At 39.8% G+C, this 111,900-nt stretch carries 98 protein-coding genes, 1 tRNA gene, 2 pseudogenes and 1 other annotated feature; of the genes and pseudogenes, 77 read left to right on the forward strand and 24 right to left on the reverse strand.

Annotation, left to right across the window (positions count from 1 at the left end):
- The first annotated feature begins 489 nt into the window (after nt 1–489).
- A complete protein-coding gene (locus RWN13_RS12505; protein ID WP_314064044.1) occupies nt 490–1,005 on the forward strand; it encodes a hypothetical protein in 516 nt (171 codons plus the stop codon).
- 42 nt (nt 1,006–1,047) lie between these two features.
- On the opposite strand, the gene RWN13_RS12510 is transcribed toward RWN13_RS12505, so the two are convergent.
- Nucleotides 1,048–1,686 (reverse strand): Crp/Fnr family transcriptional regulator, encoded by a 639-nt coding sequence (locus RWN13_RS12510; RefSeq protein WP_314064047.1) that lies wholly within the window; start codon nt 1,684–1,686, stop codon nt 1,048–1,050.
- Between the two features lie 343 nt (nt 1,687–2,029).
- Here RWN13_RS12510 and RWN13_RS12515 point away from each other — a divergent pair, with 343 nt between their 5' ends.
- From RWN13_RS12515 to RWN13_RS12550, 9 genes are all read left to right on the forward strand, one after another.
- Nucleotides 2,030–4,603, forward strand: a complete 2,574-nt coding sequence (locus RWN13_RS12515) for a fibronectin type III domain-containing protein (RefSeq protein ID WP_314064048.1) — start codon at nt 2,030–2,032, stop codon at nt 4,601–4,603.
- Nucleotides 4,604–4,617: 14 nt separating this feature from the next.
- Nucleotides 4,618–5,160 (forward strand): hypothetical protein, encoded by a 543-nt coding sequence (locus RWN13_RS12520; protein WP_314064049.1) that lies wholly within the window; start codon nt 4,618–4,620, stop codon nt 5,158–5,160.
- Between the two features lie 54 nt (nt 5,161–5,214).
- Nucleotides 5,215–5,859 carry a hypothetical protein gene (locus RWN13_RS12525; RefSeq protein ID WP_314064051.1) on the forward strand — a complete coding sequence of 215 codons (645 nt, stop codon included), beginning with the start codon at nt 5,215–5,217 and terminating at the stop codon, nt 5,857–5,859.
- A 53-nt stretch (nt 5,860–5,912) separates the two neighbouring features.
- The gene (locus RWN13_RS12530) at nt 5,913–6,557 is read left to right on the forward strand and encodes a hypothetical protein (RefSeq protein WP_314064051.1); all 645 of its coding nucleotides are present in this window, start codon (nt 5,913–5,915) and stop codon (nt 6,555–6,557) included.
- A 247-nt stretch (nt 6,558–6,804) separates the two neighbouring features.
- A complete protein-coding gene (locus RWN13_RS23660) occupies nt 6,805–6,909 on the forward strand; it encodes an LPXTG cell wall anchor domain-containing protein (protein ID WP_399553665.1) in 105 nt (34 codons plus the stop codon).
- 83 nt (nt 6,910–6,992) lie between these two features.
- Nucleotides 6,993–7,065, forward strand: a tRNA-Val gene (locus RWN13_RS12535).
- A 133-nt stretch (nt 7,066–7,198) separates the two neighbouring features.
- Entirely contained in the window at nt 7,199–8,320 is a 1,122-nt protein-coding gene (locus RWN13_RS12540; protein ID WP_314064054.1) for an SEC-C domain-containing protein, read from the forward strand.
- Nucleotides 8,321–8,398: 78 nt separating this feature from the next.
- On the forward strand, nt 8,399–9,013 hold the full coding sequence (locus tag RWN13_RS12545; protein WP_314064056.1) for an NAD(P)H-dependent oxidoreductase: 615 nt from the start codon (nt 8,399–8,401) through the stop codon (nt 9,011–9,013).
- A gap of 67 nt (nt 9,014–9,080) precedes the next feature.
- Nucleotides 9,081–10,700, forward strand: coding sequence for a peptide ABC transporter substrate-binding protein (locus RWN13_RS12550; RefSeq protein ID WP_314064058.1), 1,620 nt, complete (start codon nt 9,081–9,083; stop codon nt 10,698–10,700).
- A 53-nt stretch (nt 10,701–10,753) separates the two neighbouring features.
- Here RWN13_RS12550 and RWN13_RS12555 read toward each other — a convergent pair whose 3' ends face one another.
- Nucleotides 10,754–13,111 carry a helix-turn-helix domain-containing protein gene (locus tag RWN13_RS12555; RefSeq protein WP_314064060.1) on the reverse strand — a complete coding sequence of 786 codons (2,358 nt, stop codon included), beginning with the start codon at nt 13,109–13,111 and terminating at the stop codon, nt 10,754–10,756.
- Nucleotides 13,112–13,334: 223 nt separating this feature from the next.
- Here RWN13_RS12555 and RWN13_RS12560 point away from each other — a divergent pair, with 223 nt between their 5' ends.
- The 4 genes from RWN13_RS12560 (at nt 13,335) to RWN13_RS12575 (ending at nt 18,350) form a co-directional block, all read left to right on the forward strand.
- Nucleotides 13,335–14,480 (forward strand): ArgE/DapE family deacylase, encoded by a 1,146-nt coding sequence (locus RWN13_RS12560; RefSeq protein WP_314064062.1) that lies wholly within the window; start codon nt 13,335–13,337, stop codon nt 14,478–14,480.
- A 49-nt stretch (nt 14,481–14,529) separates the two neighbouring features.
- Nucleotides 14,530–15,810: an MFS transporter gene (locus RWN13_RS12565; RefSeq protein ID WP_314064065.1), complete on the forward strand. Its 1,281-nt coding sequence runs from the start codon at nt 14,530–14,532 to the stop codon at nt 15,808–15,810.
- Between the two features lie 94 nt (nt 15,811–15,904).
- On the forward strand, nt 15,905–17,107 hold the full coding sequence (locus tag RWN13_RS12570; protein WP_399553662.1) for an amidohydrolase: 1,203 nt from the start codon (nt 15,905–15,907) through the stop codon (nt 17,105–17,107).
- A gap of 25 nt (nt 17,108–17,132) precedes the next feature.
- A complete protein-coding gene (locus RWN13_RS12575) occupies nt 17,133–18,350 on the forward strand; it encodes a M20 family metallopeptidase (RefSeq protein WP_314064067.1) in 1,218 nt (405 codons plus the stop codon).
- Nucleotides 18,351–18,417: 67 nt separating this feature from the next.
- Here the strand turns inward: RWN13_RS12575 and RWN13_RS12580 are convergent, their stop codons facing one another.
- Nucleotides 18,418–18,723, reverse strand: a complete 306-nt coding sequence (locus tag RWN13_RS12580; protein WP_314064070.1) for a putative quinol monooxygenase — start codon at nt 18,721–18,723, stop codon at nt 18,418–18,420.
- A gap of 106 nt (nt 18,724–18,829) precedes the next feature.
- Between RWN13_RS12580 and RWN13_RS12585 the strand changes: the two genes are divergently transcribed.
- Both RWN13_RS12585 and RWN13_RS12590 read left to right on the forward strand, forming a co-directional pair.
- Nucleotides 18,830–19,291 carry a MarR family transcriptional regulator gene (locus RWN13_RS12585; RefSeq protein ID WP_314064073.1) on the forward strand — a complete coding sequence of 154 codons (462 nt, stop codon included), beginning with the start codon at nt 18,830–18,832 and terminating at the stop codon, nt 19,289–19,291.
- Nucleotides 19,281–20,309, forward strand: a complete 1,029-nt coding sequence (locus RWN13_RS12590; protein ID WP_314064076.1) for a saccharopine dehydrogenase NADP-binding domain-containing protein — start codon at nt 19,281–19,283, stop codon at nt 20,307–20,309. The genes RWN13_RS12585 and RWN13_RS12590 overlap by 11 nt, the downstream gene beginning before the upstream one ends.
- A 315-nt stretch (nt 20,310–20,624) precedes the next feature.
- Here RWN13_RS12590 and RWN13_RS12595 read toward each other — a convergent pair whose 3' ends face one another.
- Nucleotides 20,625–21,545: an NADP-dependent oxidoreductase gene (locus RWN13_RS12595; RefSeq protein ID WP_314064078.1), complete on the reverse strand. Its 921-nt coding sequence runs from the start codon at nt 21,543–21,545 to the stop codon at nt 20,625–20,627.
- Nucleotides 21,546–21,846: 301 nt separating this feature from the next.
- Here RWN13_RS12595 and RWN13_RS12600 point away from each other — a divergent pair, with 301 nt between their 5' ends.
- From RWN13_RS12600 to RWN13_RS12640, 9 genes are all read left to right on the forward strand, one after another.
- On the forward strand, nt 21,847–23,052 hold the full coding sequence (locus tag RWN13_RS12600) for a M20 family metallopeptidase (protein ID WP_314064079.1): 1,206 nt from the start codon (nt 21,847–21,849) through the stop codon (nt 23,050–23,052).
- 97 nt (nt 23,053–23,149) lie between these two features.
- Nucleotides 23,150–23,416 (forward strand) — a binding site (T-box leader).
- A gap of 125 nt (nt 23,417–23,541) precedes the next feature.
- Nucleotides 23,542–24,831 carry an O-acetylhomoserine aminocarboxypropyltransferase/cysteine synthase family protein gene (locus RWN13_RS12605; RefSeq protein ID WP_314064081.1) on the forward strand — a complete coding sequence of 430 codons (1,290 nt, stop codon included), beginning with the start codon at nt 23,542–23,544 and terminating at the stop codon, nt 24,829–24,831.
- 25 nt (nt 24,832–24,856) lie between these two features.
- Nucleotides 24,857–25,666 carry a homoserine O-succinyltransferase gene (locus RWN13_RS12610; protein WP_314064084.1) on the forward strand — a complete coding sequence of 270 codons (810 nt, stop codon included), beginning with the start codon at nt 24,857–24,859 and terminating at the stop codon, nt 25,664–25,666.
- A gap of 434 nt (nt 25,667–26,100) precedes the next feature.
- Nucleotides 26,101–26,301 (forward strand): cold-shock protein, encoded by a 201-nt coding sequence (locus RWN13_RS12615; RefSeq protein WP_209531854.1) that lies wholly within the window; start codon nt 26,101–26,103, stop codon nt 26,299–26,301.
- Nucleotides 26,302–26,798: 497 nt separating this feature from the next.
- A complete protein-coding gene (locus tag RWN13_RS12620) occupies nt 26,799–31,496 on the forward strand; it encodes a hypothetical protein (protein ID WP_314064087.1) in 4,698 nt (1,565 codons plus the stop codon).
- Between the two features lie 35 nt (nt 31,497–31,531).
- Nucleotides 31,532–32,239 carry a hypothetical protein gene (locus RWN13_RS12625; RefSeq protein ID WP_314064091.1) on the forward strand — a complete coding sequence of 236 codons (708 nt, stop codon included), beginning with the start codon at nt 31,532–31,534 and terminating at the stop codon, nt 32,237–32,239.
- A 31-nt stretch (nt 32,240–32,270) separates the two neighbouring features.
- Nucleotides 32,271–33,068 (forward strand): hypothetical protein, encoded by a 798-nt coding sequence (locus RWN13_RS12630; RefSeq protein ID WP_314064092.1) that lies wholly within the window; start codon nt 32,271–32,273, stop codon nt 33,066–33,068.
- 23 nt (nt 33,069–33,091) lie between these two features.
- Nucleotides 33,092–33,859, forward strand: a complete 768-nt coding sequence (locus RWN13_RS12635; protein ID WP_314064095.1) for a glucosaminidase domain-containing protein — start codon at nt 33,092–33,094, stop codon at nt 33,857–33,859.
- A 23-nt stretch (nt 33,860–33,882) separates the two neighbouring features.
- Nucleotides 33,883–35,001, forward strand: a complete 1,119-nt coding sequence (locus RWN13_RS12640; protein WP_314064098.1) for a hypothetical protein — start codon at nt 33,883–33,885, stop codon at nt 34,999–35,001.
- Between the two features lie 85 nt (nt 35,002–35,086).
- Here the strand turns inward: RWN13_RS12640 and RWN13_RS12645 are convergent, their stop codons facing one another.
- Entirely contained in the window at nt 35,087–35,905 is an 819-nt protein-coding gene (locus RWN13_RS12645) for a hypothetical protein (RefSeq protein ID WP_314064100.1), read from the reverse strand.
- A 390-nt stretch (nt 35,906–36,295) separates the two neighbouring features.
- Between RWN13_RS12645 and RWN13_RS12650 the strand changes: the two genes are divergently transcribed.
- The 3 genes from RWN13_RS12650 to RWN13_RS12660 all read left to right on the forward strand — a co-directional run bounded on the left by RWN13_RS12650 (nt 36,296) and on the right by RWN13_RS12660 (nt 40,534).
- On the forward strand, nt 36,296–37,204 hold the full coding sequence (locus tag RWN13_RS12650; protein ID WP_399553666.1) for an AAA family ATPase: 909 nt from the start codon (nt 36,296–36,298) through the stop codon (nt 37,202–37,204).
- A gap of 2 nt (nt 37,205–37,206) precedes the next feature.
- A complete protein-coding gene (locus tag RWN13_RS12655) occupies nt 37,207–38,277 on the forward strand; it encodes a DUF58 domain-containing protein (protein WP_314064104.1) in 1,071 nt (356 codons plus the stop codon).
- A gap of 64 nt (nt 38,278–38,341) precedes the next feature.
- On the forward strand, nt 38,342–40,534 hold the full coding sequence (locus RWN13_RS12660) for a transglutaminaseTgpA domain-containing protein (protein ID WP_314064107.1): 2,193 nt from the start codon (nt 38,342–38,344) through the stop codon (nt 40,532–40,534).
- A 27-nt stretch (nt 40,535–40,561) separates the two neighbouring features.
- On the opposite strand, the gene RWN13_RS12665 is transcribed toward RWN13_RS12660, so the two are convergent.
- Nucleotides 40,562–41,098, reverse strand: a complete 537-nt coding sequence (locus tag RWN13_RS12665) for a DUF308 domain-containing protein (RefSeq protein ID WP_314064110.1) — start codon at nt 41,096–41,098, stop codon at nt 40,562–40,564.
- 220 nt (nt 41,099–41,318) lie between these two features.
- Here RWN13_RS12665 and racE point away from each other — a divergent pair, with 220 nt between their 5' ends.
- The 5 genes from racE to RWN13_RS12690 all read left to right on the forward strand — a co-directional run bounded on the left by racE (nt 41,319) and on the right by RWN13_RS12690 (nt 45,889).
- Entirely contained in the window at nt 41,319–42,140 is an 822-nt protein-coding gene (gene racE / locus RWN13_RS12670) for a glutamate racemase (protein ID WP_314064112.1), read from the forward strand.
- 31 nt (nt 42,141–42,171) lie between these two features.
- Nucleotides 42,172–43,518, forward strand: coding sequence for a ribonuclease PH (gene rph, locus RWN13_RS12675; protein ID WP_314064114.1), 1,347 nt, complete (start codon nt 42,172–42,174; stop codon nt 43,516–43,518).
- Between the two features lies 1 nt (nt 43,519).
- On the forward strand, nt 43,520–44,032 hold the full coding sequence (locus tag RWN13_RS12680) for a metallophosphoesterase (RefSeq protein ID WP_314064117.1): 513 nt from the start codon (nt 43,520–43,522) through the stop codon (nt 44,030–44,032).
- A 119-nt stretch (nt 44,033–44,151) separates the two neighbouring features.
- Nucleotides 44,152–44,640 carry a cyclic-di-AMP-binding protein CbpB gene (gene cbpB, locus RWN13_RS12685; protein WP_314064118.1) on the forward strand — a complete coding sequence of 163 codons (489 nt, stop codon included), beginning with the start codon at nt 44,152–44,154 and terminating at the stop codon, nt 44,638–44,640.
- A 103-nt stretch (nt 44,641–44,743) separates the two neighbouring features.
- On the forward strand, nt 44,744–45,889 hold the full coding sequence (locus RWN13_RS12690; protein ID WP_314064120.1) for an N-acetyldiaminopimelate deacetylase: 1,146 nt from the start codon (nt 44,744–44,746) through the stop codon (nt 45,887–45,889).
- 22 nt (nt 45,890–45,911) lie between these two features.
- Here the strand turns inward: RWN13_RS12690 and RWN13_RS12695 are convergent, their stop codons facing one another.
- Nucleotides 45,912–46,820, reverse strand: a complete 909-nt coding sequence (locus tag RWN13_RS12695; RefSeq protein WP_314064123.1) for a mechanosensitive ion channel family protein — start codon at nt 46,818–46,820, stop codon at nt 45,912–45,914.
- A gap of 163 nt (nt 46,821–46,983) precedes the next feature.
- On the opposite strand from RWN13_RS12695, the gene RWN13_RS12700 reads away from it, so the two are divergent.
- The 3 genes from RWN13_RS12700 (at nt 46,984) to ccpA (ending at nt 49,207) form a co-directional block, all read left to right on the forward strand.
- Nucleotides 46,984–47,427 (forward strand): DUF948 domain-containing protein, encoded by a 444-nt coding sequence (locus RWN13_RS12700; protein ID WP_314064273.1) that lies wholly within the window; start codon nt 46,984–46,986, stop codon nt 47,425–47,427.
- Between the two features lie 22 nt (nt 47,428–47,449).
- Nucleotides 47,450–47,935 (forward strand): YtxH domain-containing protein, encoded by a 486-nt coding sequence (locus RWN13_RS12705; protein WP_314064126.1) that lies wholly within the window; start codon nt 47,450–47,452, stop codon nt 47,933–47,935.
- 270 nt (nt 47,936–48,205) lie between these two features.
- Nucleotides 48,206–49,207 carry a catabolite control protein A gene (gene ccpA / locus RWN13_RS12710; protein WP_314064129.1) on the forward strand — a complete coding sequence of 334 codons (1,002 nt, stop codon included), beginning with the start codon at nt 48,206–48,208 and terminating at the stop codon, nt 49,205–49,207.
- Between the two features lie 147 nt (nt 49,208–49,354).
- Here ccpA and RWN13_RS12715 read toward each other — a convergent pair whose 3' ends face one another.
- Nucleotides 49,355–51,802 carry a transglycosylase domain-containing protein gene (locus RWN13_RS12715; RefSeq protein ID WP_399553663.1) on the reverse strand — a complete coding sequence of 816 codons (2,448 nt, stop codon included), beginning with the start codon at nt 51,800–51,802 and terminating at the stop codon, nt 49,355–49,357.
- A 349-nt stretch (nt 51,803–52,151) separates the two neighbouring features.
- Here RWN13_RS12715 and RWN13_RS12720 point away from each other — a divergent pair, with 349 nt between their 5' ends.
- From RWN13_RS12720 to RWN13_RS12745, 7 genes and pseudogenes are all read left to right on the forward strand, one after another.
- Nucleotides 52,152–53,039, forward strand: coding sequence for a deoxyribonuclease IV (locus RWN13_RS12720; protein ID WP_314064135.1), 888 nt, complete (start codon nt 52,152–52,154; stop codon nt 53,037–53,039).
- Nucleotides 53,040–53,171: 132 nt separating this feature from the next.
- Nucleotides 53,172–53,405, forward strand: a complete 234-nt coding sequence (locus RWN13_RS12725) for a YneF family protein (RefSeq protein ID WP_314064138.1) — start codon at nt 53,172–53,174, stop codon at nt 53,403–53,405.
- A 139-nt stretch (nt 53,406–53,544) separates the two neighbouring features.
- A pseudogene (locus RWN13_RS23665) lies at nt 53,545–54,529 on the forward strand (ABC transporter transmembrane domain-containing protein); the annotation flags it as partial.
- Nucleotides 54,530–54,597: 68 nt separating this feature from the next.
- Nucleotides 54,598–55,296 (forward strand): annotated as a pseudogene (locus tag RWN13_RS23670) (ABC transporter ATP-binding protein); the annotation flags it as partial.
- Nucleotides 55,296–57,086, forward strand: a complete 1,791-nt coding sequence (locus RWN13_RS12735; RefSeq protein ID WP_314064142.1) for an ABC transporter ATP-binding protein — start codon at nt 55,296–55,298, stop codon at nt 57,084–57,086. The pseudogene RWN13_RS23670 and the gene RWN13_RS12735, both read left to right, overlap by 1 nt.
- A gap of 450 nt (nt 57,087–57,536) precedes the next feature.
- Nucleotides 57,537–58,730 carry a hypothetical protein gene (locus RWN13_RS12740; RefSeq protein ID WP_314064145.1) on the forward strand — a complete coding sequence of 398 codons (1,194 nt, stop codon included), beginning with the start codon at nt 57,537–57,539 and terminating at the stop codon, nt 58,728–58,730.
- A 15-nt stretch (nt 58,731–58,745) separates the two neighbouring features.
- Nucleotides 58,746–59,924, forward strand: coding sequence for an amidohydrolase (locus tag RWN13_RS12745; RefSeq protein ID WP_314064147.1), 1,179 nt, complete (start codon nt 58,746–58,748; stop codon nt 59,922–59,924).
- A 44-nt stretch (nt 59,925–59,968) separates the two neighbouring features.
- Here RWN13_RS12745 and RWN13_RS12750 read toward each other — a convergent pair whose 3' ends face one another.
- From RWN13_RS12750 to RWN13_RS12760, 3 genes are all read right to left on the reverse strand, one after another.
- The gene (locus RWN13_RS12750; protein ID WP_314064149.1) at nt 59,969–61,156 is read right to left on the reverse strand and encodes an ABC transporter permease; all 1,188 of its coding nucleotides are present in this window, start codon (nt 61,154–61,156) and stop codon (nt 59,969–59,971) included.
- Complete coding sequence (locus RWN13_RS12755) at nt 61,143–62,285, reverse strand: ABC transporter permease (protein WP_314064151.1); 1,143 nt, start codon at nt 62,283–62,285, stop codon at nt 61,143–61,145. Before RWN13_RS12755 ends, RWN13_RS12750 begins: the two co-directional genes overlap by 14 nt.
- 88 nt (nt 62,286–62,373) lie before the next feature.
- Nucleotides 62,374–63,321: an ABC transporter ATP-binding protein gene (locus RWN13_RS12760; RefSeq protein WP_314064154.1), complete on the reverse strand. Its 948-nt coding sequence runs from the start codon at nt 63,319–63,321 to the stop codon at nt 62,374–62,376.
- Between the two features lie 149 nt (nt 63,322–63,470).
- On the opposite strand from RWN13_RS12760, the gene RWN13_RS12765 reads away from it, so the two are divergent.
- Together RWN13_RS12765 and RWN13_RS12770 are read left to right on the forward strand one after the other, a co-directional pair.
- Nucleotides 63,471–64,577 carry a histidine kinase gene (locus RWN13_RS12765; protein WP_314064157.1) on the forward strand — a complete coding sequence of 369 codons (1,107 nt, stop codon included), beginning with the start codon at nt 63,471–63,473 and terminating at the stop codon, nt 64,575–64,577.
- A complete protein-coding gene (locus RWN13_RS12770; protein WP_314064159.1) occupies nt 64,578–65,195 on the forward strand; it encodes a response regulator transcription factor in 618 nt (205 codons plus the stop codon).
- A 106-nt stretch (nt 65,196–65,301) separates the two neighbouring features.
- Here RWN13_RS12770 and RWN13_RS12775 read toward each other — a convergent pair whose 3' ends face one another.
- Nucleotides 65,302–66,651 carry an MATE family efflux transporter gene (locus tag RWN13_RS12775; RefSeq protein WP_314064162.1) on the reverse strand — a complete coding sequence of 450 codons (1,350 nt, stop codon included), beginning with the start codon at nt 66,649–66,651 and terminating at the stop codon, nt 65,302–65,304.
- 269 nt (nt 66,652–66,920) lie between these two features.
- On the opposite strand from RWN13_RS12775, the gene trxB reads away from it, so the two are divergent.
- From trxB to RWN13_RS12810, 7 genes are all read left to right on the forward strand, one after another.
- Complete coding sequence (gene trxB / locus RWN13_RS12780) at nt 66,921–67,838, forward strand: thioredoxin-disulfide reductase (protein ID WP_314064165.1); 918 nt, start codon at nt 66,921–66,923, stop codon at nt 67,836–67,838.
- An 85-nt stretch (nt 67,839–67,923) separates the two neighbouring features.
- Nucleotides 67,924–69,096 (forward strand): nucleotidyltransferase, encoded by a 1,173-nt coding sequence (locus tag RWN13_RS12785; RefSeq protein WP_314064168.1) that lies wholly within the window; start codon nt 67,924–67,926, stop codon nt 69,094–69,096.
- A gap of 24 nt (nt 69,097–69,120) precedes the next feature.
- The gene (locus tag RWN13_RS12790) at nt 69,121–69,720 is read left to right on the forward strand and encodes a YitT family protein (protein ID WP_314064171.1); all 600 of its coding nucleotides are present in this window, start codon (nt 69,121–69,123) and stop codon (nt 69,718–69,720) included.
- Nucleotides 69,721–69,819: 99 nt separating this feature from the next.
- Nucleotides 69,820–70,536: a YebC/PmpR family DNA-binding transcriptional regulator gene (locus tag RWN13_RS12795; protein WP_314064174.1), complete on the forward strand. Its 717-nt coding sequence runs from the start codon at nt 69,820–69,822 to the stop codon at nt 70,534–70,536.
- 160 nt (nt 70,537–70,696) lie between these two features.
- Nucleotides 70,697–71,032, forward strand: a complete 336-nt coding sequence (locus RWN13_RS12800) for a thioredoxin family protein (protein WP_314064175.1) — start codon at nt 70,697–70,699, stop codon at nt 71,030–71,032.
- A gap of 10 nt (nt 71,033–71,042) precedes the next feature.
- Nucleotides 71,043–71,366, forward strand: coding sequence for a DsrE family protein (locus RWN13_RS12805; protein ID WP_314064177.1), 324 nt, complete (start codon nt 71,043–71,045; stop codon nt 71,364–71,366).
- Nucleotides 71,367–72,141: 775 nt separating this feature from the next.
- Nucleotides 72,142–72,396 carry a hypothetical protein gene (locus tag RWN13_RS12810; protein ID WP_314064179.1) on the forward strand — a complete coding sequence of 85 codons (255 nt, stop codon included), beginning with the start codon at nt 72,142–72,144 and terminating at the stop codon, nt 72,394–72,396.
- Nucleotides 72,397–72,445: 49 nt separating this feature from the next.
- Here the strand turns inward: RWN13_RS12810 and RWN13_RS12815 are convergent, their stop codons facing one another.
- Together RWN13_RS12815 and RWN13_RS12820 are read right to left on the reverse strand one after the other, a co-directional pair.
- Nucleotides 72,446–73,183 carry an amino acid ABC transporter ATP-binding protein gene (locus RWN13_RS12815; RefSeq protein ID WP_314064181.1) on the reverse strand — a complete coding sequence of 246 codons (738 nt, stop codon included), beginning with the start codon at nt 73,181–73,183 and terminating at the stop codon, nt 72,446–72,448.
- Complete coding sequence (locus RWN13_RS12820; RefSeq protein ID WP_314064184.1) at nt 73,173–74,618, reverse strand: amino acid ABC transporter substrate-binding protein/permease; 1,446 nt, start codon at nt 74,616–74,618, stop codon at nt 73,173–73,175. The genes RWN13_RS12815 and RWN13_RS12820 overlap by 11 nt, the downstream gene beginning before the upstream one ends.
- 587 nt (nt 74,619–75,205) lie before the next feature.
- Between RWN13_RS12820 and uvrB the strand changes: the two genes are divergently transcribed.
- The 8 genes from uvrB to whiA all read left to right on the forward strand — a co-directional run bounded on the left by uvrB (nt 75,206) and on the right by whiA (nt 86,115).
- Complete coding sequence (gene uvrB / locus RWN13_RS12825; RefSeq protein ID WP_314064187.1) at nt 75,206–77,203, forward strand: excinuclease ABC subunit UvrB; 1,998 nt, start codon at nt 75,206–75,208, stop codon at nt 77,201–77,203.
- Nucleotides 77,204–77,240: 37 nt separating this feature from the next.
- Nucleotides 77,241–80,060 (forward strand): excinuclease ABC subunit UvrA, encoded by a 2,820-nt coding sequence (uvrA, locus tag RWN13_RS12830; protein ID WP_314064190.1) that lies wholly within the window; start codon nt 77,241–77,243, stop codon nt 80,058–80,060.
- Between the two features lie 266 nt (nt 80,061–80,326).
- Entirely contained in the window at nt 80,327–81,112 is a 786-nt protein-coding gene (locus tag RWN13_RS12835) for an alpha/beta hydrolase family protein (RefSeq protein ID WP_314064192.1), read from the forward strand.
- Nucleotides 81,113–81,125: 13 nt separating this feature from the next.
- Entirely contained in the window at nt 81,126–81,488 is a 363-nt protein-coding gene (locus RWN13_RS12840; protein ID WP_314064194.1) for an HIT family protein, read from the forward strand.
- Between the two features lie 120 nt (nt 81,489–81,608).
- Nucleotides 81,609–82,736, forward strand: a complete 1,128-nt coding sequence (locus RWN13_RS12845; protein WP_314064196.1) for a hypothetical protein — start codon at nt 81,609–81,611, stop codon at nt 82,734–82,736.
- A gap of 539 nt (nt 82,737–83,275) precedes the next feature.
- Nucleotides 83,276–84,163 carry an RNase adapter RapZ gene (gene rapZ, locus RWN13_RS12850; RefSeq protein WP_314064199.1) on the forward strand — a complete coding sequence of 296 codons (888 nt, stop codon included), beginning with the start codon at nt 83,276–83,278 and terminating at the stop codon, nt 84,161–84,163.
- Complete coding sequence (locus RWN13_RS12855; protein WP_314064202.1) at nt 84,160–85,152, forward strand: YvcK family protein; 993 nt, start codon at nt 84,160–84,162, stop codon at nt 85,150–85,152. Before rapZ ends, RWN13_RS12855 begins: the two co-directional genes overlap by 4 nt.
- 21 nt (nt 85,153–85,173) lie before the next feature.
- Nucleotides 85,174–86,115 (forward strand): DNA-binding protein WhiA, encoded by a 942-nt coding sequence (whiA, locus tag RWN13_RS12860; protein ID WP_314064205.1) that lies wholly within the window; start codon nt 85,174–85,176, stop codon nt 86,113–86,115.
- A gap of 23 nt (nt 86,116–86,138) precedes the next feature.
- Here whiA and RWN13_RS12865 read toward each other — a convergent pair whose 3' ends face one another.
- Nucleotides 86,139–86,663: a thioredoxin domain-containing protein gene (locus tag RWN13_RS12865; RefSeq protein ID WP_314064208.1), complete on the reverse strand. Its 525-nt coding sequence runs from the start codon at nt 86,661–86,663 to the stop codon at nt 86,139–86,141.
- Between the two features lie 154 nt (nt 86,664–86,817).
- On the reverse strand, nt 86,818–87,411 hold the full coding sequence (clpP, locus tag RWN13_RS12870; RefSeq protein ID WP_314064211.1) for an ATP-dependent Clp endopeptidase proteolytic subunit ClpP: 594 nt from the start codon (nt 87,409–87,411) through the stop codon (nt 86,818–86,820).
- Between the two features lie 183 nt (nt 87,412–87,594).
- On the opposite strand from clpP, the gene RWN13_RS12875 reads away from it, so the two are divergent.
- On the forward strand, nt 87,595–88,113 hold the full coding sequence (locus RWN13_RS12875; RefSeq protein ID WP_314064214.1) for a hypothetical protein: 519 nt from the start codon (nt 87,595–87,597) through the stop codon (nt 88,111–88,113).
- Nucleotides 88,114–88,177: 64 nt separating this feature from the next.
- Here RWN13_RS12875 and RWN13_RS12880 read toward each other — a convergent pair whose 3' ends face one another.
- Together RWN13_RS12880 and RWN13_RS12885 are read right to left on the reverse strand one after the other, a co-directional pair.
- The gene (locus RWN13_RS12880; RefSeq protein ID WP_314064218.1) at nt 88,178–89,863 is read right to left on the reverse strand and encodes a YfhO family protein; all 1,686 of its coding nucleotides are present in this window, start codon (nt 89,861–89,863) and stop codon (nt 88,178–88,180) included.
- Nucleotides 89,864–89,878: 15 nt separating this feature from the next.
- On the reverse strand, nt 89,879–90,073 hold the full coding sequence (locus RWN13_RS12885) for a hypothetical protein (RefSeq protein WP_399553664.1): 195 nt from the start codon (nt 90,071–90,073) through the stop codon (nt 89,879–89,881).
- 936 nt (nt 90,074–91,009) lie between these two features.
- Here RWN13_RS12885 and RWN13_RS12890 point away from each other — a divergent pair.
- Entirely contained in the window at nt 91,010–91,165 is a 156-nt protein-coding gene (locus tag RWN13_RS12890) for a hypothetical protein (RefSeq protein ID WP_314064221.1), read from the forward strand.
- Between the two features lie 121 nt (nt 91,166–91,286).
- Here the strand turns inward: RWN13_RS12890 and RWN13_RS12895 are convergent, their stop codons facing one another.
- On the reverse strand, nt 91,287–91,631 hold the full coding sequence (locus RWN13_RS12895) for an antibiotic biosynthesis monooxygenase (protein ID WP_314064223.1): 345 nt from the start codon (nt 91,629–91,631) through the stop codon (nt 91,287–91,289).
- A 171-nt stretch (nt 91,632–91,802) separates the two neighbouring features.
- The gene (locus RWN13_RS12900; RefSeq protein WP_314064225.1) at nt 91,803–93,605 is read right to left on the reverse strand and encodes an ATP-binding protein; all 1,803 of its coding nucleotides are present in this window, start codon (nt 93,603–93,605) and stop codon (nt 91,803–91,805) included.
- Nucleotides 93,606–93,760: 155 nt separating this feature from the next.
- Here RWN13_RS12900 and RWN13_RS12905 point away from each other — a divergent pair, with 155 nt between their 5' ends.
- The gene (locus RWN13_RS12905) at nt 93,761–94,483 is read left to right on the forward strand and encodes a response regulator transcription factor (RefSeq protein WP_314064227.1); all 723 of its coding nucleotides are present in this window, start codon (nt 93,761–93,763) and stop codon (nt 94,481–94,483) included.
- Nucleotides 94,484–94,497: 14 nt separating this feature from the next.
- Here the strand turns inward: RWN13_RS12905 and citG are convergent, their stop codons facing one another.
- The 3 genes from citG to RWN13_RS12920 are packed head-to-tail and all read right to left on the reverse strand — an operon-like array spanning nt 94,498 to nt 97,424.
- On the reverse strand, nt 94,498–95,358 hold the full coding sequence (gene citG, locus RWN13_RS12910) for a triphosphoribosyl-dephospho-CoA synthase CitG (RefSeq protein WP_314064230.1): 861 nt from the start codon (nt 95,356–95,358) through the stop codon (nt 94,498–94,500).
- Nucleotides 95,342–96,043, reverse strand: a complete 702-nt coding sequence (locus tag RWN13_RS12915; protein WP_314064233.1) for a GntR family transcriptional regulator — start codon at nt 96,041–96,043, stop codon at nt 95,342–95,344. Before RWN13_RS12915 ends, citG begins: the two co-directional genes overlap by 17 nt.
- Before the next feature lie 37 nt (nt 96,044–96,080).
- A complete protein-coding gene (locus RWN13_RS12920) occupies nt 96,081–97,424 on the reverse strand; it encodes a citrate:proton symporter (protein ID WP_314064236.1) in 1,344 nt (447 codons plus the stop codon).
- 407 nt (nt 97,425–97,831) lie between these two features.
- Here RWN13_RS12920 and RWN13_RS12925 point away from each other — a divergent pair, with 407 nt between their 5' ends.
- The 11 genes from RWN13_RS12925 to RWN13_RS12975 all read left to right on the forward strand — a co-directional run bounded on the left by RWN13_RS12925 (nt 97,832) and on the right by RWN13_RS12975 (nt 107,373).
- The gene (locus tag RWN13_RS12925; RefSeq protein ID WP_314064238.1) at nt 97,832–98,143 is read left to right on the forward strand and encodes a hypothetical protein; all 312 of its coding nucleotides are present in this window, start codon (nt 97,832–97,834) and stop codon (nt 98,141–98,143) included.
- Nucleotides 98,133–98,507 carry an acetyl-CoA carboxylase biotin carboxyl carrier protein subunit gene (locus RWN13_RS12930; RefSeq protein WP_314064279.1) on the forward strand — a complete coding sequence of 125 codons (375 nt, stop codon included), beginning with the start codon at nt 98,133–98,135 and terminating at the stop codon, nt 98,505–98,507. Before RWN13_RS12925 ends, RWN13_RS12930 begins: the two co-directional genes overlap by 11 nt.
- 33 nt (nt 98,508–98,540) lie before the next feature.
- Nucleotides 98,541–99,662 carry a sodium ion-translocating decarboxylase subunit beta gene (locus tag RWN13_RS12935; protein WP_314064241.1) on the forward strand — a complete coding sequence of 374 codons (1,122 nt, stop codon included), beginning with the start codon at nt 98,541–98,543 and terminating at the stop codon, nt 99,660–99,662.
- Nucleotides 99,663–99,696: 34 nt separating this feature from the next.
- Nucleotides 99,697–99,822: an OadG-related small transporter subunit gene (locus RWN13_RS12940; RefSeq protein WP_314064243.1), complete on the forward strand. Its 126-nt coding sequence runs from the start codon at nt 99,697–99,699 to the stop codon at nt 99,820–99,822.
- Nucleotides 99,823–99,902: 80 nt separating this feature from the next.
- Entirely contained in the window at nt 99,903–100,913 is a 1,011-nt protein-coding gene (citC, locus tag RWN13_RS12945) for a [citrate (pro-3S)-lyase] ligase (RefSeq protein WP_314064281.1), read from the forward strand.
- Nucleotides 100,903–101,214, forward strand: coding sequence for a citrate lyase acyl carrier protein (gene citD, locus RWN13_RS12950; protein ID WP_314064246.1), 312 nt, complete (start codon nt 100,903–100,905; stop codon nt 101,212–101,214). Before citC ends, citD begins: the two co-directional genes overlap by 11 nt.
- A complete protein-coding gene (gene citE, locus RWN13_RS12955; RefSeq protein WP_314064249.1) occupies nt 101,202–102,089 on the forward strand; it encodes a citrate (pro-3S)-lyase subunit beta in 888 nt (295 codons plus the stop codon). The genes citD and citE overlap by 13 nt, the downstream gene beginning before the upstream one ends.
- Nucleotides 102,090–103,616, forward strand: a complete 1,527-nt coding sequence (gene citF, locus RWN13_RS12960; RefSeq protein ID WP_314064251.1) for a citrate lyase subunit alpha — start codon at nt 102,090–102,092, stop codon at nt 103,614–103,616.
- Nucleotides 103,609–104,151 (forward strand): citrate lyase holo-[acyl-carrier protein] synthase, encoded by a 543-nt coding sequence (gene citX / locus RWN13_RS12965; RefSeq protein WP_314064253.1) that lies wholly within the window; start codon nt 103,609–103,611, stop codon nt 104,149–104,151. The genes citF and citX overlap by 8 nt, the downstream gene beginning before the upstream one ends.
- Entirely contained in the window at nt 104,148–105,539 is a 1,392-nt protein-coding gene (locus RWN13_RS12970; protein ID WP_314064255.1) for an oxaloacetate decarboxylase subunit alpha, read from the forward strand. Before citX ends, RWN13_RS12970 begins: the two co-directional genes overlap by 4 nt.
- A 292-nt stretch (nt 105,540–105,831) precedes the next feature.
- The gene (locus RWN13_RS12975; protein ID WP_314064257.1) at nt 105,832–107,373 is read left to right on the forward strand and encodes a hypothetical protein; all 1,542 of its coding nucleotides are present in this window, start codon (nt 105,832–105,834) and stop codon (nt 107,371–107,373) included.
- A 45-nt stretch (nt 107,374–107,418) separates the two neighbouring features.
- Here RWN13_RS12975 and RWN13_RS12980 read toward each other — a convergent pair whose 3' ends face one another.
- Nucleotides 107,419–107,973 carry a carbonic anhydrase gene (locus RWN13_RS12980; RefSeq protein WP_314064260.1) on the reverse strand — a complete coding sequence of 185 codons (555 nt, stop codon included), beginning with the start codon at nt 107,971–107,973 and terminating at the stop codon, nt 107,419–107,421.
- A 486-nt stretch (nt 107,974–108,459) separates the two neighbouring features.
- On the opposite strand from RWN13_RS12980, the gene RWN13_RS12985 reads away from it, so the two are divergent.
- The 3 genes from RWN13_RS12985 (at nt 108,460) to RWN13_RS12995 (ending at nt 111,604) form a co-directional block, all read left to right on the forward strand.
- Nucleotides 108,460–110,139 (forward strand): LysM peptidoglycan-binding domain-containing protein, encoded by a 1,680-nt coding sequence (locus RWN13_RS12985; RefSeq protein ID WP_314064262.1) that lies wholly within the window; start codon nt 108,460–108,462, stop codon nt 110,137–110,139.
- Between the two features lie 454 nt (nt 110,140–110,593).
- The gene (locus tag RWN13_RS12990) at nt 110,594–111,160 is read left to right on the forward strand and encodes a hypothetical protein (RefSeq protein WP_314064264.1); all 567 of its coding nucleotides are present in this window, start codon (nt 110,594–110,596) and stop codon (nt 111,158–111,160) included.
- Nucleotides 111,161–111,403: 243 nt separating this feature from the next.
- Nucleotides 111,404–111,604, forward strand: coding sequence for a hypothetical protein (locus RWN13_RS12995; RefSeq protein WP_314064267.1), 201 nt, complete (start codon nt 111,404–111,406; stop codon nt 111,602–111,604).
- Nucleotides 111,605–111,900: the final 296 nt, after the last annotated feature.

Consider the following 111,900-nt stretch of genomic DNA (forward strand, 5'->3'; position numbering starts at 1 on the left):
AAATTATAGCTGTTGTGCCGTTATTTGTGCACCCGTCATTTAATTACCCGCTTACCTTATACCCGGGATATAACCGAACATTTTGTTATCGTCTATACTAAAGATATCACTTTAGTATAAGCGATTCAGTGAGAATTTAATTAGCCAAGGAGGTGAAAATTAGCGTCGTCTGTGTGTTAGTAGCAGACCATAACTATCGATCAAGAGGAATCCAATAAACTGTATGCGAGCTCACTCATGTTCCAGTTTTTCCGACGGGCACTAAATGATATTTAATTGCCTTGGATAAACATGGGAGATTACCTGATCGCTGGTAAAATCAGTTAATAGGCATGAGTTAATCTTATGTTGTATTCTTCGGTTATGTCTGATTTATATCTCTCCTCATTTGTTGTTGATTTTAAAGAGGGGATTAGCTAGTTTTATCAAAATAGTTGTCTGAATCTGAACTGAGACGAGTCAGTAGACAATTAAAATAGGAGGAAAGAAATGTTTAAGAAAAAAAGTCTACGTGTCATGTTAGTAATTATATTAAGTGTATTAGTGGTGGCGGGGAGTGGGCTGGCTTATTATCGCTTGTCACGTATTCAAGGTAGGATTGAGGCGTCAGTGGTCAACCAGTCAGCAGGTGAGCAGGGACCTAAAGTAGTTGTTTTTACTCAAGACCGAGCATTTAAAAATGAAGTAATGAAGAAGGTGATAGCAGATATTGAAAAAAGCGATATGTATTTAGAAGTTCAACCAATCGAAGCGATTACCAAAGATCTTGATCAATGGGATAAGGTGGTGATTTTTACAACAATTCAATCAAGTGAGCCACCGGAAAATGTGTTGCCAGTAATTACCGAATATAAAGAGGATAAACGAGTGGGGATATTTCTGACGGCTGAATCAGGTGAGTGGGCACATCAACCCGATGATGTAGAAGCCTTTACGGCTGCCTCAAGAAATCTAGACAATGTTGATCAGTTTACGCATCGAATATTGGACTTCATAAAAGAATAAGTGTCAACAAACAAGAGGGAAAACAGCCCTCTTATTTGTGTTTTAAGCAATGATAAACGGTGCTTTCTTTGTTAGTAAAATGCCAGCCTCACAAAGCTCCTTTAAGCAAAGGGATATCCGGGGTTGAGAGGTACGACAAAAGCGAGCTAAAATCTGTTGAGTTATTTCTTTAGGAAGTTTCAGACTCCCATCTTCAGTTGGCTCACTAATAAAATCACTTAAATAGAGTAAAGTGGTCTTAACACGTTCAACAGGAGCTAAAGTTAGAAAATCAAAAAAAGAATAGTGGCGTTGAAAAATATCGGCAAAATTAGTTAATAACAGGGCGTACAGTTCAGGCTGCTGGTTCAATGAGCTTAGTAAAAAGTCTTTCCTTATTTTGACTACTTCAGCCTGGCTACTAATTATTTTTATTGCGTGACCTTTAGTCTGATAGCTGGAAAAGGTATCTAAGCCGAAAAAATCATTTTCAAAAATAAAGGCTGAAATATAATGAGTGCTGTCTTCTAAAATTTCAACTGAAGCTAAACCAGTTTGTAGAAAAAAAAGATAGTCTGCTTTTTCGTATATGTTGATGACATAGTCATCTTTGGCTACTCTCAAGTGTTGATACTGTTGTGTATTTAGCTCAAAAGAATTTAAATAGTCGAGGATGCGTTTGTTGTTTTTAAAATATTCCATTACTTACCCCTCTCACTTTAATGGGTTACAAAAGACATTATAACATAAATGATACAAGGGTTAAGGCCCAAGTTATTAACGATTTTTTTATGATGAAGGGCATGAAAAGTTAGCTTAGTTGATTTTTTTTGCCAAAACACAAAAAAGTCGAAAATATATCTTTTTCGTTACATAATAGTTACAAAATAGTTACATTTAAATGAGAATAGTTCCTAAAAAGGGCACAATTATATTGTATACTTAAGTTGTAGCAAAGAGAGGTGTGTTTAAACCTAAAACATTACCAACAAGAACAGGAGTGTTAAGCAATGAAGACCATAAAATTGGAAGAGGGGGAACGACTATGAAAAATAAATCATTAATAGTAACAACAGTTCTCCTGATTTTGATGGTCTCACCAGTCAAGATTGTAGAAGGGGTGGCTAAGGAAAGTTTAGACGAAGCTTTCAGTAGTGAGGAAACGAGTGTGACAGATAGAGAAGAGCCGGAAACAACGATTGAGAGCTGGACTGAAGAGTCAGCATTTCTAAGTGAAGATGAACTTGACCTAGCTGATAGTTCACTAGTGTTTTCTGACGAGGAAGACGTTAGTCAGGAAAGTCAGTCAAAAGTTAAGGATGAACCAGCTATGGCTAGAGCTCTTCAAGTACAGGATGTGGATGGTTTCTGGTTAGTTGATTCGGCGGCGACTTTAACCGAATTATTAAAAGATAATTCGAAACTTAACTTCCGTTTGACCCAGGATATTGATTTAGGAACACTGGGGTACCGCTTAAAAAATGGGGTTATCATCGATGGCGCTAACCACAAGATTACCTATAATAAAGGTGGTTCATATAACTTAGGTTTTTATGTGGATGAAACAAATGCAACGGTAGAAATACGAAATACTCAATTCGGCAATCTTGATGGGTCAGGAGCAATTGGTTATTACGGCTTTTTGACGGGATTCGACACTGGAATAAACATGAAGTTTATTTTTGATAACGTGGACTACTATTCAAACAATGGTCAAATGATTTACAACCGCAATGGCTCAATTATTATGCGAGGCGACAACAATATTGTTCAAAAGGGAACGGCAGCTTATGCCCAAGAGTGGGCCGAGACAAATTATGTGGAGATTCAGAGTGGGTCAACAACAGTGGCACATTCGTCGAGTTCGGCTTTGGCCTTTATCTGGTCGGTTGGCACGAATACAGGGAATCCTCATGCTAATTCTTCCAAACTAGTTGTTCGAAAAAATGCTCAGATGAACATCAAAACCAGTTCAAGCATGACTTATGATTATCTGGCACCAAGTTATATTGTAGAAGAAAACGCTCATCTAACCATAGATAAAGTGAGTTTAGCATCTGGGGATTTGCGAAATAATTTCTTCTATATGAACCAGACTCAAAAAGTAACCTTTGATTTTCAAAAAAATAGTCATGTGAGCTTTTTACTACCAGTTTCTATTAATACAGGGGCTGCAAGTGGCGGCATGGCGATTGGCGAAGGTGCCAATGTGTCTATTGATGTGGCAAATGGGACAATTTTTAGTCCTACTGCGTCTAGCACCTTCACCTTAGACCTACAAAAGGTTGAACATGTGAGTTTTGCTTCAAGTGGAAAAGGTACTTTGGGGCTAAATGGCGGAGCGAGCCTCGGTAAGAACGTGTCATTTACCAGTAATACAGTCCAGAGAATCGACACTTTTGATGCAAAGGGGGCGGCGACAAGCAGTGCCACGATTTTGCGAAGGGCAGCTGATTTGAGAGGACGTTTAGCAACTTACACCAATGTGGTTGGGTCAGTGGATCCGCTGAGTGTGGCAGAGTTAACCGCACTAGGGAATTCACAAAAACTTGTGTTTAGTCAACAGATAACAGCGCCTAATGCTGTCAAAGTAAGTGCTAGTAATTTAACAGCTACGACTGGGACCCTTCATGCCAGCTCAGTTAATAATGGCAGTGTCGCTACGAATGTTAAGTGGTTTCTCTTTACAGCGGAGGCCGATAGTCATGATGTGACAAAGGCCCAGCAGGTGATTCAACAAGCGGAATTTGATGGGAATAACACGGTGTCAATCTCAACTTATGAGATGACTTTGAGTGATTTAACACCTAACACACGTTATTGGCTTCGAGGGGTGGTTATTAATCAGGTAGGAGAAAGCCAACTAGCTGATGCATATAGTTTCGTGACAAAACCAGCGTTAGATAAAATTCGTGCTGAGGTCATAGATGGACAGTCAGCCTTAATTAGCGGTCGTTTACTTGGTGGGTTATATCAGGGAGTGACAGTTGAATACAGTCAGGATAAGCAATTTCCAGCAGGAGCAACATTTACTACTCAGGCTGAAGTGATAGGTGAAAATAAGCGAATCTTCACGGCTGATTTAGGTGGATTAATTGAAGATGCCACTTATTTTGTTCGATTGAAAGTAGTGGGAATGTCAGGTGAAGAGGTGACATTAGTTGAAACACCACTTACTGAATTTACAACAACCGTTGAAATAATCAATGTGGAAATCCCACTGGAAATGGCATTTCAAACTGAAAACAGTGATATTGGAACAGCTCAGGAAGGCAGTCTGCATTCCGTAGACTATCAACTAGTGAATCATGGTAATGTACCGACAAAAGTTTCACTAATTGGTGTGACTAGCGAAAATCAAGCTGCTGAAGAATTAACGTTACGCCATGATTTAAATGGTGTAACAGGTACAGAAGAATTGGCCTTGCAATTAACCACCAGTCAGGAGTCCTTATTTATTACCAATGAGTTAGAGAGTCGGCCACTTTTGGTAGGGGTATTGGGAATTAATTCAGCCAATCAAGAAGTAATTCGTCTAAATGGAAAGTATTTTAATCCACGAGGGCAGGTGGTTGTTCCAGCTTATAAATTAACATTTAAAGTCGAAATCAACAGATAGAAAAGGGGAATTGGATGACAAAGCAAATGATGAGCACACAGGATACAAAGACGGAAAGCAAGAAGAAAAAATGGTTAATTCTCTTGTTGCTGCTGGGATTAGTGGCAGGTGGAACCTACTACTATTTTTCTAAAAAGACAACACCCATTCAAGTTGTCTCAGGTGATTATCTACCTGATATCAAAGATGCTAAAAAGATGAGTGATAAAGACATAAAAGCGGCTGAACAAAAAGTGGTGGATGCCAGTAAATTTAATATGGTGATTAAATCCCAAGCGACCTTTGAATCAGGTGAAAGTAAAGGCAGTCTTTATATTCAAAATCCTGTGGCCAATGGTTATCCGATTGATGTGGTGATTCGTTTAGATAGGACAAATGAAGTGGTTTATACTTCAGGAGCCATGTCACCGGGCTTTGAAATTTCTGGAGCTACGTTGGACAAAGTTTTAGGCGCAGGAGAGTATCCAGCTACAGCTACTTTTAATATTTACGATCCAGCCACTAATCAAAAACGTGGTCAAGTACAAGCTGGATTAACGCTACAAATTAATGCTTAACAAGGGAAGTAACTGCAATGTAGTAATAAAAAAACAAAGAGGAGCAATAAATTGATGAAAAAAACAACAGTAGCAATAATGACAGGTATTAGCATGATAACGATGGCTCAACCAGCTTTAGCGGCAACCATTGACGGCGAAGGATCAGCAGATGTGGAAATTAACGGGACAATTGGTAAGCTAGATAACACAGATCCAGGAGAAATTATTCCTGAGGGAACCGATGAGTGGATCAATGTGGTAGTGGATACGGCCACAGCTTTTCACACGACGACAGCTAGTGGTCATAAGTCGATTGAATCAGCGGATTACCAGATAGAAAATAAATCTGGTCGCGGTGTTCAGGTATCTTTAGGCGCAATCCAAGGAGAACCTAAATTGGTAAATGTTTTAAGCATTAACGGAACTGTCAACGGGAATACGGCCATAGCCCCGACGCCAAGAGATTTAGTAGTCAACAATAGTTTAACTGATTTAAGTAATTCGGGGGCTTGGATGACCTTAGGAAATAAAGAGGGGCGCTTAAATATTGCCACAGATGAAGCCAATGCTTTTGGCAACACGGCCACCTTTAATTACACAGGGGAAACAATTGCTGATTTACCAACGGATATTAATGAGGCAACGACAGCTGAAAATTATACCTTAACTTTAAAATTTAAGTCGATTCAAGCTGATGGCGTAACCGTAGGTGTGTAAATTACTAATAACTGAATCATAGAATAAAAAAAACAAAGAGGAGCAATAAATTGATGAAAAAAACAACAGTAGCAATAATGACAGGTATTAGCATGATAACGATGGCTCAACCAGCTTTAGCGGCAACCATTGACGGCGAAGGATCAGCAGATGTGGAAATTAACGGGACAATTGGTAAGCTAGATAACACAGATCCAGGAGAAATTATTCCTGAGGGAACCGATGAGTGGATCAATGTGGTAGTGGATACGGCCACAGCTTTTCACACGACGACAGCTAGTGGTCATAAGTCGATTGAATCAGCGGATTACCAGATAGAAAATAAATCTGGTCGCGGTGTTCAGGTATCTTTAGGCGCAATCCAAGGAGAACCTAAATTGGTAAATGTTTTAAGCATTAACGGAACTGTCAACGGGAATACGGCCATAGCCCCGACGCCAAGAGATTTAGTAGTCAACAATAGTTTAACTGATTTAAGTAATTCGGGGGCTTGGATGACCTTAGGAAATAAAGAGGGGCGCTTAAATATTGCCACAGATGAAGCCAATGCTTTTGGCAACACGGCCACCTTTAATTACACAGGGGAAACAATTGCTGATTTACCAACGGATATTAATGAGGCAACGACAGCTGAAAATTATACCTTAACTTTAAAATTTAAGTCGATTCAAGCTGATGGCGTAACCGTAGGTGTGTAAACAATTCTCTTTCAACAAGGGGGGAAGTTAAATAAGTAACCATCTAAAATTTTGGTGTTGCTTACTTGTAGGCACGTTCTTTTTAACAACACCTGTTTATAGTGCGGAAGTAACCGTTGATGTTCATGGTGAAATAGGGACTACTAGGGATGAAGGTTCCGGTAGTCCTATAGAGCAAGGGCAACTGTCTGAGGGAGAGTTGGCCGAACCGTATGAGCAAGTTATCGAATTAAGTCATTTACCTAAAATGGGTATGGCGGATTCGTATTGGGCAATTATTGGCGGAGGCTGCCTGATATTAATGGGGTGCCTACTGGTGTTTTGGAAAAGGCGAAAGCAACCAAGGATATAAGTGAGAAGTCGAAGGGGATGTTCTTCGACTTTTCGTATTGACAAATCTCCTTATAAACGGTATTCTAATATATGTAGTCAAAGGGTTCCTTAGCTCAGTTGGGAGAGCATCACCTCGACAAGGTGGGGGTCGCTGGTTCGAGACCAGTAGGGACCATATTAACACGCTCTATCCTTTTATCAATAAGGGGTAGAGCGTTTTTCTTTATTTGTGGGAAGCCACTTTGTCAGTCAATCTTGCCGTTTTCCCATTTTTATGGCGTATAATAAAGACGAAGGAGTGTGCTTAAATGACCAGTAAAATTGAACGAAATGATCCCTGCCCTTGTGGATCAGGGAAAAAATACAAAAAATGCCATTTATTAAAAGAAGATAACCCTTTTAATTCAGATGATCGAACAGCACCTACTTTAAAGCAGATGATGCAACAGGCGGAAGTCACAGAGTGTTTTTATCCAGATAGATCGACTTGTAGTTCAGAAAAACTAAAAGTTCACACCATCCAGCGCTACCGATTATTGCGTAACTTAGGCGAGAAGGGGCAATTAATCATGCCTGTGAGAGATGAGCAGTCTGATGTAATGGAAACTAAATTAACCAGGGTTGGTAAAAATGAAGGAATGATTTTTTATGGGTTTTGTCAAGTTCATGAGCAGGAGATATTTGCTCTCATTGAACATGAAGCTTTTGATCAGTCGCTGAAACAAGTTTTTTTATATAATTACAGAACCTTTGGGAAGGATACAACTACTAGACGAGAGGCTTATAACTTGCAGATGATTGCTTTTGCTAATTATTCTCAAACAAATGAAAAACGGCAGTTATTGGAAGAGACGGATCCTCAAAAATTAGCGATACGAGATAGCGAACGGGACAATCAATTATTTGATAAGGCCATCCAAACAGGGCAGTTGGATATATTTCATTCGCTGGTATTTGAATTGGATTATGAGGTTGAGGTGGTGGTATCCAGTGTTCTGGAACCTGAGCGAGACTTGATCGGGAATAAAATTAACGATATTTATTCGGATAACCCTGAGGATGTTTTGGCTAAGCTCTTTCTGAATGTTTTTCCAGAAAATGGAAAAAGTTACATCATTCTTTCATGGTTTAAACGGGATGAGGAGCGTTACCAAGACTATGCTCGTCAGTTAACTGACTTATATGAAACGAATCAGGCTCAATTTTTAAACTATTTAAATAATAATGTTCTTCGACACTCCGAAAATCTCATTATAGGCTCCAGATTATGGAATAGTTGGAAAGAAAAAGGATTAGCACGAAAATTTGAAAAAGATTGGGACGATAATGCCCATCGAGTGGTGTCGCCTACCCTTAATCGGTTGTACAAAGGGAAAGATTTGATTGAAGAAAAAAGTTACCAGTTATTTATGCCATTAGAAGACCTTTAATTAGGTCTTTTTTTTTTATGAATTTTGCTAAAGTTAGTGATATAATTAATTTGTTAAAAAATAAGGGGGAAGTGTGCAATGAAAACATTAATAGTTTATGCTCATCCGAGAAAAGAAAGTTTCTGCCAGGGAATTTTAGAAATGGCAGTGTCCACGTTAAGTACTGGTGGCAATGAGGTTATTGTCAGAGATTTATGTGCTATGAATTTTGATCCGGTTCTAAAGTCAGAAGAAACGATTCACATTAGGGATGGTAAGTTTACCCGTGATTTAGATGAGCCTTTAGCGGATGTCAAGGTGGAACAGGAGTTAATCATCGAGGCCGATTTACTGATTTATATTTTCCCTATCTGGTGGAATGCCATGCCAGCTATTATGAAAGGTTATGTTGATCGTGTCTTTTCTCATGGTTTCTTCTATAATATGGATGGTAGCCCTGACCCTCGCTTAAGTGGCAAACAGGCTTACATGATCAGTACCACAGGACAACCACAGGAATCAAGCGATACTAATGGATTGAATGATGCCATCAGACGCTTATCTTCTGAGTGGATGTTTACGGATAACAATGGCATCAAGTTGTTAGGCCACGATATTTATGGCTCAGTACCTTATTTAGAAAAGGACAAGCTGAGGGCAATCTTAAAAGAAATAGAGGATAATTTAAGGGGCTTAATCAATCAAACAGAGTGATACTGACATTTTTAACCGTTGATTCTGAATGGTTTTAAGTGTCTGTAGTGTGAAAGAAGGGAAAATGATGAACAAAAGAATAGTATTGTTGTTGGTGGCTCTGGGGAGTCTGGTTGGTTGTGGGAAATTGCCTAGTCCTGAGAAGCAAAAAGTCGTTAATTTAATGGAAATTAATGAAATAAGTTCCATGGATTCAGCCAACGCTTTTGATGGTGGCAGTTTTATTGCGATTACTCAAGTCATGGAAGGCTTATACAATTTAGATGAAGAAGACCAACCGGTTCCAGGAGTGGCTAAAAGCGTTCCGCAGGTCAGTGAAGATGGTTTAACTTATACGATTGATCTAAAAGAAGAGGCTAAGTGGTCTGATGGTACATCTGTTGTGGCTGATGATTTTGTTTTTGCTTGGCAAAAAGTTGTTGACCCAGCTTTTGGTTCAACAAGTTCGATTTTAATTAATGGCATGATAAAAAATTCGGCTGATATCATTGAAGGACATAAAAAACCAACTGAATTAGGGATTAAGGCAATCGATGAACAGACTTTAGAAATCCAGTTGGAGCAGCCCGTTCCTTATTTTCAGTCGGTGTTGACGTTTCCCACCTTATTTCCACAAAAAAGGGAATTCGTTACAAAAGAAGGGGGAAAATATGGGCAGGATAGCGAGCACCTATTATATAATGGAGCTTTTAAATTAGCGAAGTGGGATGGAACGGGGCAAACTTGGTCTTATCTGAAAAATTCAAATTACTGGAATTCCGAAACGACCAATGTTGATGAAATCACGATTCAGGTCGTGAAAGAAACGGATTTAGGCGTAAAATTGTATGAGAGGGGAGAACTGGATCGAGCAGTGTTGTCAGGTGAATTTTCTCAACAATACCAAAAAGATGCTGCTTACACCAGCGCCCTGGACTCCTGGGTCCATTATCTTAATCTCAATCAGCAAAAGGGTGAGAAAGAGACGATATTTGCCAATGAAAATATTCGCAAAGCCATCGCTCTTGTGATTGATAAGGAGCACATTGTTAAAGATATGTTGAAAAATGGTTCTCAGGTGTTAAATGGTTATATTCCAGCCCAATTTGTCAAAAATCCAGAAACTCATGCTGATTTTCGTCAGGAAAATGGGGAGTTAATGGTGATGGATCAAAAGAAAGGTCAAGAATATTGGCAAGTTGGTTTGGAGCAGTTAGGAATAAAAGAGATGGAGGTAGAGTTGATAGGCTCTGATCAGGACGAGAATAAAGCCATCAGTGAATACTTGCAGTTTGAATTGGCGGAACAATTACCAGGTTTAACGGTCAGAGTTAAGTTAATGCCAGAGAAAAATCTTTTAGAAACAAAAGAACAAGGTGATTACGATATATTACTAACAAGAAGTGGTCCGGATTATCAAGATCCTTTAACCTTTTTAGATAGTTTTAGAACGGACAATTGGGGAAATAGTGGTAGTTACGCCAATTCGGTCTTTGATAAACAATTAACCGAAGCGGATGGATTAACTAATCAGGTTGCTAAACGTTGGCAAGTGTTGCGACAGGCAGAGCAAACATTAGTCAATGGTGGTGGGGTGGTTCCGCTGTATCAATCGGCTAATACTGCTCTTCAAAGAGAAAGGGTGACAGGATTGGTTCATCATTTATTTGGCCCACCAAATAGCTATACCAAGTTACAACTTAACTAATTCAGAAACGGCTAGTAACCTTTCTATAAAAAAAGCAGACAAGTCTGCTTTTTTTATGTATCATGACGTTTAGGCAAAAATTTAATGGCAGTCAGTTCTAGTAGTAAAACCGCATTAGTATCGAGAATACAATAAAAATCAAAGCCATTTGTCACTTCTAAATCAAAGACCTTCATCTTTGGGCGACTGACTTGGGAAAGGTACTCATGAGATTCATAATCTAGGGGTTCACTGCTGTCAAAATCTGCGTAAGCGTAAAAAATAGCGCCGTTGTATCGATTAAAATCAATTTGTTTGACCTGATAAAAATTATCCTCTATTTCAGGGATTTCAATCCGAAAGGTCACTGACTGACTTTCCAGAAAACTTTCTTCTAAACTGAGATGAGGTGGAAAGTAGTTAACGTTCCACAACAATAATTGATAATTGTTGTAATGTTTGGTTAACATAAACTCATCTCCTAAGGCCACTACTTTGCCTTTTAAGCGACTGGCCAGTGCTAAAACATGGAATGCGGGTCGTTTGCCTATATAATTGTGAAAGAGTTCAAGTCCGTCAAATTTGATTGGTTTGGTATTTTTACTACGTTCAAACTGCTCAGTATTTAACCAAAAACCATAACCTGATACAATTAAATCTAATTTTAAAACTTCTTGAAGGACCAGTGCCCCACGAAAGAAAGAACCGTTTGTTGCTCGACTTTTGCCTGTGAGTGTGTTCCATTGGGACAGATAGAGAGGCAATGACACATGCCAAGCATCTAACCGTTTTTTGATGTTTTGGGCTTCTTTAAAGACGAATTCATTAAAGTTCTCTATGTTTGGAATAATCGTTTCATTTTTTTCATAAGTATAATTAGGTTCAGATTGAAAGGATAAAAAGTCGCACTTAGGAATGACGCGTTTCAAGTAACGATCTTTTAAAACGGGATCATGAACATCGTAATCAGGGTAAAACAAAGGCAGTTCAGCCCCAATTTGAATCACTGGGTTAATGTGTTGGACTGTTTCATAGATTTCAGAAAAGATCCGAATACTGTTTAATAACTCGTGTTGATTAAACTGGCAGTCAATCTTCCAATTGTTGAAAAAATCAGTTCCTTTTTTCTTTTCAACATGCCGTAAAAAAGACTGTCGATCAGTTTTATAAAAATAGGAAATCGTCTCGTAATCTGTTAAAGAAAGCTGGTAATAGATGCCGAGTTGATTTTTTTCTAAAAACTCTAAAACCATGTCGAACTTAGCAAAAGGTGAAAAAATCGATAAACTTTCCTGTTTATAAACCGTGTAGCTGTCAGGTGATTCAAGAAAGAGATTTTGGATGCCAATGTAGCGAATATCAATCGCTTTTTTTGCGACGAGTATTTCTGTTTGGGTATCAGTGTTAAGCAAATCTTCTAAGGTATTTATGTGAATAATCACGTCGGCGTTAATTTGGTTGCGGACGTTCTGAGTGTGGATCGCTAATTTTTTATGGGTTTCCACCCGCTCAATATCAGTTGTTTCATCTTGTGGCAAATGGGCATAGTAATAGAGTGTAGCTAAAATATCTCGATCATCGGATTCTAACGAGTTAGTTTCAGCAGGTTGAGCCCGCTCAGGTGTCTCGTCTGTTTTGAAATAATGTTGCCGGTAAGTTGAGGGAGACTCGCCAAAGAGCTTTTTAAAGTGAATGCGATAAGTTTTGCTGTTACTAAAACCATTATTCAAGGAAATTTCGTCAATATTTAGACGAGTATGTAGCAAGTCCTTTAAACTTTGGCGGACACGTAAATTGGTTAGGTAGTGGGAAAAATAATAACCAGTCTCAGCTTTAAAGAGTTTGGACAAGGCTGACGGTGACATGAAAAAAGTGGAGGCCACTTGCTCCAATGCCAAGGGTTGTTGATAGTTTTGTCCGATGTATTCGATGATTTCGATGATTTTATCGTTATAAAAATGATAGTTATAATAACTGGATTCCTTTTGAAAGAACTGGATCAGCAAGAGAATGATTTGGTGTAAATTCATGGAGATTCTTAAATCTTTAGTAGTTTCAGCACTGTAATGACTGAGAGAGAGTTCAGCGACGTGTTTACGTAAATTATAGATAGCCTCACGTTTTCCAGTTTCTAATTGTTTAGGGAAAAGTTCAAAGTTTGTCGTAAAAAAGCGCGGGTAAAGAGAGGAGAAAAAGAGACTGTCAAGCTGCAACTCAAATAACACACAATCCTCTCGAAAAACCTTAGAAATTTTGAGACTGTCGTGGGGATTAAAAATCATCAGATTGCCATCCATAATCGCGTGCTCCTGACCATCTGCTTGGACCATCATGTCACCTTTGACTAAAAAAAGAATGGTAGTTTCTTTAAATACGAGGGTCTTTCTACTAGCAACTGGCAAAAGTGACAAGTGGTATTTTTCGTTCATCATCGGATATTCCCTCTCTTCTTGTGAGTGTTTTCCTTATTATAGCACGCTTTAGAAAGAAACGTCCGTTAAACGTCGATTTATTTTCAAATTTAAGAGTGTCAAGAATTAGAAAGTTGTAATTGGAAATGATGGTTCTATAAAGTTGGTTGACCACGCTTACAATTGTATTAAGTGGACGAAAGTCTATCAAACAAAATAGGGTAGTTGAAAGGATGGGTAAGAGATGAATGATGCAGCAGCATTGGCGTTATTGAAAGACGTTGTCAAAATGGAAACAGTTCTAGGCAGAGAGCAACTCGTGGCGGATAAGTTAGTAGAACTGTTTAATGAACATGGAATTCCTTCTGAGACGGTTGTATACAGCGAGGGACGACATCAGCTAATTGTGACCTTGAAAGGCAGTCACCCTGGTCCTGTATTAGGTTTTTCTGGTCATATGGATGTGGTACCGGTAGGAGAAGTACCATGGACTCATGGCCCATTTGAGGCAGTCGAAATGGATGGGCTTTTGCATGGGCGAGGAACCTGTGACATGAAGGCGGGGTTAATCGCTCAAGTAGCCGCATTGACTCGGTTAAAGGATGAGGGCGCAAGTTTTAATGGAACGATTAAACTTTTGATTACTGTAGGGGAAGAAACGGCGGCAATTGGAGCGGGGCAGCTGACTGATTTAGGATATGCAGATGACTTAGATGCTTTAATTATCGGGGAACCCTCATCTCTTGATGTAGTGATTGCTCACAAAGGGGCTCTTTGGCCACAAATAACCACATATGGTAAGACCTCACATGGCTCAATGCCTCAGTTGGGGATTAATGCCATTGATCACATGATTCAAGTGATGAATCAATTTAACAAGCAATTTGATTTTTCTCTTTATAAAGATGAGCTTTTAGGCGAGTCAACTGCTAGTGTAAACATTTTTCAAGGTGGGAATGGGGCCAATGTGGTACCAGATAAATGTGTGGCAACCATAGATATCCGGACGGTGCCCGGGCAAAATCATGGAGAGTTAAAGGTGGCAATTGATAAGTTGCTCAAGAAGGTGGGGGAGGAGATTCCAGATTTCAAAGGTGAGGTGAATTATGTGAATGACTTGCCGGCGATTCGCACAGAAAAGGATCATCCCTTCAGCGTTTTGGTTACAAAAGTAGTGAAAAACGTGGCCAATAAGGACCCGGAGATTAAAAGTCTGACAGGTTACACAGATGGTTCTGAATTTGGTCGTGCTAAAAAAGAGTTTCCTATTTTAATTGTCGGTCCAGGAGATGTGACTTTAGCTCACCAACCAAATGAAAATGTGCCAATTGATCAATTTTATCAAATGATTGAAGTTAATCGTCAAATTGCGTTGGAATTTTTGAAATAAGTAAGTTTTAAATAATGTGAGTTAGAGAAAGTGTAAGGTGAGGAATTAAATGAAAAAGAATAAAATTTTTTATGGTTGGTGGATAGTAGCAGGCGCAGTAGTTTTAACTAGCACTTTAGTGCCTGGTGTTGTGGCAATGGCAAATAAGTTTTTAATACCCGTAACGGAAGAGATGGGCATAAGTCGAAGTGCGTTTACCTTAAGTAATACCATTTTACAAGCAATGGGAATCTTTTTATCTCCTTTTGTTGCGAAGAAAATCACAAAAGGGAATTTGCGAAATATTCAAAGTATCGCAATCGTTATTTTTACCTTAGCATATGCTTCCTACGGCTTAGCAAAAAGCCCAATTCACTTATACATGTCATCCTTCGTTATTGGCATTTGCTATTTGTTTTCAACGATTATTCCAATAAGTATCGTCATTACCAATTGGTTTGAAAAAAAGCGTGGCTTGGCCATGAGTATTGCCATGACGGGCATCGGAATTGGTGGAGCCATTCTTAGTCCACTGATTACCTTTTTCTTGAATACCTTTGGCTGGCGCAGTAGTTACATGATATTGGCAGCTATTTTCTTAGTGATTGCCTTACCTATTTCTTTATTTGTTTTCAAAAAGAAACCTGAAGAAATGGGCTTAAAGCCATATGGAGCTGATGATCAGCTCGATATCGGGCAAGGAAATAAAAAAGTCTTTAAGACGGAGACGGTTAACCTGCCAACGAAAAGTATTTTTGGCAAACCTTTCTTTGTTGTTTTATTAATTGGGATGGTGTTAAACGGTATTATTAACAGTGGGGCATTAGGTCAGTTTCCACCAGCTCTCGAAGGGTTGCAAGGCCCTGCGATAGCGGCTGGTGTCATGTCGATTTACTCCTTAGTAGGGATTGCTGGCAAGTTGTTGGTCGGTTGGATTAACGATCGTTGGGGCGTTGTAGTCAGTTCTATTTTTGGTTGTGGCACCTTTGGTCTAGCATTTGTCTTTATGTTGTTTGGCGATCGTTTATTCGCTGTGTATGCCATGGCGATTGTTTTTGGCTTAGGGATTGCCATTGGGTCAGTTTCCCCCCCTCTCGTGACCTCTTCAATTTTTGGTACGGAGCAGTATGGTGAGGTTTATGGCTATGTCAGTAGTGCCATTCAAATAGGTATGTCAGTCGGTTCCTTGTTAGTGGCTTCCATGTATGATGCAACGGGTTCCTACCGAATTGCCTGGATAATGTTGTTGGTCTTAACAGCTTGCACACTAATGAGCTGGATTGGGGCGTATTACCAGTCACGTAAATACTGTGCTGGAGCTACCGTTGAAAAAGTCGTAACAGAAGGTTAATGGAATGAGCTCTTGATAGAGACAGGTGATGAGTGCCGATTGTTTTTTTAGATAATATCACAGGGCTCTTTAAATTTTTCAAATGGAAGGAAGAATGATGATGAAAGAATTGCAAAAACGCTTAAGTCAACGATTGAAGGAAAAGGAGTCAGAGCTAATTAAATTACGACGGCATATGCATGAATACCCTGAACTCTCATTTAAAGAAGCGCAGACTGCTAAATTGATTGCTGATTTTTACAAGGGGAAAGACTGCCAGGTTCAAACAAATTTCGGTGGTGGTTATGGCATTTTAGTTGATATTCAAGGGGAAAAACCTGGCCCAAGTTTAGCCATTCGGGCTGACTTTGATGCTTTACCGATTCAAGAGGATACTGGATTGCCTTTCGAATCGAAAATTCCAGGTGTGATGCACGCTTGTGGTCACGATGGTCACACAGCTTATATGCTTATTTTGGCAGACTGTTTGATTGAGTTAAAAGAAGAGTTACCAGGTCGAATTCGGATTTTACATCAACCGGCGGAAGAAACGCCGCCAGGAGGCGCTTTGGGAATGGTCAAGGCTGGATGTTTAGAGGGCTATGATCATGTTTTAGGAGCCCACGTTATGACGACAATGAATGTAGGGCAGATTGCGTATCGTGAAGGTCCTACTCAAACAGGGAGAACTACTTTTAAGGTGTCCTTGCAAGGAAAAGGCGGCCATGGGTCAACGCCTCAAGATGCCAACGATACCATTGTAGCAGCAGCTCAATTTGTTACGGCTGTTCAAACGATTGTCAGCCGACGGGTAGATCCATTTGATACGGTGACTGTCACGATTGGTTCCTTTGATGGTAAAGGGTCGGCTAACGTCATTAAGGATAAGGTTGAGCTTGTTGGTGATGTCCGAGTCATGAAAGAAAGTTCTCGTGGGTTAGTAGAGCGTGAGTTCAAACGTTTGTTAGAGGGGATTTGCCTGGCTTTTGGCATTAGTTATGAATTGGACTATGCTCACGATTATCCTGTGTTGGTGAATGATTCAGCCCTAACAGATATGTTTGCACGGGTCACTAAGGAGGCTGAGATTGCCAATGTAACGGAGGTCTTTCGTTGTGATCAACAAACTCCGTCGGAAGATTTCGCCTATTATGCAGAAGAAAAACCAAGTTGTTTCTTTTATGTCGGGGCGACAAAAGCGGGGGAGCCTTTTTACCCTCACCATCATCCTAAATTTACGATTGATGAGGATTGTTTATTAATTGCTGCAGATGTGATGGGAAATGCTGTTTTAACTTATTTATTTGAAGGTGTATAATTAAAGAATCAGATGGATGAAAGGAATGAAGACAATGGAGATGAATAAGTTAATTTTTGAAGAGGCTAAAAAGATTCTACCAGAGATGATTAGCACCCGGAGAGCCCTTCATAAAAACCCAGAAACCGGATTTGATTTAGAGCATACAGTGCCTTTAGTATTGAAAAAATTAACAGAGATGGGGTATGAGCCTAAACGCTGTGGTAAAGCAGGCGTAGTAGCAACCATTGGCGATGGAGGAAAAACCTTTTTGCTAAGAGGAGATATGGACGCTTTACCGATATTGGAAGATACGGATCTGGATTTTAAATCCACTAATGGCAAGATGCATGCTTGTGGTCACGATACTCATACGACGATGTTATTGGGGGCAGCTCAATTACTGAAAAATCATGAAGATGAGATTAATGGTACGGTAAAATTGATGTTCCAACCAGCAGAAGAAATTATGCTTGGCGCTAGCGATATGATTAAGGCTGGTGTTTTGGAAAATCCTCACGTGGATGCGGGAATGATGATTCATATTATGCCAGGGCTGCCAATGGATGATGGGACACTTTTAGTGGCAAATAAAGGAAAGGCATTGTCCTCTTGTGACTGGTTTGAAATTGAGCTATTTGGTAAAAATGGTCATGGCTCCATGCCTCAAAATGCCATAGATCCGATTATTCCAGCTTCCAATATCCACTTGGCCTTGATGGAAATTCAGACGCGAGAATTGCCAGCAGATGCCTTAGTGGCTCTGACGGTTGGGGAGTTCCATGCAGGAAATACGTCAAATGTTATTCCGGAAACAGCTATCCTTAAGGGGACATTGAGAACTTACGATGATGACATGCGGGTGGACATCAAAGAACGCATGACTGAAATTGCTGAAAGCATCGCGAAAGCCTATCGTTGTAAAGCCGAAACCCGCTTCTTGGCAGGTGCACCTACATTAGTGAATGATCCAGAGATTGTCGATCATGCAGAGAAAATCTTACCAGCTGTCGTCGGTGAAGGGAAAGTGATTGCATTTAGTGATTTGCCTAATATGGGCGTTCAAATGGGATCAGAAGATTTTGCTTATGTCAGTCATGAGATTCCATCGGTCTTAATAGGCTTGGCGGCAGCGGATAGTCGGTTATCAGAGCCCTATCCTGTCCATCATCCAAAATTAGTTGTCAATGAAGCTATTTTGCCTTACGGTGTGGCAGCTCATGTCAGCATGGCCTTGAGTTGGTTAAATGACCATCATGAATAGTTAGTTGGTGAGGGATAACAAAAAAAGAGTCAACCTTGTTTCCAAGGCTGACTCTTTTTTTTTAGATTTATTTTAGGTTAAAGGCATCTGTTAGCGGTGACATACGGGTGAACCTTCCTTTGGCTCGTGTGTGCTGGTCAATCATTGGGACTAAGCGAGTGAAGTGTTCGGTTTCAGTATGGGTGGTCAAAGCTTCTTCATCTGGCCACTCTTCAATAAAGATGAAATGACCTGGATCTCTTAAATCATGGTAGAGGTCATAGGCAAGACAGGCGGGTTCTTCTTTGGTTCTGGCAACAAGTTCCTGATAAAGTGGCAAAACAGTGTCAATGTGTTCAAGTTTTATGAAGTCTTCAGCAATTAGTTTTAGCATGGGTATTCCTCACTTTGTGTTAGTTTTCTTTAGAATACCACAAAGAAAGGAAAGTTGCTTGTGCGTTTTATTTGCATAAAAGTAGTTTAGTTGCTAAACTACTTTTATGCAAATAAATAAACAGACATCACTATTAGGTGGTATCTTTCAACAGTTACGAGAGCTAGAGCGAACACCTCGGCATATTCCGGGGGTTGGTCAAGTCTCACCGAGTGAGTTCCATCTTATCGAACAAATCGGCTTGGAAGGAAAGGTCACAAGCAAGGAACTTAGTCAGCAGTTGAATATTACCAAGGGAGGTATCTCCCAGTTATTATCAAAATTAAGCAAGGAAGAGTGGATTGAAAGAGAGGAAAATCCAGAAGACAAGCGAGCCGCTTATTTAAGTTTGACTCCTTTAGGTGAATTGGTTTTTAGGGAGCATCAACGGGTTCATCAACAGTTTAATGAGGCACTTAGCCAAAATTTGTCAGAGCTAGAAATAGACGCATTTAATAAAGGTTTAGGTATACTGAACCAGGTATTAGCTCACCAATTGAAAGTAGAAGGAGACGGTCATGAGGAATAAGATATTGATTATTGGAGGACACGGCCATGTGGGGAGTGTCATTACGAAGACTTTAGCAAGGCGTTATGAAGACCGGTTGGTGTTAGCCGGTCGCGATTTAGGAAGGCTAGAAGTCTTTAAGGAACAGTCAGGTTTGTCTGTTGAGCTAATGGCCTTTGATATTCAACAACCTGCCAAGAAGAAGCAGTTTGAAAATATTTCATTAGTAGTAGTTTGCATTGACCAGCAGAGGGTTGATTTTGCCTTATTTTGTCAGAAAATGGGAATCGATTATGTAGACGTTTCAGCGAATGCAGCTTTTTATCATAAACTGGCAGCGGAAACCATTGAGTCGGAAACTGGATTAGTCTACAGTGTGGGGATTGCGCCAGGTATTACTAACTTAATGGCGGCAAAATTGATGAAGGAATTAGCTGATTTTGATGAGATGTCAATTAAGGTCATACTTGGATTAGCCGATCAACATGGTGAGGCGGCGATTGACTGGACGCTAGCTCATCTCAGTGATCGTTACCCATTAAAAAATCAATTGGAGCTAGTTCAGGCTTTTGGGGAAAAAAGCTCGTTTGAATTCAATCGAAAAAAAACACCTGTTTACAGTTTCAATTTTTCTGATCAACATAGTTTGAGGGATCGTTGGCCGTCAAAAAATATCAAGACCTACTTAGGATTTGATGTGAAGTGGGTGACTCAATTTTTTCACGGCTTACAGCGGTTGAATTTGTTAACGTTATTGGCACGGCCTAAGGTTAACCAGATGGCGAAAAGGCTTATGAGTAAAGGGGTTCTAGGGACCGATGTATTTTATGTTCAAGTAACTGCTACCGAGGAGTCTGGGAAAAAGGTTCAATTAACAGTGACAGGTCATAATGAAGCTTTTGTCACTGGTAAAGTAGCAGCTTTTGTGGTTGAGAAAGTTTACCAGTCTAAGGTAAAGGGCTTTGTACAAATCGAAGACATATGTGACTTTGATGAAGTCTTAGAGGCTATCCCTGAATTGACCTTAATAAGTGACTAATCGTAGGAAAGAGGCTGGACAATGGTCCTAGCCTCCGATACTTTTACGAACATCGTACGATAGACTCGCTCCAAAAGTTTGCGCTCTTTGATGTCTTTTGTCTCTACGCACTAAACTTCTAGGCAAGTAAACTTGCAATAGTTAAGGTATCGAAGTCTGCGTAGTGCCCAGAGCATGTGTTTATCTATGACGAGTTGTCCAATGAGGAAACAAAACGACTTTATATCCCAGATTGCTCATTTTGAGCGGTTGGAGCTAGTTTTTAATTAACGAGGTTCACGGACTTGTTACTGGTGTTAATGTTTTTCGGAGGAGTTACTCATAGAGAAAAACCAGTTTGCCACGTTCCTTTTTAGTTAATAAAGCCTGGTGACCAGCAATTAGATTCTCTAAAGTCGCTTTGTGGCTGATGGTTTCAGGTAATTTAAGCTGTCCATTTGAATAAAGATTGCAAAGGTAACTCAGGGCTGGTAAATCTTTTCCATAGACGATGGGTAGCAAGGTGACTGCGTTGGCTAAATCGGGAGCTTGATTTAAAAAGAGATATCGGCCCCCATCATTTAGAACTCTCAAGCCAACATGACTGGCTCTTCCTTGAAGAGAGGCATCTAAAACAACATCTCCTCGTTTGGCTAAAACTTGTGCCACGTCCTCTTGATCATAGGCCACGACCTCATCGATTCCTAATTCTCTCATCATTTGTCGATTTCGACTATTGCCAACGCCGATGACATAAAGCCCATTGGCTTTGGCAATCTGAGCGGCAAGACTGCCAACACTGCCACTGGCCCCTTGAATAATCAAAGTTTCTCCTTTTTTAATTTGTGCGGTGGTAATCAAAGCGTGATAGGCGATGGTGGCAACGGTGCTGAAACCAGCAGCTTCAGCTAAACTCATCGACACAGGTTTAGAAATGATTTTTTTGGCAGAAATGACAAGTTCTTCCCCGTAGCCACCACTAAAGGGATGAGCAATCACGACTTGATTTAATAATTGGTTGTCGACCTCAGAGCCTATTTGAATGACCTGACCAACAGCATCGCTTCCAGGGATAAAAGGAAAGTTAAGTGTGCGATCGGCGAGATGATCACCGGCTCGTAAAGCGGCATCATAGGGATTCAGTCCAAACCCTAAATTTTTTAGTAAGACTTGGTTTGCTTTCAGTTCTGGTTGCGGTACCCTTAAGATTTCAAGGACTGTCGGTGGACCATACGAGTTAAAGCCAAATGCATTCATTATCATTACCTCCTATTTTATGTTGTGGCAGCTTATCCTTTGACCAGCCGTTGAAAGTTGGGCGGATTAGATTGGCGATGTCTGTGGTTTCTCTTATTATAGCAAGTTAAGTTTTATTTTGCTGACTAAGTCACTTTCCAAAAAAATATCGTTCAAGGGTCGAACGATATTTTTAGGCTGGAAGCAGCTTATATTGAAACTGTCTATATTTAGAAAAGGAGATGATACTCTTGGTGTAGTAACCCCTTACAATTGAAGTGTAGAAACTAATTGTAAAAGCTGTTAAGAAAGGGAGAAGAGGATGAATCAAAATTGGGAAAATTTATTACAAGAAGCAGAGGCTTTTCAGGAGGAGATGATTGAAAACCGGCGGCAGTTGCACCGTCATCCAGAAGTTGAATTTGACCTTAAACAAACAGTGCCGTTTGTTATGGAAAAATTAACTGAAATGGGGTATCAGCCTGAGCGGTGTGGGAGAGCAGGGGTCATTGCCACTATTGGAAAAGGTGGTAAAACCTTTTTACTGCGGGGAGATATGGATGCCTTACCGATTGTGGAGGACACGGGTTTGCCCTTCAGTTCAACCAATGATAAGATGCACGCCTGCGGTCACGACATGCATACGACGATGCTTCTGGGGGCAGCGAAATTGTTAAAAGCTCACGAAAAAGAAATCAAAGGAACGGTTAAGTTGATGTTCCAACCAGCTGAAGAAGTGATGTTAGGGGCAGATGACATGATTAAAGCTGGGGCGCTGGAAAATCCCCATGTAGATGCTGGCAGTATGATTCATGTTTTTCCGGGCTTTCAGATTGCCGATGGAACAGTGATCATTTCTGATTTGGGAAAAACCATGGCGTCTTGCGATTGGTTTGAAATTCATGTTCACGGAAAAAATGGCCATGGATCTACACCTGAACGTGCCTTGGACCCACTGATTCCTGCTGCGAATATCTTACTGTCTTTAATGGAGATTCAAGCCAGAGAATTGCCAGCAGATGCTTTAGTGGCCTTAACCGTTGGGGAGTTTCACTCTGGTAATACGTCGAATGTTATTCCAGAACATGCTGTCCTCAAAGGGACTTTGCGAACGTATAATGATGAGATGCGAGTAGAAATCAGGGAACGGATGAAGCAGATTGTTGAGCTGATTTCTGAAACTTATCGCTGTCAGGGAGAAGTTCTTTTCTTGGCTGGGGCACCAACTTTAACTAATGATGAAGCATTAGTTGCCCATGCGCAAAAGGTGATTCCTCACTTAGTGGGTGAAGAAAAAACTGTGTTGTTATCTGAGGTTCCTAGGATGTCAGTGATTATGGGTTCGGAAGATTTTTCTTATGTGAGTCACGAAGTGCCAACTGTTACTTTTTGGTTAGGTGCTGCCGATTCACGACATCAAGAGGCGTATCCAGTCCACCATCCGAAAGTCGTATTTAATGAAGCGATTATGCCTTATGGTGTTGCAACTCATGTAGGTATGGCCCTTTCCTGGTTAGCTGAAAATTAAGGGAAAATGAGAAATCTTTTAATTAAATGAGAGAAAAATTCATTTTAAGCTTGCTTTTTTTATTTTAATCCGTTATGCTAATATCATTCATAATAAATGGTAAACGTTGATGAGAATAGTAATTAGTTGTTGAATTTTTAGAGAGCCTCTGTTTGGTGAAAGGAGGTAATTCAAAGGCTAGTGAAGATGGCCTCGGAGTTTAGTGACTGACTTGACAATGTCAACAGGTCCTACAGGTTTCGCCTGTTATAGCGATAGGGTATACTGAATGTTTTTCACTGTACTTGAAAAGGGAGGAGCTGCGAAGCTTCGCCAAATGAAGGTGGTAACACGACTCGATGACATTATCGCGCTCGTCCTTTAACAAACTCTTGACAGAGCTTGTTAAAGGACGAGCGTTTTTTATTTTCATTTTAAGGTTTGGTCTTTAGGTATGACAAGGCAAAAATAAAGAATAGTGAATGTAACCATTATGAGGAGGAAATGATAATGACAGATAAAGTAAACGGATATGGTAAAGGAACCATTGCAGTCCAAGGGACCTATCAACCAGAACAAGGTGGAACGCGAGTGTTACCGCTGTACCAAAGTACGACTTATGCCTATGAAACGGCCGAGGATACGGCGGCTTTGTTTAATCTACAAGCTGCTGGTCATTTATATTCAAGAATCAGTAATCCTACGGTTGCTAGTTTTGAAGAGAAGATCGCCTTATTGGAAGGTGGCGTTGGGGCAGTTGCAACGGCTTCTGGGATGGCCGCTATTTTTAATAGTATTGTGAACATTGCCCAAGCGGGAGATACGATTCTTAGTTCAAATCAAATTTATGGTGGAACGACTAACTTGTTTATTGCCAACTTACCAAAGTTTGGGATTAAGACCATCTTCTTTGATCAAAATGCCTCTGCTGAAGAGATCAGTGCATTGGCTGATGAAACGACTAAACTGGTTTTTGCTGAGACTGTTTCAAATCCTAGTATTGAAGTTCTGGATTTTGAGAAAATCAGTAAAGTAGCTAAGACCTTGGATGTACCTCTGATTATCGATAGCTCACTAACGGGGCCTGCCTTGATCAACCCCTTAGAATTGGGGGCAGATATTGTGGTTCATTCTACGTCGAAATACATTGATGGACATGCTAGTGCCGTCGGCGGCATCGTTGTGGATGGAGGTAAGTTTAATTGGGACAATGGCAAATACCCTGAGTTAGTTGAACCAGATGAAAGTTATCACGGGGTTCGCTATGTGGCTGATTTCGGTCAAGGGGCTTACACTACTAAACTACGGGTTCAAATTGTCCGTGATTTAGGGAACATCCAAAATCCATTTAATGCGTACTTAACTAATTTAGGGTCAGAGACCTTGGACTTGCGTTGCCAAAAACATTCCAGTAATGCCTTGGCTGTGGCTGAGTGGCTAAGCCAGCAAGAGGTGGTAACTTTTGTTAAATACCCAGGATTGAAGACTGACTCCCAGTATGAATTGGGGCAAAAATATTTACCAAAAGGGGCAAGCGGCATGGTCTCCTTTGGTGTTAAAGGTGGCGCAGAAGCTGCCAAATCATTTATCAATCAATTGGATTTGATTAAGCTAGTGACTCACTGTGCGGATATTCGCAGTTCTGTGATTCATCCAGCTAGCACAACTCATCGCCAGTTGTCGGCAGAACAGCAAGCGGCCAGTGGCGTAACGGCAGATTTAATTCGTTTATCAGTAGGAATTGAAGAAGCGGAAGATATCATTGGAGACATCGCTCAAAGTCTTGCTAAATTGAGCTAACGAACAGACAAAGGAGCCCTTAATCATGACAAAAAAAGGACTTACGATTGCTATTTTAAATTTAATGCCCACAAAGGAAGCGACTGCTAATCAATTGACCGAATTGGTGACAGCTGGTAATGAACAAGTAGAGGTTCTGTTGCTCTATCCAGAAAGTCACTACGAAAACAAGGTCTTACCAGATTTGCTTGCCCGTGATTATTTTCCTTTTTCTTTAATTAAGGAACGGGTGGTTGACGGTGTGATTGTGACGGGGGCGCCTGTGGAACAACTGGCTTTTGATCAAGTGGACTATTGGCCCGAACTGTGCGAGACCCTGAGTGTGATCCGTGAAAAAGACATTCCGATACTAGCTATTTGCTGGGGAGCTCAAGCGGCTCTTTATCATTATTACCAAATTGATAAGCTGACTCTAAGGAATAAAGTAGTCGGAGTTTTTGATCACCAGTTACGTGTGAAGAATCATCCGATTTTTAAGCACTTGTCAGCATCTTTTAAAGCTCCCCATTCACGCTATACAACGGTTGATCAAACACAAGTGTTAACTCATCCCGATTTGGTGAATGTAGCGGACTCCACAGAAGCGGGGTTATACTTAGTCACCAATCGCAGCGGTCGAGAAACCTTTGTATTTGGTCATGCTGAATACGAGCGAGATACGCTAAATTTAGAATACCAACGAGACCTTGTCAGTGATTCAGAGGCGCCCTTTCCACAAGGTTATTACCCAAACAATCAAGTTGATCTGGAACCAATCAAGACTTGGGCATCTCATGGTCGTTCCTTATTTGGGCAATGGATTCATTCTCTAGCTGGCATTTACACTGTGTCATAATTTTGCTTCTGAACAAATAGTGACTAACGAAGCGTAAATTAAAAAAAGTGTTTCCAATAAAAATTAGTCTTGTTGATTTTGGTAGTTTTTAGAAAAGGCTTCCTGAAAAGTAAAAGTACTGTGTTAGATAGTCTTTTGTTTCCAGTAAGAGAGGAAAATACTGTTAAGATCGCTGATTGGCGTCAATTGTTATGATCCATCACTTTGCTAAAATATGTCTTAAATAGCTCGATTATTAAAATATTAATGAATAATTAAAATAACTTTCATAATTCAGTTTACAAGTCCTTCATTATGGGTTATACTTTAAAAGTAATATGTTTGATAAAACTAATAAAGGGTATTTTACATTTCTTGTGTATTGAAACACCTCTTATGTAGCATCGACATTTATTGCAATTAATAAGCGCAATGCGCAAAAGGAGGAAAACAACATGGCTCAAGGAACAGTAAAATGGTTTAACGCAGACAAAGGTTTCGGTTTCATCACTCAAGAGGACGGCTCTGATGTGTTCGCACATTTCTCAGCAATCCAAGGTGAAGGATTCAAAACTTTAGAAGAAGGTCAAGCAGTGACTTTCGATGTTGAAGAAGGTCAACGTGGACTTCAAGCAACTAACATCACTAAAGACTAATTCCTATTAGTTAAATAGACATATTGGCTTTAACTCCAATTAACTATTCGAAGATCGGTATTTAACAGAAGGCAACTTCTGTTGGATATCGGTCTTTTTTTGTTGACGAATTAAATAAATCTGTTAGTAAACTCTTACTTGGAAAGTGTGTCTTAAACCGTTTAATAAAGGAGTGTTTTTAATGTGATGGTAAGGTTGAGGCGTAATGGCTAGAATCCTTATTCTAACAAAGCGTCTTAGTTTTTTTTAACTTTGCAACAGAGGGTCATTTATTGTATAATATTGTAAGGTGTAAGATTCTGGCAAAATGCCTGAGGTGTTTCAAGGGGTCTTGCGACGGAACGTTATTTTTTTTTATTCAATAGATAAACTGATAGCTTATATACAAAAAAACGTGTTTCGTGTAGTAAATAGATAAAGAGTAGAGGCAGAAGTAGAAAAGGTAGTTCGACTGGTGCAAAAACAGACGCTACTAAATAAGAGGGAGTTATTTTAGCGTGGATGGAAAGGAATATGAAACTATGGTGGGCAATAATGAGCAACAAGACAAGCTACATACAGAACTACAGAAAAACTTCAATGTTCTATTTGAAGAATTTTCAAAGATAAAGTTAGAGAATCATAAATTAGCGTTGCAGCAGAAGCGATTTGCGGAGAACAATCAGTTGCTTATGGCTGAAGTTAGTAAATATTTGGATTACTCCAGTCAGATTCAATCGGCAGAATTGTCTCCAACAGAAATAATTGATGCTCATCGCAATTTCAATGCAACGGGCGATGTGATTAATTTAGTGAAAAGTGCCCTAGTTGAGGACAAGAGTGTTGATGAAATGATTGGCGTTTATTTATTGGCGGCTAAAAACAATGCCCAACAAATTATTACAAGTGCCCGCTTAGAAGCGGAACGTGACGGTGAACGCATTATTGCAGAAGCTAAAAGCTCAGCCACCTCTGAGGCAGAAGCTCAATTAGCTAAAGAAATTGCCAGTATTAATGAACGTAAACTGGAAATTGACGCGTTGGCACATAAAATTAAAGCCGATGCAGACCAGTACGCTGAGACAAAGCGTGCGGAGATTGCTAGTCACATACAAAAAAATCAAGCCGATGCCGAAGCGTATGTCATTAAAGTCAAGACGGAAGCTGATGAATATGCTGAATTTACTAAGTTAGCTGCGTCACAGAGCACCGAAGAATTAGATGCAACCTTTAAAGCCAAGCTGCATGAAGCAGAGGACTACGCTGAAAAGATTCGCCGTGAAGCAGAGCAATATGCTGAAGAAACCAAAATGATGGCATCTCAAGATCGTGAGAATGTCGACAGTTTGGTCAAATCAAAATTAGCAGATGCTCAAACAGAAGCAGATGCGATTAAAGCATCGGCTATTCAAGAACAATTAACCGTTAAAACCGATGTGGAAGCCAAATTGGCTGAAGCCCAAGCTGTGGCAGATGAGTTAAGACGTGATGCAGAACAATACGCCGAGACTACGAGGATGGCTGCAAGCAAAAGTCGTGAAGAGTTTGATACCGACTTTAAAAATCAGTTAATTGAAGCGGAAGCTAGAGTTCAAAAGGTGAAAGATGAAGCCACTAAAATAAAGGCAGAGGCAGCCTCTTATGCTGAAAATTTAATTGCTGTTGCCGATCAAGGTCAAGCGGAACGGGAAGCTAATTACCAGGCTGAATTGGCCAAAGCAGTTGCTGAAGCCCAGTTGATTAAAGATGAGGCTAAGGTTGAGGCTGATAAGCTAAAACAAGCAGTAGCAGAAGAGCAAGCAAAGAGTGATAGTGCACATCTAATTAAGCAGGCAGAAGTCGATTCATATGGAGAGCGGGTTAAAGCAGACGCCCATGAGTTAGCTGTTAAGCTGAAAAGTGAAGCTGACGAGTATGTTCAACGGTTAAGAGCAGAAGCGGATAGTAGCCAAGCTCAAGCAAAAGCTCAACTTGCTGAAGCAGAACACTATGTTCAGCAGTTGAAGGAGCAAGCTAATTCTGAGGCCGAAAGAATCAAACAACAAGTTGATTTGGAAGCAGAAGGAATTAGAGCCGAAGCAAAAGAATATGCGGAAAACATTGTGAAGGTAGCTGATGAAGGGCAAGCACAACGGGATGCCGGTTATCAGGCGATTAGAGCAGAAGCCGATACTTATGCCTTGAAAGTAAAAGGGGCGGCAGATCAGTACGCATCGACAGTGACAACGAAAGCTAAAGCGGCCGAAGCTGACTTCCAGTTGAAACAACGTCAGCAAGAAGAGGAAGCCAATGCTTATGTAACTAAGGTAAGAGCAGAAGCGGAGCAATATGCAGAAAATCTTGTTGCTAAAGTCGACGCTGAGCAAGCGGAGCGTGAAGCTAATTATCGCAAGATCAAAGAGGAAGCCGATACGTATGCCCAACAAACTCGTCGTGAGACAGATCAACATGTCCAAAGTTTAACTGCGAAAGTTGAACAGGATCACGCTGAGCGAGAAGTGGCTTTCCGTCACTTGGAGAATGAAGCAGAGGCGAAAGCTATCGCTATTAGAACAGAAGCAGAGGAGTATGCTGCTAAATTAGTTGAAGAAGCGAATGCTGGTCAAGCCGAACGAGATGCTGGATACCAAAAATTACAAAATGACGCAGAAGCCTATGCTGAGAAAATTAAACAAGATGTTGATAATTATCAAGCTAAGATTGAAGCCGAAGCTTTGGAAACGCAAGTGGAAGCCGACGATTATGATAAAGAGAAACGTCAAGCTGCAGATGCCTATGTTACTGAGCAGGAGGCTATTATTGCCTCTCGTGAAACAGAGCGTGAAATAGCCTTCCAAGAGCAAAGAGCGCTTGCCGAAGAGTATGTCCAAAATGTGAAAACAGATGCGGATGTTTATGTGACGGAGCAAAAAGCTGCTGTGGTACAATTGAAAGCAGAGGCAGAGGCTTACGGGGAAGAAACCAAAACTGCGGCTAATAAGTATGCTAAGACCAAACAAGTTGAATTGGAAACTCTCCAAGCCACGTTTGAAGAAGAGCGTCAACAAAAATTGGCTAAGGCAGATGCCCAGGGAATGGCTATTAAAGAAGCAGCAGATGCTTATGCAGAAGAGCAACAAGCAGAGATTGCAGCTAAATTGAAACAAACTGAAACAGAAATTGCAGCAAGATTGGCTCAAACAGAAGCGGAAATTAATAAAAAAAATCAAGAGGCTGAGGCTCATGCTAGTCAATTACTAGCGGAAGTAGCTGAGCACACGACCCGCAATCAGCAAGAAATTGCTCAAGCTAAAGCGGCTCTTGAAGAGGCAACGGCTCTTGAAAAAGCGGAAGCAAAGGAATACAGTCAAAAAATCAAAGCAGAGGCAGATGCTTACGCTGCAGATTACCAACGTCAATTGGCGGAGCAGGAAACGGCTCAAAACCAGCGCTTGACTGAAGAGCGTTTAGCCGTTGAAGAACAACTCAAGGCGCTTAAAGATGAAACCAATCTGTATGTGACTGAAAAACGCCAAGAAATTGAGCAAAAAGAAGTGGAAGTTTTTTCTGAATTGGATGAGAAGCAAGCAGAAGTCGAAGCTTATGCTGAAAAAGTTAAGACAGAGGCCGATCAGTATGTCGATCGTAAGAAAAAAGAAAGTGACCAACGTGAAAATGACGTGGTTAACAGCCTTAACGAGAAACGTGCAAAAGCAGATGATTATGCTGAGAAAGTTAAAACAGAAGCCAATCAATACGTAGAAAACAAAACCAAAGAAATTGAGAAAAAAGATAGCGACACCATGCTTCAATTGTTAGCTAAGCAAGAAGAAGTCGATGCTTATGCGGATCGAGTGCGTTCAGAGGCTAATCGTTATGCCAGAACAAAAAATGAGGAAATTGCCAAGAGCGAAAGTGAGCTAAGCACGCAATTAATCAGTCTGATGGCTAAAAAAGAAGAAATCGAAGATCAAATTGAACACGAGAAGGGCCAATTAGTGACGGAGAAAAAAGCCTTAAGTGACCGTGAAATTGAATTGGCAATTGAGATTCAAAATGAAAAAGCGGAAGCTGATTCCTATGCACGTAAAGTTAAGACAGAAGCAGATCGCTATGCAGAACGGAAGGCCAAAGAAGCCGAACTTGCCAAACAAGATATTATGGGACAACTGCAAATGAAACAATCCGATGCTGAACTTTATGCAAGTCGGATTAAAGCGGAAGCCGATAGTTACTTGGAATCCAAGCAACGTCAGGCTGCCATGACTGAAACAGAATTGACAGAAGATTTGCAAGCGAAAGTAGCTGCAGCAGAAGGGCAGATTGCGGAATTGAAAGCCGAGGCTGAAGACTATGTTGCAGAGCAGCGCCAAGACATGGAAACCCGTCAAGAAGAAACCAATCAGTTACTGAAAATTAAACAAGCAGAAGCTGAGGACTATGCGGAAAAAGTGAAGCGTGAAGCCGATACGTATGCAGAATCGAAAACTAAAGATATTATTAACTTGGAAACACGAACTCAATCACAAACCGAGGCGCTTCAAGTTGAGGCAGACAGCTATGCGGAAAAAGTGAAAGCTGAAGCGGATCGTTATGCTCAGCGTATTCAACAAGAAATTGATTTAAGTAAAGAGCGAGTGGATGACCAATTAACAAGTAAGTTAGATGAAATTGATATTTACAGTCGAAAAGTTAAATTAGAAGCCGATAACTATGTCACAACTAAGAAAAAAGAGATTGATCACACAGAAAAACAAGTTAATGCCTATTATCAAACGAAAAAATCAGAAGCGGAAATTTATGCAGATGAAGTTAAATCAGCTGCTGAGGATTATGCCCGTAATAAGAAACAGGAAGCGGATCGCTACCAGTCTCAAAAGGAGCGTGAAGCAGATGAAGCATACAATGAAGCGGGTGTTGAAACCCTCATTATGAATAAAAAAGATGAGGCGAAAGCCATTGCGAAACAAATTCGTGAAGAAGCGGAAATTTATGCTGAACGCCTTAAGCGAGATGCTGATAGTTATGCACGCAAGAGTAAAACGGAAACGGAAATTTATGCCTCTTCAGTTAAAAATGATGCAGATATCTATGCGAAAATTAAGGGCGATGAGCTTCTAATTGAAGAACGTGAATTACAAGGTCGTGTGGAAGAGCTGAAAGCTCGTTTCGATCGTCAAGTCGATACCTTGCTGTCAACGGTTGAAGGATATGTAGCAGCCGGGAAACAAGACTAACGTAAACAAGAATATATCAATGCAAGGAGAAAGACATGACATTTTCAATCGTTACAATTGTATTAATTGTCTTTATAATTGTGTTATCAATTTATCTGATACGCGAATATCTTGTATACATAGACTACTTCACGATTGAACCGCCAAAGGATCGGAAAGAGTTAAAGGCATTAAATCAACGTCGCCAAATTCAAAAGCACAAAGTCTCGAATGTGGCGGTGTTTGTTTTGATTGCTTTTGTGATAGTGGTGTCGTTTATCTTATTCAACTTAATGTCAGTCAAGAATGATACGAACACGATTAAAGAGCAAATCTCCATCGAAAAAAAAAAAGATAGTAGCACATCCATATCTAAGGATGATGAATTAAAGAAATACAAGGGAGATTCATGGGATATCAGTCAATTTTCTTGGGAAAATGTGCTGAAAAATGAATCGGGGACACAGCTTGACTATGAAATTGCGCTTTCTAAAAAATTAATGCCGTATATTGGCGAAAATAATGTTACAATAATTAGGGGAACTTCATTAACGCTATCAATTTTTGCTGTTGGTTTAACAATTGAGCAATTTACTAAAGCTCAGGAGAATTTGCCTTCGTTAATAGCAGATTTAAATAAAGTTCCACAGATATCAATTGTTGATTTTACTTTTACTTATTATAATGATAAGGGAGAGTATCAGAAAGTAAGTCAGTTGTATTATCAAGAAGATGGCGTTTTGAAAGATGCGATCAAAAAATAAAAATGTTGAAATTTAGGGGAGTAGATTTACTATGGAAAATATTCAAGAATTACAAGCAGAATTAGAGCAGGTTAAATTGGAACTGGAAAGTGAAAAATTTAAAAATTCTTATTCTGAAGAACTGTTAAGCAAAACAATTAGCGAAAATGAAGATTGGGAACAAAAGTTTTCTGACAAAGAAAAAGAAGTGAGTCAGCTTAAAACGGCTCAGCAAGCACCAGTGGATAACTCACAAGCTGAACGTTTAGCGGCTGAAGTGGCAGAAAAAGAAGTGGCCATTATGCAAAAAGAACAGACCATTGCTGAAAAAGAGCGTGCTTTATTAGCGAAAGAACGTGAAGTTAGTGAGAAAAATTCTAAAATTGCGGAATTAGAACAAATCGTAAACAATATTCCAGTGGGTGAAAGTGCTGTTAATTCTGATTTATCAGATGAACTTTCTTTGGCTAAAATGAAAATTAACAGCTTGGAAACTGAGTTAAGCCAATTGTCAGTCTCTTCATCACAAGAAGATTTGGTTCAAAGTAAGAAAAAAATCAATGAATTAATGTTGGCCAATCAACAATTACGTGAAGAGTCAGCTCGATCACAACAAGGCATTGGCGAAGTGATGCTAGTTGCTAAACAACAAGCTGCGCGCATGATTGCTGACGCTGAGGAAAGTATCACAGTCAATATTGAAACAGCAAGACAAGAGTTATTCGATATCGGCAATAAAGCTAATACGATTTCAGATGAGATTAAATCATCCCAAGACAGTGTCAATGGATTGTATAAAGAACTACTTGAACGATTATCTAAAATGTCTGAAATTGATTTCAAAATTTAATTAAAATCAGGAGGCGTTCTACTGTGGGAATTAAGAAACTAGTTAACTATGTTATTTCTCTATTAGCTTTTATCTTATGTTTTGGTGTCGCAGTAGGACCCGTTATGGCTGAGGAAACCAAGGACGATGAAGCTCTTGGTTTAATCAAGGCGATTGGAGACAAGGCGTCAGAAGTGGCTGAGAAAAATGATTTATACGCATCAGTCATGATTGCCCAAGCGCTCTTAGCCTCGGATTTTGGCAGAGGGCAACTCTGTCAGCCGTCAGTCAACAATTTATTTTCAATAAAGGGTAGATTTCAAGATGAGTTTGTGAAATGGTCAGATAATCAAATTAACGACTATGCAGAAGTATTTACTGAATATCGCAAATACCCTTCCTATGAAGATTCTATTAATGATTACGTGGGCTTAATCAAGGACGGGATTGCAACGGCTCCCGAGTTTTATGCCGGCGCATGGAATAGTAAGACGATTAATTATCGATCGGCTACAGCTTTTTTAACCAGTCGATACGCGGAAGACCTACAGTATGCGCAAAATTTAAACGTGATCATTGAATTGTACAATTTGACTGATTTTGATGCTGGGAAAAAAGATTTTAAAGCAGAAAATGTAAAGAAAAATTTGGTGTTTGAAAAGTTAAACCTTAAGGATACCTATGTAGTGAAGGAAAATGAAACGATAACTGATATTGCCAAAAAACACAATATCAGTGTAGCTCATTTGATTGAATTAAATCAATTCTCTCAAAGTGTGGTTGTTGTTGGCCAAGAGCTAGTGGTAAATTAATTTGTAAAAGTAGGTGGATAGGGTTGTTCGAACTATTAAAGAAACTAAAGAATAGCAATTATTATTACTATGCTGACTTTGATGAAGAAGAGTTGTCTGATTCCGTAGATGAATCATCAGTAAAAGAAACCGATAGAAGGCCAGTGAAAGCAAAGAAAAAAACTGAGGTTAGATCGACAAAGGGGAAAGAGACGAAAGTTACACCAATCACCCCATCGGTCACAAAACTGACACCGATTAAACCGACAAAAGCGCCGGCAAAATTGCCATCAGGAACGGCAGTCAGGGAAGAGTCAGTTGAAGAAGAGCTAAATAATCGAGTGGATGCCTTAAAAACTCAGGTTGAATTATTGAAAAAAAGTAAAACCAAAGAGAGTGAGCTACTCAAGGCTCAATTTATTGAATTGCGACGAGAAAAAGAAGCGATTGAACTTCAACGAGAAATTGATCGTAAGCAAATTCAATATTACCAGAACATGGAAGCGGCAAATGAGTTATTACAAAAACAGCTCACGGTTGAATCTGAAAAAGTTAGCCAGCTTCATGGTAAACTACAGGGAAATACTGACGAGTCAAAACGGATTGCGGAACTAGAGGTTGAGTTAGAGCGGACGAAAACACAGTTGTTAAAGCACATCAAAAATGACACACCTGATGGCAATGTGAAGGTTACTGATGAGAGTCTAGAGATTGCTCGCTTAGAAGAAGAACTTGAAGTCGCGACGACTAAGTTAGATTATTATGTTGATTATAACGAGCAGTTGGAAGTTCAGGTTGCTCAACAAGTTGAAGAAGCTAAGAAGCATGCCGAACAGCTTGCCAAGGCTCAGAAATCTAATGTGACCCTTCAGCCACAAGCTGAACAGGTGACACCCAATCTGAATAATAAAGTCGTTGAGAAAGAGAAAGTTGTCAAAAATGAAGATCAAAGCGTAGTTAAACTTGGGTCCATCGAGAGGTTTGATCGAGAAGCAGTAAGTGAAGAGCCTGAAACAGTGACTGAGAAATCTGTTATGCCTCAACCTAAGACAGACTTTAGCGATAATCTTAAAGCACTTTACCGTGATTTGGCGGAGACGAAAAAAGAAGCTCATTTGCTTTTTGATGAAGTGATGACAGTCGTCAATCATAAAGCGGAATAATTGAAAAAAAATAATTAACAGTCATCTTGGACTGTTTTTTATTTTGTCAAAAAAAGCAGACCGAGGACTCGATCTGCTTGCTAAGCTATGTTAATGGGTTATGTAAAACCTTATGGAAGTGACGGCGGAAGCTTTCGCTAAGGTCATCTATATTATTAGTATATTGACGGCTTAATTTAACTGCGGACAGATCGTCTGCTTCTTCAATGAACTTGAAAAAATCCCGTTCAGCTTTGAGGAACCAACGAATTTTTCCTCGTAATTCCTCATGATCAGGGTTATTACCAAAAAAGAGATTTAAGCGAGTAGCTAATTCAATAATGACACCTTGCTGGCGATCGTAAAGGCCTTTACTTGTAGCATAGTTATCTCGATCATTTTGGTAACGCTGTAAAATCATTGGTGAATAAGCATCGATGGCGATTGTTTCCAAATCGTAGCCACGATCGATAGCACGATTTTCTGAGTCTGTTAAAATTTTATGGCCGGCATAAAGACTGGCTAAGGTTTGTGATAAGCTAGTGGTTGCTGTAATGTAATCAGCTACCAATTTGCGAACATCGGTGACCCATTCAATTTGTGCTTGAGCTTTTAATGAGGCTGATAATTGGTTGTTTGTCAGTTGTTCATTTTGTTTAAGTAATTCTGTTTGTAAATGAGTTTGACTGCTATTGAGAGTTTCCTGTTTGGCTAATTGCTGCTTGTTAAGTTCCCTTTGGGCATCAATCGTTTTATCGCTCAATTCTGTTAATTGTTCAAGATTTTTAGCCGAGATTTTTTTTATGACAAGATAACTTAGACCAACAGCGATGACTACACCAATTATCGCAATAATCGTTGTGAAGATAATGGAATTCCAAAACGCGGTTTCAGTCATATTAAAATCGTCGATGACGTACTTCATTCATACTCCTCCTAGTGATAAGGTTTTTTGGTTCGAGTTATTTTAAACAAACCATCAAACCAGACTTTTTTGACAGGCCAATTAAATCAGTAATAGTCAATTGGCTAGACTTCCTTTATTATACCTTTACCAGCAGTAAAATGAAACAGGCGATAGTCTTTCCTAGTGGATTATTTTCTCTAAAGGGAAATGCTTTTCATTTTTTAGTAAAAGAACGTTAAATTAGTTTAAAAAAAGAGACTCCTGATTGATGTTTGAGGGAGTTATCTATAGAATAGAGAGTAAGTAAAAAATGATGGTGCACAAAATGTTTTAGATATAGCGAATGAAGGAGGTTGTTTATTGGATAAGTTAAGTATAGGGGAAGCCAAAATAAAAATTGATCAATTAATGACAGAGATTGAAAAAGTAATCGTTGGAAAACGCCAAGTAATTCAGCTAGCCGTGACGGCATTACTGGCAGAAGGGCATGTACTATTTGAAGATATTCCCGGTGTTGGTAAAACGATGTTTGCAAAAACATTGGGAAAAAGCATTCAGTGTCAAGTGAACCGGGTTCAGTTTACGCCGGACTTATTGCCATCAGATATTGTAGGAATCTCTATTTTTGATAAAAATACTCAGGAGTTTGAGTTTAAACCAGGTCCCATCTTCACAGACATATTATTAGCCGATGAAATTAACCGCACAACGCCTCGTAGCCAAGCGGCTTTGCTAGAAGCGATGTCAGAGCAACAACTGACAATGGACGGGCGAACCTATCCCTTAAGCCCCTTATTCTTCGTTTTAGCCACTCAGAACCCGACGGATTATGAAGGAACCTATCCCTTACCAGAAGCCCAGCTAGATCGATTTTTATTCCGGTTAAGCATAGGATATCCGACTCATCAGCAAGAGATTGCTTTAGTATCCGGTGAGAACCCTCAAGCGAGGTTATCTCAAACTGAAGGGGTAATGAGTATTCAAGAAGTGCTAGCTTTAAGAGAATTAGTCAAATCAGTTTATGTGGATCTCCGTCTTTATGAGTACGCTATTTCCTTGGTGAGAGAAAGTCGCACCCATGGAAATGTCAGAGTAGGTATCAGTCCTCGAGGCTCTTTAGCCTTTGTTCAAGCAGCGAAAGCCTATGCCGTAACGGATGGTCGGGATTATTGTGTACCAGATGATTTTAAACGAGTGTTGGAGCCAGTTTTTGGGCATCGATTGCTATTAAAGCACGCTAGTAATCGCGATCACAGTGAACGCCAACAAGTCTTGAAAGATATTCAGGAAGCTGTGACTGTTCCTGTTGGTAAATAGGGATGAGAGGAAAATGGTCGTTCATCTCTATTTGCAATAATTTATTTTGGCTGCTGATACTTTGCGGACTTATGTTGTTTGCCATTACCTTTAATATTAGAGTTGGTTGGTTTCTCTTGTATTTCTTTCTGCTGGTTTTTCTGTGTTCAATGGTGTCAATAAGAGGGCGTTTTGGGAGTTATCAGACAGATATCGAGCCTTTGATTCGTCTGGAACTGGGAGAGCAGGAGATCTCGTTTAAGCTAAGAGCAAAACATCACAGACGGTTAGTGATCCCCTCTCGCTTGACAGGAACACTTGACCTAAGCGAGGACCAATTTGCATTAAGTTGGACAAAAAGTGAGGATCAGCGGTTGTTAATCGTGACGGCTCAGATCGACGAAGCAATTGAGCGGGGCTTGCACCAACCAGTTGCTGCCAGATTTGTTAGCAAAGATCTGTTTAACTTATTTCGCAAGACCCATTCCTTTCCTTTAGTAACCTTTATTATGGTTATGCCGAAAAGGCTGGTAGCAGAGGGTCATGAGATGATGGCTATTTTGAGCCAGCAAAAGCTTTTACCCTTAGCAGCAACCTTTATTAAAAGTCAAGATGTGAAAGGATTACGTGATTATCGAGAAGGTGACCAGTTAAACCAAATTGATTGGAAATTATCAGCAAAGCGGGATCATTTAGTAGTAAAAGAGTTTGAAAGTGATCCTCAAGACGAGCTGATCTTTCTTTTTTATGGGAATGATGGTCATTATTATGAAAAGATGCTGGCTTTATTTTACACGATGGAAATGTCTGAAAGCGGGCAGTTAGGCTCGCCAGACTTTCTAATGTATGACCAGCCTAAGGAATCCTTTGAGCTGGCAACGGAACTCCTTTATACAGGATGCCAACCTCATCATATGGAAAAAGAACTGGTTCGAGGTGTTCGTCAAGTTAATCTCAATAAGAAGCGTTTGATTATCTTAACAGCTCGTTATTCGAGAGACATCATTGGCTTAGGGGAAGAGTTGTCAGAAAAAAATGATGTGGTTGTTTTTTATTATAGCCGTCAAGGTCATCTACAATACGAAGGGTTTTAATGAATAGAGGCTTATTTTTAGGAAAATAAGCTTGTGTGGAAATATGACTGTGAGGAGGAAACGGATGGTTAAAATGGGCTTAAAACAAATAATCACGGGACTCTTAACCGTTAGCTTAATAGGGAGTGGAATTAGCCCGTTTGTCGAAGCCAATCAGCTGGGAACGCCCTTTTGGCTAATCATTTACTTGATTGTGATCAGTGGTATTGCCTTGCTCAATTTCAAGTGGTTTATCGAATTACCTCTTCAATTGAGTTGTCTTTTATTTACGTGTCATCGCTATTTTCCAATGAATCAAGCCTTTTCTTTTAGCTGGACTAAAACTTTTTTACAGACAGTTTTGGCGTATCTTGATCCAGTTCAACGTGCAGAATTCAGGTTTCTACCTGGCAATATTGCCTTAGTTTTTATAGGGCTATTTATGTTGATGTTAGTCAAACTCATCATTAGTTATGAACTTTGGATGTTGCCCTTTTTGGCTGTTCTCTCTTATTTGTTAATATTGACGGTCTTTAACGGGACCGATCATTTCCCCCAGATTATCGGCTTACTGGTAACAGCTTTTATCTTAAGTGGCTGGCTGGCAGGAGAAGGTAAGCCACTTTGGCTGTCTCAAGGGATAGGAGGAGTAGCATTAATCAGCTGCCTGATCTTAGCCTGGCAATTGCCAATCTGGTTGCCTCAGATTCATCAAGAAATTCAAATGAAAAGCCAGCCTTTTAGAGCATCCTTTCGATCACACCCTTTTTACCGTATGATTGAGTTCGCTCGTGGGAATGGTCAATCAGCAACGACGGGGTTTAGTGAAAATGATAGTATTCTTGGTGGATCAGTTATTCCAAATAATGAAGTTGTTTTTTTAGCAAGACAAAAAAATCCTCATTACTGGAAAGTTGAAAATAAGGATCGTTACAGTGGTCGTGGCTGGGAAAGTAGCGATGAAACACGGGAAGTGATGAATCAGGAAAGACTGGTAGTTGATGAGGGACACAGCCGTTATCAAGAAAGTGGCCAGCCAATCGAATTGACATTGCCAAATCCATTGCGTTATATTCCCAAACCTCAAGGGATGATAGCTTGGTCATTGCCTCCTACATATCGCGACAATCAGGCCTTAGAATACAGTGAGGAAGGCAGTCGCTTCTATGTTAATTTAAGCGGTGATTATCCAGCTGAAAGTGTCATCACTTATGACTATTTTCCCCCAGAGTATTCGATTGCGGATTTAGAGGGAGCATCCATTGCTGATGAACCGGAGACCAATGCCCGTTATCTTCAACTACCAGATAAGCTACCTGAAAGAGTCCGGGAGCTGGCCCATCAGATTACTGCCAACCAGTCAACTGGGTATGAAAAAGTTAAAGCACTCGAAAGCTATTTAAAAAATTCAGCAGATTTTCGATATTCTTTAGAAGAGGCTGAGATGGTTCCCGACAATCGGGATTATGTGGACTTTTTTCTTTTTGATTCAAAAATCGGTTACTGTGAGCATTTCTCCAGTTCCATGGTAGTATTAGCTCGCAGTTTGGGGATCCCGGCTCGCTGGGCGAAAGGGTTTAGTGAAGGAAAAGTCAGTCAAACTCACGAAGATGGAACTAAGAGTTACCGCATATCAAATGAGAATGCCCATGCCTGGCCAGAAATCTACTTTGAGGGAATCGGATGGGTGCCATTCGAACCAACCAAGAGTTTTATCAGCTCGGAACAAGTGGCGTTAGCGGCGACAAATCAGCCCCAGCCAGAGGTATCGATCAGTTCGGCAGCTCCTGTTCCTTCAAGTGAATCGAGCAGTACCAGTACTAATTCTTCAACTACCAGCCAAATAGACCAAACCAAGACGACAGATCAACGCCAGAAAAATAAAGGCCAATCTAAGTATGTGGGCCTTTGGTTATTTGGGATAGGTGGAAGTTTGGTGGTTATTGGTCTCATCTTTAGACGCCGGTTACAGTTAGAATGGTGGCTCTTGAAGGTGACCTATTTTCCTAATAGCTTTGTGAAATCATATGAAGGGCTGTTGAGCTTATTGGAACCGATACACAGACGTCATGAATCGGAAACAATTCGGCAATATCAGGAAAAAATCGCTCAGAAGCAACCGGAACTTGGTGAGGTGTTTAAAGAGGCATCAGCAATCTATGAAGAGCAGGTTTATGGCAAGAATCTCAAGGCCAGTCAGATGAAGGAGTCGGAGCAACGTTTATTATTGTCATTTGGCCCACTTCTTCTTAACAAAAAAACAGGAACGACTGATTAATCAGTCGTTCCTGTTTTATTCTATTGATCAGTTGACTCGTTTTTGAAAGAAAAAGTGAACCAGTTCTGTGATTCCCATAAAGACTAAGATCCCACCAAAGAGTCTAAACACGATTAGAACGGTTTTGAATGGATTGAAGATTAACAAAATCCCGGCAGCTACGAGTAAGCCACAATAAACGTAGATGCTGATGCGATAGCGAGGGTTCACTTCTTTGATTCCACTGGCATTGCTAAGTTGCATTAACCCGTTTAAGACGATTAGAATGCCTAACATAACTGGCAAGAAGCTAACGATTGCCTTGGCAAAGATCAACACAATAAGGGCGAAAAGCAATAGCATGACCCCGGTAATAAATTCGTAGCCAAAGAGCGATTCATTTTTACTCTCGCGAATTGCTTGATAAAGATTAATTAGACCAAGGACTGCCAGGTAACCGGCGATAATGTAAATGACGCTTTTAAAGACCAGATGTGGGTTCATTAAAATTAAAATTCCAAAGGCTAAATAAAAAATGGTTCGTAAAACAGTAAACTTTTCTAATTGATTGACAACGTTTCTCATAAATAACCCCTCCATTTCAGTGGTTTTCCATCTTAATTTTATAGCAAAAGGTCAAGGATAGCTACTAATAAGACTAGTAAGAGGTAAAATAATTAATTTAATGGTCAAAACCCTGAAAGTGTAGGGAATTTTTAAAGCTTTATCAAAAGACTTGATAACTTGGGCAAAAAAAGGGAAAATAGAGAGGTATGGGAAAATATAGAAATAGAGGTTTTGCGGAATGACGAATAGACAAGCTATTGGCTTTATCGATTCTGGAGTTGGCGGTTTAACTGTCGTTAAAGAAGCCCTTAAACAATTGCCTAATGAAAAAGTGATTTATCTTGGTGATACGGCCCGTTGCCCTTATGGTCCTAGGCCAGTTGAGCAGGTCGTTGAGTTTACTTGGCAAATGACCTCCTTTTTAATGAAAAAAAATATAAAAATGCTTGTTATAGCTTGTAATACAGCAACAGCTGTGGCCCTAGATGAGATCAAACAGGCGTTACCGATTCCGGTGGTAGGGGTAATCTTACCTGGCAGTCGGGCAGCCTTAAAAAAGACATTAGGTCAATCGATTGGTGTCATTGGCACTCAAGTGACCGTTTCCAGTCAGGCTTATTCTAAGGCGATTTTAACAAAATCCCCACATAGTCATGTGATTGAGCTGGCCTGTCCGAAATTTGTTCCAATTGTTGAGAGTAAAGAATACCATTCTCCGATTGCCAAGATGGTTGTGGCTGAGACGTTGAAGCCCTTTAAAAAAAGTGGCATCGATACCTTGATTTTAGGCTGCACCCATTATCCCTTATTGGCTCCCTTGATTTATAATTATTTAGGGAAAGAAGTTGAATTGATTGATTCGGGTGCAGAAACAGTCGGCGAAGTTAGTATGTTATTGGATTATTTCGAGATCGCGGCTCCACCAACTGAATTACCTTTAGGTCATGAATTTTATGCCACTGGCTCAGTTAGCCTTTTTCGTGATATTAGTGAAGATTGGTTAGGTCTTGATAACATGGTAATTGAAAAAGTAAACTTGGGAAATGATAGTAAAAAATAGACCTGCGATGGCAGAGCGAGGGAGTTAATCAGTGAGACATGACAATCGAGAAAATCAAGAATTGAGAGCAATAAAAATAGAAACCAATGTGTTAAAACATCCGGAGGGATCTGTGTTAGTCAGCTTTGGTGATACCAAAGTGATTTGTGCGGCAACATTTGAAGATAAAGTTCCACCTTTTTTGCGGGGGGAAGGAACAGGGTGGGTGACAGCTGAGTACAGCATGTTGCCACGAGCCACTAATACCCGCAATATTCGTGAAAGCGCCAAGGGGAAAATTTCTGGCAGAACGATGGAAATTCAGCGATTAATTGGTCGCTCTCTACGTGCCGTTGTAGATTTGGAACTATTGGGTGAGCGTTCCTTAATTGTCGATTGTGACGTTATTCAGGCAGATGGGGGGACTCGGACAGCGAGTATTACTGGAGCTTTTGTGGCATTGAAGTTAGCCGTTAATAAGCTGTTAAAAGAGAAGCTTTTAACGGTGGATCCGATCAAAGAACATTTAGCCGCTGTTAGCGTCGGTATTTTGCCAACGGGTGAGGCTGTTTTGGACTTAGATTATGTGGAGGATTTTGCTGCCCATGTTGACATGAATTTGGTGATGACAGAGTCTGGTCGCTTTGTGGAAATTCAAGGTACTGGAGAAGAAGCTACTTTTTCCCATGAAGAATTATCAGAATTGCTGCGTTTGGGAGATTTAGGTATTAAAGAACTGATTGATCAGCAAAAGAGTGCGTTGACAGAAGAGACAAAAGCATTGCCAGTCTCTGACAAAACAATTTTAATAGCGACTCGTAACCCGGGAAAGGCAAGAGAGTTTGAAGCCTTATTTAAGGCGAAGGGGTATCAAATCAAAACCTTGCTTGATTTCCCTGAAATCCCTGATGTGGAAGAGACTGGGACCACCTTTGAAGCAAATGCTCGATTAAAGGCTGAAACGATTGCTAAGCAGTTTAATTGTCTGGTACTCGCAGATGACTCAGGCTTGATCGTTGATGCGTTAAACGGGCAACCAGGGGTCTATTCGGCCCGTTTTGCAGGGGCAGGCAAAAGTGATGGCGCAAATAATGCGAAATTACTCCATGAGCTGACAGATGTGCCAGCGGATAAACGAACTGCCCGTTTCCACTGCACCTTAGTTTTAGCCAAACCTGATCAAGAGAGCTTGGTGGTAACAGGTGAAATCGAAGGACGGATTTTAACGATTCCTCGCGGGGATAATGGTTTTGGCTATGACCCGTTGTTTTATGTGCCGGCTAAGAATCAGAGCATGGCCGAGTTAAGTGAGCAGGAAAAAAATAACATTAGCCACCGGGCCCTTGCCATTAAGGTTTTAGGACAAGAGTGGGATAAATGGTTAGAGAGCGAGGCATAGGATGAAATATCTAGTGGTCAGTGACAATCATGGTGATCGTCAGTCTTTGGTTGAGTTAGTGGAGGCTTATCGGGGGAAGGTCGATGGCATGTTTCATTGTGGCGATTCTGAGTTAGAACCGACAGATGAATTGTGGCAAGAGTTTTTGGTGGTAACAGGTAATTGTGATTATTACCCAGAATACAAAAAAGAGCAGGTTGTGAGTATTGGAGAGGATAAGATCTTGATGCTGCACGGTCATTTGGCCAACGTTCGTTCTTCTTTAAGTCAGCTCCTTTATCGGGCAGAAGAAGTCGGGGCTAATATTGCACTTTTTGGGCACACCCATGAGCTGGGAGTGGACCTTTTTGATGGTGTGCTAGCCTTGAATCCAGGCAGCATACGTCTTCCTAGAGGCCGCTACCAGATTAAAACGTATGCAATCATTGAAAGTACTGAAAGTCATTATGATGTCCAGTACTACGATGATCAGCAGCGCCCCATAAGTGACTTACAGTTTACTTTCGCAAAATGATTTGAAAGAACCCTTAATAATTGCTAAATAGTTCTGAAGAAATTGTGAATTTGCTGATTTTCGGCAAATTTTTAGGTAAACTATAGGTAGTTCTTAAAAGAAGATAGGAGGCACTCCAGATGATTGGGAATGCTGTAAAAACATTACTACTAAAAAATGAAGATAGTTTTTTGATTCCAGATGAAAAAGTCGCTCATGTGATGGATACTAATCCACTGAATCATGCGCTGTTAGTGTTAACGAAAGTCAAGTACACGAGAATTCCGGTATTAAACCGCGAAGGTGAATTTGTCGGCTTGATTGGCTTGTCGGATATTGTCAATGCTATGTTTGATTTAACGGAGATTGACCCGGATAATTTGACTGATCTATGTGTCAGGGATGTGATGGATACGGAGATCGATACCATTACACAACCTTATGATATTGAGTATATATTGCATTTATCAGTAGATAGTCCCTTTATTCCTGTAGTTGATAGCAATAATCACTTTGCGGGGATTGTTACGCGCAAGGAAATTTTGAAGTCAGTTAACCACTTGGTTCATACATTGGAAAATGAGTACACACTGACAGAGAAAGAACAACCGGAACGAAAGATCGGATAAAGGCAATAACAGGAAGTAGCTGGGCATTTGTCCGGCTACTTCCTGTATTTTGCTAGTAGAGAGAATCATCCGGAGTGTTTTGCCGGACATAAGGGGGAAGACTATGGGCTACTCTGAAGCCGAATTGGTTCAAATAAGAAGAGAGTTACACCAACTACCAGAAATTGGGTTGGAAGAAGTTGAAACGCACCGCTATCTTTTAGAAAAAATTAGGTCCTTGCCCCAAGAAAAAGTAACTATTTCAACCTGGCGAACGGGAATCATCGTGAAAGTCAAAGGACGCATCGGGAAAAGAGCTTTAGGTTGGCGGACGGATATAGACGGTTTGCCTATTACAGAGGAGACTGGTTTGCCTTTTGCTTCTCAAAACAAGGGGAAAATGCACGCTTGTGGCCATGACTGCCATATGGCGATTGCGTTAGGCCTCTTAGCCAAGTTGATTGAAGCTGATTTTGCCGATGATTGTTATCTAATCTTCCAACCGGCTGAAGAAAATGAAGCCGGCGGTAAGCTGATGTATGAGTCAGGGGCCTTTAACGAAATCAACTTGACTGAGCTATATGCGTTACACATTCAGCCAAGCTTACCTGTTGGCATGATTGCCACTAAGGTTGGGACCTTTTGTGCAGGGGATTGTGAGTTTCGCCTAAGGTTTAAAGGCAAGGGGGGACACGGAGCTTACCCTCATCTGTCAAATGACATGATTATTGCTGCCACTCAGTTTATCCAACAACTTCAGACAATTGTCAGTCGAAACGTGGATCCTTTAGCTGGAGCGGTTGTGACCGTGGCTAGTTTTCATGCAGGTGAAGCAACCAATGTTATTCCGGAAGTTGCGGTGGTAGCAGGTTCGATTCGTTCCCTTAATCAAGCAGTCAATCAATTAACCCAGCAGCGCTTGACTGAGATGGCGGAGGGAATTGCTCGATCATTTCAATGTGAAGTTGAGGTAGAATTGGATCAAAAAGGTTATTTACCAGTTATTAATAATAAGGAAACAACGGATAAGCTCATTCGATTTGCTAAGGAAAGTCCGGATGTTGTGTTTGAGGAAGCTGAAACAGCCATGGTTGCTGAGGATTTTGGTTATTTATTAAGTAAGTTTCCAGGGACCATGTTTTCTTTGGGGGTTGATTCGCCATATGAGCTGCATCACAATCGAATGAACCCAGATGAACGAGCTCTGGCGATTGGGGTGGAATTTGTTTTTCAATACTTTAGCCACTTGCAACAAACAAAAGCGGTCTGATTTCACTCAGGCCGCTTTTGTTTTATTTTGATAATGTTAATGGGGATTCTGGTAAGACGATGCCCTCTGCGGTAACCGCCTTGATATAGGCGGCTAGAAAGAGAGATTGGATTCGAAATTGATCGCCGTTCTTAACATACATTACAATCCTAATGGCCAGGTTCCCTTGCCCCAAGTCAGCCACACCCAGATTAGTTGGTCCGCTTTTGATTTCGGGATAATTGGGCACCATATCAGCATTGACTTGATCAACAATCGCATTAATTTTTTCTAAGTCTTGTTCTGGTTTGACCCGCAGTTCGATTAAAGCTCGCATATTTTCTCGTGATAAATTGCTGACAATCGAAATATTTCGATTGGGAACAAAATGGAGAGTCCCATTAAAGCTCTTTATTTGAGTTGTTCTTAAGCCGATGACAACAACTGTTCCTTCAATGTCATCAATCATCACATGATCGCCCACATCGATTTGTCTCTCTAAAATAATGAAAAAGCCAGTTAGCAAATCATTAATAAAGCCTTGAGCCCCGAGACCAATTGCAATCCCAGCAATTCCGGCACCTGCAATTAATGAGCCCACGGGCACGCCGAGAATTGTTAACAAGGTGTAAAGCAAAATAAAGTAGAGTAAGTACTGAAAACCATTGCTAGTTAGTTTATAGAGGGTTTCAACGCGATTTTCACTGTAAGCATCTTTAATTTTATAGTTATTGAAGCCTTGTCTAATGAGCCGCATCCCGACTTTTTTGACGATCATCACAATTAAGAATGTCAGCAGTAAGAGTACTCCTTTGGAAATAAAGGCAGCCAATAAATCGTCCCAGTTAATACCGTTCCAATACTTGGCAAAGGCATTGACCTTTTTTGTAGCTTCTTGAATAATTGGGCTTTCGGTGGACTCCATGGTGGCAGTTAAATAAAATAAGTTCATTGTTCCAACTACTTTCTTGTTTGTCTTGTCGCTCTCTATTGTATCAGAATAATGACGACCATTGAAATATTTTAAGAAACCTTATTTTATATTTGAGAAAAAAGGTGTAAGGTGTTATGCTAAATACACAGGAATCAAGTAAGCGAGAGAAAGGGTAATGTATATGACCGGTGGAGAAGTTGCTGCTATAATAGCTGCAATTGCGTTTGTTATTCTTGTTGTCGTCATTATTATTTGTTGTGTGATGATCATTCCGAAAGTGACAAAAACGATCGAAAAAACCAATAAGGCGATTGATAAAGCATCAGGGATTTTGGATGAAACCAACGTCACCATTCAAGCAGTAACGAAAGACGTTAATGTTTTAACGTATCAGGTGGAAGAATTATTGGTTAAAAGCAATGAGTTATTAGCAGATGTGACACAGAAAGTAGAAACCATTGACCCATTATTTACGGCAGTTGCCGATTTAGGTGAAAGTGTCTCAGATTTGAATACGTCAAGTCGCAATGTGGCTAGTAAGGTTGGGGTTATCAGCAGTAATGCTGCTAAAGCAACCGTTGCAACAAGATTAGGTAAATCAGCGTTTAGGATGTTTAAAAAATAGAAATCTCTAGGAGGATATAGTTATGGGAAAAAAATCAGGTGGCTTTTTATTAGGCGCAATTATCGGTGGAACAGCTGCAGCAGTAGCAGCCTTGCTATTAGCGCCAAAATCAGGTAAAGAATTACGCGAAGAGTTAGCAGATCAGGCTGAAGATTTTAAAAATAAAGCATTCGACTATGGCGAGTATGTTCAAGAGAAAAGTTATGAATATGCAGATCAGGCGACAGACTTTGCTGGGACAGTTAAAGATAAAGCAGTTAAAAGCTCTGAAGATGCCTTATCTTCCTTAAGACGCCAAACAGATGACTTATCTGATAAATTTAAAAAAACGGCTGATGACTTAACTGATAAAGCTGCCGATTTAGCAGATGAATCAGAAGACATTATTTTGGATGTGGCAGACGTGGCTGAAGAAGCGATTGTAGCTACTGATGAGTATGCAGAAGACATCATCGGTACAGTGGAAGATCAAGTGGATGACCTAAAAGACGAATCAAGTATTAACTAATTTTGAGGATAGAATTATCTGTGAAAGCTTGCAGATAGTTCTTTTTTTGAGTTTTTTTGAAAATTTCTTTATATTTTCATGAAAAAATAGATTAAAACGCTTGCAAATTTTCGTGAAATTTGGTAACCTTAAAGTTGAGAAATGTAAACTGGTTTTTCTGAAAACGAAAAACGAGCACATTCATCCAATTTGCTCAGCAAATAATAGTTCGGATAAGTGAGAATTAACTTTTATTAGATTAAACTCATACAAAAAGGAGAAAAAATTATTATGGAAAAACAAACAATAACGATTTATGATGTTGCCCGTGAAGCAAATGTTTCAATGGCAACTGTCTCACGTGTTGTCAATGGCAACCCAAATGTGAAACCAGCAACGCGTAAGAAAGTACTAGAAGTAATCGATCGTCTGGACTACCGTCCAAATGCTGTAGCTCGTGGCTTGGCAAGTAAGAAAACAACGACAGTTGGGGTGATTATTCCTGACGTTAGCAATATTTTCTTTGCTTCTTTAGCTCGAGGGATTGATGATGTTGCAACCATGTATAAATACAATATCATTTTAGCAAACTCAGATGGTAACGATGAAAAAGAAATCAACGTATTAAATAACTTATTAGCGAAGCAAGTCGATGGTGTTATTTTTATGGGCCATCATATCACAGAAGCTATTCGTGGTGAATTTTCTCGATCTAAAACACCGGTTGTTTTAGCGGGTTCAATTGATCCTGATGACCAAGTTGGTTCTGTGAATATTAATTATAAAGAAGCGACTAAAGAAGCGACTGATTTATTGGCTAAAAATGGCAATAAAAAAATTGCTTTCGTTAGTGGTGCCTTATTAGATCCAATTAATGGTAAAGAGCGTTTAAGTGGGTATAAAGCCGCCCTTAAAGAAAATGGATTGAAGTACAGTGAAGGTCTAGTCTTTGAATCTGAGTATCAGTATAAAGCTGGAGAAGAACTAAGCAAACGAATCATCAACAGTGGCGCAACTGCTGCTTATGTTGTTGACGATGAGTTAGCTGCTGGGATTGCCAATGGCTTAATTGACAGTGGGGTTAAAATTCCAGAAGAGTTCGAAGTCATCACAAGCAATAACTCTTTGTTAACAGATGTGATTCGTCCTCGTTTAACAAGTGTGACACAACCCTTATATGATATCGGTGCTGTTTCAATGCGTCTTTTGACTAAGTTGATGAACAAAGAAGATATTGACGAGAAAACGGTTATTTTACCTCATGGTATTGTTAAAAAAGGGTCAACTAAATAAAGTAAATAATCATTAGCCTGTTAGCATAGCTAACAGGCTAATGTCTTTTTTTTTAATAGAAATACCGCCAAATCGAGGTAATTAACTCCTTGATTTGGCGGTATTTCACTTATAGTTAAACGTCTTAGATGAAGCTCACTATTTTGGTTAGTCATCTTCATCTTTTTTATTGGCATTATTTGTGACAGCTGAATTATTTCGATTGGTTGTGCCACTACTTGGTGTTGTTTTAGCCGGTGTTTTTGGCTTAACATAACTCTCATTCCAAGTTTTGAGGTATTGAGCATCAGTTGCGCCCATACCAAATCTAAATTGTGTTGCTGAGGGGCCATTCTTAGCCCAGAGGGATTCGATTTTTTTACCTGGGACGGTCCAAGTACTGCCTTCCACCGTCGCAGTTCCCATCTTCTGACCACTAAAGTCAGATACTTCAGCGTGAATCACACTTGGATCTAAAGCAAATCGTTCAGTGATACCGAATAAAGCGGGATTAGCTTCATAGGCAGCGTTAGCGATATACGCCCACAACTGCATGTTGTTTTGCCCGTAAGTAGAATCCATCGGAATCACCGCATCTGAATAGCCAATCCAATTGGACATGCTGACCTTTGGCGTGGAGGCAATGAACCAATAATCCCCATTGTTTTCAGAAGTCCCGGTCTTGCCAACCCAGTCAGCATTGGTGAGGCCGCTGCCCATGGCTGCTAAAGTCCCTTTGGACATGGTTCCTGTTCCACTGGTAATAACATCACGCATCATATCATTCATAATTGACGCAGTGGCTGGCGAGAAGACCGCAACGGGTTTAACCTCATGTTGGTAAATAATATTACCGCTATTATCTGTAATTTTCTCAATTGAATAGCCTTGAGAGTAGTTTCCTTTATTGGCTAAGGTCGCAAATGCGTTGGTTTGTTCTAAGTTAGTTGGACCGGTATTTGTTCCACCAACAGCAATCGATTCTTGCCCATAGTACTCACCATCTGTCATCCGCATGTTCATTTTTTTGTAATACTCCTTTGGATCTGCCACTTTTAATAATTCCTGATAAAGTTCAACTACAGGAACGTTATCAGATATTTTTAAAGCTTCTCTGGCAGACTTAAAGCCGGTTGAAGTTTTTCGATCATAATTCATTAAATCAACATCGTCGTCTGGGGCTTTATACTTGCGAGAAAAGTTCGACAGCTTTGATTCACTGCCGATTAAGCCGACATCAATGGCAGGGGCATATGCCAAAATAGGTTTGATGGTGGAACCTGGAGAACGCTCAGAATTGAACGCATGATTGTTCTTATTCTGATTAAAATCGCGACCAGCAATGAAACTAATAATACGACCAGTTTGGTTGTCCAACAAAACGCTGCTAGTTTCAATACCATAATTGCCAATAAACATGCCAGCGTAATTAGCAGTGGCATTTTGCATGGCCTCATAAACATTTTTGTCGATGGTCGTCTCAACAGTATAACCATCACGACGTAACTCCCGTGCCGCAATATCGTAATACTTTTCACGGAGCTTTTGATTGTCAGTAAGGTCCTCTTTTTTGAGCCCATCAGCCTCGTAATAAATCGGCATCAGGATTTTAATCGCCTGATCGTAGGTATAATCGTATAGATAACCATTTACATTGTCTGTAACATCTTCACTTGGTTTAAAGTCTTGTGTTAAATCATAATTTTTAGCATCGTCGTATTCCTGTTTGGTGATGTATTCTTCCTTATACATATTGTAAAGGACTTGATCTTTTCGTTCCAAACCTAAGGACTGATCATCACGGAGTTCACCAGTATTTAAGTAAGGGCTGTAACTAATTGGGCTTTGTGGCAAACCGGCAATAAAGGCGGCTTGAGGTAAATTTAATTGATCCGCAGTCGTATTAAAAATCCCCTTAGCTGCTTCTTGCACGCCTGCGATATTTTGCCCTTTATTGTTACGTCCAAAAGGTGAGACATTCAGATAAGAGGTAATGATTTCATCTTTTGAGAAAAATTTCTCAACCCGCAGAGCTAGTACAATTTCGTTGGCTTTACGCTTGTAGGAGGTTTCGCTAGTTAAGACTTGCTGTTTAACTAACTGCTGAGTGATGGTCGACCCACCAGATGAACCTCCAAGGCCAGTTGCGTCAGAGACGAGAGCCCGAATAACTGCTTTAGGGACAATTCCTTTATGGACATCAAAGTACTCGTCCTCAGTTGAAATTAAAGCTTCTTTGACAAGGGGAGAAATCTGATCAGATGATACGTTAGTGCGAATTAAATCAGAGCGAATATCAGCAATTTTCTCACCACCAGCATAGGTGATGGTGGAAAGTTGCTCCACGTCGTTAATTTTATTTTGTAACTCTTGTTTATTTGGGACAGGTGTATCTGACACGAGATAAGCAAAATAACCGATCCCAATGCCTCCACCTAAAGCTCCTAAGAAGAGGAAGACCACGATCATAAAATAAACCAATGATTTCATGACTTCAAAGGTCACATTAAAAGCAAATAACACTTTATCTTTTGCTGTCTTGTCACTTTTAGCAAAGGCATCTTTGGCGGACCCTAATGATTGCTGTATTTTATTTTTAGTATTTCGATTGAACAACAAAAAATTCACCTCAAACTATGGATTATATCGGTTAATTATAACAAATAAATAAGGTCATGCCTAGCTTTCGAGAAAGTTAATGGGGAAACCTTAAGAAATTGTCACCTATCTGGAGAAAAGTCTGATAGGTAAGGGTATTTTTAGTCATTTGACAGAAGTCTAAATCGAGTATCTCAAGGGCTAGAACTGAAAAAAGAAGAAAAATTCATTAACTTAAGGCAATTATATTGAGACTTAACTCAAAGAGTTATACAATTTAGAAGTTGAGGTTTAGCAAAAGACTAAACTAAAAAGAAGATAGCTTTTGAATGTTGCAAAAGCATTTCAATACGAGGAGGATTTATTTATGTTAATTGGCTCACATGTTAGTATGAGTGGGAAAAAAATGTTATTAGGATCAGCAGAGGAAGCGGCGGGCTACGATGCACGGACCTTTATGATTTATACTGGTGCCCCGCAAAATACCCGTCGTAAGGCGATTGAAGACATGAATATCGAGGCTGGAAAAGCTTATATGGCTGAAAAAGGGTTGAGCAATATGGTGGTCCATGCCCCTTATATTATCAACTTAGGTAACACTGTTAAACCGGAAAATTTTGGGTTTGCCACTCAGTTTTTACGTGAAGAAATCGTCCGTTCTGAAGCACTTGGAGGCACCCAAATCACCATGCATCCCGGGGCACATGTGGGAGCTGGTCCAGAAGCAGCGATTCAGCAAATCATTAAAGGGTTAAACGAAGTTTTGACTCGTGATCAAATTCCCCAAATTGCCTTAGAAACCATGGCTGGAAAAGGGACGGAAATTGGTCGCACCTTTGAAGAAATTGCCGCAATTATTGACGGTGTGACCTTTAACGACAAATTGTCAGTGACTCTTGATACTTGTCATATCAACGATGCTGGCTATGATGTGACGGATTTTGATGCTGTTTTAGCGGAGTTTGATAGGATTATTGGCTTAGATCGTTTGAAAGTAGTTCATGTTAATGACTCTAAAAATCCTCGTGGTTCCCATAAAGACCGCCATGCCAATATTGGGTTTGGAACGATTGGTTTTGAGGCCTTAAATCGAATTGTTCACCATCCAGCTTTGGAGAGTTTACCGAAAATTTTAGAGACACCTTATGTTGGAGAAGATAAAAAGACAGCCAAAGCCCCTTATAAACACGAAATTGCCATGTTGCGTTCAGGCGCCTTCAATGAGAACTTGTTAGCGGAGATTACCGCTGGATAGGCATTATAGCTGAATTTAAACTGCTGTAAAAAAAAAGATTTGCTTATTTTTAAGTTTTAACTTTTCATTTGTGCTCTTTTTTAGTACAATTGGTTATTGAGAGTACAAGTTGAAAGGAAGGAGAGGAATAAAATGAGTACAGGATATGTAATTTTAATCGCAGTTATTGCTTTGGCATTAGGCGCAGTTGGTGGGTTCTTTCTTGCGCGTAAATATATGGAAGATTACTTGAAGAAAAATCCTCCCGTTAATGAGGATATGTTACGTATGATGATGATGCAAATGGGACAAAAACCATCTGAGAAGAAAATTCGTCAAATGATGCAAAATATGAAAAATCAGGCAGGCAAGCCAGAGAAAAAATAATATTTTGAACCAGATCGTATGAGAGCAAAAAAGACGGGCAGATTTTTTAATCTGCCTGTCTTTTTGCGCCCTCATATCATGATAGTAGGTGAGTTTTAGCAAAAAAGGAATAAGTTAGTGGAGGAGTTGTGAGAACTGCATGAAAATATTTAGGAAATTGGGATGGTTTTTTAAAGAAGAACGAAAATCCTACATCATTGGGGTCACGTCACTTGTGATAGTCTCCATGTTGCAAATTGTATCGCCAAGAATTATCGGGATAGTCATCGATGAAATAGCAGATAAAACTTTGACGGCTAGTCGTCTGATTATGTGGGTTGGCATTGTGGCAGGGGTAGCAGTGTTACAATATATTCTGCGTTACGTCTGGCGAACTAATATTTGGGGAAGCGCAGCTAAATTAGAAAAATCATTAAGAAAACAATTATTTCATCATTTTACCGTGATGGACAATGTCTTTTTTCAAAAATATCGCACAGGAGATTTAATGGCTCATGCCACCAATGATTTGTCTGCGATTCAAAATGTAGCTGGAGCGGGAATTTTAACCTTTGCCGATTCATTGGTCAATGGTGGGGTTACGATTATTGCCATGATTATTTTTGTAGACTGGCGTTTAACATTGATTGCCTTATTGCCATTACCATTGTTAGCATTTACGTCACGAAAATTAGGCTCTGAATTACATGGGGCATTTCGCAAGTCTCAGGAAGCTTTTTCTACTATTAACGACAAGGCACAAGAAAGTATTACCGGCATCAAAGTCATTAAAACCTTTGGCCAAGAGAAAGAAGACATGGTTGATTTTCAAGAAAAAGTCGACGATGCCATCATAAAAAGCAATCGAGTCAACGTTTTGGACGCGTTGTTTGATCCGATTATTACCATTATTATTGGGTTGTCTTACATCTTAACAATCATCGTTGGAGGGTCCTTTATTATGAAGGATGTGATAACGATTGGTCAGTTGATTACCTTTATCGATTATATCTCCATGTTGATCTGGCCGATGTTTGCTATAGGTCGTCTTTTTAATGTGCTAGAACGTGGTAGTGCTAGTTACGACCGAGTACAAGAATTGTTGCACGAGAAATCACATATTGTGGAAAAAGAAGGTGCTATTCAAGAAGAAGCAAGAGGAGTCTTGGTTTTTGATATGAATGCATTCCGCTACCACGGTGATGAAGAAGATACACTCCACAATATTCACTTTAGAATTGAAGAAGGCAGTACCCTGGGCATTGTTGGCAAAACAGGAGCTGGCAAGACCACGATTATGAAATTATTATTGCGTGAGTATGATCAGTATGAAGGGCGTATTACGTTTGGTGATGAAGATATTCGTGATTATTCATTGGACGGGTTACTCACCTCCATTGGTTATGTGCCTCAAGATCATTTTTTATTTTCTATGACGATTCGAGATAACATCCGTTTTGCTAATCCAGACGCCAGTCAAGACGAAGTGGAAAAAGCGGCTGAATTAACCGCTATTCATGAGGATATCATGGAGATGCCAAAAAGCTACGACACACTGGTTGGCGAACGTGGCGTTTCTTTATCTGGTGGTCAAAAGCAACGGTTGTCAATTGCCCGAGCTTTGGTCATTAATCCTGAATTATTAATTTTGGATGATGCCTTATCAGCAGTGGACGCGAAGACGGAAGAACGAATTTTATCCAATTTAAAAGCCATCCGAGGTGATAAAACCACCATTATTGCAGCTCACCGAATTAGCAGTGTGATGCATGCTCAAGAAATTATCGTGATTGATGAGGGTCAAATTATTGAACGAGGCACCCATCAGGAATTGATAGCTCTAGATGGCTGGTACGCTCGCATGTATGATCAACAACAATTAGAAGCAAAAATCGAAGGAGGTGGCGAATAATGTCTGAACAAGTTGAATCAGCTTGGGCAAAGTCAATGCCTGTTAAGGAACAAGTCACGATTGTCAAGCGCTTGTTGAAATACACAAACCCCTTCAAAAAGCAGTATGCCGTGGCGATATCGTTGGCAGTAATTTTATCGGTGATTAATATTTTTATGCCGAAAATTATCCAAGTATTAATTGATAATTATTTGGAACCTAAAACTGCCACACAACAAACGATCTTTTTTTTCGCGTTTCTTTATTTAGTTGGAACTTTAATTAAGGCAGTTGTCTGGTTTTTCCAATTTTATTTATATTCAAAAGCTTCTTTAAAGACCTATCAGTATATCCGCAGTCAATTATTTGCAAAACTTCACACCATGGGCATGCGTTATTTCGATAAAACCCCAGCAGGTTCAATCGTATCCCGTGTGACCAATGATACGGAGTCTCTCTTTGAATTTTGGTACGTCTTTCTCTATGTCTTAACAGGGGTATTTGCGATTGTCTCTTCATTCGCTGCGATGTTCACCATCAATGTCAAATTAACTTTTATCTGTATGGTGTTTTTACCTATTTTATTGGTGATTATTTGGTACTATCAACAGTTTAGCTCTCGGGTGTATCGTAATATGCGAGAACGTCTAAGCCAGCTAAACACGAAATTAAATGAATCGATTTCAGGGATGAGCATTATTCAGCAATTTCGTCAGGAAAAACGCTTGGAAAAAGAATTTGATCAAACCAATGAGGAGTATTTACAAACTCGTTTTCAAATGATTCGCACCAACTCCTTATTGTTAGCCCCGGTCATTAATTTACTGGTGGCTTTGTCTATTGGGTTAGTTCTTGGGTATTTCGGCGTAATCTCATTAACCAATCCTATTGAAGTCGGGGTTATCTTTGTTTTTATTTCTTATGTGAGAACTTTTTTCCAACCGATGATCAATATGATGGATTTTCTTAGTGTTTTTCAAGACGGCATGGTTGCTGGAAGTCGTATTTTAAAAATAATGGACGACACAGAACTGGCTCCTCAACAACATTCTGAGGCAGCAGCTGAAATTAAATTTGGAAAAGTTGAATTTCGCAATGTCAGTTTTTCCTATGATGGCACTCACAAAGTTTTAAACAACATTAGTTTTATTGCCAATGAAGGTGAAACGGTGGCATTAGTCGGTCATACTGGGAGCGGTAAAAGCTCGATTATTAATGTGATGATGCGTTTTTATGAGTTTTATGAAGGGGAAATTTTGATTGATGATCAAGACATTCGTGACTTCCCTATAGAAGAACTCCGTAAAAAAATGGGATTAGTGTTACAAGATGCTTTTATGTTTTACGGTGATATTGCGGGGAATATTCGTTTGTTAAATAAAGACATCACGGATAATCAAATTCGCGATGCAGCGGAGTTTGTACAAGCGGATAAATTTATTAATACATTGCCGGATAACTACCACGCTAAAGTCATTGAGCGAGGTGCTAGCTATTCCAGTGGCCAACGGCAGTTAATTTCCTTTGCCAGAACAATTGTAACTGATCCGAAAATTTTAGTGTTAGATGAGGCAACAGCGAATATTGACACTGAAACAGAAGGCTTGATCCAAGAGGGATTGGCCAAGATGCGAAAAGGTCGGACTACTTTGGCGATTGCCCATAGACTATCAACCATTCGTGATGCCGATTTGATTTTAGTCTTGGATAAAGGACGTATTGTTGAGCGGGGAAATCACGATCAACTAATTGAGCATGGTGGGTTGTATTTCGACATGTATCGTTTGCAGAAGAGTAAACAGAATGAATAGTCTGATTATTGAAGACTTGTGAATGATAAACATTAAGATACCAATGATACTCGGTATCTTAATGTTTTTTTGCTGTATGCTTGAGACATAAAAGGGATAGAGGTGTGAGCTATCTGCTAATCCTTGGTTGTACTAAATGTGGCGGACAGCTTTTTCCTAGATTATAGGGGGAGTTCATAGGCTTAGGTGCTGAGCAAATGATTGTATCTAAAGGGATGCCATAGTGTCTCTCTTTACTCATTCGAGTTAAGGATTCCCATAACCAAGCAACAACGGCAGGGGAGCCCAAGTTTTTCTTGAGTTATCTCATTTTTTTAAGATGTCTTTTTCGAAAAAAATCTTTACAAAAGACCATGAATCCTGTAATGTTCAAAAGGTAGTTTTAGATTGTCGGAATTATCAGATAATTTTGATTAACTAACAATTAAGTCAAATGGAGGAAGTGGAGAAGTGAGTTTATTAGGTGCATTTATTTGTGTAGCAAGTATTTTGGTGATTGGAGAGATTGTTTCTGCTAAAACCAAGGCTTGGATTCCGTCGGTGTTCGTTTCAGGAATGCTGTTTCTAGTCGGTTTTTGGACCGTATTGCCAAAGGATTTAATTGAAAGAGCAGGTGTTTCAACGACGTTGTCAACGCTATTTGTTTACTTGCTCATTACGAATATTGGCACGATGTTGTCATTGGATGAGTTAAAACAACAGTGGAAATACGTGCTAGTTTGTTTGGTAGCAATGGTAGGGGCAGTTGTCTTAATATTTGCCATCGGGATGTTATTGACAGATTATAATACTGTTATTGTGGGGACACCACCCCTTCTTGGAGGGATTGTGTCGGCTTTGTTAATGTCCGAAGCCGCTGCTAACGCTGGATTAACGGATTTGTCTGTCTTAGCAGTTGTGATTTATGTGATGCAGGGATTCGCCGGTTATCCATTAACTTCGATAGTTTTGAAAAAAGAAGGCCGCCAGACCCTGACACTTCACCGCCAAGGAAAATGGAAAAAAGAGGAAGTCTTGCCAGAAGGAACAACGAAAGATCAGGAAAAACCAGCAAAACTATTAACGATTTTGCCTAAGTATTTTGATACAACCCATTTCACCTTACTAAGAATTGCCATTGTTGCATTTTTAGCGGTACAATTTTGTCAATTATTAGCACCAGTTATCTCAATAAACGCTTTTGTGATGTGTTTAGGGTTTGGAGTATTGGCTCGCTATCTAGGTTTTTTAGAAAAAGCACCATTGACTAAATCCAACAGTTACGGGTTTGCTATTTTAGTTCTAATGGCTTATATTTTTGATGGCTTAAAACAATCGACACCGACGATGCTAATGGATTTATTGTATCCGATGCTCGTAATCATTGTGGCAGGCGTCATCGGCTTATATATATTCTCATGGGGTGCGGCTAAGGTGTTGAAGGTTAGTCCACAAATGGCCTTTGCCACTTCTTTGACAGCTTTATATGGATTTCCAGCAGATTATATTTTAACCTTGGAAGTCATTCGCAGTTTAACCGATGATGAAAAAGAACAGGAAGTCCTAAAAGACCACATGGTGCCGCCAATGCTCGTAGGTGGATTTGTTTCTGTTACGATTGTATCAGTGATTATTGCTGGTATTTTTGTGGGCTTAATTAGATAGAGAGAGGGAGAAAACATGACAAAAGAAATTAAGACGTTAATCGAAGCAGAGGAAGAGAAGTTAATTACCATGCGGCGTTATCTGCATCAGCATCCGGAGTTATCAATGGAAGAATTTGAAACAACCAAATGGATTGCCAAGGAATTGGACGAGTTGGCTATTTCTTACAAGTTAGGTAATCCGACCGGTCTTATTGCCACAATCAAAGGCTCACATCCTGGTAAGATGGTTTTATTACGTGCCGATATGGATGCATTACCTGTCAGAGAACTAAATGAGGGGCTTAGCTATAGCTCTCAAAATGAAGGGAAGTCTCACGCTTGTGGCCATGATGCCCATACGGCAATGCTTTTAACTGCAGCTCGGGTATTGGTTCAACTAAAGGAAAAGATTCACGGATCTATTCGTTTGATTTTTCAACCAGCAGAAGAAGTGGCAAAGGGTGCGAAATTGATGATTGAACAAGGCGCTCTGGAAAGTGTTGACAACGTGTTTGGCATACATATCTGGTCAGGGGTTCCCGTAGGTCAGGTTTGTTGTTACCCAGGACCTTCATTTGCTGCGGCTGACATTGTTAAAATTCATTTTGAAGGAGTCGGCGGTCATGCAGCGATGCCTGAGCAGACGGTTGATGCAGCGATTGTGGCCTCTCAATTTGTCAGCACGGTTCAAACAATCGTTTCAAGAGAAATAGATCCCTTACATCCAGCGGTGGTGACTATTGGCAAAATGGATGTGGGCCAACGCTTTAATGTTATTGCGCAAGATGCCTACTTGGAAGGAACTATTCGTAATTTTAATGAAGGAACCCGTGGAATTGTGGAAGAAAAAATCAGTCATTACGCTCAACAGCTAGCTGGTTTATATGGTGCTAAAGCAAGTGTTGATTACGTTCGTATGACTGAGGTAGTTGACAACGATTATGAATCTGCTCAATTAGTGACAGAAATCACTCAAGATTACTTTGGTAAAGAGGCGATTGGTGGTCCAGCACCAACTATGGGAGCTGAGGATTTTGGCTTTTATATGCGTGACCGACCTGGCGCCTTTGCCTTAGTGGGGAGTGGTAATCCCGATAAAGACAGTTGTTGGCCGCATCACCATGGTCGCTTTAATATCGATGAAGATGCCTTGAAGATGGGGGCCGAATTATATACACGTTACGCATTGGCTTATTTAAACAAAGAGATGTAAAAAAGCACAGCCCAACTTAATTTTATTGGGCTGTGCTTTTTTGTTTATGCCAGTTTTGATTTACGTTTCTTTTTTGATAAACCGCCTTGTTCTCTGCGAAGGATAAAGCCAATTAAAGCGAAGGCTAAGACAAAGAGTAGCAAGATACCAATATTGAAATAAAATTCGGCTAAGGTTTGACTACTATACGTCTCCAAGTTAGCGACTAAGTGATTGTTTGTAATATACCAATAAGTTGGGAAGAAAGAAGCGATTTTTAAAACCGGTTCACTCATCATTTCTTGGGGAACAAAAGCGCCACTGATAAAACAAGTTCCCAGAACCAGAATATTGTTTAGACCGGAAATCATTTCGGTGGTGGTGACAAAATAGGACACCGTGACGGCCAGGCTAATCATCGCTAGTAGAAAGACGAAAGCGTTCAGTAAGAGTAAGTGAGTCATGGAATCGCCAAGACTGGATTTTGACAGTACTAGGCTGATTGCGACAAAGATGACCCAGCTGATAAGTGAGAACAAGGCGACAGCAGAATAAAAGTAAGTGCTGCGTTTGCGCTCAGAAAGTGGCGAACAGTTATTGCGGTCTTTTACATCTTGACGATTCATAGAGAGACTGACAATACCAATCGATGACAAAATGGTCATAAAGAGACCGTAAGCCAATAAGTTGAAGATTCGGGCTGTTTCATTTTTATTGCCACTGGTGACAGTGGGTTCAAATGAGACAGCAGCGTCATTTCCTAAGTTAGTGGCGACCATTTTTAAAATAGCTGTTTCACTTTTTTCAGGAAAGTTAGCATAGTAAAAAGCTACTTTATTAACAAATTGATTGATTAAAGTTGAAGTTTGAAAGTCTGCCTGAGAGCTAGGTATGGCCTTAGTTGGTATAGCTGGTTTTTCGCCAGCGGCCATATCAGTTGAGAAATTCTTAGGAATAGTGACGATATATAGGACTTTTTTGAAGAAGAGAGCGTCTTGTTGCCCTTTTTCAGATGGATCAATTGTGACAACCGTACTATTTTTCCTAAGATAGCTTTCCAGTTCTTTCGCAGTAGCACCTGTATCCTGGTTAATAATCGCGATTGGGCTCTTATCCGCATCAAAACTTCCTTTGTTATCTGTTTGATTGACTTGAGAATAGGCGAAAGTAATGGCCAGATTAATAGCAATGGCTAAAACAAAGGTCATTTTATTTTTTTTAACAATATTGAAAAAGGCCTTAAATATCGGCATAAGCTTGTCTCCTCATTATTAAGTAATTAGCAATGTTAATGACAACGGTCATAATAAGCATCATGCCAATGGTCATAAAGAAGCTGGTTAAGTCAGTGTAATAAAATAATTTATATAAGGCATCTGTGATGAGACTCGTAGGATTTAACCAGGCAATAATCGGAGCGTGCTGATCAATCCAATATTTAACATCTGGAAACATCATTCCGGATAAAAAGCCACCAAAGACCGACACCGTAGTGACGATGGTTGATTTTAAATTAAAGTTCCCTTTAATGCCACTACCGACTAATGATCCTAGTGAAATACTCAGAAGGCATGACATCAGACAAGTTAGCAAAATCAGTGACCAGCGATTGCCAAAATCAACTCTTAAAACAAATCGAATAAAGCCAAGGACCAATAACATTTCACCGAAAAAAATAAGAAAGGCCGCTAATAAATTGGTGAAAATTAGCGTAGATTTATTTACGGGACTCATGCTCATTCTCAGGCCTTTAGGACTTTGATTCGCTTGCAGATCGGAACTGTTTTTTATACCCCAATTCATGCCAAACATGCAGGCCATGGCAATGACCGTAAAGAAATACAAGGTTGTTGATTTTGGTTCATTTTCACCATAGACCGTTTTTTCAGTATAGGTGTGAGCATTCAAAAGATCATTCACTAGAGACTCGGAAAATTGCTCCGGTTTTTCTCTGACAATATCCCCCATAGCAGCGGTGATATAGGTGAATTGTTGTAGAAAGTCTTTTAGGAAGGTCTGATTAAAGCCATTATTATTAATGACTAAAAGTGGTGCTTCCTCTTCCAACAAATAATAACCACTTATTTTATTTTCTTTTAAAGCGGTATCGGCAGTGACTTTGTCAGTGGTGGACACTTTGAAAATAGCTTGTTGATCATTTTTGGCAGTCTTAAGTGAATCCGTAAAGCGTTGGTTTTCTGGGGAGTCGATGGTCTTAACGACGGCAACAGGGATTGTGTTAAAAGTGAATTGGTCATCTAAATTACTAAAGGCCATCTTGAAAAAACAAGCTAAAATGATAGGAAAAAATAAGCTCCAAAAGATGATACTTTTATTTTTGAGTAATTGTTTAAATCGATAGCTAAATAAATGGTTAAACATAGTGTTCCTCCGTGTCTGTGAGATAGCTTCGGTCATTGAATTAATGACGTCAACTGATGTGAATCTGTCAATGGAACGAGATGTCTGATTAATCCCGTAACTGTTTTCCTGTTATTTCCAAAAAGACATCATTTAACGTTGGCTGTAAGCTGTAGAAATCACCAAAAAGTAAATCCTTTGATTCGAGATGATGCAAGAGTTTTAAAAGAACTTTTTCTTCTTTTAGAGTATCCAATCGCAAGGTAGTCCCATCGTAATCTGCATGAAGAACGCCAGTCCAATTTTTGATGGTAGTCAATAAGTCTGATGGGCAGAGAGGCAGTTCAATTTGGAGCTTTTCACTAGTTTGAATCATTCGTTTGAGGTCCTCTTTTGTGCCACTGGCTAAGATAGAACCCTTATCCATGATAATGATCTCCGAACAAATTTGCTCGATTTCTTCCATATAATGAGAGGTATAAACAATCGTAGCCCCTTTGCGATTTAATTCTTGAATGCTTTCTAAAATATTGTTTCTGCTCTGAGGATCGACGGCCACCGTTGGTTCATCGAAAAAAATCAACTCAGGTTCGTGGGCAATGCCACAAGCAATGTTTAAACGGCGCTTTAAACCACCACTTAATTTTTTGGGATAAAAGTTAAGGAACTCTTCCAGTTGGACGATGCGAATGGCTTCAGCGACACAGGTTTTTCTTCTGTCCTTGTTACTGATATAGAGGCCACAAAAGTAATCGATATTTTCGTAAACAGTGAGTTCCTCAAAGACCGCTACATCTTGAGGAACAACACCAATTCTACGCTTGAGCTCGGTTTTATCTGGTGCCATTTTTTCACCGAACAATTGAATCTCTCCTTGATCGTAAGTTAATAGGGATAAAATACAGTTGATTGATGTGGATTTACCACTGCCATTGGGGCCAAGTAAACCAAGTACCTCACCTTGTTTAACTGTTAAACTAAAGTGATCCAAAGCCGTTAATTTATCGTATTTTTTCACTAAATCTATTACCTTGATAATCGTTTGATTGTTTGTCATAATTAAGCTCCTTTATGTAAAAAATAACTGTGATTTTGCGTTTCATCGGGTATACTTATACTATAACTAAAAACACGTCGTCATAACAGTGACTATTAGCTAATCATGAAGTGACAAATGTCACATATTCAGCTGGAAAGGAAAGACAGATGTTAAATGAAACGAAGGTTGGGTTTAAAAATAAAGGTCTGCTGTTAATTGGTTGTTTACTCAATTTGTATCAAGATGAGTTTGTTGTCAAAGACATTGGGTTCATTTTGCTGATAATCGTTAGCAGTCTTTTAATTATTTATCAACCGGGTTCTTTGATGAAGGCTCTTGCTCTGATAGGAACGATTGTCTTGGCTGTTTTCTTTTCTAAATATGCCTTATTTTTTCCAGTCTTGCTCTATGACTTTCTGGAAAGAGACAAGGGAGTTACTTATATTATATTTCCCTTTATCGGCATCGTCTTAATCGTCATAAGCTATTTGGACAATTTTTCAGTCTTGGCCTTTTATTTGTTTTTAGGGTTGATGGCGATTTACTTACGTGAGGAAATGGAGAAGAGTCTTAAGTTATCAGAAGACTATAGACGTCTTGATTTATCAAGCAAAGAACATCGGTTTTTATTGGAAAAGCAAAACTTTCATTTAATTGAAGAACAAAATTTAAATTTAACCTTAGGCATTGCGGAGGAACGTAATCGAATTTCCAGAGATATTCACGATAATGTGGGGCATTTATTATCTAGCTCATTGATTCAAATCGGCGCGTTAAACGTGTTAAATCAAGATGTAAAACTAGAAGATCCTCTCAATTTATTAGAAGCGACAGTCCAGGAAGGAATGGATAATATTCGTGACAGTGTCCATAATCTTCACGATGACTCCTTGAATTTGAAAGAATCTCTGTTATTCATTGTTGATAGTTTTCAAGAGTACTCGATTGAGTTTCATTATGACATTAAGGAGGCAATTGGTGCAGGACTAAAGATGGACCTATTGATGATTATCCGAGAGTCTTTAGCAAATGTTATGAAGCATTCAAATGGAACCAAGGTTTTTTTGGAAGTTGTCGAACAGCCAGCTTTTTATCGGGTGCTAATAAAAGATAACGGCAGTAATAACGTATCAAAGAACCCGCTAGAGGTTGGGATGGGCCTCAATAGTATGAAGGAGCGGATGATGAAACAAGGGGGCCGCTTAACGGCTGAGCAACAAAGTGATGGTTTTCAAGTTCTTGCAATCATACCAAAAGAGAGTGGGGAAGAGTAGATGCGTGTCTTAATTATTGATGATGACCAATTAGTGAGCTTGTCGCTAAAAACCATTTTAAATGCTCAGGCGGAGATGGAGGTTGTTGCAACAGGCAATTCAGGTCATGAAGCTATCGAGCTTTATCGGCAAACACGGCCCGATATTTTATTGATGGACATCAGGATGGGGGATATGACAGGACTGGAAGCAGGAGAAATTATTTTACAAGAGTTTCCTCAAGCGTTAATTGTCTTTTTGACGACCTTTTTGGATAACGATTATGTGGTTCAATCCCTAAAGATTGGCGCAAAAGGTTATATTCTTAAGCAAAATTTTGAGTCAATTGTGCCATCGATTAAAGCTGTTCATGTAGGGCAATCGGTTTTTGGTGATCAAATCGTCAGCTTAATGCCAGAGTTACTGTCAGCGAAGAAGGAAAATAAAATTAACAGTTGTTTAAGTGATCGAGAACAGACTATTTTAACAGAAATTGCTGAAGGGCTTAACAACAAAGAAATAGCAGAAAAACTTTTTCTAAGTGAAGGAACTGTCCGAAACTACATTAGCACGATGCTGGATAAATTAGCCTTGCGGGATCGGACGCAATTAGCGATTTATTTCTATAAAAACAGTTAAACACGCTAGACATCTAAATGGTGGATTTAGTGTCTAACGTGTTTTTGGGTGTTGAAAAGCGGACTCGATTGGCCCCGTGAGTGACAGTGAGTTCCAGCGTGAGAGTTTAGGTAATGGTGGACTTGCTACGCCAGACGCCAGAACGCCAACGGTAAATCATCAAAATACTACGTAAGACTTCGTCGATGGCATAAGCTACCCAGACACCTACGAGTCCCATTTTCAGCCAAATGGCCAGGCCGTAAGAAAAAGGCAGGCTAATAACCCAAAGGACAATCAAACTGCAAACAAGGGGGTACTTAACATCGCCTGTCGCATTTAAACCACTGACCATGACCATGTTGATGGAACGAGCAGCTTCCAAAACAATATCCACAACAAAGACAATTCTAGCAATTTCTATTACTTCATGATTCGTTGTAAAAATGCCCATAATCGGTTCGATAAAAATCAAGGTTAAGGTGCTAATGAGCAAAGAGCTAAGGGTGGCTATAACAATTGTCCGCATGCCGCGAGTATAAGCACGGTCATATTCTTTTGCCCCCACGTTGCGACCGACCATGATTTGATTCCCTTGAGCCAGAGACGCAGCTACCAGATAGACAAATTGAGTGATGGCCGTCACATAGGATTTAGCGATCAACACACTTTGCCCTAACGAAGCTACAATCATGGTTACCACAACTTGTGCCGCCTGATAAGACAAAGATTCTCCAGAGGACGGCAGACCTAAGGTTAAGATATTTTTTAAGTCTGGCAAAGAAAAATTGGCCTTTTTCATTTTTAAGGGATGAAAATTTAGATGTTTAGTCAATAAGACACCAGCAATGATTAAACCAACAGAATTTCCTACAACACTGGCCATAGCTAGCCCTTTCACACCGAAACTAGGCAAACCCATAGGCCCATACAAAGCTACGTAATTCCCAATAACCGCGATAATGCTGGCAGTCATAGGAATTAATAAGGCGGGTCGGGTTAAGCCGTGGCTTCTAAGAATGGCAATAATAGTGGCAGAGATAGAGGAAACGAACAAACTGCCGCCAAATAGTTGTATATACCCTTTGCCAATCTCAACTAGATTAGGTTTTAAGTTCATAAATTGCAATAACTGAGCTGGAAAAAGAATAAAGGCTAAGCTGATTAACAATCCCAATATAACAGAGCCAATCAAGGCTGTTGTGATAATCGTTGGGATTTTTTCCTTTTTCTTCGCACCAATTAGCTGAGCGATGATGATCTGTGCCCCAACAGTAATAAAGCCGTACACGAATACCGATAAATTTAACAGCTGATTAGCAGCTCCGATGGCTGCCACAGCAGGTTCAGAATATTTGGAAATCATAAAGACGTTAATATTTCCGATGGCGACTCGGAGGAATAATTCCACAAAAATTGGCCAACTCAGAAAGAACAGTTCCCGATCGGAAATGGAAATTTTTCTTGAAAACTTCATGATGGCTCCTTTCATTTTACCTGACGATGAAAAATAGTTATTTTGCTCTTCATTGGTTATTTTAAAGAAGTGGGGGCTAATGTCAAGATACTAGGGAATTTAATGGCTTACTATGACCAATTTTGGGCAGAATGCCAAGATTCTTTGACATTAAAGTCAAGAGTCGATTTTCAAATAAGTCGACAGATAATACAGGCAAAAGGGTAGACAAAAAAGGGAGATAACGGTAAAGTAAGGATAGAATTTGAAAAGAAAGAGGATGTACATATATGCGCGACGTAATTATTATTGGAGCAGGACCTGGCGGAATGACCGCGGCTCTTTATGCTTCAAGAGCAGATTTATCAGTCTTAGTATTAGAAGGTGGACTTCCTGGAGGCCAGTTGAATAATACGGCAGACGTGGAAAATTACCCAGGTGTTGGCCTGGTAACTGGTCCAGATTTAGGCATGAAAATGTTAGAGGATTCAAGTAACTTTGGTGCTGAACATGCTTATGGCTTCGTAACAGGTATTGAAGATCACGGGTCGTATAAAACAGTCTTAACAGAAGATGGTAATTACGATACGAAAGTAGTGATTATTGCTGTGGGATCTGAACATCGTAAATTAGGGGTAACCGGTGAAGATGAGTTTAGTGGTCGAGGTGTTTCTTATTGTGCGGTTTGTGATGGGCCTTTCTTCCGCAATAAACACTTAGTGGTTATTGGCGGCGGTGATTCTGCCGTTGAAGAAGGCAGTTATTTAACTCAAGTTGCAGATAAAGTGACCATCATTCATCGTCGTGACGAATTACGGGCTCAAAAGATTTTGCAAGATCGGGCCTTTAAAAATGATAAAATTGAGTTTATTTGGGATACAACGGTGGATGAAATTCTGGGAAGTGATATGAAAGTAACTGGTTTGTCTTTACGTGATGTTAAAACCAATCAGGTCACAGAAATGGCTGCTGATGGTGTTTTCATTTATGTTGGCTTAGATCCCTTAACCAAACCATTTGAAAACTTGGGCATTACCAATGAAGAAGGTTGGATTCCAACAAATGAGAAAATGGAAACAAGCATACCTGGTGTTTATGCCATTGGCGATGTTCGTGAGACAGTCTTACGTCAAATTGCCACGGCCGTTGGCGATGGTAGTATTGCTGGACAAGAAGCATATAAATATATTGAAGCAATGACCGATTAATTATGATAAACTAATAGCAAAGGGAATAGGGAGAGGAATCTTTCTGTTCCCTTTATTTTGTTTGAATGAGAAAAGAGGCTTACCGATGAAAAGTTGTGGTGTTATAACTGAATATAATCCCTTCCATAATGGTCACGCCTACCATTTAAAAAGAGCCAGAGACGTTAGTAGGGCTGAGGTAGTTGTTGCAGTTATGAGTGGCAATTTCCTGCAGCGAGGAGAGCCAGCCATTATTGATAAGTGGCAGCGGGCGGAAGTTGCCCTTACCCACGGAGCTGATTTAGTCATTGAACTGCCTTTTGCTTATGCCGTTCAATCGGCTGATTATTTTGGTTTTGGGGCAGTTAAGCTACTACAAGCCCTCGGCGTCGATTCTCTTTGTTTTGGCACGGATTCTGATGAAACCTTGGATTATCAGGCTTTTGCTGAATTTAATCAAAGCCATCAAGTAGAATTAGCGCAAGCTTTTCAAGAGATTCGTAATAATGGCATGAACTATCCTCAGCAAATGACGGAAGTTTATCGCAAGCTATTACCAGAATGGCAATTAGATTTTCAGACTCCTAATCATATATTAGGCATGAGTTATGCCAAAGCCAACCAAAAATTTACTTCTCCTATGACTCTGTTACCGATTAAACGTGAAGTAAGCCATCATCACCAAGAAAAAATCGAGTCTTTTGATTTTGCCAGTGGCACTGCGATACGTAAGGCCACTTTATTAGGGGATTTTCGACAAATCGAAAGGGTGGTTCCCGAAGACACCTATCAACTATTAACAGCTACTAAGTTAGCGTCTTGGGAAGGGGCCTGGCCATTATTAAAGTATCAATTGATGGTAAGCTCTGTGGACCAGTTAGCTAGCTGTTATCAAGTAGTGGAAGGCATAGAGTTCCGCTTAAAAGAAATGGCGGTAAAAGCAAATTCATTTGGGGAGTTTGTCTCTCTGGTTAAGACCAAACGCTTCACTTGGACGCGAATTCAACGCTTGTGTACGTATTTATTAATTCAAGTCAAAGTGGAGGAAATCGAAGAAGTTCGAGAGCACAGTTATTTAAGGATTTTAGGATTTAATGACAGGGGACGCCAGTTTTTAAGCGAGCGACGAAAAGAGATTGAGCTACCAATGGTGACCAATCTTAATAAAACAACTGAGAGCTTATTACATTTGGATATTCGAGCGGGGCAAGTCTATCAATTATTGACAGACAGCAAAGCTCAAGATTATTACCGAAAACCATTGATCAGTTTAGGCTGAACTAACTAAAAAAGAAGTGACAATATGACGAAAGAAAGACTAGTACCTTTAGGGAAGATTGTGGTGGGAAATGTGTTCATGGCCTTCGCCTATGCTAAGTGGATGAAACCCAATACGATTATTAATGGTGGGGTGACCAGTCTGGCCATGATTTTGGAGAAAATAACTAAACTGCCCTTACTTTATTTAACTAATGGAGTCACCTTAGTCTTATTAGCGAGCTGTTATGTGTTTCTCGGCAAAGGGAATTTTTGGCGATCCTTAGTCAGCAGTGTTTGCTACATGATATTATTTAGTTTATTTTATTCCTTACCTTTTGAAGTAAGAGTTAACTTGCCTGTTGATTTTATATTTGCCAGCCTATTTATTGCTATTGGTTATTATTGTTGCATTTCTTCCGACGCTTCAACGGTTGGCATGGATGTGATTGCCTTGGCTATTCATAAACGTTCCCCTCAGGTTAGGGTTGCCATAGCCATCCGCTATATTAATTTCCTTGTTCTGGGGATGGGATTACTAACCTACGGCTGGTTGGCGGTAGGAGTAGGTATTGCTTTTAGCTTTCTTAATTCCTATATACTAAACGTCTTATTGTTAGCTCACGAAAAAGGTTCGTTGCTTTAGAGAACTTTTCTACTAATCAGTAAAAAATGCTTAACAAATGGATGATAAATCAGTATAATGGTAAAGGATAACTATAGAATTAGGAAAGAGATGAAGAATATGGGTCGTAAATGGGAAAACATTAAAGAGAAAAAAGCTGCCAAAGAAGGAAAAACTAGCCGTGTTTATGCGAAGTTTGGAATTGAGATATATGTAGCGGCTAAACAAGGCGAACCAGATCCTCATTTAAATCAAAAACTGCAATTTGTTATTGATCGTGCCAAAACATACAACGTCCCAAAACACGTCATTGATCGTGCGATTGAAAAAGCCAAAGGAACTGGCGATGAAACTTATTCTGAACTTCGCTATGAGGGATTCGGCCCAAATGGTTCAATGATTATCGTCGATGCGTTAACAAATAATGTTAACCGAACAGCTTCCGATGTTCGTTCTGCTTTTGGGAAAAATGGTGGTAACATGGGTGTTAGTGGAGCAGTTGCTTATATGTTTGACAACACGGCTGTTTTTGGATTCGAAGGCGAAAATAGTGATGAGATTTTTGAATTACTGATGGAAGCTGACATCGAAGTCCGTGATGTGATGGAAGAAGCGGGTCAAGTGATTATCTATGCTGAACCAGAAGACTTTAACAATGTGCGTAAAGTTCTGAATGAAAATGGGATTACAGAGTTTACTGTTGCCGAATTAGAAATGATGGCACAAAATGAAGTGACGCTAGAAGGCGATGATCTAGTTAATTTTGAAGGCCTAATTGATGCCTTAGAAGATTTAGATGACGTACAGCAAGTCCACCACAATGTGGAGTTGAATTAATATCATTGGCATGCTAGCTTTTATGGTGAACACAGTTTCTTGATGGAGACTGTGTTTTTTATCGACTCCTTTTTAACTAAGGGATTTTTTTTGCTAAGGAACTTATTATTAGTAAGAAACAAGTTGAACCTTTATAATGAGAACTAAAGGGGGGGATTAGATGTTAAAAAAAGTTGACATGCTGGAGGCACAGCGCTATATTCAGGAAGAGAAGTTGGTTTTTCTTTATATCGGCCAGCCAAACTGTAGCGTTTGTCATAGCTTAAAGCCCCAGATTGACGTATTACTTGAGGCTTATGACGATGTGATCAAGCTTGAAATCGACGCTTTGGCTGCCCCGGAAGTTGCAGAAGCATTTAGCGTATTGACGGTTCCCGTCTTACTGCTGTTTGTTGAAGGACGGGAGTATTTGCGGAAAGCGAGAATTATCAACACTCGTGAATTTTCAGCTGATGTCGCTAAAATTGTGAGAGGGTATCGTGAAATGGTCAGATAGGAGTGGTCAAATGTTAAAGGTAGCTTTTCATGTTAACGAACCAGAAAAATGGTCGGTTGCTTTAGGAAATATTCGTAATTTGTTAAAGGAAACCCAAGAGGCTGACATCAAATTAGTGGTCAATGGCGGGGCAATCACAGGTTATTTGAATAGCATATTAGTCGCAGAAATGACTCAGGAAAGTCAATCTGTTTCATTCGAAGCTTGTCAAAATGCGCTTGATGGCCATGAAATCAAAGTGGCGCAACTTCCTATTTGGGTTAACGTGGTCCCAGCCGGAGTAATCCGATTAATCGAATTACAGCAAGTAGGATATGCTTATATAAAGCCGTGAAAATTTGCTAAGTAAGCTTTTTTAGCGAGAACTCATGGGTTTTGTTGATTTGAGGTAGAGTGACTAAAATAGCCTGTCCCAAGGGAGGCTATATAGTGAAGCAAATACAACTAAGTGCAGCGGACTGGTTGGCGTCTTGTGTATTACTGTTATTGCAGGTGGTATTACCTATCAAAAATGTCAAAATTTGGTTAATTTTACTCAAGTGAGTCGGAACCAGTCAATTAGCATCCGAGACAGAAGAAAAAAAGATTTTTCTTATGACTACATTAAGGAAGGAAACGCAACAGAAAGTGATTTGGAAAAACTAAATAACTGATCATTTTACGATAAATCTAGAGTAATTGATCGGAGTCGATTACTTTTTTAGGTAAAACAGACCATAGTTATTATCTTAAAATTTATCGACAACTATATAATCTTAGTGTAAGGTCTGATAAAGTCATATGTCAAAATATTGACAAACCAATGGAGATTGGTTATCTCTATACATTAAATGATAAGACCTCTGAAGAAATTAGCTTTTACTCAGACGTTGGACTCATTTCCATCAATGTTATTGTGCCTAGAGGACTAGAAGAGATGATTTATGAGGAGTTAGATGAACAATCAGAATCACTGACTTTTTAGGAAGGACTATGCCAATCCTAAAAATGAAAGGAAGCATCGATTGACTATTCGGGACATTCAAGCGGGCAATAAAACGGGTTTTGTGAACCGTTTTCAAAAGTGTGGTATAATTGATTTAGCCAAAGCATAAGTCAAGGAGTGGTAGATGATGGTTATTACCAAAGATCAACGTGCGAATGTCACCTATGTTTTATTTGGTTTCTCAGTTCTGATGTCAGTCATTTTTATTTTTGCTATCGGTCGCTGGCCGGATGAATCATTTCTGGCATACAGCTATGCCGTTACCTTCTTATTCTTAGGAACGGCCTTACTCTCACAGCTGAGATATCGCAAGTTGATTATCTTGAAATGGCTGAGTGTCTGCGTTTTAGTGATTCCTGGTTTAGTCATGCTAATCTAAAAAATTCCCCAAACCATGATAGCGGTTTGGGGAATTTTTTTGAAGGGAATTAAATGTTTAAGACTTTGTCTAGGAAACTTTTCGTCCGTTCATGTTGGGGATTATCAAAGATATCAAGAGGGTTGCCTTCTTCTAAGAATTTACCACCATCTGTAAAAATAACTCTGTCGGCGACTTCTTTAGCAAAACCCATTTCGTGGGTTACAATCACCATGGTCATGCCGTCTTCCGCCAGTTGTTTCATGACTCCAAGGACATCACCGACCATTTCTGGATCAAGGGCGGATGTTGGTTCATCAAAAAGCATGATGTCGGGTTTCATTGCCAAGGCTCTAGCAATAGCTACACGCTGCTTTTGACCACCTGATAAGGAATCTGGATAGGCGTCTCGTTTATCTGCTAAACCGACTTTTGTTAGAAGCTCCATAGCCAATTTACTGGCCTCATCAGGAGTCAGGACTTTTAAATCAGTTGGGGCAAGAACGATATTTTCCAAAACAGTTAGGTGAGGAAATAAGTTAAAGTGTTGGAAAACCATGCCAATGTTTTGACGAACCAGATTAATATCAGTTTTTTTATCCGTAATATCAAAGCCATCAACCACAATCGTCCCGCTAGTCGCTTCTTCTAATTGATTCAAACAACGGAGAAAGGTACTTTTCCCTGAGCCAGAAGGGCCAATTAAGCAAACCACTTCACCATCATTAATCGTAGTACTTAGCTCATTTAGAACAGTATGATCACCGAACTTTTTCACGAGTTTTTCAACAAATACTTTAGTTGCCATTGCGTGACACCTTCTTTTCAATTTGTTTAGATAGTTTAGTTAATGCTGTAATCACAACGAAATACATAATGGAAACGATTAGTAGCACTTTGAAGGCCTGTAAGTTACGAGCCATGATAATCTGACCAGAACGCAGTAATTCCAAAATACCAATAGCAGAAAGTATACTGGTGTCTTTTAAAGTAATGACAAACTGATTAATGAAAGAAGGAATCATAATTTTAAAAGCTTGAGGCAACACAATTTTGACCATGGTCTTACTGTAAGGCATTCCCAAACTACGGGCTGCTTCGGTTTGACCTGACGGAACCGCGTTGATTCCACCACGGACGATTTCTGCGATATATGCACCAGCGTTTAAGCTTAAAGTAATAATCCCTGCGACAACAGGATCCATTTTAATGCCTGCAAAGTTTGAAATGCCTAAGTAGATAAAGAGGGCAAAAACATAAAGAGGGATGCCACGAATAATATCAACATAGACGCTAGCAATTCCGCGCATAACAGCTACTTCAGAAACACTCATTAAACCAAAAATAATCCCTATAATACAAGCAATAATAAAAGAAGCGAAGGTAATTAATAAGGTATATCCAAGACCTTTAAGTAAGGATTGGTAGTTGTTTTTGATAATCCCCATAAAGGTTTGTTCATCTTTGTTATTTTCTGTTGGAGCAGAGATGTACTTGTCGAGAATCATTTGGTACTCACCGGATTCTTTTAACTCGGCTAAGCCTTTGTTAAACATTTCCAGTAGTTCCGGGTTACGATCTTTCTTCACGCCAAATCCGTAACTACCACCTTTTTCATAATCGCCCACTAATTTTAATGGTTGACCTTGTTTGACGGCGTAGCCAATAACAGGATAGTCATCAAAAATGGCATCCACGTTACCAGCACTCAAAACGCTGTACATCACGTCAGCTGTGTCGTAAAGTTTGATTTTATAGCCATATTTCTTTTTGTTTTTTTCGATAAACTCAGAGCTTTCAGTTCCGGTTTTAGCCGCAACTGTCTTCCCTTTTAGATCCTCATAGGAGGTAATCTCGGTGTCTTTTTCAGCAACTGCCATTTGAATTCCACTCTGGAAATAAGGATTGGAGAAGTTAAAACTTTTTTGACGTTCTTCAGTAATCGTCATTCCAGCCATGACACCATCCATTTGTCCAGCTTCTACAGCTTGAACGGCCGAGTTAAAGCCAACAGGTTTGATATCAAAGGTAATGCCATTAATATCTGCAATTCTGTCAAGTAGTTCCATGTCGATACCAATATAATTACCATCACTGTCGGAAAATTCGAATGGTGCAAAGGTAATATCTGTTCCGATAACATAAGTATCTTTCTTTTCTGCTTGTGCAACTTGTGTTCCTACTAGGGAAAGGAAAAGTGTGGTTGCTACAAGAGCTTGTTTCATTATTTTGGGTAATGACATTGTTAAATTCCTCCTTTAAACATATTAGGTCAGTACCCCGATTACTAACCATTAGTATCAGGGCATTTTTTAGCTTGGGGGATAGGCGTTATCTGACAGGTAAGGCTTACCTGAAAATTACCTGTTTAAGCAGATTCCATTATATATTAGAAAAATTAAAATGAAAAGAGAAAGGTTAAAATGAAACAACTTACAGTTTTCTTTCATAGTAAAATGCTGTAACTTTTGTTGCATTTTGGTGGCGAAAATACGTTCGGTATGATAAAATGAAATAGTTGAATAAGGAACACATGTTTCGTTTTTTTTAGAGCGCAGTAGCAGTGTTTAACATAGATTAATGCCCTTAATGAGGAAGACAGAAGAAAGTGAAATTAGGTGAGTGGCTCCTAAGTCGTCTCACTATTTTTACTTTCTTTCAGAATGTGATGATGCCAAAGCATCGGAAAAAGTCAGACCAGCAAAAGGAGGGCCCCTATGGTTAGTGCTTTACTACGTTGTCCCTTATCTCTAACGAATAAATTCGTAAGAATAACGGCAGCACTTACCGATAGTGGACACCGGACCCATAAGCAAAAGGAGGAGATAATGTGATTGAAAGAGAGACAGATCGGAAGTTTGAATTAGTCTCAAAATATAAACCAGATGGCGATCAACCCCATGCCATTAAAGAATTAACGGAAGGGTTAGTCAGTGGCAAAAAAGCTCAGATACTTTTGGGGGCGACTGGTACTGGGAAAACGTTTACCATTTCAAATGTCATTCAAGAAGTCAATAAACCTACCTTAGTTATCGCCCATAACAAAACCCTTGCTGGCCAGCTTTATGGCGAGTTTAAAGAATTTTTCCCTAATAATGCCGTTGAATACTTTGTCAGCTATTACGATTATTATCAACCGGAGGCTTATGTTCCCTCGAGTGATACGTATATTGAAAAAGATGCCAGTATTAATGATGAAATTGATAAACTGCGGCATTCCGCCACGAGTTCTTTACTGGAACGTAATGATGTTATTGTGGTGGCATCGGTGTCTTGTATTTATGGGTTAGGGAATCCAGAAGAGTATCAGGATCAAGTTCTTTCCATTAGAGCGGGGATGGAAATGGACCGCAGTAAATTATTAGAAGAGCTGGTCAATATTCAGTTTGAACGCAATGATATTGATTTTCAACGTGGCCGTTTCAGAGTTCGTGGGGATGTGGTGGAAATTTTTCCTGCTTCTCGTGATGAACATGCCATGCGGGTGGAGTTTTTCGGTGATGAAATCGAACGAATTCGTGAAGTGGACGCCTTAACAGGTGAAATTATGAGCGATCGTGAACATGTGGCAATTTTTCCAGCTAAACATTTTGTGACCAATGATGATCAGATGGAAGTGGCGATTGCCAATATTCAAGAAGAACTGGAATGGCGGTTGAAAATCTTACGGGATAACGATCAGCTGTTAGAAGCTCAGCGACTAGAGCAACGAACAAATTATGACATCGAAATGATGCGAGAAATGGGCTATTGCTCAGGGATTGAAAACTATTCCCGCCATATGGACGGTCGCAAAGAAGGGGAGGCCCCTTATACCTTAATAGATTTCTTTCCAGATGATTTCTTAATCGTAGCTGATGAGTCACATGTTTCTTTACCGCAAATTCGTGGCATGTATAATGGTGACAGAGCTCGTAAACAAATGCTGGTGGATTATGGTTTCCGTTTACCGAGTGCCTTGGATAACCGTCCTTTAAAATTAACTGAGTTTGAAGAACACGTCAATCAGATTATCTATGTATCGGCGACCCCAGGTCCTTATGAAATGGAACAAACCGATACGGTTATCCAGCAAATCATTCGACCAACGGGCTTGCTTGATCCGATTATTGAAGTTCGTCCAATTATGGGGCAAATCGATGATTTGGTCGGGGAAATCAATATGCGAGTCGAGAAAAATGAACGGGTCTTTATTACGACTTTAACGAAAAAAATGTCAGAAGATTTAACGGATTATTTCAAAGAACTGGGAATGAAAGTTAAGTACTTGCACAGTGATATTAAAACCATGGAACGAACGGAAATCATCCGTGACTTGCGTTTAGGCGAGTTTGATGTCTTGATCGGAATTAACTTGTTGCGTGAGGGACTAGATGTGCCGGAAGTGTCTTTAGTAGCGATTCTCGATGCGGATAAAGAAGGTTTTTTACGTAGCGAACGATCACTGGTTCAAACTAGCGGACGGGCAGCCCGTAATTCAGAGGGTAAAGTAATCATGTATGCCGATAAAATTACGGATTCCATGCAGCGAGCGATTGATGAAACGGCTAGACGTCGGAGTATTCAAGAAGCTTATAACAAAAAACACGGGATTGTGCCGACGACCATTATTAAAGAAGTTCGTGATTTAATCAGTATTACCAAAGTGGCAGAAGACGATGGCGAGAAATATGACATTGCGACTGCGTACAATAAGATGAGTAAAGCTGAGAAAGACGATGTGATCATGCGTTTGGAGAAAGAAATGAAAGATGCGGCTAAAGCACTTGATTTTGAGCGAGCGGCCACCTTACGTGATACGGTCTTAGAATTAAAAGCAAGTAAGTAGATAAAAAAATCTTAATAGTAACTGTGGAGGTTAGAACGTGGCTAACGATAAAATTGTCATTCATGGTGCGCGAGCCCATAATTTAAAAGATATAGATGTCACCATTCCGAGAGAGAAATTTGTGGTTATTACAGGCCTATCTGGGTCAGGGAAAAGCTCCTTAGCTTTTGACACCCTGTATGCTGAAGGCCAGCGTCGTTATGTTGAAAGTTTGTCTGCCTATGCTCGACAGTTTCTAGGCCAAATGGACAAACCCGATGTGGACAGTATTGACGGTTTAAGTCCGGCTATCTCAATCGATCAAAAAACAACTAGTAAAAATCCTCGTTCTACGGTAGGAACTGTGACGGAAATCAATGACTATTTGCGGTTGTTGTTTGCTCGCATAGGTCACCCAATCTGTCCCAATGATGGCACGGAGATTTCCAGTCAGTCAGTGGAGCAGATGGTGGACCGAGTCTTAGAGTACCCGGAAAAAACCAAAGTTCAGATATTAGCGCCAATTGTTAACGGGAAAAAGGGCCAACATAAAAAAGTGTTTGAAATGGTTAAACGTGAAGGCTATGTCCGTGTTCGTGTCAATGGAGAACTTTATGATGTTACGGAAACACCTGAGCTAGATAAGAATAAAAAGCACAACATTGAAATCGTGATCGACCGGATAGTCATCAAAGAGGGCATTCGTTCCCGCTTGTTTGATTCATTTGAGGCAGCTTTACGCCTAGCGGAAGGTTATGCCTTAGTTGATATCATGGGACAAGAAGAGATTCTCTTCAGTGAACACTACGCCTGTCCTTATTGTGGCTTTACAGTTGGTGAACTAGAACCTCGTTTATTCTCCTTTAATGCGCCATTTGGTGCTTGCCCAGACTGTGATGGTCTAAGCATGAAGTTAGAAGTGGATGAGGACTTAGTTGTGCCTGATGGAAGTTTAAGTCTCCGTGAAGGTGCCATTGCGCCTTGGAATCCCATAAGTTCAAACTATTACCCGCAAATGTTGGAGCAAGCTTGTGAGGCCTTTAAAATCAACTTTGATACACCTTTTAATAAGTTATCAGAAGCTCAAAGAAGGATTATCTTACGGGGCTCTGAGGGGAAATTATTCCATTTTCACTATGAAAATGAATTTGGTGGCGTTCGTGATGTAGATGTGCCATTTGAGGGAGTCCTAAACAATATTCAACGTCGTTATCACGAAACCAATAGTGACTATACTCGCGAACAAATGCGTCTTTATATGACAGAGTTGCCTTGTCAGACCTGTCACGGGTATCGCTTAAATCCACAAGCTTTATCGGTTAAAGTTGCAGGTACTCACATTGGTCAGGTGACCATGTTGTCAATTACCAATGCATTAAACTTTTTTGAAAGTTTGGAATTAAGTGAACAAGAGACCATGATTGCTCGGCCTATTTTAAAGGAAGTACGTGATCGCTTAACCTTCCTGCAAAACGTCGGTTTGGATTATCTGACACTCAGTCGAGCCTCAGGCACTCTATCTGGTGGTGAAGCTCAACGAATTCGTTTGGCCACTCAAATTGGTTCTAATTTATCAGGTGTTCTTTATATTTTAGATGAGCCATCTATTGGTCTTCATCAGCGGGATAATGACCGGTTGATTGAATCACTGAAAAAGATGCGTGACTTAGGAAATACTTTAATCGTGGTCGAACACGATGAAGACACTATGCGAGCTGCGGACTACCTAATTGATATTGGGCCAGGAGCAGGCGCTCAAGGTGGGGAGATTGTAGCAGCAGGTACGCCAGCAGAAGTTGAGAGCAATCCCGACTCATTAACAGGTCAGTACTTGTCTGGTAAGAAAAAAATCCCTGTACCGAAAACACGCCGCAAAGGCAATGGTAAAAAGATTCGGATTACTGGTGCATCTGAGAACAATTTGAAAAATATCAATGTTGATTTTCCTTTAGGTAAGTTTGTTGCTGTGACTGGAGTATCGGGCTCAGGAAAAAGTACGCTGATCAATCAAATTTTGAAAAAGGCTTTGGCACAAAAAATTAATCGTAACCCCAACAAACCCGGTAAATTTAAGAAGATGACTGGTCATGAAGAAGTTGACAAGATTATCAGTATCGATCAAAGTCCGATTGGACGGACACCACGAAGTAATCCGGCGACGTATACCAGTGTATTTGATGATATTCGTGACTTGTTTGCCAAGACCACAGAAGCGAAAGTTCGAGGCTATAAGAAAGGCCGTTTTAGTTTTAACGTCAAAGGTGGCCGTTGTGAAGCCTGTCGTGGCGACGGAATCATCAAAATTGAAATGCATTTCCTGCCAGATGTCTATGTCCCATGTGAAGTGTGTCACGGCAAACGATATAATTCGGAAACACTGGAAGTTCATTATAAAGGAAAAAATATTTCAGAAATCTTGGATATGACATGTGAAGAAGCGGTTGAGTTCTTTAAACCAATTCCTAAAATTAACCGAAAAATTCAAACTATTGTCGATGTCGGTTTAGGCTATGTCACACTAGGACAACCAGCGACGACTTTATCGGGTGGGGAAGCTCAACGGATGAAGTTAGCCAGTGAGTTACACAAACGCTCGACAGGTAAAAGTTTTTATATTTTGGATGAACCAACGACTGGATTGCATACCGATGACATAGGGCGGTTACTGGGTGTTTTAGACCGTTTAGTGGATGCGGGTAATACCATTTTAGTGATTGAACATAACTTGGATGTTATAAAAACAGCCGATCATATTATTGATTTGGGACCAGAAGGCGGCGATGGTGGTGGAACAATTATCGCCACAGGAACCCCAGAAAAAATTGTGACGGTTCCTGAAAGTTATACAGGGCAATATTTGAAAGCCGTCTTGGATTAAATAATCTAGAAAATAAGACTGTCCTTTTGTAATAGTTGTTTTTGTTATTTAGAAAAAAACAAAGAGGACCTTGCTTTCTTAAGGGGTTAGGCATAAGATATGAGGTAGATAAGAGAACCCATGTTAAACGGGTCTATCTTTTCTACCCTATAAATAGAATCCGTTCAAAAGAAAGGTACTTTCCGTCTTCAAAGATGGAACGTATTTTTCTTTTTTTATCGACTGCCAATATGTTATGATGAGATAAAAGCTTAAAGGAGTAGAAGATGATATTAAGAGGAAGCGTATATTCTGAAAAATTACGCATGGATACAGGCATAACTATCCTAACGCCTAAATCATTTCGAGGGAAAAACTATCAAGTCGTTTATCTTTTACACGGATTGGCTGGCAATCATGAAAGTTGGCTGACCAATACAATGCTACCAGTTTATGCCGAAAAATATGAGATGATTTTTGTGATGCCAGAAGTTAATCGCAGCTTTTACAGTGATATGGCTTATGGTCTTCCTTACTTTTCATATGTAGCAGAAGAACTCCCAGCTTTAATAAAAAGGACATTCAATGTGTCTGCTAAAAAGGAAGAGACCTACGTCGTCGGTGCCTCAATGGGTGGCTATGGTGCTTTTAAACTGGCCTTAACATATCCCAATGTTTTCGGTAATGCCATCGGTTTCTCGGCGGCTTCACTGTTTATGGCTGATGGGCTGAAAACCTTAGCCAAACTCCCTGAATTTAGTGAACGACAAAAACTAATCGGTGACTATTTGGCTAAAGATTTGGAGGCTGTATTTGGTCAAGAGCTCAATGCATCTTCTGAAGAAGCTGATTTAGTGACGTTGATTCGACAATTTGGCAAGAAACCCCGCCCAAAACTATATTTGTCGTGTGGCACAGCTGATGTACTTTTAGCAGATAATCGTCGTTTTAACGAAATGCTCAAAGAACTAGGTTGGCAGCTGACCTATCATGAATTTCCAGGCGGGCATGACTGGTATCACTTTAATGAAGCATTGATTAAAGGATTACGGTGGACACGAAAAAAGAAGTAGAGGAGAGCGTAAAATGGATTGTCCCTTTTGTCAGTCAGACCAATTAGTGATGGAGAATGATTTAGCAAAAGCTTTTTTTGATAAACATCCGGTGAATGAAGGACATTTATTAGTGGTACCTAAGCGGCATACAGTTACTTATTTTGAGTGTACAATCGAAGAAAAAATAGCCATAGATCAGTTAATTCAACGAGGTAAAGTTCATTTAGAGGAAACCTATCAACCTGATGGCTTTAATATTGGGACTAATGCTGGCTCAGCTGCGGGTCAAACTATTTTTCACTGCCACATTCACTTGATTCCACGATTTACTGGGGATATTGATGATCCCAGGGGTGGGGTCCGTGGCGTCATTCCTGAAAAAAGAGTGTATTAGGCTGGGGGCTAAGAGGCTCTTTGATGAGTTTCACCAATCGACCCTTAATAATAGGATGGCTTTATTTATTACTTATTGGTAAAATGAACGTAGTTTTAGTAGTTTCAAGGAGATGATGAGATGCGTAAAGGAAAGGTAGTTCCTTTTGTAATAGTAGGGATGATGGCTGGGGCATTGTTGGCAATTATCCTTGGTTATTTTGGCAAATGGTTCCCTCAACTAAATCAGAAGAATGTGCCAGTGATAGTGGGAATGTTTGGAAGTGTTTTAGGTGTTTTTTTAATAATCGTTCTATTAGTAAACGGAAGGCGTCAGAAATTAGAAATAATTTTGACAGAAGTCCAGCGAGAAATAGATCGGCAATTGCGCTTGATTGACCGTAATCGTCGTGGCAGTCTGGCACAACGGAAAGCATTAGTCAACGACGTCTTTGGGTTTGTCGAAGAATTAAATCAGTTTATAAGCGTAGGGACGTACCAACGAACGAGACGAGGTCTGTTGGAAGCACGTCAGGAGTTTAAAGAGTTAAACATACCACATCAAGTCAAGCACCGTCAGTCAACTAAACATAAAAGAGAGGATCAGGCTAATTTTTTACGAATTGAAGCGGAATTGACGGAGCTAACATTAAAAAAGTTAGCTGAGATGAAAGTTGTGGGCTCACCTCTTGAGTGGACAGACCAAAAGGGAAGAGATGAATTACGTTTCTTGTTAGATGAGAAGAGTGCATATTTTGGACAGGAATATCAAGGCCTAAGTCCCTACTTTGGTTCAATTACAACCTTCTTGGTCTATTTGAATCATCAATTAAAAGAGGGAAATCTAAGACCGCAAGAGTATCATCACCAAATAGAATTTTTAAGGCACCATTTTACACGTAATGATTTACTTGTCATATTGCTGTATGTGCTTCTTATACCTAGTGGTTGCCAATTGGGTGTGGAATTAGTAGGGACCTCTTTTTTTGGTGATCTAGCCGAAGTGGGTCAAAATACCTTTCTTGAAGCTCCAGAGTTATTTAGAGTGTACCTAGAAGAAGTATTTGCCAAGTCTTTCAATAATAGAACCAATAAAAACAAACAAGAAATGACACGTTATTTTTATCAGGCTCACCGCCAAGAGTTAGCTAAAGGCTATCGAAATCGCAAAACAGCCATTAACCGAGTATTAAGCGGTGAATATTACGTAAAAAATGAAAATGGTCAAACTTTCTTAAAATTGACTGATAAGTTAAGCTTGGGTTCCTAGGGAAATCACTTATTGATGCTGATTTTTGGGCATTAATAAGTGGTTTTTTATGGTTGACAAACTATAAAAAACCAATCTAAAATGCAATGTGTTATTTGATACTTATATTTTCATGTTTATCTTTGTTATATGGTGGAATGATGAGGTTAACATTGGAACTACCACTCATAATGACGTGTCAGATTCACTCATACTTTTTATAAATGCTGGACCGTATTTATCTCAGCTTCCGTGGTGGGGATGGTTAAATCTAATGATCCTTGGAGTATAGCGTGGCTAGTTTCCAGGGGGCTGATATCTTTGCGTAATAAATGTTTATAAAATAAGACCTATGTCACAATGACTTAAGTCTTTTTTGTCTTGAAGGATAGTCAGGGAATAGCCTTCATCAATCATCTTCCAATTGTTTCGATACGCCCGGTGTGTTATAATTACTTAGATAACCAGCTGAATGGTCTGAAGAGATAAATCAAAAGGTTGGTGTGAATAGTACTAGGCATCAACTTAGCAGACCAAAGCAGATTAAGGAGGATGATTATATGGTAGATAGTCTACAATTAGTAATCATTACAGGAATGAGTGGCGCAGGGAAAACAGTGGCAATGCAAAGTTTTGAAGATATGGGGTTTTTCTGTATCGATAACTTACCGCCCCGTCTAATTCCAAAATTTTGGGAATTAATAAAAGAGTCTGGAAAAGTAACGAAAATTGCCTTAGTGATTGATTTACGATCACGGACATTTTTCGAGGAAATTCAAGACATGTTAGTTGAAATTGAAAATACAAAAATGATTGAAACCAGTGTGTTGTTTTTGAACTCTTCAGATGAAGAATTAGTATCGCGCTATAAAGAAACACGACGGACTCATCCCTTGGCGATGGACGGACTTGTAACCGAGGGCATTCGCAAAGAGCGGGCATTATTGGAAGAAATCAAAGGTGATGCTCAACTAGTGATTGACACGACAGATTTGAGTCCACGTCAATTACGAGAGATGATTATCAAGGAATTTAAAACGGAAGACACGAAGATGTTCCGGATTGAGATGGTTTCCTTCGGTTTTAAATACGGGTTACCGATTGATGCTGATATTGTGATGGACGTACGTTTTTTGCCTAATCCTCACTACATTGACGAATTACGACCGCTGACAGGCTTGGATAAAGAGGTTTATGATTATGTGATGTCCTTTGATGAAACCAATGATTTTTATGAAAAATTCAAAGATTTGATAATTTCAGTCTTACCAGGCTATAAAAAAGAAGGTAAAACAAGTTTAACTATTGCTATTGGTTGTACCGGAGGGCAACATCGATCTGTTGCACTGACCGAGCGTTTAGGCAAAGCCATTAAAGACGCAGATTATCATGTAAATATTACTCATCGTGACCGTGGTAAACGGAAAGAGACGGTGAATCGATCATGAAAACCTACCGTATTAGAAAGCCAAAAATTGTCGTCATTGGTGGCGGCACTGGCTTGCCAGTTATTTTAAAAGGATTACGAAATGAAAGTGCAGAGATTACTGCCATTGTAACCGTCGCAGATGATGGCGGAAGCAGTGGTTCTTTGCGCGAAAGTGTTAAGGTATCACCACCTGGCGATTTACGCAATGTCTTAGCAGCTTTGTCTGATATGCCAAAGCTGTATGAAGATTTATTTCAGTATCGGTTTAACAAGGAAGATGAATTTTTAGCTAACCATTCAGTCGGTAATTTAATTATCGCGGCACTTGCTGAAATGCGTGATAGTACCTATGAAGCAATCCAGTTATTGTCACGTATCATGCATGTTGATGGTCATGTCTACCCAGCTTCCGAGAATTCCTTGGTTTTACACGCAGTATTTGAAGACGGCACTAAAGCTTCAGGAGAGTCGAAAATAGCCATTGATCGCAAGACGATTGATTATGTCTATGTTACGAACAGTGATAATGATGAGGAGCCTAGAGCAGCCCGTAAAGTCATTACAGCCATCGAAGAAGCGGATATGATAGTCTTAGGACCAGGTAGCTTATACACGAGTATACTGCCCAATCTGATGATTGAAGAAATTGGTCAAGCTGTCGCAAACAGTCAAGGTGAAGTTGTCTACATTTGCAATATCATGACTCAAAAAGGTGAGACAGAACACTTTACAGATGCCAATCATATTCAAGTTCTAAATAAACATCTTAAGAGTAATTTTGTTAATACCGTTTTAGTCAATACGGAAAAAGCACCAGAGGGGTATATGGACCCTGACATTTACGATGAATATCTGGTACAAGTTCAACATGATTTCCAAGCTTTACGAGATGCCGAGTGTCGTGTGATTTCAGCTGATTTCTTAGAATTACGAGATGGTGGGGTCTTTCATGATGGAGATAAAGTTGTGGAAGAGCTGTTTCGTCTAGTCTTCGGCGCAAAATACTAAAGGAAAGAGGTGACAAGTTCTATGTCATTTGCCTCTGATGTCAAAAAGGAACTAACTACCTTAGAAGTTCACCGAGAGCACGCAAAAGCAGAACTTGCCGCGTTAATTCGAATGAATGGCGCGTTGACCTTGGCTAATCGCCAGTTTGTCTTAAATGTTCAAACGGAAAATGCCGCCATTGCCAGACGAATTTATACCTTATTGAAGGATCACTACAACGTTCAAAGTGAATTATTAGTTCGACGTAAGATGAAATTAAAAAAGAACAACGTGTACATCGTTCGGTTAAAGCAAGATACCCAAAAAGTTTTGAATGATTTGGATATTGTGGAAAATTCCATGTTCACCGATCATGTTTCTGATACGATTATGGGAAATGCTCAAAAGATGCGCTCATATTTAAGAGGGGCTTTTTTAGCAGGTGGTTCAGTCAATAATCCGGAAACTAGCCGTTATCATCTGGAGATTTATTCTCTGTACGAGCAACATAGTAAGGATGTTTGCGAAATGATGAATTACTATGATTTGAATGCGCGCACGTTAGAAAGACGTAATGGCTTTATTACTTATCTAAAAGGGGCGGAGCACATTTCAGATTTTCTGACCCTAATTGGTGCCACTAATAATATGTTAAAGTTTGAAGATGTGCGAATTGTACGTGACATGCGTAACTCAGTGAACCGTATCGTTAATTGTGAAACGGCCAATCTCAGCAAGACCATCGATGCGGCCTCCAAACAAATTGAAAATATTGAATACATTGAAATTACGGTGGGCTTAAATCATTTGCCGGATCGCTTACGAGAAATCGCCGAGTTACGGGTAGAGTATCCTGAGGTTAGTATGAAAGAACTTGGGGAGTTAGTTCCATCAGGCGCTATCTCTAAATCGGGCATTAACCACCGAATTCGAAAAATTAATGAATATGCTGATAAATTAAGAGAAAGTAAAAATCCCGTCTAGCTAGTGGCTAGACGGGATTTTTTTTAAGCTTCATCAAGTATCGATCTAAATTCCTCTTGGCTAATTTTTTGATCGAAGATATGGTTACCAACAACCATCGTAGGGACAAAGATGATTTGAGCATTATCCGCTTCTTCAATGATGGCTTTGGAGCTAGCAACATCATCAGCAATTAGCAGACCAAGAGTGTTTTCAGCGTATTTAATGATGTCTTCGTGATCCTCTAAATCGCCCCAATTATCTTGAGTCTCATAGATTTTAGCAATAACCTCTAAGGTATCTTCCTGTCCGTCTTTAGGCACGTATTTATGCATGATATTACCTTTAGCTAGACTAGGTTTTGTTTTATCGAATAACTTAATGATCCGTTGGACTTTACCATTGGCTACGTATTCAGCAAAGGTTGCTTCTGAATCATTGAACCATTGGCGGCAATAAGGGCAGCGCAGATTGATAAATTCAATGACCTTAACCGGTGCATCATCATGCCCAATTTTAATTCCAGTTGTCGTATTTGTTTGTGTTATATCCATGTTACTAATATCCAAAACGTCACGTCCTTTTTTATTATCTAAATACTATTATACCGTTACTTGTTCATATGTGACAGTATTTTGTTTATAACAGTCGCAACTAGCTTTAGGAGGGGAAAATCCCATAAAAAACAACTTCAACAATTAAGTTGAAGCCGTCTAATTTGCTTTATTTCATTGATTTACTGTTAACCATTACTTCATCGATTAAGCCGTATTCTTTTGCTTCTTCAGCAGACATAAAGTTGTCACGATCAGTGTCTTTTTCAATGACTTCAATCGGTTGACCCGTCCGTTCTGCTAAAATAGTGTTAAGACGTTCCCGGGTGTTTAAGATATGGCGAGCAGCAATTTCAATTTCAGTCGCTTGTCCTTGAGCTCCGCCTAAAGGTTGGTGGATCATGATTTCAGCATTTGGCAAGGCAAATCGTTTGCCTTTAGTACCAGCTGTTAAAAGGAAACTCCCCATTGAAGCAGCCATTCCTAAAACAATTGTTTGAACATCAGCTTTCACAAAGTTCATCGTGTCATAAATAGCTAAACCTGCAGAGACACTGCCACCAGGTGAATTGATGTAAATAAAAATGTCCTTCTCAGAATCCTGAGCATCTAAAAATAACAACTGTGCAATTACCGCATTTGAGACATTATCGTCAATAGGACCGCTTAACATAATGATTCTATCTTTTAATAATCTTGAGTAAATATCATAAGCTCTTTCACCACGGGATGATTGCTCAATGACTGTTGGAATTAAATTCATATTTTTTTTCCTCCTATACGTTCAAAACGAATTTTCTATACTATTCTAACACAAAAAGTTAGGTAGTGACTAGTTAAAGTATATCTAATTGGTCAAAAAAGGTCAATCAATTTGATTTAAAAACTAAAGCAGATATTTTTTACCAGACATGTTATAATTAATAAGAATTTAGAACAGAGGGGGATGCCTGTGATTTCAGTCATTGGGGCTCTTGTAGGGGTCGTAATCGGTGCCGTTATTGCACTGATTGGAACAAATATGAACAACCGTCATACCATGAAACAAATGGATCGGCGTGAACAATTGATTGAAAAGATGAAAGAAATTGATGTTTTAATTTTATTAAATCAAAAAATCAATGAAATTTTACAGAAACGCGATGTAGAATTGGAAAGTGCTGCTGAAATTGATGAGTTTCAAAGCTTTGACAGTTTTGACGACTGTATGATTACCATTGATGATTACATTTATTTGCAATCATTTTGTGCCCAAAATCATTATTATTTGCCTACTTTTATGGTGGAAGAGTTTTTCAAGAATATTGGTCACCGTAAAATTATTTTAGACCCTCAGCAAGTCCGCCGTCTAGGTGCCTATACGTATAAGGGCGGTCGCTTACTTTTAGAAAACTTTTCAGACGAGATCAACAGTGTTGTTCAAGATCGGAAAATCGAGTTAAAACAAATTCGAGGAAAATTATAAAAGAGACTGAGAGTTGAGTAGCAACTCTCTGGATTTTTCAAGAAATACCGCCAAAGAAAGGGGGCTAACTCCTTGCTTTGGCGGTATTTAGTTTATGTTTAAGTAATAGGGGAGCGAAAAGCAAAGTCATCCAAGAGATAATCAAAGACAGACGTTGTATAAAAGTTCCCTCATATGTAATGAACAAGGCATTGGTATTACCTGGTGCGACAAATGTAACTAAGCCATTTTGATTGTAAGGGTCAAGAAAGATCCCTTGTTCAGTAGAGACCTTGTACCCAATGTAATAAAAAAGTGGGACAGATAGAACCATGTCCTTTGTAGAGATAGCCTTATCTGGTAAGTCAATCCTCACGGTTTTGTACTGCTGGTGTATCAGCTGTTGATTGAAATCAAACCATGGCTGTCCATCGATTGTCACGTATTTATGCGGAGCCTCTTTGAGTTCGGTATAGTTACTCCCTTGAAGAAGATATTCTTGGCCGTAACCAATATCGGCGTGGCGCTGACTGAGATAATTATCATTGGTCATCGGGGTGAAGCCCATAACAGAAACTTGATTAAGGACATGACTATTAAACCCAAGAGTGATTAAAAAAATCAATGCCGTGATTATCCCCAAAGAAAAGGTAGTTTGTATGTTAGGGTGTTCCATGGCTAATTGCGCCGCTAGAAGGCCAGCGGCAAGTGAGACAAAAATTAATAAACGCCAAGGAAACTGAATGGTAGCAAAAATACTATCTTTTAAAAGTGACCAAGGAAAAAGGTTGCTTGAAAGAACAAAAAGAGTAAGTGTGGTCAAAGCCACTACTTTTGTAATAGTTCTGGATTTTTTCCAGGTCATCATTGAGAGAACCAAAACAATCACTAAACTTATTCCAATATTAGGGCTTAGCTTGGACCAAGGTTCAGTCACTGTGCTGATGCTGTTGGTTAATAATTGGCCTAACTGATAGTTCAAGGCATTTTGCCCTAAGCTTGCATTTGCCAAGTTAAATTTGAGAGAGAGGAGTTGCTCAAACATTGGCAAAGTCACCCAAGCTGTTAAAAGGCCTCCAAGAACAATTGCAAAGAGCATCGCCTTTACCTTATCTGTTAAATATGTCTGATTGGTTAAGAGAGCTCCAAAGAAAATCATGATAACAATGATGGCAGTGTAAAAAGCAGTAATTAGATGGCAGCTTAAAACCCCAGCCATCCCAAAGCTTAAGAGCCACCACTTTTGATAATTGCCTAAGCAAATCTCATAAAGACCTAAAAGAACAAGTGGTAAAAATATAAAAGCAAGTGTCTCACCTAGAGCCCCACGAACCGATTGATCGATTAAACGATAGGTTGAGAGTGTGTATAGCAAGGTGCCCAGATAAGCAGCTCGCGGAGTTGTCAGTCTTTTGAAAGCATAAAAAGCAGAAATGGCTGTCATTAAACTCAGAAAAAATTGAAACAAATAATAAGACTGTACAAAGGGGGAACCTATAAGTCGGAATATAGCGAAAGGTAGTAGGAAAAAAGACGGATAAAAAAGATCGGCACCATATCCATAACCACCGGCCATAGTCGGGAAGACTTTTGGGAAAAAGTCCAACTGTCTGATACTTAAGTAATAATTTTCCAAGCGTTCCTTATGAAAAATAAGATCATCCTGACTGTGAATACTGTTTTTGAAGACGAAAGGCACGATGGACATGATTGCTATGAGAATTAGTAGAGTTGACAGCCAGAGTACTTCCTTAGTGGATTTAGTTTTCATTTAAGCACTCCCATCTTATTGTTTGAAGTGCAGGTTAAGTGCTGCCAGTGCGTCGTTAAAATATGGCAGTGAGGCAGGACCTACACCATGGAAGTCTAAGACTTCTTTTTCTGTTAGTGCTGCAAGCTTTTCAAAGGAATCAATGCCATGACGCAATAAGGCGCGACTTGCAGGTTTAGATAGTGTTCCTAAAAATTGTTCATAAGTCAAATTCAACACCCCCATTTCTAATTATTATTATAACGAAAATAGCGAAAGAAGAGTAGGAAAGAAATCTTAAAGTTGTAAATAGATACATTCCGTAAAATAATTTGAGCAGTTACACTGAGCTATTTCCGTAATCATTAACAAAGAGTGGGACTTTCAGCGTTTTTAAGCTGGAAGTATATAGTTGTCAAATGAGAAAAAAATTGAAGATTATTAGTAAGATAATTAAATTTGTTTACGTGACTGGTAATCTCTGAAGTAAGTGACTTAAATCGGTGAAAAACAGGGTTTGACAACGCTTTCTATTCGGTGTACAATAAGGACGTTAAAAAGTTTTTTGTTGATGAATTAGCCTTTATTTTGATTGATTTCCATGACAGTTAGGTTGAAATTTACGTTAATTCAGAGACGGTTGTAACTGTTAGTCGCTAAAGCCAACACAATTGTTAAGTTGCATTCCCCGATTGTTAGGCTTGCTTGCTCTTGGAACAATTAGTTAATGTGTTGGATCAGTCAATTATTTAGTGGAGTGCCGATGGTTATGTAGCCCATAATAATCGATCGGTTGTATAGATTATGGTGGCGTTAGAAAGGAAATAAGGAGCGTCTTGTCAGGATTGCCTGATAAGATGCTCCTTTTTATACATGTTACTATGTCGATGTGCTTAGGCAGACTTAGTAGGGAGAGGGAAGCGATGAATAAACTAATAGAAATGCTTAAGGACGTGTTAGATGGACCTGCTCTTGAGATCAATAGCCACTAAGAGACAGATGGTTATGAAATAACACATACGTTAAATGACCTTGGGCTTACGGGCATTGTAAAAGGAACAGTCGATACTATTTTAAGTTAGAATTGAAAAATTAGATTTGTAACAATTGAAAAAAACATCAGGAAAAGGACCTGCACGGAAATTTTATTCCTAAAACGAAGAAGGGATGGCTAATGGCAGTGATGGGTTTGAACTGACAGGTGATGATGCGAGGGAATTGGCTGATGGGATTGTTAAAGAAGTGACAAAAACTTGGATAGAGGCGCGGAAGGGTAAATTAAATACTAAAGTCAAAAAATATCGAGAGACTGGAAAAGCATAGTCGGTCTGGTTGCCAAACAAGGATCAGTTGTGTTTATCAGACCTAAGTCAGGGGAATCTGGACATGTTTCAACTTAATAGACTCAGCTTAATCGAACCATAAGCTGAGTCTATTAAGTCGTTTATTCTTCAACTGGCGTTTGGGTTAAGACAGAATGAAATTCTTCAATCTGATTGGAAATAATCCCAATATTTTTAGGTTTTTCGGCTCGTGTGTCATCGGTACGACCGTGAGCTTTTTTAAAGCCTTCTGTTTTTAGCCAAGCTTTTTGATCAGCTTTTTCAACCCATTTACTAACAACGACTATTTCATCGTATTCTAAATCTGATTCTTTTTCCCAGAGTTCAAAGCCTAAAAAGCCTTTAATATTTGTGACACTGGCAGCGGCATGACCACCGGCAAATTTTTCAATGACCTTTGAGGTTGCTTCTTTTTCTGTTCGAATGGTGTTTGTAACGATAAACATAATCTAACCTCCAAATTATTTTCAATTTTATTCATTATACACTTTCACTTATCAGTTGAACAATGAAAAAGTCTTGAAGCTAACTATCAGGCGAATATCCGTCTTAAATAAAAGACTCAAAACGAACGCTAAGGCTGTAGGGAAGACTGGCGGTTCTGTTGTTTGACAATCTTAATTGTTGTTTAGTAATGGCATACGAATGAAAAAGGTAGTACCGGCTTCCGAAGACTGTAAATCGATTTGCCAATTATACTTAGCGATGATAGAAGCTACGGCAAACAAACCTAAGCCAGTTCCTTCGTCACTTGATTTCGTCGTAAAAAATGGTTCGTAGATTTGTTCTTGAATCTCAAGTGGAATGCCAGGACCATTATCACTTATTTCCAATATGACGGAGCTTTCAAAGGGGGTGCTAGATACTTTTTTTGCCCGTACCATAATACTTGGGGCTTGCTCACCTTTGACTGCTTGATAGGCATTGGTAATTAAGTTGTATATGACATTTTGTAAGTCGATTTCTTCTAGTTGCACTAAGCCAATCTGTTGCTGAATCTTAATTTTTAGTGGTGTTTTTTTTGGAATAATCCCACTAATTAAGTGAGTTGCCACAGTTATGGCTGAAGAGATATCCACCACTTCTTGAATATTTTGGGACGCCCTTGAAAAGCGCATGACATTTGACAGTAGTTGATCGCCTTTTTGAGCGGCTGCCAGAACTTCATGAAGGTCATCTTGCAAAATGGGCTGATTCTGATATTCCAGCATTAAAAGTTCCAAATTGCCAATAATCGGTGTTAAAAAATTAGTCATATCGTGAATGATGGAGGTGGTCAATAAGCCAACAGTCTCCAATTTATTCCGTTGAGATAATTGCCATTCCAGCTTATGTTGAGCTTTTTGCCGTTGATGATTGGCAATCAGTTGTTTGTTTTCTTCTTCAATTTTTTCTTGTTTGCGGAAACTACGTAAAAATAAGCTGAAAATAATAATCAACACTAGCAATAGTAATAACAGTGAAAAAAGGGCAATGACCAAATTAATAATGTCGTCATTTCGTTCCCGATAATCAGCATTAATTGAGATAACCCATCGCGCCATGCCCACATCGACCCATTCAAAAGCACCGATTTTTTCGGTCTCTTGGGGTTTTTTTTCGTCCCACCAGTAAGACTTATAAGTTAATGCCCCCTCATCATGTTCCAGTTGATATTTTTCCAGACGCTTTAAATCATCATAATGGAGTTGAGGAAATAATTTTTGACGACCCTCAATAATCGACAAACCAATTTGTTCCTCAACAGGATGCATAACAACTGTCATGGATTGATCTTTGACCATAGGATACCCTTTGTATTCCAATTCAAAATCTTGGATAAAATTTTTATAAAATACATCTAATTTGAGTGGCATTATTAGATAGCCAATAATGGCGCCAGTAGGGGTGTTGATTTTGTGATAAAAGTTCATGTAGGCCTGCTTGTCAATAAAATAAGAGTTGCCGTTTTGTTCAGCTGTAGGAAATGTTAACATCTCAGCAAGAGAGCTGTCCTTTTCGATGTAAGGCAGAATAGCATTCGTGTCTATCGCTTGTACATCTTTAGTTGCCGGGGCCCAAGAGATGGCATTTAAGGGCTTTCCATTACGGTCAACATAGATGAGCGTCTCAGATTCCCCTTTTAATGAAGTAAAAAAAGGAATGAATGAAGAGGGATTATCTATTAAAGTAATCGGGCGATCCGTTGAGTTCCACTCCTCATTAATCGTTAAATAACTTAGAGATTGGTACCGGTTTTTCATGGATAATTGCACGATTTTAGCCACATATTGGGTAGATTGCAAAAGGAAATCCTGACCGCTGGCAGTTGTGGTATTGCGAATAACGGAAAAGCCACGAATGGCAAAAAAGCCAGAAATAATTATTAAAAGAGTTGTTGCCGCAATCATGGCATTAACAATTTTAGTGGTTCGTTTCATTTGAAACACTCCTTTGAGTAATGAGTTAAGCATCATTTAAGCATAAAACTAAATTCTCAGGTCAATAGACTGAGGGAGAAACAAGATTGAGTTGAAAGTTTAGCTTAATTCAGCTATTGTATAGATAAGGTTACTAAAATTATGAGGTGTGTGTGGTGAGAAACGAAAAAATTCTAGTAGTTGATGATGATCCCTCTGTTCGTCGACTGATTTGGAAAGCGTTACAGGCAACAGGCGTTTTAATTTATCAAAGTGAAACCATCGACCATGCCCTGGGGATGATGAAGCGGATTGATTTTCACTTGTTTTTACTGGATGTCAGCTTGGAATACGATAATGATGGCTACCAGTTGGCTCAGCTGATTCGCGAAGAGCAGCCCTTAACGCCAATTATCTTTATCAGTGGTCGTAAAGAAGAAGCGGACATTGTCAGTGGCTTAGAATCCGGTGGTGATTTATATCTGACGAAACCATTTTCTCCCGTTGTCTTAAAGGCCCAAGTGACCAGTATCTTAAATCGGACGGAACAGTTCTTAGCCGTCAATCATCAGCAACATGAGGCCATCTTGACACATGGTAATTTCAGGTTTGATAAGAACCTCTATCAGTTTAGCAAACATGGTGAAATAATCAACATGACTTCAAAAGAAATTATGATGATGTTGTTTTTTATGGAAAATCCCTATCAGGTTTTTAGTAAAGAACAAATCTATGCCAATGTTTGGCATAGTGGTGAGATGGATCAAAAACTAATTGTGGTCTATATTAATTATCTGCGAAATAAAATTGAAGATGATCCCAAAAAGCCGCAGTATTTGCAGACGGTTTGGGGAATTGGTTATTCCTTTCATCCAGAAATAAAAAGAGACGTTGAATAAATCAACGTCTCTTTTTATAGCCCTTCCAGTTGGCTGAAAAATAAGCTTAAGGCCAGTAAATCGGCTGTGCCACCAGGACTTAAATGTTGGTCAATTAGTTGCTGATCAAAGAGACGCAAGGCATGTTCGATTTGTTCCAAAGGTTTATCGGCGAGTGATTGACTTAGTGTCTGGGCTTCATTCTTAACAAATAACCAGCCTTCAATTCCACCTCGATGAATCAAATTAGAATCTTCCACTTGGCTCATCAAGTGGAGAATTAGTAATAAATAACTCCTTTTTTCAGGTCTTTTGTCTCGTAAGAATGGCAGGGCAACTTTCCGTAACATCGGATAACCGGCGGCGGCTTCCCCTCTAATGCCCAATATACCATGGTCTAAGTAGAGGCGTTCACCATCGCTTAAGCTTTTTTTTGAGGTTAATTGATGATAGTCTAGCAGCAAATTTTCCGTCATAATAGCCACATAAGACAAGATGGCAAGAGTGTCTTTGGGGCTCAATGGCAGATTATCTTGTAAATGGTGTTGGGCGTAATAACCAGTTGCTCCTAAGATTAACGCAAATGAAAAATTTGCCCCCTTATGAGTGTTAATATTTGCCGTTGCTTGAAGCATAGCCGTCTCCGCTAGCTGCCCCTGTTGTCGTAGTTTGTCAAAAAGATCAGCAGGGGTTCCTTGATGGCTATAACCAATCGTCAGATATCGAGTAAAAAAAGGCCATAAGGCAATGCTACTGTCGATAAAAGTTAGAAAGGTCATATCCTTGTGGGCGCCATTGCTAATCGGATCGACGAGGCCTGGCTTTGGGAAAAGCGCGGCCTCATGAAGTAGGGCTTGTTGGGCGTAGTGACTGATTTGTTCAATGAGTTGAGTCATAGTGCTGGGCCATTTCTTTAATGATAAAGGACAAGGAGGTATCGAGATGTTCCTGAATAATTAACTCGATTTGCTCTTTGTTTTGATTGGTCATTCCTTGGTAAATCAGCCAGTGCTCGTGAAGGGCGTGATCTCTTCGTTCTTTGGCCCGAATGGCAATGTCGCGAAAGTAAACCAAGTAGTCTCGTAGCTTAGTCACAATTGACTCTAAGCGGAGCATTTGACTTTTTTGATAGATAAATTGATTGAAATCAGAAAATTTTTGTAAAACTAAATCAATCTCATCAACTTCATTCAGCCGGTCTGTTTCTTCCAGTAAATGCTTCAGTTCAATAAAGTCTTCAGGGGTCATTTTTTTCATAGCAGTGGTTGTCGCTAGAATATCCAAAGCTTTGCGAATATCATAAATTTCATAAGCATCTGCGATATTAATGCCCTTGACAATATTCCCCACACCCGGTTGGTAGGCCATTAGGTTTTCGGAGACTAGAGTTTGCATAGCATAGCGAATAGGTGTCCGACTAATGTTCATGGCTTCGGCAAATTCTTTTTCATTAATTCTTACCCCAGCGGGAATTTCTCCCAGAATAATGGTTTTTCGGAAAGCGTGATAAACTAGCATTTTCAAAGGCTGATTTAAGGTTAGGTCAAGATTTTTAGCGACACTTTCTGTTATGTTTGACATGATAAGACTCCTTTATAACGATAGTTTTCTATGTTCCTTATTGAGGAATATAAAGTGGCATATGTCCTGTTAAAATAATTGTCACAATAAAGATGATAAAGATTCCTAAAGCCCATTTTGCCGATTCTTTTTGCCATTTGCCCATATCTAAACCTGTTAAGCGTAATAATAGGTAGATGAAGGCGACAAGAGGACTAAGTAAGTGGAAAGCTTGTCCCATTAAGGAAGCCAAAGCCATTTGCATATCAGTGAAGCCGTATGAACGACCTGCTTCAGCTAATACGGGTAAAACGCCGAAGTAAAAGCCATCATTGGAAATAAAGAAGGTACCAGGGGCAGAAATTAAGGCGATGACTAATCCCCAGAAGCCAGCCAGTTGATTGGGAATGATTTTAGTGAAACTCTGGGCCAAAGCATCAGCCATTCCCGTTCCTTGGAATAAGCCCATAAAGACGCCAGCAGCGAAGACGAGAATGACGACCTGTACAGCGTCACCGCCATTGGCGCCAATCCGAGCCGACTGATCCTTTAAGTTAGGGTAATTGACCATCAAGGCAATTACCGTTCCAGTTAGAAATAAGAATAGAGGTGGCAAACCGAGACCAACGAATGAATCCGTGATCAATAAGGTGAGTAAAAAAATGGTTAAGACGGCATTAAAGGCCCATTTTTCAGGACGGCGAACGGCTAATAACCCCTCATCAGTGACCGTTGTCATAGCAATTAAATCCTCTTCTGAAAGAGTTTTGATACCCAAACGTGCCCGCTCCTTGCGACCCATTGAAGGTGCGACAATAAAGATGACGTAGGCTAAGGCGGCTAACATACCAGGAACCAAGTAAGCTAAAATTTCAGCTCCAACATTTAGCACACTCATAGCTCTTGCAGTGGGACCGCCCCATGGTAGTAGGTTCATAATGGTGTTTTGTAAAATAACCAATACCGCTAAATTCATTAGTTTCATGTCCAGTTTCTTGTAAATCGGAATAAAAGCAGAACAACAAATCAAGGTGGTAGTCGTGCCATCGCCATTTAAAGAAACGGCTGCAGCCACGACCGCAGTGGCAATTAAGACTTTCATAGGGTCGCCTTTTGCTAAATAAATCATCTTTTTCGTAATCGGGTCAAAAAGACCAGCATCTAACATAATTGAAAAATACAGAATCGCAAAGAGCAACATAATTCCCGTATTGGAGGTGGTTTTGATTCCCTCCATCACGAAATCCCCTAAAGTTCCCTTGTTTGACACACCTAACAAAATGGCTGATAAAGCGAAAAATAAGGGAATTAAGACTAAGGCAGTAAAGGGTGACATTTTTTTCTTCATGATGACAATCATAAAGATAATGATCATGGCATACGATAGAACAGTTAATAACATCTTTTTCTCTCCTTTAAAATAATCGATTTGTTGTTCCTTGCGGCATGTGGCTCATGGGCAAGGTGGTGACAGGTACTTGATAAAAACTTCACGTGATGTTAAGTAAGAGTCGGAAATATTTGCTTAAGCAAGGCTTAGTTTAGCTGATAAAAATAGAGATAGATAGAGCCTTAATAAAAAAAGAACAGCAAAAACACAATGTTGTTACCGCTTTCTTAAAGAGAGGTAAATAAAAGGTTAATAAATAGTTAAATCGTCTGAAACTCTTATATATCAAGGGTTTCAGCTGTTTTTGACGTGGCTGGGAAATAAGGAACAGCGAAAGCACAATTTATCACAGAGGTTTTGGTTTTATTCAAAGGCAATTTACCTATAATGAAATTACCAAGTAGAAAGGATGTGAGTTCATGGGACTATTTAAACGATTGTTTGGTGAAAAGGAAATCCCTCTGGAGGAACCGGTTCAGGATAGATGGCAAAACATTCCTCCTTATATAGAGGAAAGGGAATACCAATTAGCTTCACTGGTTGCCTCTGCCATTGCGGCTAGTGACTCTAATAGTGACTTTGTGGTAAAACGGGTACGAAAGAGAAACCCTGAAGCTCAGTTGGTATCAATCATTGCTACCATTGTGGCGACAGGTGAACAGCCTGAAAGTGTTTTTAGAGTTACATCAATTAAAGAGGAAAAACTAGGAGGAAGTAATGATGTTGCGTAAGTTTAAAATTTCAATCGATGGTAAAGCTTATTTAGTGGAAATGGAAGAAGTCGGTGGCAGTCCTGTAGCTGTTCAAACACCGATTGTGACACAAACAGCGGTGCCGTCAGTCGCAGAAGCAGAAGTTGCAGTGAGTCCAGCAGATGTGAGTGGAGAAGCGATGACGTCACCAATGCCAGGCACAATTATTAAAATATTAGTGAATGTGGGCGATGAGGTGAAGGAGAATCAACCCTTAATGATTTTGGAAGCCATGAAGATGGAAAATCAGGTTGTAGCAACTAAAAATGGCAAAGTTGCTGGCATTCATACCTTACTAGGCTCAGTGGTAAATGCGGGAGATGAACTTATTACCATTGCTTAACCTAAAAAGAAACGAGTTGGAGGAGAGAAAACTGTGGAAACATTAATTCAAGGCATTACGTCCATTACGATTGGACAAATTTTTATGATGGGCATCGGAGGCTTACTGATGTACCTGGGAATCAAAAAAGAATATGAACCAACCCTCTTGGTTCCAATGGGACTCGGCACGATTTTAGTCAATTTCCCAGGGTCAGGGGTTTTGACACAAATAGTCAACGGTTCAGAAACAGAAGGGGTTTTTGATGTTCTGTTTAATGCAGGGATTGCGACTGAATTATTTCCATTGCTAATCTTTATTGGGATTGGTGCCATGATCGATTTTGGACCGCTGCTACAAAATCCCTTTATGCTTCTCTTTGGAGCGGCTGCTCAATTTGGAATATTTTTCACGGTAATCGTTGCCGTTATGTTTGGTTTTGATATTGAGCAGGCAGCTTCGATCGGTATCATCGGGGCCGCAGATGGTCCCACATCTATTTTTGTTTCCAATCAATTAGCCCCAACCCTATTGGGGCCAATTACAGTCGCGGCATACTCTTATATGGCCCTAGTGCCGATAATTCAACCGATTGCCATTAAAGCAGTCACGACTAAAAAAGAACGTGGCATCCGAATGACCTATAAAGCTGACAGCGTTTCGAAATTGACGAAAATTATTTTCCCAATTGCGATTACAGTAGTGGCGGGTTTTATCGCCCCGATTTCATTGCCTTTAGTTGGTTTCTTAATGTTTGGTAATTTACTGAGAGAATGTGGTGTCTTAGACCGCCTTTCAAATACGGCTCAAAATGAATTAGTCAATATCGTTTCAATTCTTTTAGGGTTAACGATCTCCATTAAAATGCAAGCAGAGCTCTTTTTAAATGTCCAAACCTTATTGATTATAGCTCTCGGTTTAGTAGCCTTTATTATGGATTCAGTTGGAGGGGTGCTCTTTGCTAAACTGTTGAACTTGTTCCGAAAAGAAAAAATTAATCCAATGATTGGGGCAGCGGGAATCTCAGCCTTTCCAATGTCCAGTCGGGTAATTCAAAAAATGGCAACAGATGAAGACCCGCAAAACTTTGTCTTGATGTACGCCGTTGGGGCGAATGTCTCTGGTCAAATTGCGTCGGTAATTGCAGGTGGTCTATTATTAGCATTCTTCTCTTAAGAAAGTTTAAGGAGAGAGGGAAGGAGGAAATAACATGAACATTGAAGCCTTGAAAATTGCTGTGGAATTAATGTTATTCGGAATGGGTGGAGTCTTTCTAGTTTTATTTTTACTCTATCTGATTTCACAGCTACTGATTAAATTGTTTCCAGCCAAGTAAGGATGATCTACTAGATAGGGGCATGTAGCCAGGATCTCTCTGGTCGGAAATCAGTCAAAAGGAAGTGAGACAAGGTGATAATAAAACGATTGTGGCTAGATCGAGATCGAGTGGCACACCAATCATGGGTCTCTTTATTAGAGAAAGTTGGTCTTGCCCATGATGAAGAAATCGATTATACGATTGGCATCTATCAAAACGATCAACTAATTGCAACGGGTTCTCTCTATATTAATATATTGAAGTGCTTAGCCATCGATCCAGAGTTTCAACAAGAAAATTTATTAACGAAACTTGTAGATTGCTTAAAGGGCAAGGTGGTAGAAGGGGAAACGCATTACTTCGTTTACACGAAACCCGAGATGATCCCACAATTTAAAGGGCTGGGATTTAATGAAATAGTTCGCACATCTGAGTTGGTTTTCATGGAGCAAGGTGGCCCAGATTTTCAGGATTATATGAGGGAACTGGCATCTTATAAACAACCGACCAAAAAGAATGGCGCCATCGTAATGAACGCCAATCCCTTTACAAATGGCCATCTATATTTAGTGACAGAAGCGGCAAAAGAAAATGAAACGGTCTATGTCTTTGTTGTGTCAGAAGATCGTTCGTTGTTTAAGACCGCGACGAGAATGGCCTTAGTGAAGGAAGGCGTTAAGTATCTCTCCAATGTGGTGGTCTTACCCACGAGGGATTACAGTGTGTCAAGTGCCACTTTCCCCTCATACTTTTTGAAAAATCGAACGCCAAGAGCGATAGCCAGAAGTCAGGCTTTAATGGATGCCCACTTATTTAAGGAACGAATCGCTTCCTTTTTAGTTATTGGGAATCGCTATGTAGGGGAGGAGCCCTTTTCACCAGTAACGGCCATTTATAATGAGGCGATGGCGGAGGTCTTTTCCACAGATATTCAGCTGAAAATTTTGCCAAGACAACGGTTTGGTGAGGAAATAATTAGTGCGTCTCTTGTCAGGCGGCTGATGAAAGTGGGAGATCTGGCGTATATTAAACAAATAGTGCCTGTTACGACCTATCAGGAAATTGTCAAACAACAAAAAAAGAATGAGGTGTCTTATTTTGGAAATTAAGCAATTCGCATCGGCTGGGACAACAGAGTCCAGCGATATTTTAATCTCCTTGGCTTGTCACAACCAAGAAGAAATTCTGATTGACTTGGACAGTAATGTGGACAAACAATTTGGAAAGCAAATTCGTCTGCTGATTAAGGAGACTTTAGGAAAATTAGGGGTAACTTCTGCTAAGGTTACAGCCGTTGATAAAGGGGCTTTGGACTGTACCATTGAAGCCCGGACTTTGGCAGTCGCTTATCGAGCAGCAGGGACAAATGGAAAACTGGATTGGCAGGTGATTCATTCATGGAACGATTAAGACGAACGATGATGTTTGTGCCAGGTGCAAATGCGGCGATGCTTCGCGACGCCCCCTTATATGGGGCAGATGCCATTATGTTTGACTTGGAAGATGCGGTTTCGTTAAAAGAGAAGGATACTGCTCGTATCTTGGTCTATCAGGCCCTAAAAACCTTTGACTACTCCTCTGTTGAGACGGTGGTGCGGATAAATGGTCTTGAGACAGTTGGCCGTGAAGATATAGAGGCCATGGTGATTGCAGGAGTAGATGTTATCCGTCTGCCAAAAACCGAAAGGGCTCAGGATATTATAGATGTGGAAGCTGTCATTGCGGAAATGGAAAAATTATATGGAATTCCTCTTGGAACCGTTAAAATGATGGCGGCCATTGAATCGGCAGAAGGGGTCCTAAATGCTCGGGAGATTGCGAAAGCTAGTAAACGTTTAATTGGTATTGCTTTAGGCGCAGAAGATTATGTAACCAATATGAAAACCAGACGTTTCCAAGATGGTCAGGAGCTGTTTTTTGCTCGCAGCACCATTTTACATGCAGCTCGGTCTGCTGGTATAGCTGCCGTCGATACGGTCTACTCAGATGTAGAGAATACTGTTGGTTTCCAAGCTGAGGTGCGGTTAATCAAGCAATTAGGTTTCGACGGTAAGTCGGTCATAAACCCACGCCAAATTCCATTAGTAAACCAGATATATGAACCGACGGCTAAAGAAATTCAACAAGCTAAGGAAGTGATTTGGGCCATTCAAGAAGCGGAAGCCAAGGGGGCAGGTGTTATTGCCCTTAATGGCAAGATGGTGGATAAACCGATTGTTGAGCGTGCGGAGCGAGTTATCGCCTTAGCAAAAGCTGCTCTTTTAATTTCCGAGGAGGACATTTAAATGAAAAATAGTTTAGGCAGAGAGATTCCAGAAGGGTATCATGGCAAACATGGTGGTTTTGCAGGGGAGGGGCTAATCGGGCCTTATCAGGAAAGTTCCCGTTTGATCACTCCTGTCAAGCCTCGCGATCAAAAGCTCTTGGGTAGTATTAGAGAGGCCATTGAAAAGACAGGTTTAAAAGATGGCATGACCATTTCTTTCCACCATCATTTTCGTGAAGGAGATTTTGTGATGAACATGGTTTTAAACGAAATAGCTAAAATGGGAATTAAGAATTTAGCTATTGCGCCCAGTTCAATTGCCAATATCCACGAACCATTGATTGAACATATAAAAAGTGGGGTCATTACCCAGATAACTTCCAGTGGCTTACGGGATAAAGTGGGAGCGGCTATTTCCACTGGCATAATGAAACACCCTGTTATTATACGCTCTCACGGTGGACGTGCTCGAGCCATAGCCACAGGAGACATTAAGATAGATGTGGCATTTTTAGGGGCCCCCAGTTCAGATTGTTACGGTAACGTCAATGGCACCGTAGGAAAGGCCACCTGTGGCTCTTTAGGTTATGCCATGATTGACGCCAAATATGCCAATCAGGTAGTCGCGATTACAGATAGTCTTGTTCCATATCCCAATACGCCAATCAGTATTCCTCAAACGGATGTTGATTTTGTTGTAGAAGTAGAGGCTATTGGAGATCCAGCAGGGATTGCCAAAGGAGCGACGCGTTTTACCAATAATCCTAAGGAATTGTTAATTGCTCAATACGCAGCAAACGTCATCACCCATTCACCCTATTATCAAAATGGTTTTTCCTTTCAAACGGGAACTGGGGGAGCCGCATTAGCAGTGACCCGTTTTCTTAAAGAGAGCATGATCAAAGATGGCATTACAGCTAGTTTTGCTCTTGGAGGCATCACCAATGCTATGGTGGAATTGCTGGAAGAAGGCTTGATTGAACGAATCATAGACGTTCAGGACTTTGATCATCCTTCGGCAGTTTCTTTAGGAGTAAATGTGGCCCATTATGAAATTGATGCTAACATGTATGCCTCACCTCTCAGTAAAGGGTCAGTTATCAATCAATTAGATACAGCTGTCTTGTCGGCGTTGGAAATTGATACAGATTTTAATGTCAATGTCTTGACAGGCTCAGACGGAATTATTAGAGGGGCATCTGGCGGACATTCGGATACCAGTGCTGCTTGTAAGATGAGCGTGGTCATTGCGCCGTTGATTCGAGGTCGCATTCCGACGGTTGTAGAGGCAGTTAATACAGTTGTTACGCCAGGCACTAGTGTTGATGTCCTAGTTACCGAATTAGGGATTGCCATCAACCCTTTGCGTCCAGATTTAGTGGCTCATTTTAAAGGACTTGATGTGCCTCAATACACGATTAAAGAGCTACAAGAGAAAGCTTACGGGATTGTGGGGATTCCAGAAGCGATTGATTATGGTGAACAAGTTGTGGCATTAATCGAATACCGTGACGGCACAATCATCGATGTGGTGCGAAATGTCTAAGGGTTTTTTTAAGGGCCCCACGATTCATCTGAAAGGCATGCTTGAAGCAAGAGAAACGAGAGCTGATCGACAGTATTATCTATTAAATAAGGGCAGGCAACCATTGTTGGCCATGACCTTGAATCTCCCAGGACCTGTTAAAAATAGTCAGGAGATTAAGACCATGACGGAAGGGATTGTCGCGGACTTGGCAGACCTGTTTCCCAAAGAGAGTGGGGTTCTAAGCCTGCTGGAACTTCGTACGGGCCCCGAATATTACCAATTAATCAATGGAGATGGGCTGGCAGTGAAACGTCAACTAGTCAAATTTGAAGAAGAACATCCTTATGGTCGATTATTGGACTTAGATGTTCTAGTCTGGAATGAGGAGAATCAGCGACTTGGGCAAATTAGTCGGAAAGACTTGGGATTACCACCACGTCGTTGCTTTATCTGTAATGAAGAGGCTAAGGTCTGCAGTCGCAGTCGACGGCATTCGGTGAGGGAGATGCAGACAGCCGTTTGCCAATTAATCGAGAAAGGACAGGAAAAATGACTAAACAACTAATGATGACGGAAACCGTCTTACGAGATGGGCAACAAAGTCAAATCGCCACACGAATGACAACAAGTGATATGTTGCCGATTTTGGAAGTGATGGACGAGGCCGGTTATCACGCCATTGAAATGTGGGGAGGGGCAACCTTTGATGCCTGCTTGCGATTTCTAAATGAAGACCCTTGGGAGCGACTTAGGGCAATTCGAAAAGTCGTCAAAAAAACCAAACTACAGATGCTTTTGCGAGGGCAGAATTTACTAGGCTATAAAAATTATCCAGACGATGTTGTTGAGGCATTTGTGAAACAAGCTATCGAAAATGGCATTGACATTCTTCGGATTTTTGATGCATTGAATGACACGAGAAACTTGACAACGGCAATGAATGCCACAAAAAAATATGGTGGACACTGCCAAGCAGCTATCTCCTATACTACTAGTGAGTTTCATACTATCAGCTATTTTGTTGAATTGGCTAAAGAATTAGCTGAGATGGGGGCTGATTCCCTTTGTATCAAAGACATGGCAGGAATTTTAACGCCCGATGATGCTTTCCAGTTGGTGTCAGCCATTAAACAATCAATTGATCTGCCTCTAGAAGTTCACACCCACGCCACTAGTGGAATCGCTGAAATGACCTATCTGAAAGCCGTTGAAGCAGGCGCAGATATTATTGACACTGCCATTTCATCATTTTCAGGAGGGACGAGCCAGCCAGCTACGGAATCAATGGCCCTTGCTTTGGAAACACTAGGTTATGACACCCAGCTTAATTTAAAAAAGCTGGAGACCATTGCGGATTATTTTAATCCTATTCGGGATAAATTTCGTGACAAGGTCTTATTGAATCCGAAGGTCAAAGACACTGAACCAAAAACACTGCTGTATCAGGTCCCAGGAGGCATGTTATCCAATTTGTTGAGCCAACTATCAGAACAAGGCTTAGAGGATAAATATGAATCTGTATTAAAGGAGATCCCACGAGTACGGGCTGATTTAGGCTTTCCACCTTTAGTGACGCCCTTATCCCAGATGGTAGGGACTCAGGCGGTAATGAATGTGATTAGTGGTGAGCGTTACAAACTAGTGCCAACGGAAATCAAAGAGTATGTCAAAGGTCAGTACGGAAAAGCGCCAGTGGCCATTTCTGTTCAGATTAAGCAGCTGATTATTGGCGATGAAGCGGTCATGACCGAACGACCAGCTGATTATTTAAAGCCGGGATTGCCAGAATTTGAAAAGGAAAGTCAGCCCTATGCCAAATCGATTGAAGATGTCCTTTCTTATGGCTTGTTTCCCCAACAAGGAAAAGATTTTTTAGGCAGACGCGAAGATCCCTTCTACGATGTTGTGGAGCAACAAGTGAAGGTTACTATAGAGATCTAAATGATAGGCTGTCGTGCTGGTAGCGGATGCATTTAGAAGACTTTCCTCCTAAAATAAATGTGTGAGACTCACACATTTATTGTGAAAGTAGAAAACCGCGACACTCAAGATGACTTGGGTGTCGCGGTTTTTATGTGTCAACGGTTTTTACTTTGAGAGGATCGCTGGAAAGTGACAGCAAAGGGGAAATGATACGAAATAAAAGAAAACTCTTTCCATTAGCTCGTTTTATTGGTAGAATTCTATTTATCAGAGTTTAAATGAACTTTGTTCTGTATAAGGAGGAATTAGCTTGGTTTTTAGAGGTTTTTTTAGACGTAAAATGAAAAGTAGAGGGTTAATTGATCGTGAGAAAGGAGCTCAAGATTCATTATATGATTGCATTGTTAAGAACATCCAAGAAAACGGAGAACTATCAGAAAAATTTTCATTGCCGAAGCCTATTACTAGTCCTAATATAATCAGTATGGCTGATGGTGCGTTAGATGGTATCCGAGTTTATCACATGGCAGGGGGGGAAGTTCATATTAATGGCTTAACAGAGGTCCTTAAACTTGTTTCTCAAGGAGAATCTGTTAAAGGGGAAGCACAATTAATGACTTTTTTTGCAGCTGAAGAGGCACCTTTAATGTTAAGCTGTATCGATGATTTAGTTCAGTGGGTTATTGAAAATCAACGTCAACTTGATACCAAGGCGCTTTATGAGTTTTCAGCTCAACTTATTGTGAAGAGTTCAGACAAAGAATCGATTAAATTTGCATTAAGCGTATTGGAACTGTTGTATGAGACAGTAGAAAAAGATGATTCACTAAGAAAGGTTATTTTAGAGCTGGCACTGAGTGATGAGTTTTCATTATTTGCTATTTTTATTGTTAGAGAATTTGAAAAGGGTAACCAAGAAGTGATTGAAATCACCAAAAAAGTTCACGGTTGGGGAAGAATCCATGGGATTGATTTTATCGATGCTGATTCTCAGGAAATTCAAAACTGGTTGCTGATGGAAGGGTTCAAAAATAATATACTTTTTGACTATAGTGCCCGTCCTTGCATTGAGAAAGGCCAATTACTGAAGCGCCTTGAGAGGCAAAATATTGATGTTAATCAAGCCGTAGCCATCCATCAATTAATCGGGGGCGCTTTAAGCGACGGACCAGTAGAGGGGCTGATTCACTATGATCAGGGGGAAAACATTCTGACTCATTATTTAGAATGGGCAGGGACGGTGACACCCTCTGTTGAGCTAATCGCAACCTTATTAAGGATAAAGGAGACTGCTTGCGAATGGCCTCATGGTGACAGCTACGTAAGGAAAGTTGAAAAACTGATCCAGCAACCATCCTCGAAAGAGGCTGTTAAGGTGGCCGTTAGCTATGGCCACGGATTTGAGGTTGCTCAAAAATTAAACATCGAGTGTGATAGTGAAATGATGAAAGCCATTCGTGAAGAGTTTGATACCAACTATTATTTAGGGCGTTATTTATTTCAGAAGGAGTTGTTTGTTGATGAGCTAGTCCAGATTTTTGAAGCCGAGATACCTTTAGCAAAAATTGCAACCGGTCCCTCTGATAGCCTGGGATTTGGGCCAGACTATCAACAGTACCAGCAACTTGATTATGTCTTGGGTCATTTAGCACCCTATTCTGGAAAAGGTGAGGGGCTGGTACAGGCAGCTTTGAAGTCCTCGGTCACCCATAATCGCCAGACAGCTCTTGATTTAATAGATGAGTGGTCAAGGAGTGGGGAACCACTCTCGGCAAATATTCTAGCAGGCATTGAGACCTTAAAAAAAACAGAAGTCGTAGAAGAAATTCAAAGTCGATTAAAAAAATTATAACTAAAAGACAATACTCGTGTTTTCGAGTATTGTCTTTTAGTCTATTTAAGCTGGGACATGACGCAATTCACCAGTTTCTGGATTAATGATTAAGCCAAAGACGTTAACATCTTGAGCAACTAAAGGATGTTCTTTGACAATTGAGACACTTGAAAGGACTGATTCTTCCAAGGAGTCAAAGCCAGCTAACCAGCTAAGGACGTCTACATCTAAGTTATCAACTGTTTCTTGAGTGACGCCTCGTTCTTTCATCTTGTCAATTAAGTAAGAATTATCAACGCGAGCCATGCCACATTTTTCATGACCAATAATCACGACATTAGTTACGTTAAAGGCATAGAGTGCCACAAGAATACTTCGCATAGCAGAACCTACCGGACTAAGAACGGTCCCACCGGCATTTTTAATCATTTTAACATCTCCGTTTTTAAGTCCCAAGGCTTCTGGGAGAAGTGTCGTTAGTCGAGTATCCATACAGCTGACAATGACCATGTTTTTATCAGGTAAATTCGAGGTAGCAAATTTTTCGTAGTCTTTATGGGCAACAAACTGTTTGTTGTGTTCCATGATGTCGCTAATGACGTCTTGTTGTTTTGGCATAATTAATTTCCTCCGAGATACTTATTGTTGTAAGTTGTGAATGATAGCCAGTGGCATTATAAAAAATACTACTTAGCCAAGTTCAAACATCTAACAATCATTTTAACATGAGAATAAGATGAGAGGAAATAATTGGATTGAGTGAGGTTGATTATTTATCAATCCGATAAGTGTCAGTTTAACGGTAGAGACGAACAAAAATAAAATGAACCGTTCAGAACTGGCTCCTTTATTGAGCTTTATCTATTCTTCAGTCTATGAGAAAATAAATAGAGATGAAAAAACGAGTCAATGATTGCCAAATATTTCTAAGTAAATAGGGGGTGCTTGGAACTGTCAGTTAATGAATCGAAGGCTGGATTTTAATCGGCCTTTAATCGAAACGATAAATTCTGGTAGATATTTCAAAAAATATAGGTAAAAGGTAAAATTGTCTTATAAAATAGATATGGGTTTGTATACCGAGAGTTGAGGGGGAGAATATAAGTGCCAATTAGAAAATGGGGATTAGTTAGCCTCAGTCATTGTTATGTGAGGCCATCGAGTCAGGATGGGCAAGTGAAACAAGTGATGGCTTTGGATCGATTATCGCTAAGCCAGCCATTCGGTGAAATCGTCGGTTTGATTGGCGGTAAAGGCGCTGGGAAACAAACGCTAATGAAAATTTTAATTGGGGAAATTAAGCCAACGGAAGGGTTGGTATCTGGTGGACCTGATACAGCAGGGTGTTTAGAGTTTCCAGAACAGGGCAGCAAAGAACGAACAGGTGAAGGCTATGCCCAACGAAAATTACGTAAATGGCAAGTATCAAAAAAGAAAATACCAGAATTATTAGCGGAAATACGTAATTTTTCTGAACTTGGAAGTCGTTTCTCTAAAAAGATGAAATATTATTCTCTGGAAGAAAAAATTCAATTAGAAATCAGTATTTTACTTCATGTTGCCCCAAGCTTAATTTATATTGATGAGTCTCTATTAGCGGTCAAAGAGCATTTTTATATAAAAGTTTTTTTCTATTTATTAAAGTTAAAAGAATTGGGCTCAAGCATTTGGATTAAAACAGAAAATATTAGACGAATTGAGGGATACTGTGACAAACTCCTTTGGTTAGAATTTGGACGTTTGCAAAAACATGGTGAAGTCAAAGATGTTTTAAGGAGTTACGATCACTATTACCAACAAATTGATGGATTAAGTTACAAGGAGCAGAAACTCTTTTGGGAGCAAGGGTATCATGAGCAACTTCTGGGAACAAAAGCAGGGGGAAAAAAACAAGAATCCCTTAAATTAGCAAATGGAGGGAAAGAAAGGCCTGAGAAAAAGCAATCATTGAATTCAAATCATGAAGAAGTCATAACACGGGCAGTATCAAGGCGACGTAAGAAACAAGAAATCAAGCCGAAAAAAATCATATGGCTAATTACAATTGGAGGAATAGTGATGATTTTAGGCATTTCGACTTTTTTTGCAATCAGGACTCCAATCTTTAACGGTAGGCAGAGAACGTTACCAGTGACTAAAATGGACAATGAGGTAACCAATCAAACCACAACTAGTACGTCTACAAGTGAGCTACTAGAGACGTCTACAGAAGATATTAAGACAGTTCCTGACGACCAGTCCAAGACATATGTTGTGAAAGCTGGTGATACCTTATCGCAATTGGCTGAAAAGTTGAGGATCAGTGTCCAACAGCTAAAAGAGTGGAATCAGTTAATCAGCGATGAGATTACCCTTGGTCAGGAATTGAACGTCACCCCAAGCCAAGAGAAATCGCGGGAGAACAGAATAGCCACGGCAAATTTTAATCATCTAGTGGTGGCGGGGGACAGTTTATTGGCAATTGCTGAAAAATATGGCATCACGGTGGCGGAGCTACAAGTAGTCAACCAGTTATCGGATTTAACCATCTATTCTGGTACAGAATTGTTATTGCCCGTCACGGCCAAAGTAGTTGTTGACAATCCGCCTCCTGAACAAATCAATCAGACGAATCAAACTGCTAGGGACCAACCGGCGTCAACAACTAAGCAGCATGCCGTGACGCCTGGTGAAACCTTGTATGGCATTGCCAAGCGTTACGGTATTGATGTAATGGAGATTCAACGAATCAATTCGTTACAAACTGAACAACTTGATCCGGGACAACTTCTGATCATACCTTAAGTTGTATCTACTGAGGGTTATGTGAAAGGGGGGAGGAAATCAGAAATTACGTCAACAATCGTCAGTTTCTTAAGTCTTAGTGTCTAGCTAATTCTTAAGAAGTTTTTCTCTTTGTCAGTGACAACTGCTTTAATTTTATATGCCAAATGGGAGCCAGTTAAAGACTATCTAATTAGTTCTAGTCTAGCTTATGTTGTATTTTTAACTATCCTTAAGGGTGGGAGTAAATTAATGATTATGATGAAGAAATACTAAAATTAATAGGTAGGTGATTATCGTGAGGGGATGTGTGTGGCAAAAATAGTAATGCTCTGTGAGGCGGATTCCCTTCGTTTATTGTCGTGAAAATACTTCTTTATTAATAAAGCCTATCATTAGTGAAGTAAAATCTGGTCATTTTGAAAAATTTGAGCTAAAATGAGGATAAAAGAGAGCAAATGGAGGCGCTACAGGAATGATAATAGGCTATACATCTATAATGACGCCAGAAGAAGAACAACAATTACTGGCTTATGGCGTTGATGACATTGTATTCAAAGATCCAGATAAAACAGAGTTAGATTCTTTTAAACAATTTATGGAGTCAAATCGTGCGGAAATAGTTGTTATTGTTAGATTATCCAGCATCGGTGAGAGCATTACGATTGTTCAATTATTAGATTCATTTATCACACTTGCAGCAGAAAACAGAACTCTTCATGTCATGGATCAAGATGTGGAAGAGCGGCTATCTGATCGGCAATTCTTATCGTGTATTATTGCCATTGCCAAATCAAATAAAGCCGCCATTATAAAAAGAACGATTCTAGGGCAAGAGAAAGCCAAAAGTGAAGGGCGTCAAGGTGGACGACCGACGATTAATCCTGAAACAGTTGAGCGAATTCAATATCTCTATTATTCAGAACATTATTCCTTGAAAGAAATATCTGCTGAGTGTAACGTTGCCTTGGCTACAGCTTATAAGTATGTAAATTTATTGCTGACGGAAGATTATCAAGTCCATCCAACCGAAACGCTTTAGGAACGATAGTTTTGGCGAGTTAGACAAAGTATGAAAAGAACCCAATTCGAGTTAAAGTGACATGATGATATGTTGACTTTAATTGAATTAGGTTCTTTTTAAGGCGTAATGTGGCGTTGGATTTGTCCATGGTGATTTCAATGGTTAATCAGTGGCTGTCAATTATTTCAGTCAGTGATGAAATCCTTAAATGTACAGCACTATCAGGGCTTGTTATAGTAGAGGTGAAAGGTGGTGTGTGGTATGAAGGATTATCTCATCAAGATGATTTCTGAAGGAAGGACAATTGTGTTTGTTTTTGATAAGTTCAATTCATTTTCTGCCGATAAGGTAGTGGATGTAATGGAAACAGAGAATGAATTATTAGTAGTTGGTCAGGTAGATTTTAAACGTAAAGCACTCATCAATTTATTGCAAGTGAACTACATAAGAGTTGTTGATTGAGTTGAATCAAACAGGGAACAATTTGATGCCCCTCTTAACCCTTTTTTTGACGAGTTTTAAGAGGGGATGTTTAATATAATGGAAATCTTTCATTTACTTTGATTGTCTAGATAGTATTAACTAATGAGGAGATGATCGAAAAAATCTTATTGATTTCATTGTGTAAAGTTATGTGGCAATTTGTAAAAAATATCCAGTCCCATCATTAGTTGATTTATTGTTATGTTAAAAAAATCAAAACTTCAAAGGTAACGAAGCAGCTGAGGAGAGAAAGCATCACTCATTGACAAAATATC

The organism is uncultured Vagococcus sp., from assembly GCF_963518325.1.
GTDB lineage: Bacteria > Bacillota > Bacilli > Lactobacillales > Vagococcaceae > Vagococcus_D.

What these genes read in the sequence shown, in the direction of transcription:
- RWN13_RS12505 (WP_314064044.1), top strand. Translation starts at nt 490, where the DNA reads ATGTTTAAGAAAAAAAGTCTACGTGTCATGTTAGTAATTATATTAAGT.
- RWN13_RS12510 (WP_314064047.1), bottom strand. Translation starts at nt 1,686, where the DNA reads ATGGAATATTTTAAAAACAACAAACGCATCCTCGACTATTTAAATTCT.
- RWN13_RS12515 (WP_314064048.1), top strand. Translation starts at nt 2,030, where the DNA reads ATGAAAAATAAATCATTAATAGTAACAACAGTTCTCCTGATTTTGATG.
- RWN13_RS12520 (WP_314064049.1), top strand. Translation starts at nt 4,618, where the DNA reads ATGACAAAGCAAATGATGAGCACACAGGATACAAAGACGGAAAGCAAG.
- RWN13_RS12525 (WP_314064051.1), top strand. Translation starts at nt 5,215, where the DNA reads ATGAAAAAAACAACAGTAGCAATAATGACAGGTATTAGCATGATAACG.
- RWN13_RS12530 (WP_314064051.1), top strand. Translation starts at nt 5,913, where the DNA reads ATGAAAAAAACAACAGTAGCAATAATGACAGGTATTAGCATGATAACG.
- RWN13_RS23660 (WP_399553665.1), top strand. Translation starts at nt 6,805, where the DNA reads ATGGGTATGGCGGATTCGTATTGGGCAATTATTGGCGGAGGCTGCCTG.
- RWN13_RS12540 (WP_314064054.1), top strand. Translation starts at nt 7,199, where the DNA reads ATGACCAGTAAAATTGAACGAAATGATCCCTGCCCTTGTGGATCAGGG.
- RWN13_RS12545 (WP_314064056.1), top strand. Translation starts at nt 8,399, where the DNA reads ATGAAAACATTAATAGTTTATGCTCATCCGAGAAAAGAAAGTTTCTGC.
- RWN13_RS12550 (WP_314064058.1), top strand. Translation starts at nt 9,081, where the DNA reads ATGAACAAAAGAATAGTATTGTTGTTGGTGGCTCTGGGGAGTCTGGTT.
- RWN13_RS12555 (WP_314064060.1), bottom strand. Translation starts at nt 13,111, where the DNA reads ATGATGAACGAAAAATACCACTTGTCACTTTTGCCAGTTGCTAGTAGA.
- RWN13_RS12560 (WP_314064062.1), top strand. Translation starts at nt 13,335, where the DNA reads ATGAATGATGCAGCAGCATTGGCGTTATTGAAAGACGTTGTCAAAATG.
- RWN13_RS12565 (WP_314064065.1), top strand. Translation starts at nt 14,530, where the DNA reads ATGAAAAAGAATAAAATTTTTTATGGTTGGTGGATAGTAGCAGGCGCA.
- RWN13_RS12570 (WP_399553662.1), top strand. Translation starts at nt 15,905, where the DNA reads ATGATGATGAAAGAATTGCAAAAACGCTTAAGTCAACGATTGAAGGAA.
- RWN13_RS12575 (WP_314064067.1), top strand. Translation starts at nt 17,133, where the DNA reads ATGAAGACAATGGAGATGAATAAGTTAATTTTTGAAGAGGCTAAAAAG.
- RWN13_RS12580 (WP_314064070.1), bottom strand. Translation starts at nt 18,723, where the DNA reads ATGCTAAAACTAATTGCTGAAGACTTCATAAAACTTGAACACATTGAC.
- RWN13_RS12585 (WP_314064073.1), top strand. Translation starts at nt 18,830, where the DNA reads ATGCAAATAAATAAACAGACATCACTATTAGGTGGTATCTTTCAACAG.
- RWN13_RS12590 (WP_314064076.1), top strand. Translation starts at nt 19,281, where the DNA reads ATGAGGAATAAGATATTGATTATTGGAGGACACGGCCATGTGGGGAGT.
- RWN13_RS12595 (WP_314064078.1), bottom strand. Translation starts at nt 21,545, where the DNA reads ATGAATGCATTTGGCTTTAACTCGTATGGTCCACCGACAGTCCTTGAA.
- RWN13_RS12600 (WP_314064079.1), top strand. Translation starts at nt 21,847, where the DNA reads ATGAATCAAAATTGGGAAAATTTATTACAAGAAGCAGAGGCTTTTCAG.
- RWN13_RS12605 (WP_314064081.1), top strand. Translation starts at nt 23,542, where the DNA reads ATGACAGATAAAGTAAACGGATATGGTAAAGGAACCATTGCAGTCCAA.
- RWN13_RS12610 (WP_314064084.1), top strand. Translation starts at nt 24,857, where the DNA reads ATGACAAAAAAAGGACTTACGATTGCTATTTTAAATTTAATGCCCACA.
- RWN13_RS12615 (WP_209531854.1), top strand. Translation starts at nt 26,101, where the DNA reads ATGGCTCAAGGAACAGTAAAATGGTTTAACGCAGACAAAGGTTTCGGT.
- RWN13_RS12625 (WP_314064091.1), top strand. Translation starts at nt 31,532, where the DNA reads ATGACATTTTCAATCGTTACAATTGTATTAATTGTCTTTATAATTGTG.
- RWN13_RS12630 (WP_314064092.1), top strand. Translation starts at nt 32,271, where the DNA reads ATGGAAAATATTCAAGAATTACAAGCAGAATTAGAGCAGGTTAAATTG.
- RWN13_RS12645 (WP_314064100.1), bottom strand. Translation starts at nt 35,905, where the DNA reads ATGAAGTACGTCATCGACGATTTTAATATGACTGAAACCGCGTTTTGG.
- RWN13_RS12650 (WP_399553666.1), top strand. Translation starts at nt 36,296, where the DNA reads ATGACAGAGATTGAAAAAGTAATCGTTGGAAAACGCCAAGTAATTCAG.
- RWN13_RS12655 (WP_314064104.1), top strand. Translation starts at nt 37,207, where the DNA reads ATGAGAGGAAAATGGTCGTTCATCTCTATTTGCAATAATTTATTTTGG.
- RWN13_RS12660 (WP_314064107.1), top strand. Translation starts at nt 38,342, where the DNA reads ATGGTTAAAATGGGCTTAAAACAAATAATCACGGGACTCTTAACCGTT.
- RWN13_RS12665 (WP_314064110.1), bottom strand. Translation starts at nt 41,098, where the DNA reads ATGAGAAACGTTGTCAATCAATTAGAAAAGTTTACTGTTTTACGAACC.
- racE (WP_314064112.1), top strand. Translation starts at nt 41,319, where the DNA reads ATGACGAATAGACAAGCTATTGGCTTTATCGATTCTGGAGTTGGCGGT.
- RWN13_RS12680 (WP_314064117.1), top strand. Translation starts at nt 43,520, where the DNA reads ATGAAATATCTAGTGGTCAGTGACAATCATGGTGATCGTCAGTCTTTG.
- cbpB (WP_314064118.1), top strand. Translation starts at nt 44,152, where the DNA reads ATGATTGGGAATGCTGTAAAAACATTACTACTAAAAAATGAAGATAGT.
- RWN13_RS12690 (WP_314064120.1), top strand. Translation starts at nt 44,744, where the DNA reads ATGGGCTACTCTGAAGCCGAATTGGTTCAAATAAGAAGAGAGTTACAC.
- RWN13_RS12695 (WP_314064123.1), bottom strand. Translation starts at nt 46,820, where the DNA reads ATGAACTTATTTTATTTAACTGCCACCATGGAGTCCACCGAAAGCCCA.
- RWN13_RS12700 (WP_314064273.1), top strand. Translation starts at nt 46,984, where the DNA reads ATGACCGGTGGAGAAGTTGCTGCTATAATAGCTGCAATTGCGTTTGTT.
- RWN13_RS12705 (WP_314064126.1), top strand. Translation starts at nt 47,450, where the DNA reads ATGGGAAAAAAATCAGGTGGCTTTTTATTAGGCGCAATTATCGGTGGA.
- ccpA (WP_314064129.1), top strand. Translation starts at nt 48,206, where the DNA reads ATGGAAAAACAAACAATAACGATTTATGATGTTGCCCGTGAAGCAAAT.
- RWN13_RS12720 (WP_314064135.1), top strand. Translation starts at nt 52,152, where the DNA reads ATGTTAATTGGCTCACATGTTAGTATGAGTGGGAAAAAAATGTTATTA.
- RWN13_RS12725 (WP_314064138.1), top strand. Translation starts at nt 53,172, where the DNA reads ATGAGTACAGGATATGTAATTTTAATCGCAGTTATTGCTTTGGCATTA.
- RWN13_RS12735 (WP_314064142.1), top strand. Translation starts at nt 55,296, where the DNA reads ATGTCTGAACAAGTTGAATCAGCTTGGGCAAAGTCAATGCCTGTTAAG.
- RWN13_RS12745 (WP_314064147.1), top strand. Translation starts at nt 58,746, where the DNA reads ATGACAAAAGAAATTAAGACGTTAATCGAAGCAGAGGAAGAGAAGTTA.
- RWN13_RS12750 (WP_314064149.1), bottom strand. Translation starts at nt 61,156, where the DNA reads ATGCCGATATTTAAGGCCTTTTTCAATATTGTTAAAAAAAATAAAATG.
- RWN13_RS12755 (WP_314064151.1), bottom strand. Translation starts at nt 62,285, where the DNA reads ATGTTTAACCATTTATTTAGCTATCGATTTAAACAATTACTCAAAAAT.
- RWN13_RS12760 (WP_314064154.1), bottom strand. Translation starts at nt 63,321, where the DNA reads ATGACAAACAATCAAACGATTATCAAGGTAATAGATTTAGTGAAAAAA.
- RWN13_RS12765 (WP_314064157.1), top strand. Translation starts at nt 63,471, where the DNA reads ATGTTAAATGAAACGAAGGTTGGGTTTAAAAATAAAGGTCTGCTGTTA.
- RWN13_RS12770 (WP_314064159.1), top strand. Translation starts at nt 64,578, where the DNA reads ATGCGTGTCTTAATTATTGATGATGACCAATTAGTGAGCTTGTCGCTA.
- RWN13_RS12775 (WP_314064162.1), bottom strand. Translation starts at nt 66,651, where the DNA reads ATGAAGTTTTCAAGAAAAATTTCCATTTCCGATCGGGAACTGTTCTTT.
- trxB (WP_314064165.1), top strand. Translation starts at nt 66,921, where the DNA reads ATGCGCGACGTAATTATTATTGGAGCAGGACCTGGCGGAATGACCGCG.
- RWN13_RS12785 (WP_314064168.1), top strand. Translation starts at nt 67,924, where the DNA reads ATGAAAAGTTGTGGTGTTATAACTGAATATAATCCCTTCCATAATGGT.
- RWN13_RS12790 (WP_314064171.1), top strand. Translation starts at nt 69,121, where the DNA reads ATGACGAAAGAAAGACTAGTACCTTTAGGGAAGATTGTGGTGGGAAAT.
- RWN13_RS12795 (WP_314064174.1), top strand. Translation starts at nt 69,820, where the DNA reads ATGGGTCGTAAATGGGAAAACATTAAAGAGAAAAAAGCTGCCAAAGAA.
- RWN13_RS12800 (WP_314064175.1), top strand. Translation starts at nt 70,697, where the DNA reads ATGTTAAAAAAAGTTGACATGCTGGAGGCACAGCGCTATATTCAGGAA.
- RWN13_RS12805 (WP_314064177.1), top strand. Translation starts at nt 71,043, where the DNA reads ATGTTAAAGGTAGCTTTTCATGTTAACGAACCAGAAAAATGGTCGGTT.
- RWN13_RS12810 (WP_314064179.1), top strand. Translation starts at nt 72,142, where the DNA reads ATGATGGTTATTACCAAAGATCAACGTGCGAATGTCACCTATGTTTTA.
- RWN13_RS12815 (WP_314064181.1), bottom strand. Translation starts at nt 73,183, where the DNA reads ATGGCAACTAAAGTATTTGTTGAAAAACTCGTGAAAAAGTTCGGTGAT.
- RWN13_RS12820 (WP_314064184.1), bottom strand. Translation starts at nt 74,618, where the DNA reads ATGTCATTACCCAAAATAATGAAACAAGCTCTTGTAGCAACCACACTT.
- RWN13_RS12835 (WP_314064192.1), top strand. Translation starts at nt 80,327, where the DNA reads ATGATATTAAGAGGAAGCGTATATTCTGAAAAATTACGCATGGATACA.
- RWN13_RS12840 (WP_314064194.1), top strand. Translation starts at nt 81,126, where the DNA reads ATGGATTGTCCCTTTTGTCAGTCAGACCAATTAGTGATGGAGAATGAT.
- RWN13_RS12845 (WP_314064196.1), top strand. Translation starts at nt 81,609, where the DNA reads ATGCGTAAAGGAAAGGTAGTTCCTTTTGTAATAGTAGGGATGATGGCT.
- rapZ (WP_314064199.1), top strand. Translation starts at nt 83,276, where the DNA reads ATGGTAGATAGTCTACAATTAGTAATCATTACAGGAATGAGTGGCGCA.
- RWN13_RS12855 (WP_314064202.1), top strand. Translation starts at nt 84,160, where the DNA reads ATGAAAACCTACCGTATTAGAAAGCCAAAAATTGTCGTCATTGGTGGC.
- whiA (WP_314064205.1), top strand. Translation starts at nt 85,174, where the DNA reads ATGTCATTTGCCTCTGATGTCAAAAAGGAACTAACTACCTTAGAAGTT.
- clpP (WP_314064211.1), bottom strand. Translation starts at nt 87,411, where the DNA reads ATGAATTTAATTCCAACAGTCATTGAGCAATCATCCCGTGGTGAAAGA.
- RWN13_RS12875 (WP_314064214.1), top strand. Translation starts at nt 87,595, where the DNA reads ATGCCTGTGATTTCAGTCATTGGGGCTCTTGTAGGGGTCGTAATCGGT.
- RWN13_RS12880 (WP_314064218.1), bottom strand. Translation starts at nt 89,863, where the DNA reads ATGAAAACTAAATCCACTAAGGAAGTACTCTGGCTGTCAACTCTACTA.
- RWN13_RS12890 (WP_314064221.1), top strand. Translation starts at nt 91,010, where the DNA reads ATGGCTAATGGCAGTGATGGGTTTGAACTGACAGGTGATGATGCGAGG.
- RWN13_RS12895 (WP_314064223.1), bottom strand. Translation starts at nt 91,631, where the DNA reads ATGTTTATCGTTACAAACACCATTCGAACAGAAAAAGAAGCAACCTCA.
- RWN13_RS12900 (WP_314064225.1), bottom strand. Translation starts at nt 93,605, where the DNA reads ATGAAACGAACCACTAAAATTGTTAATGCCATGATTGCGGCAACAACT.
- citG (WP_314064230.1), bottom strand. Translation starts at nt 95,358, where the DNA reads ATGACTCAACTCATTGAACAAATCAGTCACTACGCCCAACAAGCCCTA.
- RWN13_RS12915 (WP_314064233.1), bottom strand. Translation starts at nt 96,043, where the DNA reads ATGTCAAACATAACAGAAAGTGTCGCTAAAAATCTTGACCTAACCTTA.
- RWN13_RS12920 (WP_314064236.1), bottom strand. Translation starts at nt 97,424, where the DNA reads ATGTTATTAACTGTTCTATCGTATGCCATGATCATTATCTTTATGATT.
- RWN13_RS12925 (WP_314064238.1), top strand. Translation starts at nt 97,832, where the DNA reads ATGGGACTATTTAAACGATTGTTTGGTGAAAAGGAAATCCCTCTGGAG.
- RWN13_RS12930 (WP_314064279.1), top strand. Translation starts at nt 98,133, where the DNA reads ATGTTGCGTAAGTTTAAAATTTCAATCGATGGTAAAGCTTATTTAGTG.
- RWN13_RS12940 (WP_314064243.1), top strand. Translation starts at nt 99,697, where the DNA reads ATGAACATTGAAGCCTTGAAAATTGCTGTGGAATTAATGTTATTCGGA.
- citE (WP_314064249.1), top strand. Translation starts at nt 101,202, where the DNA reads ATGGAACGATTAAGACGAACGATGATGTTTGTGCCAGGTGCAAATGCG.
- citF (WP_314064251.1), top strand. Translation starts at nt 102,090, where the DNA reads ATGAAAAATAGTTTAGGCAGAGAGATTCCAGAAGGGTATCATGGCAAA.
- citX (WP_314064253.1), top strand. Translation starts at nt 103,609, where the DNA reads ATGTCTAAGGGTTTTTTTAAGGGCCCCACGATTCATCTGAAAGGCATG.
- RWN13_RS12970 (WP_314064255.1), top strand. Translation starts at nt 104,148, where the DNA reads ATGACTAAACAACTAATGATGACGGAAACCGTCTTACGAGATGGGCAA.
- RWN13_RS12980 (WP_314064260.1), bottom strand. Translation starts at nt 107,973, where the DNA reads ATGCCAAAACAACAAGACGTCATTAGCGACATCATGGAACACAACAAA.
- RWN13_RS12990 (WP_314064264.1), top strand. Translation starts at nt 110,594, where the DNA reads ATGATAATAGGCTATACATCTATAATGACGCCAGAAGAAGAACAACAA.
- RWN13_RS12995 (WP_314064267.1), top strand. Translation starts at nt 111,404, where the DNA reads ATGAAGGATTATCTCATCAAGATGATTTCTGAAGGAAGGACAATTGTG.